Origin of the sequence: Kitasatospora sp. NPDC058046 (genome assembly GCF_042885595.1) — a bacterium.
Taxonomy (GTDB): Bacteria; Actinomycetota; Actinomycetes; order Streptomycetales; family Streptomycetaceae; genus Kitasatospora.
Map to the genome: position 1 here is coordinate 47,063 of NZ_JBHVRS010000005.1, position 112,641 is coordinate 159,703.

108 protein-coding genes, 7 tRNA genes, 1 pseudogene and 1 riboswitch (1 of these 117 running past the window's edge) are annotated in these 112,641 nt (G+C 73.2%); of the genes and pseudogenes, 84 read left to right on the forward strand and 32 right to left on the reverse strand.

The genetic code is table 11. The features are described from left to right. Positions 1–25: 25 nt before the first annotated feature. The 5 genes from ACFVU7_RS12405 to ACFVU7_RS12425 all read right to left on the reverse strand — a co-directional run bounded on the left by ACFVU7_RS12405 (position 26) and on the right by ACFVU7_RS12425 (position 547). Positions 26–97 (reverse strand) — tRNA-Val (locus tag ACFVU7_RS12405). Between the two features lie 44 nt (positions 98–141). Further along, a tRNA-Val gene (locus ACFVU7_RS12410) sits at positions 142–213 on the reverse strand. Positions 214–254: 41 nt separating this feature from the next. Further along, a tRNA-Val gene (locus tag ACFVU7_RS12415) sits at positions 255–326 on the reverse strand. A gap of 34 nt (positions 327–360) precedes the next feature. After that, positions 361–434, reverse strand: a tRNA-Cys gene (locus ACFVU7_RS12420). Between the two features lie 40 nt (positions 435–474). Then, a tRNA-Gly gene (locus ACFVU7_RS12425) sits at positions 475–547 on the reverse strand. Positions 548–868: 321 nt separating this feature from the next. On the opposite strand from ACFVU7_RS12425, the gene ACFVU7_RS12430 reads away from it, so the two are divergent. The 3 genes from ACFVU7_RS12430 to ACFVU7_RS12440 all read left to right on the forward strand — a co-directional run bounded on the left by ACFVU7_RS12430 (position 869) and on the right by ACFVU7_RS12440 (position 3,725). Beyond that, positions 869–1,954 (forward strand): chorismate-binding protein, encoded by a 1,086-nt coding sequence (locus ACFVU7_RS12430; protein ID WP_388045015.1) that lies wholly within the window; start codon positions 869–871, stop codon positions 1,952–1,954. Positions 1,955–1,981: 27 nt separating this feature from the next. Next, a complete protein-coding gene (locus tag ACFVU7_RS12435) occupies positions 1,982–2,812 on the forward strand; it encodes an aminotransferase class IV (RefSeq protein ID WP_388045016.1) in 831 nt (276 codons plus the stop codon). Between the two features lie 64 nt (positions 2,813–2,876). Next, on the forward strand, positions 2,877–3,725 hold the full coding sequence (locus tag ACFVU7_RS12440) for a GNAT family N-acetyltransferase (protein WP_388045017.1): 849 nt from the start codon (positions 2,877–2,879) through the stop codon (positions 3,723–3,725). Between the two features lie 12 nt (positions 3,726–3,737). Here the strand turns inward: ACFVU7_RS12440 and ACFVU7_RS12445 are convergent, their stop codons facing one another. Further along, positions 3,738–4,238, reverse strand: coding sequence for a DsbA family protein (locus tag ACFVU7_RS12445; protein ID WP_117487168.1), 501 nt, complete (start codon positions 4,236–4,238; stop codon positions 3,738–3,740). A 109-nt stretch (positions 4,239–4,347) separates the two neighbouring features. Between ACFVU7_RS12445 and ACFVU7_RS12450 the strand changes: the two genes are divergently transcribed. Then, on the forward strand, positions 4,348–4,812 hold the full coding sequence (locus tag ACFVU7_RS12450) for a hypothetical protein (protein ID WP_380782063.1): 465 nt from the start codon (positions 4,348–4,350) through the stop codon (positions 4,810–4,812). 50 nt (positions 4,813–4,862) lie between these two features. On the opposite strand, the gene ACFVU7_RS12455 is transcribed toward ACFVU7_RS12450, so the two are convergent. Further along, complete coding sequence (locus tag ACFVU7_RS12455; protein WP_049656188.1) at positions 4,863–5,432, reverse strand: CGNR zinc finger domain-containing protein; 570 nt, start codon at positions 5,430–5,432, stop codon at positions 4,863–4,865. Between the two features lie 416 nt (positions 5,433–5,848). After that, positions 5,849–6,262, reverse strand: coding sequence for an SsgA family sporulation/cell division regulator (locus tag ACFVU7_RS12460; protein ID WP_030056266.1), 414 nt, complete (start codon positions 6,260–6,262; stop codon positions 5,849–5,851). A 614-nt stretch (positions 6,263–6,876) separates the two neighbouring features. On the opposite strand from ACFVU7_RS12460, the gene ACFVU7_RS12465 reads away from it, so the two are divergent. Together ACFVU7_RS12465 and ACFVU7_RS12470 are read left to right on the forward strand one after the other, a co-directional pair. Next, positions 6,877–6,948, forward strand: a tRNA-Val gene (locus ACFVU7_RS12465). Positions 6,949–7,157: 209 nt separating this feature from the next. Then, a tRNA-Val gene (locus ACFVU7_RS12470) sits at positions 7,158–7,229 on the forward strand. A gap of 81 nt (positions 7,230–7,310) precedes the next feature. On the opposite strand, the gene ACFVU7_RS12475 is transcribed toward ACFVU7_RS12470, so the two are convergent. Continuing rightward, positions 7,311–8,078 carry an exonuclease domain-containing protein gene (locus ACFVU7_RS12475; protein WP_074002368.1) on the reverse strand — a complete coding sequence of 256 codons (768 nt, stop codon included), beginning with the start codon at positions 8,076–8,078 and terminating at the stop codon, positions 7,311–7,313. Positions 8,079–8,245: 167 nt separating this feature from the next. Between ACFVU7_RS12475 and ACFVU7_RS12480 the strand changes: the two genes are divergently transcribed. From ACFVU7_RS12480 to ACFVU7_RS12495, 4 genes are all read left to right on the forward strand, one after another. Then, positions 8,246–8,800 (forward strand): DUF4365 domain-containing protein, encoded by a 555-nt coding sequence (locus ACFVU7_RS12480; RefSeq protein ID WP_049651441.1) that lies wholly within the window; start codon positions 8,246–8,248, stop codon positions 8,798–8,800. A gap of 32 nt (positions 8,801–8,832) precedes the next feature. Then, entirely contained in the window at positions 8,833–9,996 is a 1,164-nt protein-coding gene (locus ACFVU7_RS12485; protein WP_380737392.1) for a hypothetical protein, read from the forward strand. 88 nt (positions 9,997–10,084) lie between these two features. Then, positions 10,085–12,064, forward strand: coding sequence for a threonine--tRNA ligase (gene thrS / locus ACFVU7_RS12490; RefSeq protein ID WP_380737394.1), 1,980 nt, complete (start codon positions 10,085–10,087; stop codon positions 12,062–12,064). Between the two features lie 146 nt (positions 12,065–12,210). Continuing rightward, on the forward strand, positions 12,211–12,771 hold the full coding sequence (locus ACFVU7_RS12495; RefSeq protein ID WP_049651438.1) for an HIT domain-containing protein: 561 nt from the start codon (positions 12,211–12,213) through the stop codon (positions 12,769–12,771). A 67-nt stretch (positions 12,772–12,838) separates the two neighbouring features. Here ACFVU7_RS12495 and ACFVU7_RS12500 read toward each other — a convergent pair whose 3' ends face one another. Then, positions 12,839–14,485, reverse strand: a complete 1,647-nt coding sequence (locus ACFVU7_RS12500) for a hypothetical protein (protein WP_079272097.1) — start codon at positions 14,483–14,485, stop codon at positions 12,839–12,841. A 195-nt stretch (positions 14,486–14,680) separates the two neighbouring features. On the opposite strand from ACFVU7_RS12500, the gene ACFVU7_RS12505 reads away from it, so the two are divergent. After that, positions 14,681–15,106, forward strand: coding sequence for a thiol-disulfide oxidoreductase DCC family protein (locus ACFVU7_RS12505; protein ID WP_388045018.1), 426 nt, complete (start codon positions 14,681–14,683; stop codon positions 15,104–15,106). A 32-nt stretch (positions 15,107–15,138) separates the two neighbouring features. Here ACFVU7_RS12505 and ACFVU7_RS12510 read toward each other — a convergent pair whose 3' ends face one another. After that, positions 15,139–17,187, reverse strand: coding sequence for an elongation factor G-like protein EF-G2 (locus tag ACFVU7_RS12510; RefSeq protein WP_074002373.1), 2,049 nt, complete (start codon positions 17,185–17,187; stop codon positions 15,139–15,141). A 254-nt stretch (positions 17,188–17,441) separates the two neighbouring features. On the opposite strand from ACFVU7_RS12510, the gene pgsA reads away from it, so the two are divergent. From pgsA to ACFVU7_RS12590, 16 genes are all read left to right on the forward strand, one after another. Continuing rightward, positions 17,442–18,089 (forward strand): phosphatidylinositol phosphate synthase, encoded by a 648-nt coding sequence (gene pgsA, locus ACFVU7_RS12515; RefSeq protein WP_049651434.1) that lies wholly within the window; start codon positions 17,442–17,444, stop codon positions 18,087–18,089. Between the two features lie 16 nt (positions 18,090–18,105). Next, a complete protein-coding gene (locus ACFVU7_RS12520; protein WP_241852867.1) occupies positions 18,106–19,068 on the forward strand; it encodes a phosphatidylinositol mannoside acyltransferase in 963 nt (320 codons plus the stop codon). A gap of 51 nt (positions 19,069–19,119) precedes the next feature. Continuing rightward, positions 19,120–20,304, forward strand: a complete 1,185-nt coding sequence (locus tag ACFVU7_RS12525) for a glycosyltransferase family 4 protein (RefSeq protein WP_049651432.1) — start codon at positions 19,120–19,122, stop codon at positions 20,302–20,304. A 61-nt stretch (positions 20,305–20,365) separates the two neighbouring features. Further along, positions 20,366–20,734, forward strand: coding sequence for a 5-carboxymethyl-2-hydroxymuconate Delta-isomerase (locus tag ACFVU7_RS12530; RefSeq protein ID WP_049651431.1), 369 nt, complete (start codon positions 20,366–20,368; stop codon positions 20,732–20,734). Between the two features lie 29 nt (positions 20,735–20,763). Further along, entirely contained in the window at positions 20,764–21,309 is a 546-nt protein-coding gene (locus ACFVU7_RS12535; RefSeq protein ID WP_049651430.1) for a membrane protein, read from the forward strand. Positions 21,310–21,438: 129 nt separating this feature from the next. Then, the gene (pdxS, locus tag ACFVU7_RS12540; protein WP_049651429.1) at positions 21,439–22,350 is read left to right on the forward strand and encodes a pyridoxal 5'-phosphate synthase lyase subunit PdxS; all 912 of its coding nucleotides are present in this window, start codon (positions 21,439–21,441) and stop codon (positions 22,348–22,350) included. Positions 22,351–22,446: 96 nt separating this feature from the next. Continuing rightward, complete coding sequence (gene pdxT, locus ACFVU7_RS12545) at positions 22,447–23,064, forward strand: pyridoxal 5'-phosphate synthase glutaminase subunit PdxT (protein ID WP_388045020.1); 618 nt, start codon at positions 22,447–22,449, stop codon at positions 23,062–23,064. Between the two features lie 89 nt (positions 23,065–23,153). Continuing rightward, complete coding sequence (locus ACFVU7_RS12550; protein WP_388045021.1) at positions 23,154–23,912, forward strand: YebC/PmpR family DNA-binding transcriptional regulator; 759 nt, start codon at positions 23,154–23,156, stop codon at positions 23,910–23,912. A 152-nt stretch (positions 23,913–24,064) separates the two neighbouring features. After that, complete coding sequence (gene ruvC, locus ACFVU7_RS12555) at positions 24,065–24,616, forward strand: crossover junction endodeoxyribonuclease RuvC (protein ID WP_049651444.1); 552 nt, start codon at positions 24,065–24,067, stop codon at positions 24,614–24,616. Then, positions 24,613–25,224 (forward strand): Holliday junction branch migration protein RuvA, encoded by a 612-nt coding sequence (gene ruvA, locus ACFVU7_RS12560; protein WP_117487159.1) that lies wholly within the window; start codon positions 24,613–24,615, stop codon positions 25,222–25,224. The genes ruvC and ruvA overlap by 4 nt, the downstream gene beginning before the upstream one ends. Positions 25,225–25,277: 53 nt before the next feature. Continuing rightward, positions 25,278–26,348, forward strand: a complete 1,071-nt coding sequence (ruvB, locus tag ACFVU7_RS12565; protein ID WP_388045023.1) for a Holliday junction branch migration DNA helicase RuvB — start codon at positions 25,278–25,280, stop codon at positions 26,346–26,348. A gap of 260 nt (positions 26,349–26,608) precedes the next feature. Next, entirely contained in the window at positions 26,609–27,016 is a 408-nt protein-coding gene (gene yajC / locus ACFVU7_RS12570; RefSeq protein ID WP_053112055.1) for a preprotein translocase subunit YajC, read from the forward strand. A 147-nt stretch (positions 27,017–27,163) separates the two neighbouring features. Then, positions 27,164–28,951: a protein translocase subunit SecD gene (secD, locus tag ACFVU7_RS12575; protein ID WP_388045024.1), complete on the forward strand. Its 1,788-nt coding sequence runs from the start codon at positions 27,164–27,166 to the stop codon at positions 28,949–28,951. Positions 28,952–28,955: 4 nt separating this feature from the next. Beyond that, positions 28,956–30,056, forward strand: a complete 1,101-nt coding sequence (secF, locus tag ACFVU7_RS12580; RefSeq protein ID WP_074002378.1) for a protein translocase subunit SecF — start codon at positions 28,956–28,958, stop codon at positions 30,054–30,056. A gap of 28 nt (positions 30,057–30,084) precedes the next feature. Further along, positions 30,085–30,636 carry an adenine phosphoribosyltransferase gene (locus ACFVU7_RS12585; RefSeq protein WP_049651822.1) on the forward strand — a complete coding sequence of 184 codons (552 nt, stop codon included), beginning with the start codon at positions 30,085–30,087 and terminating at the stop codon, positions 30,634–30,636. A 177-nt stretch (positions 30,637–30,813) separates the two neighbouring features. After that, positions 30,814–33,243 carry a bifunctional (p)ppGpp synthetase/guanosine-3',5'-bis(diphosphate) 3'-pyrophosphohydrolase gene (locus ACFVU7_RS12590; protein WP_181970527.1) on the forward strand — a complete coding sequence of 810 codons (2,430 nt, stop codon included), beginning with the start codon at positions 30,814–30,816 and terminating at the stop codon, positions 33,241–33,243. A 90-nt stretch (positions 33,244–33,333) separates the two neighbouring features. On the opposite strand, the gene ACFVU7_RS12595 is transcribed toward ACFVU7_RS12590, so the two are convergent. Together ACFVU7_RS12595 and ACFVU7_RS12600 are read right to left on the reverse strand one after the other, a co-directional pair. After that, positions 33,334–34,563, reverse strand: coding sequence for a DUF349 domain-containing protein (locus ACFVU7_RS12595; RefSeq protein WP_049651821.1), 1,230 nt, complete (start codon positions 34,561–34,563; stop codon positions 33,334–33,336). A gap of 265 nt (positions 34,564–34,828) precedes the next feature. Next, complete coding sequence (locus ACFVU7_RS12600; protein ID WP_049651820.1) at positions 34,829–35,671, reverse strand: peptidylprolyl isomerase; 843 nt, start codon at positions 35,669–35,671, stop codon at positions 34,829–34,831. 249 nt (positions 35,672–35,920) lie between these two features. Between ACFVU7_RS12600 and ACFVU7_RS12605 the strand changes: the two genes are divergently transcribed. The 7 genes from ACFVU7_RS12605 (at position 35,921) to rpsD (ending at position 43,671) form a co-directional block, all read left to right on the forward strand. Beyond that, positions 35,921–36,628 carry an MBL fold metallo-hydrolase gene (locus tag ACFVU7_RS12605; RefSeq protein WP_074002379.1) on the forward strand — a complete coding sequence of 236 codons (708 nt, stop codon included), beginning with the start codon at positions 35,921–35,923 and terminating at the stop codon, positions 36,626–36,628. Positions 36,629–36,639: 11 nt separating this feature from the next. Next, the gene (gene hisS / locus ACFVU7_RS12610) at positions 36,640–37,902 is read left to right on the forward strand and encodes a histidine--tRNA ligase (RefSeq protein ID WP_388045025.1); all 1,263 of its coding nucleotides are present in this window, start codon (positions 36,640–36,642) and stop codon (positions 37,900–37,902) included. Further along, positions 37,899–39,689 carry an aspartate--tRNA ligase gene (gene aspS / locus ACFVU7_RS12615; protein WP_049651817.1) on the forward strand — a complete coding sequence of 597 codons (1,791 nt, stop codon included), beginning with the start codon at positions 37,899–37,901 and terminating at the stop codon, positions 39,687–39,689. Before hisS ends, aspS begins: the two co-directional genes overlap by 4 nt. Before the next feature lie 101 nt (positions 39,690–39,790). Beyond that, positions 39,791–40,291 carry a GNAT family N-acetyltransferase gene (locus tag ACFVU7_RS12620; protein WP_241852868.1) on the forward strand — a complete coding sequence of 167 codons (501 nt, stop codon included), beginning with the start codon at positions 39,791–39,793 and terminating at the stop codon, positions 40,289–40,291. Between the two features lie 138 nt (positions 40,292–40,429). Continuing rightward, entirely contained in the window at positions 40,430–41,248 is an 819-nt protein-coding gene (gene ppk2 / locus ACFVU7_RS12625; protein WP_049651815.1) for a polyphosphate kinase 2, read from the forward strand. 56 nt (positions 41,249–41,304) lie between these two features. Next, positions 41,305–42,747 carry a replication-associated recombination protein A gene (locus tag ACFVU7_RS12630; protein ID WP_241852869.1) on the forward strand — a complete coding sequence of 481 codons (1,443 nt, stop codon included), beginning with the start codon at positions 41,305–41,307 and terminating at the stop codon, positions 42,745–42,747. Positions 42,748–43,056: 309 nt separating this feature from the next. Continuing rightward, on the forward strand, positions 43,057–43,671 hold the full coding sequence (gene rpsD, locus ACFVU7_RS12635) for a 30S ribosomal protein S4 (RefSeq protein ID WP_030240707.1): 615 nt from the start codon (positions 43,057–43,059) through the stop codon (positions 43,669–43,671). A 103-nt stretch (positions 43,672–43,774) separates the two neighbouring features. Here rpsD and ACFVU7_RS12640 read toward each other — a convergent pair whose 3' ends face one another. Both ACFVU7_RS12640 and ACFVU7_RS12645 read right to left on the reverse strand, forming a co-directional pair. Next, the gene (locus tag ACFVU7_RS12640) at positions 43,775–44,101 is read right to left on the reverse strand and encodes a tetratricopeptide repeat protein (RefSeq protein WP_049651814.1); all 327 of its coding nucleotides are present in this window, start codon (positions 44,099–44,101) and stop codon (positions 43,775–43,777) included. 48 nt (positions 44,102–44,149) lie between these two features. After that, positions 44,150–46,378, reverse strand: a complete 2,229-nt coding sequence (locus ACFVU7_RS12645; RefSeq protein ID WP_259316508.1) for a regulator — start codon at positions 46,376–46,378, stop codon at positions 44,150–44,152. Positions 46,379–46,598: 220 nt separating this feature from the next. On the opposite strand from ACFVU7_RS12645, the gene ACFVU7_RS12650 reads away from it, so the two are divergent. From ACFVU7_RS12650 to ACFVU7_RS12720, 15 genes are all read left to right on the forward strand, one after another. Continuing rightward, positions 46,599–47,078, forward strand: coding sequence for a DUF948 domain-containing protein (locus ACFVU7_RS12650; RefSeq protein ID WP_387966766.1), 480 nt, complete (start codon positions 46,599–46,601; stop codon positions 47,076–47,078). 4 nt (positions 47,079–47,082) lie between these two features. Next, entirely contained in the window at positions 47,083–47,508 is a 426-nt protein-coding gene (locus ACFVU7_RS12655; protein WP_053112171.1) for a DUF6167 family protein, read from the forward strand. Beyond that, positions 47,508–50,177 carry an alanine--tRNA ligase gene (gene alaS, locus ACFVU7_RS12660; RefSeq protein ID WP_049653992.1) on the forward strand — a complete coding sequence of 890 codons (2,670 nt, stop codon included), beginning with the start codon at positions 47,508–47,510 and terminating at the stop codon, positions 50,175–50,177. Before ACFVU7_RS12655 ends, alaS begins: the two co-directional genes overlap by 1 nt. Next, entirely contained in the window at positions 50,177–50,656 is a 480-nt protein-coding gene (gene ruvX / locus ACFVU7_RS12665) for a Holliday junction resolvase RuvX (protein ID WP_049653990.1), read from the forward strand. The genes alaS and ruvX overlap by 1 nt, the downstream gene beginning before the upstream one ends. A 138-nt stretch (positions 50,657–50,794) precedes the next feature. After that, positions 50,795–52,066: an endolytic transglycosylase MltG gene (gene mltG, locus ACFVU7_RS12670; protein WP_063780218.1), complete on the forward strand. Its 1,272-nt coding sequence runs from the start codon at positions 50,795–50,797 to the stop codon at positions 52,064–52,066. Positions 52,067–52,254: 188 nt separating this feature from the next. Next, a complete protein-coding gene (gene mltG, locus ACFVU7_RS12675; protein WP_388045027.1) occupies positions 52,255–54,195 on the forward strand; it encodes an endolytic transglycosylase MltG in 1,941 nt (646 codons plus the stop codon). A 79-nt stretch (positions 54,196–54,274) separates the two neighbouring features. Next, positions 54,275–55,105, forward strand: a complete 831-nt coding sequence (locus ACFVU7_RS12680) for a shikimate dehydrogenase (RefSeq protein WP_380737415.1) — start codon at positions 54,275–54,277, stop codon at positions 55,103–55,105. 227 nt (positions 55,106–55,332) lie between these two features. Then, positions 55,333–56,517 carry a chorismate synthase gene (gene aroC / locus ACFVU7_RS12685; RefSeq protein WP_117487152.1) on the forward strand — a complete coding sequence of 395 codons (1,185 nt, stop codon included), beginning with the start codon at positions 55,333–55,335 and terminating at the stop codon, positions 56,515–56,517. Beyond that, complete coding sequence (locus tag ACFVU7_RS12690; protein ID WP_388045029.1) at positions 56,514–57,035, forward strand: shikimate kinase; 522 nt, start codon at positions 56,514–56,516, stop codon at positions 57,033–57,035. Before aroC ends, ACFVU7_RS12690 begins: the two co-directional genes overlap by 4 nt. Continuing rightward, entirely contained in the window at positions 57,028–58,119 is a 1,092-nt protein-coding gene (gene aroB / locus ACFVU7_RS12695) for a 3-dehydroquinate synthase (protein ID WP_049653979.1), read from the forward strand. Before ACFVU7_RS12690 ends, aroB begins: the two co-directional genes overlap by 8 nt. Before the next feature lie 8 nt (positions 58,120–58,127). Further along, positions 58,128–58,556, forward strand: coding sequence for a type II 3-dehydroquinate dehydratase (aroQ, locus tag ACFVU7_RS12700; RefSeq protein WP_049653999.1), 429 nt, complete (start codon positions 58,128–58,130; stop codon positions 58,554–58,556). A 139-nt stretch (positions 58,557–58,695) separates the two neighbouring features. Beyond that, on the forward strand, positions 58,696–59,544 hold the full coding sequence (locus tag ACFVU7_RS12705) for an AAA family ATPase (protein ID WP_388045229.1): 849 nt from the start codon (positions 58,696–58,698) through the stop codon (positions 59,542–59,544). 79 nt (positions 59,545–59,623) lie between these two features. Continuing rightward, on the forward strand, positions 59,624–60,433 hold the full coding sequence (locus ACFVU7_RS12710; RefSeq protein ID WP_049656544.1) for an Fpg/Nei family DNA glycosylase: 810 nt from the start codon (positions 59,624–59,626) through the stop codon (positions 60,431–60,433). A 135-nt stretch (positions 60,434–60,568) separates the two neighbouring features. Next, positions 60,569–60,895, forward strand: a complete 327-nt coding sequence (locus ACFVU7_RS12715) for a putative quinol monooxygenase (RefSeq protein WP_074002386.1) — start codon at positions 60,569–60,571, stop codon at positions 60,893–60,895. Between the two features lie 71 nt (positions 60,896–60,966). Further along, entirely contained in the window at positions 60,967–62,973 is a 2,007-nt protein-coding gene (locus tag ACFVU7_RS12720) for an AAA family ATPase (protein WP_388045030.1), read from the forward strand. A gap of 45 nt (positions 62,974–63,018) precedes the next feature. Here ACFVU7_RS12720 and ACFVU7_RS12725 read toward each other — a convergent pair whose 3' ends face one another. After that, positions 63,019–64,692 carry a hypothetical protein gene (locus ACFVU7_RS12725; RefSeq protein ID WP_388045031.1) on the reverse strand — a complete coding sequence of 558 codons (1,674 nt, stop codon included), beginning with the start codon at positions 64,690–64,692 and terminating at the stop codon, positions 63,019–63,021. Positions 64,693–64,814: 122 nt separating this feature from the next. Further along, positions 64,815–65,198: a metalloregulator ArsR/SmtB family transcription factor gene (locus ACFVU7_RS12730; RefSeq protein WP_049656554.1), complete on the reverse strand. Its 384-nt coding sequence runs from the start codon at positions 65,196–65,198 to the stop codon at positions 64,815–64,817. 82 nt (positions 65,199–65,280) lie between these two features. Further along, a riboswitch (cobalamin riboswitch) is annotated at positions 65,281–65,494 on the forward strand. A 30-nt stretch (positions 65,495–65,524) separates the two neighbouring features. On the opposite strand from ACFVU7_RS12730, the gene ACFVU7_RS12735 reads away from it, so the two are divergent. Next, positions 65,525–66,640 carry a HoxN/HupN/NixA family nickel/cobalt transporter gene (locus ACFVU7_RS12735; protein ID WP_049656561.1) on the forward strand — a complete coding sequence of 372 codons (1,116 nt, stop codon included), beginning with the start codon at positions 65,525–65,527 and terminating at the stop codon, positions 66,638–66,640. 66 nt (positions 66,641–66,706) lie between these two features. Here the strand turns inward: ACFVU7_RS12735 and rpmG are convergent, their stop codons facing one another. Further along, positions 66,707–66,871, reverse strand: coding sequence for a 50S ribosomal protein L33 (gene rpmG, locus ACFVU7_RS12740; protein ID WP_049656556.1), 165 nt, complete (start codon positions 66,869–66,871; stop codon positions 66,707–66,709). Positions 66,872–67,015: 144 nt separating this feature from the next. On the opposite strand from rpmG, the gene rpmB reads away from it, so the two are divergent. The 10 genes from rpmB (at position 67,016) to ACFVU7_RS12790 (ending at position 73,612) form a co-directional block, all read left to right on the forward strand. Further along, a complete protein-coding gene (gene rpmB, locus ACFVU7_RS12745) occupies positions 67,016–67,252 on the forward strand; it encodes a 50S ribosomal protein L28 (RefSeq protein WP_074002388.1) in 237 nt (78 codons plus the stop codon). Next, on the forward strand, positions 67,252–67,557 hold the full coding sequence (rpsN, locus tag ACFVU7_RS12750) for a 30S ribosomal protein S14 (RefSeq protein ID WP_375875499.1): 306 nt from the start codon (positions 67,252–67,254) through the stop codon (positions 67,555–67,557). The genes rpmB and rpsN overlap by 1 nt, the downstream gene beginning before the upstream one ends. A 5-nt stretch (positions 67,558–67,562) precedes the next feature. After that, a complete protein-coding gene (locus ACFVU7_RS12755) occupies positions 67,563–68,729 on the forward strand; it encodes a CobW family GTP-binding protein (RefSeq protein ID WP_380780942.1) in 1,167 nt (388 codons plus the stop codon). Positions 68,730–68,743: 14 nt separating this feature from the next. Next, a complete protein-coding gene (gene rpsR / locus ACFVU7_RS12760; RefSeq protein WP_049661328.1) occupies positions 68,744–68,980 on the forward strand; it encodes a 30S ribosomal protein S18 in 237 nt (78 codons plus the stop codon). Between the two features lie 48 nt (positions 68,981–69,028). Next, on the forward strand, positions 69,029–69,202 hold the full coding sequence (gene rpmF, locus ACFVU7_RS12765; RefSeq protein ID WP_049661326.1) for a 50S ribosomal protein L32: 174 nt from the start codon (positions 69,029–69,031) through the stop codon (positions 69,200–69,202). Positions 69,203–69,403: 201 nt separating this feature from the next. Next, positions 69,404–70,510, forward strand: coding sequence for a Xaa-Pro peptidase family protein (locus tag ACFVU7_RS12770; protein ID WP_117487146.1), 1,107 nt, complete (start codon positions 69,404–69,406; stop codon positions 70,508–70,510). A gap of 76 nt (positions 70,511–70,586) precedes the next feature. Continuing rightward, entirely contained in the window at positions 70,587–71,150 is a 564-nt protein-coding gene (gene efp, locus ACFVU7_RS12775; RefSeq protein WP_049651352.1) for an elongation factor P, read from the forward strand. A 4-nt stretch (positions 71,151–71,154) separates the two neighbouring features. Continuing rightward, positions 71,155–71,592 carry a transcription antitermination factor NusB gene (gene nusB, locus ACFVU7_RS12780; RefSeq protein ID WP_049651353.1) on the forward strand — a complete coding sequence of 146 codons (438 nt, stop codon included), beginning with the start codon at positions 71,155–71,157 and terminating at the stop codon, positions 71,590–71,592. A gap of 142 nt (positions 71,593–71,734) precedes the next feature. Continuing rightward, positions 71,735–72,562, forward strand: coding sequence for a thioesterase family protein (locus tag ACFVU7_RS12785; protein ID WP_049651354.1), 828 nt, complete (start codon positions 71,735–71,737; stop codon positions 72,560–72,562). 135 nt (positions 72,563–72,697) lie between these two features. Next, complete coding sequence (locus ACFVU7_RS12790) at positions 72,698–73,612, forward strand: hypothetical protein (RefSeq protein ID WP_143204534.1); 915 nt, start codon at positions 72,698–72,700, stop codon at positions 73,610–73,612. A gap of 148 nt (positions 73,613–73,760) precedes the next feature. On the opposite strand, the gene ACFVU7_RS12795 is transcribed toward ACFVU7_RS12790, so the two are convergent. After that, the gene (locus ACFVU7_RS12795; protein ID WP_030056198.1) at positions 73,761–74,264 is read right to left on the reverse strand and encodes a transcriptional regulator; all 504 of its coding nucleotides are present in this window, start codon (positions 74,262–74,264) and stop codon (positions 73,761–73,763) included. A 329-nt stretch (positions 74,265–74,593) separates the two neighbouring features. Here ACFVU7_RS12795 and pyrR point away from each other — a divergent pair, with 329 nt between their 5' ends. The 14 genes from pyrR (at position 74,594) to ACFVU7_RS12865 (ending at position 91,245) form a co-directional block, all read left to right on the forward strand. Next, complete coding sequence (pyrR, locus tag ACFVU7_RS12800) at positions 74,594–75,217, forward strand: bifunctional pyr operon transcriptional regulator/uracil phosphoribosyltransferase PyrR (protein WP_049651356.1); 624 nt, start codon at positions 74,594–74,596, stop codon at positions 75,215–75,217. Between the two features lie 5 nt (positions 75,218–75,222). After that, positions 75,223–76,212, forward strand: coding sequence for an aspartate carbamoyltransferase catalytic subunit (locus tag ACFVU7_RS12805; protein WP_049651357.1), 990 nt, complete (start codon positions 75,223–75,225; stop codon positions 76,210–76,212). After that, positions 76,209–77,510, forward strand: coding sequence for a dihydroorotase (locus ACFVU7_RS12810; RefSeq protein ID WP_049651358.1), 1,302 nt, complete (start codon positions 76,209–76,211; stop codon positions 77,508–77,510). Before ACFVU7_RS12805 ends, ACFVU7_RS12810 begins: the two co-directional genes overlap by 4 nt. Next, positions 77,510–78,073: a hypothetical protein gene (locus ACFVU7_RS12815; protein ID WP_049651359.1), complete on the forward strand. Its 564-nt coding sequence runs from the start codon at positions 77,510–77,512 to the stop codon at positions 78,071–78,073. Before ACFVU7_RS12810 ends, ACFVU7_RS12815 begins: the two co-directional genes overlap by 1 nt. Next, on the forward strand, positions 78,070–79,227 hold the full coding sequence (gene carA, locus ACFVU7_RS12820; protein ID WP_049651360.1) for a glutamine-hydrolyzing carbamoyl-phosphate synthase small subunit: 1,158 nt from the start codon (positions 78,070–78,072) through the stop codon (positions 79,225–79,227). The genes ACFVU7_RS12815 and carA overlap by 4 nt, the downstream gene beginning before the upstream one ends. Then, the gene (gene carB / locus ACFVU7_RS12825; RefSeq protein WP_117487143.1) at positions 79,220–82,528 is read left to right on the forward strand and encodes a carbamoyl-phosphate synthase large subunit; all 3,309 of its coding nucleotides are present in this window, start codon (positions 79,220–79,222) and stop codon (positions 82,526–82,528) included. The genes carA and carB overlap by 8 nt, the downstream gene beginning before the upstream one ends. Before the next feature lie 89 nt (positions 82,529–82,617). Further along, entirely contained in the window at positions 82,618–83,721 is a 1,104-nt protein-coding gene (locus tag ACFVU7_RS12830) for a quinone-dependent dihydroorotate dehydrogenase (protein ID WP_117487142.1), read from the forward strand. A gap of 44 nt (positions 83,722–83,765) precedes the next feature. Then, positions 83,766–84,596: an orotidine-5'-phosphate decarboxylase gene (pyrF, locus tag ACFVU7_RS12835; RefSeq protein WP_388045033.1), complete on the forward strand. Its 831-nt coding sequence runs from the start codon at positions 83,766–83,768 to the stop codon at positions 84,594–84,596. Between the two features lie 407 nt (positions 84,597–85,003). Continuing rightward, positions 85,004–85,330, forward strand: a complete 327-nt coding sequence (mihF, locus tag ACFVU7_RS12840) for an integration host factor, actinobacterial type (RefSeq protein ID WP_030056187.1) — start codon at positions 85,004–85,006, stop codon at positions 85,328–85,330. 49 nt (positions 85,331–85,379) lie between these two features. Further along, positions 85,380–85,937: a guanylate kinase gene (gene gmk / locus ACFVU7_RS12845; RefSeq protein ID WP_049651364.1), complete on the forward strand. Its 558-nt coding sequence runs from the start codon at positions 85,380–85,382 to the stop codon at positions 85,935–85,937. Positions 85,938–85,974: 37 nt separating this feature from the next. Next, the gene (rpoZ, locus tag ACFVU7_RS12850) at positions 85,975–86,241 is read left to right on the forward strand and encodes a DNA-directed RNA polymerase subunit omega (RefSeq protein ID WP_030056185.1); all 267 of its coding nucleotides are present in this window, start codon (positions 85,975–85,977) and stop codon (positions 86,239–86,241) included. A gap of 188 nt (positions 86,242–86,429) precedes the next feature. Continuing rightward, positions 86,430–87,659 carry a bifunctional phosphopantothenoylcysteine decarboxylase/phosphopantothenate--cysteine ligase CoaBC gene (gene coaBC / locus ACFVU7_RS12855; protein WP_049651365.1) on the forward strand — a complete coding sequence of 410 codons (1,230 nt, stop codon included), beginning with the start codon at positions 86,430–86,432 and terminating at the stop codon, positions 87,657–87,659. 152 nt (positions 87,660–87,811) lie between these two features. Further along, a complete protein-coding gene (metK, locus tag ACFVU7_RS12860; protein WP_074002394.1) occupies positions 87,812–89,020 on the forward strand; it encodes a methionine adenosyltransferase in 1,209 nt (402 codons plus the stop codon). A gap of 140 nt (positions 89,021–89,160) precedes the next feature. Further along, entirely contained in the window at positions 89,161–91,245 is a 2,085-nt protein-coding gene (locus ACFVU7_RS12865) for a primosomal protein N' (protein WP_117487140.1), read from the forward strand. Between the two features lie 552 nt (positions 91,246–91,797). Here ACFVU7_RS12865 and ACFVU7_RS12870 read toward each other — a convergent pair. Continuing rightward, positions 91,798–92,143, reverse strand: a pseudogene (locus ACFVU7_RS12870) (hypothetical protein); the annotation flags it as partial. Positions 92,144–92,455: 312 nt separating this feature from the next. Between ACFVU7_RS12870 and def the strand changes: the two are divergent. From def to ACFVU7_RS12895, 5 genes are all read left to right on the forward strand, one after another. Then, complete coding sequence (gene def, locus ACFVU7_RS12875; protein ID WP_388045034.1) at positions 92,456–93,001, forward strand: peptide deformylase; 546 nt, start codon at positions 92,456–92,458, stop codon at positions 92,999–93,001. 118 nt (positions 93,002–93,119) lie between these two features. After that, positions 93,120–94,058 (forward strand): methionyl-tRNA formyltransferase, encoded by a 939-nt coding sequence (fmt, locus tag ACFVU7_RS12880; RefSeq protein WP_074002397.1) that lies wholly within the window; start codon positions 93,120–93,122, stop codon positions 94,056–94,058. A gap of 135 nt (positions 94,059–94,193) precedes the next feature. Beyond that, on the forward strand, positions 94,194–95,627 hold the full coding sequence (locus ACFVU7_RS12885; protein ID WP_380737437.1) for an RsmB/NOP family class I SAM-dependent RNA methyltransferase: 1,434 nt from the start codon (positions 94,194–94,196) through the stop codon (positions 95,625–95,627). A gap of 432 nt (positions 95,628–96,059) precedes the next feature. Further along, entirely contained in the window at positions 96,060–96,215 is a 156-nt protein-coding gene (locus tag ACFVU7_RS12890; protein WP_158077698.1) for a hypothetical protein, read from the forward strand. A gap of 66 nt (positions 96,216–96,281) precedes the next feature. After that, the gene (locus tag ACFVU7_RS12895) at positions 96,282–97,238 is read left to right on the forward strand and encodes a MerR family transcriptional regulator (RefSeq protein ID WP_388045230.1); all 957 of its coding nucleotides are present in this window, start codon (positions 96,282–96,284) and stop codon (positions 97,236–97,238) included. A gap of 87 nt (positions 97,239–97,325) precedes the next feature. On the opposite strand, the gene ACFVU7_RS12900 is transcribed toward ACFVU7_RS12895, so the two are convergent. The 10 genes from ACFVU7_RS12900 to ACFVU7_RS12945 all read right to left on the reverse strand — a co-directional run bounded on the left by ACFVU7_RS12900 (position 97,326) and on the right by ACFVU7_RS12945 (position 105,025). Next, a complete protein-coding gene (locus tag ACFVU7_RS12900) occupies positions 97,326–97,775 on the reverse strand; it encodes a hypothetical protein (protein ID WP_049654244.1) in 450 nt (149 codons plus the stop codon). Between the two features lie 173 nt (positions 97,776–97,948). Then, the gene (locus tag ACFVU7_RS12905) at positions 97,949–98,296 is read right to left on the reverse strand and encodes a sulfurtransferase TusA family protein (protein ID WP_074002401.1); all 348 of its coding nucleotides are present in this window, start codon (positions 98,294–98,296) and stop codon (positions 97,949–97,951) included. Then, a complete protein-coding gene (locus ACFVU7_RS12910) occupies positions 98,293–98,979 on the reverse strand; it encodes a class I SAM-dependent methyltransferase (RefSeq protein WP_388045035.1) in 687 nt (228 codons plus the stop codon). The genes ACFVU7_RS12905 and ACFVU7_RS12910 overlap by 4 nt, the downstream gene beginning before the upstream one ends. Positions 98,980–99,137: 158 nt before the next feature. Further along, positions 99,138–99,677: a MarR family winged helix-turn-helix transcriptional regulator gene (locus ACFVU7_RS12915; protein WP_380737445.1), complete on the reverse strand. Its 540-nt coding sequence runs from the start codon at positions 99,675–99,677 to the stop codon at positions 99,138–99,140. Between the two features lie 78 nt (positions 99,678–99,755). Next, positions 99,756–100,112, reverse strand: coding sequence for a DUF6204 family protein (locus ACFVU7_RS12920; protein ID WP_049654238.1), 357 nt, complete (start codon positions 100,110–100,112; stop codon positions 99,756–99,758). Between the two features lie 142 nt (positions 100,113–100,254). Continuing rightward, entirely contained in the window at positions 100,255–101,184 is a 930-nt protein-coding gene (locus tag ACFVU7_RS12925; RefSeq protein WP_388045037.1) for an aminoglycoside phosphotransferase family protein, read from the reverse strand. A gap of 88 nt (positions 101,185–101,272) precedes the next feature. Beyond that, positions 101,273–102,508 (reverse strand): serine hydrolase domain-containing protein, encoded by a 1,236-nt coding sequence (locus tag ACFVU7_RS12930; protein ID WP_388045038.1) that lies wholly within the window; start codon positions 102,506–102,508, stop codon positions 101,273–101,275. A 331-nt stretch (positions 102,509–102,839) separates the two neighbouring features. Further along, positions 102,840–103,529: an alpha/beta hydrolase gene (locus tag ACFVU7_RS12935; protein ID WP_388045039.1), complete on the reverse strand. Its 690-nt coding sequence runs from the start codon at positions 103,527–103,529 to the stop codon at positions 102,840–102,842. A gap of 32 nt (positions 103,530–103,561) precedes the next feature. Continuing rightward, positions 103,562–103,891 (reverse strand): hypothetical protein, encoded by a 330-nt coding sequence (locus ACFVU7_RS12940; protein ID WP_388045040.1) that lies wholly within the window; start codon positions 103,889–103,891, stop codon positions 103,562–103,564. Positions 103,892–104,227: 336 nt separating this feature from the next. Further along, positions 104,228–105,025 carry a hypothetical protein gene (locus ACFVU7_RS12945; RefSeq protein WP_388045041.1) on the reverse strand — a complete coding sequence of 266 codons (798 nt, stop codon included), beginning with the start codon at positions 105,023–105,025 and terminating at the stop codon, positions 104,228–104,230. A gap of 154 nt (positions 105,026–105,179) precedes the next feature. Between ACFVU7_RS12945 and ACFVU7_RS12950 the strand changes: the two genes are divergently transcribed. Together ACFVU7_RS12950 and ACFVU7_RS12955 are read left to right on the forward strand one after the other, a co-directional pair. After that, positions 105,180–105,788 (forward strand): TetR/AcrR family transcriptional regulator, encoded by a 609-nt coding sequence (locus ACFVU7_RS12950; protein WP_074002408.1) that lies wholly within the window; start codon positions 105,180–105,182, stop codon positions 105,786–105,788. 41 nt (positions 105,789–105,829) lie between these two features. Next, the gene (locus ACFVU7_RS12955; protein WP_388045042.1) at positions 105,830–107,317 is read left to right on the forward strand and encodes a carotenoid oxygenase family protein; all 1,488 of its coding nucleotides are present in this window, start codon (positions 105,830–105,832) and stop codon (positions 107,315–107,317) included. A gap of 169 nt (positions 107,318–107,486) precedes the next feature. Here the strand turns inward: ACFVU7_RS12955 and ACFVU7_RS12960 are convergent, their stop codons facing one another. Next, a complete protein-coding gene (locus ACFVU7_RS12960) occupies positions 107,487–108,263 on the reverse strand; it encodes a class I SAM-dependent methyltransferase (RefSeq protein WP_387966785.1) in 777 nt (258 codons plus the stop codon). Between the two features lie 218 nt (positions 108,264–108,481). Here ACFVU7_RS12960 and ACFVU7_RS12965 point away from each other — a divergent pair, with 218 nt between their 5' ends. The 3 genes from ACFVU7_RS12965 (at position 108,482) to ACFVU7_RS12975 (ending at position 112,464) form a co-directional block, all read left to right on the forward strand. Beyond that, positions 108,482–109,993 (forward strand): PQQ-binding-like beta-propeller repeat protein, encoded by a 1,512-nt coding sequence (locus ACFVU7_RS12965; protein WP_388045043.1) that lies wholly within the window; start codon positions 108,482–108,484, stop codon positions 109,991–109,993. 95 nt (positions 109,994–110,088) lie between these two features. Continuing rightward, positions 110,089–110,898: an alpha/beta fold hydrolase gene (locus ACFVU7_RS12970; protein WP_049654204.1), complete on the forward strand. Its 810-nt coding sequence runs from the start codon at positions 110,089–110,091 to the stop codon at positions 110,896–110,898. A gap of 171 nt (positions 110,899–111,069) precedes the next feature. Beyond that, positions 111,070–112,464, forward strand: a complete 1,395-nt coding sequence (locus ACFVU7_RS12975; RefSeq protein WP_388045044.1) for an alpha/beta fold hydrolase — start codon at positions 111,070–111,072, stop codon at positions 112,462–112,464. Positions 112,465–112,552: 88 nt separating this feature from the next. Here the strand turns inward: ACFVU7_RS12975 and ACFVU7_RS12980 are convergent, their stop codons facing one another. Beyond that, positions 112,553–112,641 carry the 3' end of a hypothetical protein gene (locus tag ACFVU7_RS12980; RefSeq protein ID WP_049654207.1) on the reverse strand. It continues 478 nt past the right edge of the window, so 89 of the gene's 567 nt are visible here — the last part of the coding sequence; the start codon falls outside the window, past its right edge; its stop codon occupies positions 112,553–112,555.

A 112,641-nucleotide genomic window follows, 5' to 3' on the forward strand; every position in this document is an offset into this window, starting at 1 on the left:
GCAGCAAGCCCCGAGGGGCCTGACGTGCGCGATACTGGGATTGAACCAGTGACCCCTACCGTGTCAAGGTAGTGCTCTCCCGCTGAGCTAATCGCGCCTGGTGCGGCGGTGTTGCAGCAGACCCCGGAAGGCCCGTTACTGTGCGCGATACTGGGATTGAACCAGTGACCCCTACCGTGTCAAGGTAGTGCTCTCCCGCTGAGCTAATCGCGCCTGATGTGGCGGTCCCGCAGCAAGCCCCGAGGGGCCTGACGTGCGCGATACTGGGATTGAACCAGTGACCCCTACCGTGTCAAGGTAGTGCTCTCCCGCTGAGCTAATCGCGCGGGGAGGCCTCCCGGAAGAACCGGGAGGACCTCTTGGAGGTGGAGACGGGATTTGAACCCGTGTACACGGCTTTGCAGGCCGTTGCCTCGCCTCTCGGCCACTCCACCAGGCAACACATGAAGAACGATCTTACACTGTTCTCCATCGAGCGGACGACGAGATTCGAACTCGCGACCCTCACCTTGGCAAGGTGATGCTCTACCAACTGAGCCACGTCCGCCTGTCTCCCGGGGGGCTTCACCGCTTTTCTTCGGCTGCGCTCCCTGGCGACGTGTTGAACTCTAGCGGATTCCCGGGCCAGCTAAAAATCCGTTCCCGCAGCATGCCGAGGGGATGGCCGGCGAGTGCCGTCCCGTCAGCCCTCCCGGCCGACCACCGGCCGCCACCTGCGCCGCTCCCGGACGATCATCCGCAGGCCACCCGGCGCACACCCGAACGACGCACGCGACTGCTCGTACGCGGGGGCGCGAGCCGGGCCGGGCCCACGCCCCCCGACCTACACTTCAGGCACCGCCCCCCAGCACCACCGCGCAGGAGAACCGTGTCCGGCCACCCCGCCCCCCGCACCCCGCTCGCCCGCTTCGGCGGCCGCCTCGCCACCGGACTGCGCGACGTCACCTCGGACCCGTCCGCCCTGGACTCCGCCGGCTACTGGGCCGTCGCCTACGACTTCGAGGGCCGCCTCACCTGCGCCCGCTTCGACGAGGTCCGCCCCGCCCCCGCCCCGCCCTCCGGCGCCGGCTGGCGCGGACCGGAGGCCGGCGGCTGGCACAGCTCCCTCGACCGCGCCGCCTACACCGCGGGCGTCCGCCGCATCCGCGAGCACATAGCCGCCGGCGAGGTCTACCAGGCCAACCTCTGCCGGGTGCTCTCCGCACCACTGCCCGACCCGGACCGCAGCGACGTCGACGCCCTCACCGGCCTCCTCGCCCACGGCAACCCCGCCCCCTACGCCGGCACCATCCGCCTGCCCGACCACGGCGTCGAGATCGCCACCGCCTCGCCCGAGCTCTACCTGCGCCGCACCGGCCGCACCGTCTCCTCCGGCCCGATCAAGGGCACCGGCCGCACCGAGGACGACCTCCTCGACAAGGACCACGCCGAGAACGTGATGATCGTCGACCTGGTCCGCAACGACCTCGGCCGGGTCTGCGGGACCGGCACCGTCACCGTCCCCGACCTCTGCGCCGTCGAGAAGCACCCCGGCCTGGTCCACCTCGTCTCCACCGTCGAGGGCACCCTGCGCGAGGGCGCCGGCTGGCCCGAACTCCTCGCCGCCACCTTCCCGCCCGGCTCCGTCACCGGCGCCCCCAAGTCCAGCGCCCTGCGGATCATCGACGCCCTGGAGACCGCCCCCCGCGGCCCGTACTGCGGCGCCGTCGGCTGGGTCGACGCCGACCGCGGCGAGGCCGAACTCGCCGTCGGCATCCGCACCTTCTGGATCGACCGGACCGACCCCGCCGCACCCGTCCTGCGCTTCGGCACCGGCGCCGGCATCACCTGGGGCTCCGACCCCGAACGCGAATGGGCCGAAACCGAACTGAAGGCAGCCCGCCTGGTCGCGATAGCGTCGGGCGGCGAACCCGGTGGCGAGTCCGGCAGCGGATCCGACCCGACCGGGGCCTGAGCCCCCACCGCCTAGGAGCAGCACCCGATGCACAACCGCACCACGAGCTGGGTCAACGGGGCCCTCGTCGACTCCGCCGACGCGACCGTCTCGGTCCTCGACCACGGCCTCACCACCGGCGACGGCGTCTTCGAGACCCTGAAGACGGTCGACGGCCGGGCCTTCGCGGTCACCCGCCACCTCGACCGGCTCACCCGCTCCGCCCGCGGCCTCGGCCTGGCCGACCCCGACCACGACCTGGTCCGCGAGGCCTGCGCCCAGGTCCTCGCCGCCAACCCCGCACCGCTCGGCCGGCTGCGCATCACCTACACCGGCGGCAACGGCCCGCTCAGCTCCGAGCGCGGCACCACCGGCCCCACCCTGGTCGTCGCCCTCAGTGCGATCGGCCACCGCCCCGACGAGACCGCCGTCGCCGTCGTCCCCTGGCGCCGCAACGAGCACAGCGCCGTCGCCGGCCTCAAGACCACCTCGTACGCCGAGAACGTCGTCGCCCTGGCCGCCGCCCACCGCGCCGGCGCCTCCGAGGCCCTGTTCGCCAACACCGCCGGCCTGCTCTGCGAGGGCACCGGCTCCAACGTCTTCGTGGTCCTCGGCGGCCGCCTGCTCACCCCCGCCCTCGCCTCCGGCTGCCTGGCCGGCATCACCCGGCGGCTCGTCATCGACTGGTGCGGCGCCGAGGAGGCCGACCTCCCGCTCACCGCCCTCCAGGACGCCGAGGAGGTCTTCCTGACCTCCACCACCCGCGACGTCCAGGCCGTCACCCGGGTCGACGACCGCGAACTGCACGGCATCGGCCCCGTCACCGCCAAGGCCATGGCCGTCTTCACCGAGCGCAGCGGCGACGACCTCGACCCGTGATCCCCGGCCGGGGAGCAGGCCGACCGCGTGGATAACCTCCCCCGCAACGGGAAGGGACCACCACATGACCACCACGCTGCGCCCCGAGGGCCCGGAGACACCCACCGCGGCCGGCGGCCGCACCAGACGCTGGCTGATCCTCTCGAACGGCCGCCCGGTCGGCGCGGTGCGCACCACCGCCGACCCGCAGGGCGGTCAACTCTTCGGGAGAATATCCGAGTTGGAAGTCACCGAGGGCCGCGGCCGGGGCCGCGGCACGTTCGGCGGGCTGGCCGCCGAGGAGGTGCTGCGCACCTGGGGCTGCACCCGGGTCGACGTCGCCGTCCCGGAGTCGGCCGCGGCGGCCCGGGGGCTCGCCGCGACCCTCGGCTACACCGAGCGGGCCCTGGCCATGTCCAAGCCGCTGGTCGACGTCCCCGAGCTGCCCGTCGGGCTGAGCGCGCGCCCCTTCGACGACCTGGCCGAACTCCGGGCCTGGTACGAGGAGTCCGCGGACGACTACGTCCGCATGATGGTCGGTTCCGGCCTCACCGAGGAACAGGCCCGCGCCCGCATGGCCGCCGGGCCGCAGAGCCCGCCCACGCCGGACCCGGAGGCCCCCGGCATGGTCGTGCGCCGCCTGTACGGCGCCGACGGCGGGGAGGGCCCGTACGGCCTGCTCTGGCTGCAGCCGCGCCTGCGCGACCAGCCGGACGGCGAACCGCTCGCCTGGGTGATGAAGGTCGAGGTGTCCCCGGCCCATCAGGGCCGGGGACACGGACGCACACTGATGCTGCTCGCCGAACGCGAGTGCCTGGCCGCAGGGGTGCGGCACCTCGGCCTCAACGTCTTCGCCGGCAACGAGGTCGCCATCCGGCTCTACACCTCGCTCGGCTACCGGGTCACCGAGCGCGTCTACGGCAAGCAGCTGTGACCGGGCGTGCGGTCAGGAGGACTTCGCCGCCTCGAGGACGGCCACGATCCGCTCGCGCAGCCCGTCCTGGCTCTGCCCGCCGTCGAGGCGCTTCCCGCCGATCACGTACGTCGGCGTGCCCGTGACCCCGATCGCCTTGCCCTCGGCCTGGTCGGCGTCGACGGTCAGCATGTGCCGGCCGTCGACCAGCGCGGTGTCGACCTCCTCGACGTCGGCCCCGACCTCCCGGGCCACCTCCAGCAGCACCTGCTGCCCGCGCGCGTCCAGCTCCGCGGTGCGGGCCAGCAGGGCCTCCACGAAGGGCCAGCCCAGCCCCTGCGCGAACGCCTCCTCGGCCGCCTCCGCGGCGGCGTAGGCGTGCTTGTGCTTCTCCAGCGGGAAGTGCCGCACCTCCAGCGGCAGCGCGTCGCCGTACTGCGCGCGCAGCGCCCGTACGTCGTCCAGCGCGGTGTGGCAGTCCGGGCACTGGAGGTCGCACCAGAACTCGAGGCGGGGGAGGGAACCATCGATCATTCCCTCAGTGTTCCACTAGTGGGCGCCCGCTCCGGCCGGAGGTGCGCCCGAGGCGGACCGAGAGGAAGGCACCGATGACCAGGACGACCGGACACGAAGGAGCGGCCCCGTGCTGAGCGCGGCGATCAGCTTCATCCTCACGGCGGGCGGAGTGGCCTTCGCGGGGCTGCGGGCCTACCGGCGGCGCTTCCTGTCGGCGACCCGCTGGTTCGCGGTGGCCCTGCTGCCCGCCGGGCTCTACCTCACCGGCCTGTTCCCGCTGGCGAGCACGATCGCCCGGGAGTTCGCCGACTGGGCGACCAGGCTGGTCTTCGACCCGCGGGTCTGGACCGGCATCGCCCTGCTCGGCGTCTCCGCGGTCCTGCTGGTCACCACCCGCTGGGTGGGCCGCCGGGGCGGTACGGCGGTGGAGAGCACCCCGGAGCGCCCGGCCGCGGCCGGCCCGGCGCCCGAGCGCCCGGCGGTGGCGGCGCCGGCCCCCAAGGCCGCGAAGAAGCCGGCCGCGGGCAAGCGGGAGGACGGCCTCGGCGACTTCGCCGACATCGAGGAGATCCTCCGCAAGCGCGGGATCTGAGCGGGACGGGTGGATCCGGCGGGCCGGGCGGACCGAGCGGGCACGGGCGGTCAGGCGGAGGGAACGGCCTCCGCCGACCGCTGCCGCGCCCGGTAGGCGGCGACGTGCAGCCGGTTGCCGCAGGTACGGCTGTCGCAGTAGCGCCGCGAGCGGTTCCGGGAGAGGTCCACGAAGACCCGCGCGCAGTCCGGCGCCTCGCAGCGGCGCAGCCGCTCCCGCTCGCCCGCCATGAGGATGAAGGCCAGCGCCATGCCCAGCTCGGCCGCCAGGTGGTCGCCGAGCGCGGCGTGCGGCGCGAAGTAGTGGATGTGCCAGTCGTGGCCGTCGTGGTTGGTCAGCCGGGGCGTCGTCCCGGCGGCCGCGACCATCGAGTTGACCAGCTCGGCGGCCTCCGCGGTGGACTCCGTCGCGAACACCTCGCGCAGCCGGGTGCGCAGCTCGTGCACCCGCCGCAGGTCGTCCTCGGTCAGCGAGTCGATCTCGCTGATCTCCTGGCGGACCACGAAGGCGTCCAGTGCGGCGACGTCCGGCAGCCGCTCGGCGCCGCACACCTCGGGCGCGGTGTTGAGCAGCTCCACGAGGAGGCTCAGCGCGCACTCGGTGTCATGGGTGATCAGCACGTTGGGGGCTCCTCGCGCAGGGGGACTCCGATACCCCGCGTCCGCGGTTACCCCAGACCATACCGGGCCTCGTACCGGTAGGGCGGTGCCTTCTTTCGAAGATGTGTGCGCAGTCCGGCAAGGCGTCCGAAACCGGACACCGCCCGGGCCGGACGGCCCCCGGGGCACCGTCCGTAGGGCCGCCGGAAGACGTCGGCGCCCGGCACCGAGGCCGGCCACCCGTGAGGATGACCGGCCTCGGTGCCGGGCGCCTGCGGTGCTGGGGCCCGCTCCGGGGGAGCGGGACCGCCTCACCGGCCCCGAGACCGCGTCGTGCGCGGCTGAGTCCGCTGCCGTGCCCCCGAGTAGGACGGCTGCGATGGCGGCAGGCGGTATGGCCCCGCCGACAGCGGGGCGTGACCGCCCTCCGGACGGGGTCAGCTTTCGGCGAGGATGTGGGACAGCTCCCGGTCGAGGTCGAAGTGACGGTGTTCGGTGCCGGGGGGCACCGCGGCGTCCGTCCGCTTGAGGAACGACTCAAGCGCTCGGGCCGGGGCCTCCAGCAGGGCTTCTCCTTCCGGAGAGCTCAGTGCGATGCAGACCACCCCTTGCCCGTGACTGCGGGACGGCCACACCCGGACGTCGCCGGTACCGGTGGGTCGGTGCAGCCCCTCCGCGAGGAGATCTCGGGCGAACACCCACTCCACGGTCTCGTCGGCGCCCGTGTGGAACGTGGCGTGCACGGCGTAGGGGTCGGCGGTGTCATAGCGCAGGCCCGCGGGGACGGGCAGTGAGGACTCGCTGGACACGATGAGGCGCAGGTGCAGCTCGCAGCTGACCGTGGTGTTCATAAGCGCCATGGCCTTTCGCTCAGTGTGCGCTCGGGGAATCGCACGTCGGCGAACGGACCATCCCACCCCCAAGACCGATGTAAACCCCTCTGTCCCGATTCGGGCGCGAGTCGTACCCCTTACGGCGCATTGCGGAATCGCCCCGCAGCGGCCGGGCCGGGCATTACCCGGGCGCTACTTGGTTAGTTTCCTGGCATGACTGTGCGAAACGACAAGAGGCGCGGGAACACGGGAACGGGTGAAGCGGCTGTGGCGGTTGACGCAGTCGTCGACGGCGGACGGGCGACCGGTTGACGGGCCCCGGCCGGCGTCCGCCGCACCCGGTCCGGCGGGTGGTGATCTCCCCGGCTGGCCCCGCGGGGGTGCGCTCGGACCGGTCGCGCCGCCGCCCGGCTGGTGATCTTCCTGGGTGCGGGGCCCGACCGACCGGGCCCGGCCCCGCACCGGATCCGCCGCGAGGTCACGGAGGCCGCCCGGCGGGCCGTGACCCGCGGGTGCGCCGCCGCGAACCGGGGCGGCCGGACGGGAGCCCGGGGGGCGACCGGGAGCGGGGTCGCGGGCGGGGAGGGTGGTCGGAGCACCCTCTGGGATGCGGTAATGTTTTCTCTGCACCCGGGCGATTAGCTCAGCGGGAGAGCACTTCGTTCACACCGAAGGGGTCACTGGTTCGATCCCAGTATCGCCCACCGGAATGCACAGTGATACGTGAGGCCCAGCCGATTATCGGCTGGGCCTCACGTGTATTTCCGGAATCCGCCCGAAGAGCCGTCGGTAATCGCCTGAGGCACAGTCATCTTCCGCGTGGGGCGCGAGTTCTGCGGAGGTGTCGGCAGTACCCGGAACGGGCGAGTTGTACGACCGGCCCCGAATGGTGCTACAGTTCTTCTCGTTGCCCGGGCGATTAGCTCAGCGGGAGAGCACTTCGTTCACACCGAAGGGGTCACTGGTTCGATCCCAGTATCGCCCACCCGGACAGCACGCAGGCCCTGACCAGGAAACAGGTCAGGGCCTGCGGCGCGTTCAGGCCCGGGATACCGGGGCCGCCCGTCTACGCCGCCGCCTCGCAGCCGTGCTCCGGCTCCAGCCGGCGCCCGCAGCCGCACCGGGCCGGCCGCAGCGGCCAGGACAGGTCCACCCGCTCCGCCTTCCCCGAGCGGTCGAACCAGTTCTGCAGCCCCCGCGCCTGCGCCGCGTGCCAGACCGCCTGCCGCAGGTGCAGCTCCGCCGCCGACAGCCCGCCCAGCGCCGCCGGGTAGCGGGCGCCGATCCGCCGGGTCAGCGCCAGCGCCGCCGCCGCGTCCGCCGCCGCGTCGTGCGCCCCGGCCAGCTCCACGCCGTAGTGGGCGCACAGGTCGGTCAGCGTCCGGCGGCCCTTGCGGTAGCGGTCCACGTGCTTGTCCAGCACCCGCGGATCCAGCACCACCAACCCGGCCGCCGCCGGCCCCCCGGCCAGCGTCAGCCCGTGATGACGGCGCAGCTCCCGGTCCAGCAGCGTCAGGTCGTAGGGCGCGTTCATCACCACCACCGGATGCCCGGCCAGCGCCTCGGCCGCCAGCGCGTGGGCGACCTCCGCCACCACCGCGCGGGCCGGACGCCCGTGGGCGCGCACCCGCTCGTCGGTGATGCCGTGCACCGCGCGGGCGCCGTCCGGGATCGGAACCCCCGGATCGGCGAGCCAGGTGGTGGTCCGCGCCGGTGCGCCCGGCGCGAGCTGGACGACCAGGGCGGCGGAGACGATCCGGTCGTTCTCCACGTCCACGCCGGTCGTCTCGGTGTCGAAGGAGGCGAGCGGGCCGGTGTACCAGTGCTGCTGCATGACTGCCCCTCAGACGAGCGTTGCGCCCGGGTGATACCCGGTTCTGACGCCCCTTCAACCCGTTTGGCCCAAGCCCGACCGGGGATCCTGCCCATGACTGTCCCGATCGAATCGACCGACCCGTCCGGACATCGGGACGGGCCCGAGCCGGGGGAGGCCACGGGGCGATGGCACTGACCCAGCCGCAGCCCGAGGAGGCAGCGGCCGCACCGCGGGGGAACCTCGCGGTCACCGCCTGCATGGAGACGTTGCAGGTCGGCTACCTGCACGCGGTCGCCGCCGCGGCCGGCTGCTCGCTCTCCCAGCCGTTCCCGGACAACGGCATCGACTGGCACGTCAGCCACGGCTCCCGGGCGCACGAGGTGGACGACGAGGTCACCGTCAAGATCCAGCTCAAGGCCACCCAGCAGGTCGCGCCCGACCCGGCCGGACCGTTCTTCAGCTTCACCCTGGACAACGACCACCTGCGCAAGCTCGCCCGGCCCCGGGTCGCCGTACCGCGGATCCTGGTCGTGATGCTGCTCCCGCGCCGGGTCGACCACTGGCTGCGGGCCCGCCCGGACGCCCTGGAACTGCGGCACTGCTGCTACTGGGTCAACCTGGCCGGCCACCCCGTCACCGGGCAGCGGCGCACCAACGTCCGGGTGCCCACCGACAAGGTCTTCGACGACCGCGCGCTCTGCGACATCATGGCCCGGATCGGCGCGGGCGGCAGCCCGTGACGGCCCGGCCGCGGCAGGGAGGAACCGGACCCATGACACCGCCGTACCCACCGGGCGAGCCGGCCCGGCCCCTGCCCGACCCGGCCGCCGTCGACCCCGCCGTGCTGGCCACCCTGCTCGCCCGGCACGGCTGGGTCCGCCGCGGCGGCCCGGCCGCCCGGTACGGACGCTGGACCCCGCCCGACGAGGAGCCCGGCACCAGCCTGCTCGTCCCGGCCGGGGACGGCTTCGACGACGCCGTCGAACTCCTCACCGACGCCGTCGCCGCGCTCTCCCGCGCCCGCACCCCCTCCGCCCGCTCGATCCTGCTCGCCCTCGCCGTCCCCGGCGACGAACTGCGCTGGCACCGCGAGCCGCCCGGGCCCGCCGGGACCGTCTCCTGGGACGAGGCCGAGCGGCTCAGAGGGGCGGCCCGAGGGATGCTCGCCGCAGGCGCCAAGGCCGCCCGCACCAGGGCCGGCTACTTCGGAGCCCGGCTGGACGGCCTCGCCGGGGACTACCTGGACCGCGTCCTGCTGGTCGAACAGGGCGCCGCCCTCACCGCGTACACCCCCGCCCCCGAGGGCCGCGCCGCCGTCACCACCCTGGTCCGGGCCCTGGAGGCGCTGCGCGACGCGGTCGACTACCGGCGGGTCAGCGGCGGGCCCGAGGCCTTCGGGAACGCCGTCCGGGCCGGGGTCAGCCGCGAGCTCGTCCGGTCCGTCGAGGACCTGGTGCGCGACGCCACGGCCGCCCGGCTCAGCGTCGCCTGGTCACCCGCCGCCGGGACACCGGGCGGCTTCGGCGACCGCCGGATCGACCTCGACTTCTCGCCCGGCGACCTGCCCGCCCTGGCGGAGGCCGCCGACCTGCTGGAACGGACCGAACCCGCCATCGCCGTCACCGTGCTCGGCGTGGTCACCCGCCTCAAGCGCGCCGACCCGGCCGGACCGGGCTCGGTACGGCTCCGGGTACTGACCGGCGCCGACGTCCGGGAGCTCAAGCTCCGCCTGCCCGACCCCGATTACCGGCTCGCCGCCGAGGCCCACCTCGCGGGCCTGCCCGTCCGGGTCTCCGGCCGGCTGGACCGGCACGACGGCTTCCGCCGGCTCGTCCGCCCGCACGGACTGGAGCTCCGCGGCTGGGAGGACGGGGACCGCGAGCGGCTGCTGAAGTCGCTCGGAGAGAAGACGGAGGAAGGGGGAGAAGGGGCGTAGGTGGACGGCAGGGGCGGCGCTCTCGGTACCATCGTCACGCGCAGCGCAGTGTTGCGTCCTCTGAAATCCAGCACGTCAGGAGAGACCGGTGACGGACGTCCGGGTAATCATCAGCCGCGAACCCGATCGGGAAGAGCGCGTGGTGACGACGGGCACCACGGCCGCCGAGCTCTTCGCCGACGACCGCTCGATCATCGCCGCCCGCGTCGGCGGCCAGCTCAAGGACCTCGCCTACGCCGTCCAGGACGGCGACGAGGTCGAGCCGGTCGAGATCGGCAGCAAGGACGGCCTCGACATCCTGCGCCACTCCACCGCGCACGTCATGGCCCAGGCCGTGCAGCAGCTCTACCCCGAGGCCAAGCTCGGCATCGGCCCGCCGGTCAAGGACGGCTTCTACTACGACTTCGACGTCGAGAAGCCCTTCCACCCCGATGACCTCAAGGCCATCGAGAAGCGCATGCAGGAGATCATCAAGCGCGGGCAGAAGTTCTCCCGCCGCGTGGTCACCGACGAGGCCGCCGCCGAGGAGCTGGCCGCCGAGCCGTACAAGCTGGAGCTGATCGGCCTCAAGGGCTCCGCCGCCACCGCCGGCGAGGGCGCCGACGTCGAGGTGGGCGCCGGCGAGCTCACCATCTACGACAACCTGGACGCCAAGACCGGCGAGCAGTGCTGGGGCGACCTCTGCCGCGGCCCGCACCTGCCCAGCACCCGCCACATCCCGGCGTTCAAGCTGATGCGCAACGCGGCCGCCTACTGGCGCGGCAGCGAGAAGAACCCGATGCTCCAGCGCATCTACGGGACCGCCTGGCCGACCAAGGACGAGCTCAAGGCCCACCTCGACTTCCTCGTCGAGGCCGAGAAGCGCGACCACCGCAAGCTCGGCAACGAGCTCGACCTCTTCTCCATCCCCGAGGAGATCGGCTCCGGCCTCGCCGTCTTCCACCCCAAGGGCGGCATCATCCGCCGGGCCATGGAGGACTACTCGCGCAAGCGGCACGAGGAGGAGGGCTACGAGTTCGTCTACACCCCGCACGCCACCAAGGGGAAGCTCTTCGAGAAGAGCGGCCACCTCGACTGGTACGCGGACGGTATGTACCCGCCCATGCAGCTCGACGAGGGCGTGGACTACTACCTCAAGCCGATGAACTGCCCGATGCACAACCTGATCTTCGACGCGCGCGGCCGCTCGTACCGTGAACTGCCGCTGCGCCTCTTCGAGTTCGGGACGGTGTACCGCTACGAGAAGTCCGGCGTCGTGCACGGCCTCACCCGGGCCCGCGGCTTCACGCAGGACGACGCGCACATCTACTGCACCCGCGAGCAGATGGCGGAGGAGCTCGACTCCACGCTGACCTTCGTGCTCAACCTGCTCCGCGACTACGGTCTGACCGACTTCTACCTGGAGCTGTCGACCAAGGACCCGGTCAAGTACGTCGGCAGCGACGAGACCTGGGAGGAGGCCACCGCCGTCCTGGCGAGCGTGGCCGAGAAGCAGGGCCTGCCGCTGGTGCCGGACCCGGGCGGCGCGGCCTTCTACGGCCCGAAGATCTCGGTGCAGGCACGGGACGCCATCGGCCGGACGTGGCAGATGTCGACAATTCAGTTGGATTTCAACCTCCCCGAGCGCTTCGACCTGGAGTACACCGCCGCGGACGGCTCGCGCCAGCGGCCGGTCATGATCCACCGGGCGCTGTTCGGCAGCATCGAGCGGTTCTTCGCGGTGCTGCTGGAGCACTACGCCGGCGCCATGCCGCCGTGGCTGGCTCCCGTCACCGTGACCGGCATCCCGATCACCGACGAGCACGTGCCGTACCTGCTGGAGGTCGCGGCCGAGCTCAAGAAGCACGGGATCCGGGTCGAGGTCGACACCTCGGACGACCGCATGCAGAAGAAAATCCGCAACGCACAGAAGACCAAGACGCCGTTCATGCTGATCGCGGGCAACGACGATGTCGAGGCGGGTGCGGTGTCCTTCCGCTACCGCAACGGCGAGCAGAAGAACGGCGTGCCCCGTGACGAGGCCATCGCCGAGATCGTTGATGCTGTGGCGCGTCGTATCCAGGTGTGAGGTGGGCCCCGCCTGAGCGGGGGTGATCCGAAAATTCGGAACGCGCACCGGAGGAAGGTGCCGTAGGCCCCGCGTTCGCGGGGTTGCGCGGGGCAGGCTCTCGATGAGTCTGCCCCGCGCGGCTTTGCAAGCCCTGTCGGGCGAATATGCTGATCAGCATGACGACTGAGCCGGAACTTCAGCGGGGCGTCGGCGAGCCGGACGGCTTCCGCCGCTTGTGGACGCCTCATCGGATGGCGTACATCCAGGGTGAGAACAAGCCCACCGGCCCGGCTCCGGACGACGGTTGTCCGTTCTGCTCGATCCCGTCGCTGAGCGACGAGGAGGGGCTGGTCATCGCCCGGGGGAGTGCCGTGTTCGCGGTGCTGAACCTGTACCCGTACAACGGCGGGCACCTGATGGTGGTCCCGTACCGGCACGTCGCCGACTACACGGACCTGGACGAGGCCGAGACGGCCGAGCTGGCGGACTTCACCAAGAAGGCGATGACGGCGCTGCGGGCGGCCTCCGGGGCGCACGGGTTCAACATCGGGATGAACCAGGGCGCGGCGGCCGGGGCCGGGATCGCGGCGCACCTGCACCAGCACGTGGTGCCGCGCTGGGGCGGGGACACCAACTTCATGCCGGTGGTCGGCCACACCAAGGTGCTGCCGCAGCTGCTGGCGGACACCCGGAAGATGCTGGCCGAGGTCTGGCCGCAGGGCTGATCCACAGCACGAGCGCAAGAGGGCCCCACCGAAGAGATCCCGGTGGGGCCCTTCCGCGTTCCGCGGGTCAGCCGGCGTTGAAGGTGTCGACGTCGTACGGGCGGGGGCTCTGCGCCTCGGACTTGATGATCGAGGTGCGGTTCTTGAAGAAGCGGTCGGCGTCCAGGTCGTGCTCCTCCAGGAACTCCAGGGTGGCCGCGTGGACGGCGGCGAGCACCGGGACGGAGGCGTTCTGGGCGTTGTCGACCATGGAACGGTTCTCCCAGGCCCGGCCGGCCCAGATGTGCCGCAGCCCGAACGGCTCGGGCAGGCCGAGTCCGCCGCCGAGCCAGGTGAGCAGCCCGGGCATCCGGTAGAACGGGGCGCGGACGGCCTGGCGGACGACCTCGTCGTTGTCGATCAGGGGGAGCTTGACGGTGCGCTCCTCCCAGAACTTCACGGTCTTGGCGACCGACTTCTCCTTGTCCTTGGGCTTGTCGAAGAAGACGCCCTTGACCGGGCCGAGCGCGTAGCCGGACACGGTGATGTTGAGGACGTTGGCGAGCAGGGTGACGGTGACGGTGAAGGTGAGGACCAGCTTGCCGTCGTGGGTGATGAACTGGGTGGCGAGGTAGTGCCGGGGGCCGCCGGAGAAGGTCTGCTTGTCGGCGACGCTCTGGACGGCGAAGTCGCGCATCCGGTCGCCGTCCATGTCGGCGTTGCCGGGGCGGCTGATCTCGTCGGCGCCCTCGCCGATGTCGAAGACGACCCACTGCTTGATGGCGACGTTGGGCATGCCGCTGTTGGCGACGTGGCTGACGCCGAGGCCCTTCAGGTGGGAGGAGATCCGGCGGATCAGGTCCCAGGGGTGGAAGGCGCGGAAGTCGACGTGGCCCTCGGCGGGGTGGAGGGTGTCGGCGAGGCGCCATTCGCCCCAGCGGCGGCCGGCGCCGAGGATGCCCTTGGGACCGGCGTAGTGGTGGATGTTGGTCTCCTGCTCGGCGTCCAGGCGGCCGAGCTTGTCGCGCAGGTCGGCGGCCTTCTTGTCGAGGTCGTCCCGGGGGACGGCCTTGGCGACGGTGGCGGCGACGGCGCTGCCCTCGACCAGGGCCTGCCAGCGGCTGCGCAGGTCCTTGGCGGAGCGCTCGACGATCCGGCGGGCGAGGTACCAGCCGATGACCGGCGCGAGCATGGTGACGCGCAGGTAGACGCCGATGAAGCCGGTGGCCGGCGGGCGCAGGGCGAGCAGGACGGCGAGGGCGGCGGCCGCGGCGAGCACGATGCCGCCGTAGACGGCCGCGTTCTTCGGGTTGTCCCGCTTGAGCCAGGCGCGGAGCTGGAAGGCGCCGAGCCAGACGAGGGTGCCGGGGAGGAAGAGCACGCCGGTGGCGATGGAGACGGTGCTGAGCTGCCGGTCGCGGGTGTTGCGCAGTTCCTCGGCGGCCAGGCAGTGCTCGACGACCTGGCGGGTGTCGACTCCGAAGGCCGGGACGAGGGGTTTGCGGGCGCCGCCCAGGGCGCGGGAGACCAGCGCCTTGCTGAAGGCCTCGCCGAGGTTGGGGCGGAAGAGCGCGAAGCGGCCCTTCTTCGCGGTGGCGTCGGTGACGGCGCCGACGAAGCCCTGGATCTCGCCGTCGCGGTAGGCGGTCGAGGAGAGTCCCTGGGTGATGGCGGTCTGCGGCCCGGTGTCGGTCCGGGGTATCTGCGCACCCGGGGTCATGTCGAGTGTGGTCACGGTGGCGTCCCCTCCTCCCCTTGTCAGCGGCAGGTTACCGTGCCGTGGCACCCCCGCGCGGATGATCGTCTGAAGTACCGTCACCGGAGGCCTGAGGGGCATGATGCCCAGCTTCGGGCGGGTCGATGCCCGCCGTGGGAGGGATGGGGGCGGTGGGGCAGGATGGGTGGTGGGAGTGACGAAAGGGGCGCGGCCGTGAAGGATCCGGTGCTGGTCTTCGACGGGGACTGTTCGTTCTGCTCGTCCTGCGTGCGCTGGGCGGAGCGGTACCTGCGGCAGACGCTGGCCTCGGGGGGCTGGGAGGCGGTGCCGTTCCAGTTCGCGGACCTGGCGGGGCTGGACGGGCGTGCGGGCGGGCGGGGCGAGGTGTCGGCGGAGCGGGCGGAGCGCGAGGTGCTCTGGGTGACGCCGACCGGCCGGGTGTACGGGGGCGCGCAGGGGGTTGCGCGGCTGCTGATGCGCTCCGGCGGGGCGTGGGCATATCTGGGCGCGGTGTTGACGGCGGCGCCGGTGCGGCCGCTGGCGGGGGCGGTCTACCGCTGGGTGGCGCGCAACCGGCACCGGATGCCGGGGGGTACGGCGGCGTGCGCGCTGTCGGCCCGGAAGCCCGTCCGGCCGTAGACCCGTCCGGCCGTGGTCGGGCGCGGGGCTGCTCAGTCGGTGTAGCGCTCGGCCAGGGCGGCGGGCATCGGCTCGTGGCGCAGGTAGGCGCGGGAGAACTCGGCGGTGCCGTGGGTGAGCGAGCGTAGGTCGACCGGGTAGCGGACGAGTTCGAGTTCGGGGACCTCGGCGCGCAGCAGGGTGAGGCCGGTGCCGCCGGTCTCGCTGCCGAGGACGCGGCCGCGGCGGGCGGAGAGGTCGCCGAGGACGGCGCCGAGGTAGTCGTCGGGGAGCAGGACGCTGACGGCGGCGACGGGCTCGAGCAGGCGGATGACGGCGTGCTCGGCGGCGTCGCGCAGGGCGAGGGCGGCGGCGTTCTGGAAGGACGCGTCGGAGGAGTCGACGGAGTGCGCCTTGCCGTCGGTGAGGGTGACCCGGACGTCGACGAGCGGGTGGCCGGTGGCGACGCCCTTGGCGAGCTGGGCGCGGACGCCCTTCTCGACGGAGGGGATGAAGTGCTTGGGGACGGCGCCGCCGACGACGTGCTCCTGGAACTCGAAGCCGGAGCCGGCCGGGAGCGGTTCGACCTCCAGGTCGCAGATGGCGTACTGGCCGTGGCCGCCGGACTGCTTGACCAGGCGGCCGTGGCCGGCGGCGGCGGTGCCGAAGGTCTCGCGCAGGGCGACCTTGGGTTCGACGGTGTCGACGTGGACGCCGTGGCGGGTGCGGAGGCGGTCGAGGACGACCTCGGCGTGGGCCTCGCCGGTGCACCAGAGGACGAGCTGGTGGGTGTCGGGGTTCTGTTCGAGGCGTAGGGCCGGGTCCTCGGCGGTGAGGCGGGCGAGGGCCTGGGAGAGCTTGTCGTCGTCGGCCTTGCTGTGGGCTTCGACGGCGATCGGGAGCAGCGGTTCGGGGAGGTTCCAGCCGTCGAGTTCGACGGGGTGGCCCGGGTCGTGGACGGTGTCGCCGGCGCGGGCGGTGGTGAGTTTGGCGGCGCAGACGAGGTCGCCGGCGACGGCGTGCGGGACGGGGCGCTGGAGTTTGCCGAAGGGGCTGGTGAGGGCGGTGACGCGTTCGTCGCCGTTCTGGTCGGCGGTGTGGGCGGTGCCGGTGAGGTGGATCCTGGTGTCGGGGCGCAGGGTGCCGGCGTAGAGGCGCAGCAGGCTGATCCGGCCGACGTAGGCGTCGCCGGTGACGCGGACGACCTGGGCGGCGAGCGGGGCGTCGGGGTCGCAGGCGGGGGCGGGGCGGGTGCGTTCGGTGGGGTCGGGGAAGGTGTGGGCGATGAGGTCGAGGAGTTCGGCGGCGCCGAGGCCGTTCTCGCTGGTGGGGACGGCGGGGTGGAGGGTGCAGGAGAGGACTTCGCGGCGCAGGCCGGCTTCGAGGGAGTCGGTGTCGAGGGGGTCGCCGGAGAGGTAGCGCTCCATGAGGGTGTCGTCCTGGCCGGAGATGGCCTCGACGAGGCTGTCGTGGGCGGGGGTGGTGTCGGGGAGGGGGTCGGTGTCGCCGTAGGTGTCGCCGGTGAGGAGGTCGACGCTGCCGTCGGGGTGTCCGTCGTGGAGGACGGGCAGGAAGAGCGGGCGGAGGGTGTCCGGGCCGAGGTCGAAGGCGTCGTGGCAGGCGGTGAGGATGTCGTCGAAGCCGGTGTGGGCGAGGTCGAGTTTGGCGACGGCGATGGCGCGGGGGATGCCTTCGGCGGCGCATTCGTGCCACAGGGCGCGGGTGGGGGCGGTGACCGGGTCGGTGGCGGAGACGACGAAGACGGCGGCGTCGGCGGCGTGCAGGGCGGCGCGCAGGTCGGCGGTGAAGTCGGGGTGGCCGGGCGGGTCGATCAGGTTGATCTTGACGCCCTTCCATTCGAGGGGGAGGAGCGCGAGCTGGACGGAGCGCTGCTGCTGGTGCTCGATGTCCTCGTGGTCGGAGACGGTGGTGCCGTCGGTGACGCGGCCGGCCCGGCCGGTGGCGCCGGAGGCGAGGGCGAGGGATTCGGCGAGGGTGGTCTTGCCCACACCGCTGGGGCCGATGAGGACGACGTTGCGCAGGTCCTTCGGGCCGTTGACGGGGGGTGCCTGGCCGGCTCGTGCCGTGCTGCGGTCGGGCATCGGGGTCTCCTCCCGTGGCGCCGAGGCTGTCTTTGGCAGTCTAGGGTCGGGTTCTGCGGGGCGCGTGTCGTAGGGGCCGGTCGGTGACGGTCCGTGTGTGGGTGGTGGCGGGGGCGCCGACCCGGCGGTGCGTGCGCCGGAGCGTGTCTCCGGCGTGGCTACGATGGGTGGGCCGGACGGGCTGATCCGCCCGGCCGTCTGCCGCGCGTTCCGCGCCAGGCGGTATCTGGGAGATCGGAGCGGCTGGGAAGGCCATGCTCAACAAATACGCGCGTGCCTTCTTCACACGTGTCCTGACCCCGTTCGCCGCGTTCCTGATCCGCCTCGGTGTGAGTCCGGACGCCGTGACGCTGATCGGTACCGCCGGTTCGGTGGCCGGTGCGCTGGTGTTCTTCCCGCGCGGGGAGTTCTTCTGGGGCACCATCACGATCACGCTGTTCATCTTCTCGGACCTGGTCGACGGGAACATGGCCCGCCAGTTGGGCCGGACCTCGAAGTGGGGGGCGTTCCTCGACTCCACGCTGGACCGGGTCGCGGACGCGGCGATCTTCGGTGGTCTGGCGATGTGGTACGCGGGCAAGGGTGACGACAACCTGCTCTGCGCGGTGGCGATCTTCTGTCTGGCGAGCGGCCTGGTGGTGTCGTACACGAAGGCGCGGGCGGAGAGCCAGGGTCTGCCGTGCGACGTGTCGGGGCTGGTGGAGCGGGCCGAGCGGCTGGTGGCCAGCCTGGTGGCGGCCGGGGTCGCGGGTCTGCACACGTTCGGTGTGCCGTACGTGGAGTGGCTGCTGCCGGTGGCGCTGTGGCTGGTGGCGGCGGGCAGCCTGGTGACGGTGTTCCAGCGCATGCTGACCGTGCGCCGGGAGGCGTTCGAGGCCGACCGAGCGGCGGCCGGGAGCTGATGGGGGGCGTCCTGCGGTGACGGACCGACTGGTGTACTGGGCGTACGCGCTGGGGTGGGGGCTGCTGAAGCACCTGCCGGAGCGGGTGGCCGCGGGGCTGTTCGACCGGCTGGCGGACTACGCGTGGCGCAAGCGCGGCAAGCGGGTGCTCCAGTTGGAGGCGAACCTGCGCCGGGTCCGTCCGGGCTTGGACGAGGCCGCGATGCGGGAGCTGTCGCGGGCCGGGATGCGCTCGTACCTGCGGTACTGGATGGAGTCGTTCCGGCTGCCGGTGTGGAGCCGGGAGCGGGTGGCCCGGGATGTCCAGGTGGACGGCTTCGAGCACCTGCGGGAGACGCTGGAGGCCGGTCGGGGCGCGGTGATAGCGCTGCCGCACATGGGCAACTGGGACCTCGCGGGGACCTGGGTGGCGCAGCAGGGCTACCCGTTCACCACGGTCGCGGAGCGGTTGAAGCCGGAGCGGCTGTTCGACCGGTTCGTGGAGTTCCGGGAGGGCCAGGGCATGGAGGTCCTGGCGCTGACCGGCGGTTCGGTGAACGTGATCGGGACGTTGGCGCGGCGGCTGCGCGAGGGCCGGCTGGTCTGCCTGGTGGGGGACCGGGACCTGTCGGAGGCGGGTATCGGGGTGACGTTCTTCGGTGAGGAGACCCGGATGCCGGCCGGTCCGGCGGCGCTGTGCCAGCGGACCGGGGCGGCGCTGATGCCGGTGACGCTCTGGTACGACGGTCCGGTGCTGCGGGGCCGGATCCACCCGGAGGTGCCGGTGCCAGAGGAGGGCGACCGCAAGGAGCGCACCCGGGCGATGACCCAGGCGATGGCGGGGGTGTGGGAGCGGGGCATCCGCGAGCACCCGCAGGACTGGCACATGCTGCAGAGGTTCTGGCTCGCCGACCTGCCGGTCCGTGAGACGGTGAAGGCGGCGCCCGCGGAGCGCGCGGAGGGGGCCCCGGAGCCGGTGGCCGAGGCCTCCGGGTCCTGATCCGTTCCGCCGTCCCGCCCGCACGACCGTCCGAAGGAGCTTGAGGAACCCGTGAAGATCGGCATCGTCTGCCCGTACGACTGGGACGTCCCCGGTGGGGTGCAGTTCCACATCCGGGACCTGGCCGAGCACCTGATCGGTCTGGGGCACGAGGTGTCGGTGCTGGCGCCGGCCGAGGACGACGAGGCGCTGCCGCCGTACGTGGTCCCGGCCGGGCGGGCGGTGGCGGTGCCGTACAACGGGTCGGTGGCGCGGCTGAGCTTCGGCATCCTGTCGGCGGCGCGGGTGCGGCGGTGGCTGCACGACGGCCGCTTCGACATCCTGCACGTGCACGAGCCGGCCGCGCCGAGCCTGTCGATGCTGGCCGCCTGGTCGGCGACCGGGCCGATGGTGGGGACGTTCCACACCTCCAACCCGCGGTCCCGGATGATGATCGCGGCCTCGCCGATCCTCCAGCCGGGGCTGGAGAAGATCCGGGCCCGGATCGCGGTGTCGGAGTACGCCCGGCGCACCCTGGTGGAGCACCTGGGCGGGGACGCGGTGGTGATCCCCAACGGCGTGGACGTGGGCTTCTTCGCGGAGGCCGAGCCGGACGAGCGCTGGACGGGCGGTGCGGCGAAGGGGGAGCCGGGCACGATCGGCTTCATCGGCCGGATCAACGAGCCGCGCAAGGGCCTGCCGACGCTGCTGGCGGCGCTGCCGAGGATCCTGGCGGAGCGGCCGGGGGTGCGGCTGCTGGTGGCGGGCAAGGGCGACGAGGAGGAGGCGGTCGCGGGCCTGGCGCCGGAGGTGCGCCGGCAGGTGGAGTTCCTCGGCATGGTGAGCGACCGGGACAAGGCCCGGCTGCTGCGCAGCGTGGACCTGTACGTGGCGCCGAACACCGGGGGCGAGAGCTTCGGGATCATCCTGGTCGAGGCGATGTCCGCGGGTGCGCCGGTGCTGGCGAGCGACCTGGACGCGTTCAAGCAGGTGCTGGACGGCGGGGACGCGGGCGAGCTGTTCCCGGTGGAGGACGCGGACGCGCTGGCCCGTACGGCGCTGCGGCTGCTGGGTGATCCGGCGCGGCTGGAGGAGCTGCGGGAGGCGGCTTCGCGGCACGTGCGGCGGTTCGACTGGTCGACGGTCGGCGCGGACATCCTGGCGGTGTACGAGACGGTGACGGCGGGCCAGGCGGCGGTGGTCGAGGAGGACGTGCGCAGCGGTCGGCGCGGCCGGTTCGGGCTGGCCCGGGACTGATCCCCGGGGCCGGTGGGGTTAGGGTCGGGCGTCCGTACCACTGCGATCCACGGGGGCGACGATGCCGCAGATCTCCGTCGACTACTCGGCCGACCTGGCCGGAACCTTCGACCGCCGGGGCCTCGGCCTGGCGATCAACCGGCTGGCCGAGGCGACGATCGACGCGAAGCCGGAGTCCTGCAAGACGGTGTTCCGGCAGAGCGAGCTGCTGGTGGTCGGGACCAGCGGGGCGGCCGGCGACACCCAGGTGTTCGTGGAGTTCCAGATCTTCCCGGGCCGTTCGCCGGAGGCGAAGGCGGCGCTGAGCGAGGGCGTGCTGGCGCTGCTGGCGCGGTTCGTCCGGCCGAGGCCGGGCACCCGGCTGTTCACGGCGGTGAACATCGCGGACATCGACCGGGAGAGCTACCGGAACGCGACCGCCCGGGGCTGAACCGGTGACACCGGGTAACGTAGCGGCCCGTGACTACCTGGATCTGGGCCGGCGTGGCCGTGGTGCTGTTCGGCATGTACCTGAGTTGGACGGCCGGTCGGTTGGACCGGCTGCACGCCCGGATCGACGCGGCGCGGGCGGCGCTGGACGCGCAGCTGGTGCGCCGGGCCTCGGTGGCGATGGAGCTGGCGACGTCCTCGCTGCTGGATCCGGCGGCCTCGCTGCTGCTGCTGGACGCGGCGCACGCGGCCCGGCAGGCCGATGACGAGCAGCGCGAGGTGGCGGAGAGCCAGTTGAGCCTGGCGCTGCGGGCGGTGTTCGAGGAGCCGGAGCAGATGGCGGCGCTGGTGGCGGAGCCGGGTGGCGAGGACGCGGTTCGTGAGCTGACGGCCGCGGTGCGGCGGGTGCCGATGGCCCGCCGGTTCCACAACGACGCGGTGCGGGCGGCGCGGGCGGTGCGCGAGCACCGGCTGGTGCGGTACTTCCGGTTGGCGGGGAAGGCGCCGTTCCCGTTGGCGTTCGAGATGGACGATGCACCGCCGCCCGCTCTCACGCCCGAAGGGGCGCCTGCTTAAGGTGTCCCCCGGATACGGCCCGTTTGTCGTGTCCCGTCGTCCTGGCTGGACTTGGTGGCGCATGAGTGGGCCATCCGGTCTGCCTACCATAGGGCGATAGCACTGATTCATCTTCGAGTGAGGTCTCACGTGTCCACGACCCCCACCACCGCAGACCAGCCGCAGATCGGCACCGCCCGGGTCAAGCGCGGCATGGCCGAGCAGCTCAAGGGCGGTGTGATCATGGACGTGGTCAACGCCGAGCAGGCCAAGATCGCCGAGGACGCCGGCGCCGTGGCCGTCATGGCCCTGGAGCGGGTCCCGGCCGACATCCGCAAGGACGGCGGCGTGGCCCGCATGTCCGACCCCAACATGATCGAGGAGATCATCGAGGCGGTCTCCATCCCGGTGATGGCCAAGTCCCGCATCGGCCACTTCGTCGAGGCCCAGGTGCTCCAGTCGCTGGGCGTCGACTACATCGACGAGTCCGAGGTGCTGACCCCGGCCGACGAGGTCAACCACTCGGACAAGTGGGCCTTCACCACCCCCTTCGTCTGCGGCGCCACCAACCTGGGCGAGGCCCTGCGCCGCATCGCCGAGGGCGCGGCCATGATCCGCTCGAAGGGCGAGGCCGGCACCGGCAACGTCGTCGAGGCCGTCCGCCACCTGCGCCAGATCAAGAACGAGATCGGCAAGCTGCGCGCGCTGGACAACAACGAGCTGTTCGCCGCCGCCAAGGAGCTGCGCGCCCCGTACGAGCTGGTCAAGGAGGTCGCCGAGCTCGGCAAGCTGCCGGTCGTGCTGTTCTCCGCCGGTGGCGTGGCCACCCCGGCCGACGCCGCGCTGATGCGCCAGCTGGGTGCCGAGGGCGTCTTCGTCGGCTCCGGCATCTTCAAGTCGGGCGACCCGGCCAAGCGTGCCGCCGCCATCGTGAAGGCCACCACCTTCTTCGACGACCCGAAGGTCATCGCGGACGCCTCCCGCAACCTGGGCGAGGCCATGGTCGGCATCAACTGCGACACCCTGCCGGAGACCGAGCGCTACGCCAACCGCGGCTGGTAACCACCCGCAGTTTCCGAGCCGGCCCGCCGCAGCGCCTCGGCGCGCGGCGGGCCGCGCCACGTAGTCCGTCGTAACGATCGATAGAGGTTGAAGACCGTGAGCACTCCTGTCATCGGCGTCCTCGCCCTCCAGGGCGACGTCCGCGAGCACCTGGTGGCGCTGGCCGAGGCCGACGCGCTCGCCCGTCCGGTGCGCCGCGCCGAGGAGCTGGCCGAGGTCGACGCGCTGGTGATCCCCGGCGGCGAGTCCACCACCATGTCCAAGCTGGCGCTGCTGTTCGGCGTGATGGAGCCGCTGCGCGAGCGGGTCGCCGCCGGCATGCCGGTCTACGGCACCTGTGCGGGCATGATCATGCTGGCGGACAAGATCCTGGACGGCCGCGACGACCAGCAGACCGTCGGCGGCATCGACATGACGGTGCGCCGCAACGCCTTCGGCCGCCAGAACGAGTCCTTCGAGTCCGGGATCGAGTTCGCGGGCCTGGACGACGCGCCGGTGCACGGCGTCTTCATCCGCGCCCCCTGGGTCGAGGGGGTCGGCGCGGGCGTCAAGGTGCTGGCCGAGCTGCCCGCCGCGGACGGCCCGGAGAGCCGGATCGTCGCCGTGCGCCAGGGCAACCTGCTGGCCACCTCCTTCCACCCGGAGCTGACCGGCGACCACCGGGTCCACGCGTACTTCGTGCGGATGGTCGAGGAGCACCTCGCCGGTCGGTAGACCGCCGCCCACCGTGTGCGCCCCACCGCCGGCGACACCGGTAAGATCTCATCTGTTCATTTCCCTTTGGCGACGTAAAGGAGCTGGCGATGTCCGGCCACTCTAAGTGGGCTACCACCAAGCACAAGAAGGCCGTGATCGACGCCAAGCGCGGCAAGCTCTTCGCCAAGATGATCAAGAACATCGAGGTGGCGGCGCGCACCGGCGGACCCGACCCGGCGGGCAACCCGACCCTCTACGACGCCATCCAGAAGGCGAAGAAGAGCTCGGTCCCGATCGACAACATCAACCGCGCCGTCAAGCGCGGTGGCGGTCTGGAGGCCGGCGGCGCCGACTACCAGACCATCATGTACGAGGGCTACGGCCCGAACGGTGTCGCGGTCCTGATCGAGTGCCTCACCGACAACCGCAACCGCGCCGCCTCCGACGTGCGCGTCGCGATGACCCGCAACGGCGGCTCCATGGCCGACCCGGGCTCGGTCTCGTACCTGTTCACCCGCAAGGGTGTCGTCATCGTCTCCAAGGCCGACGGCGTGGACGAGGACAAGCTGTTCGAGGTCGTCCTGGACCAGGAGCCGGAGGAGATCAACGACCTCGGCGACTCGTTCGAGATCGTCTCCGAGGCCTCGAAGATGGTCGCCGTGCGCACCGCGCTGGTCGACGCCGGCGTCGACTACGACTCGGCCGAGGCCAACTTCCTCCCCAGCATGCAGGTCGAGCTGGACGTCGACGGCGCCCGCAAGATCCTGAAGCTGATCGACGCGCTCGAGGACAGCGACGACGTGCAGAACGTCTTCGCCAACTTCGACATCTCCGACGAGGTCGGCGCGCAGCTCGACGCCGAGTGATCACCGCCCAGTGATCGTCGGTGGGTGACCGGTCCCACTGCCCGGCCCGGTGGTCCCTGGACCACCGGGCCGGTGTCGTCGGCGGGGTTGTCGGACCAGGGCGGTAGCCTGCGGAGGTCCTTCGTGGCGAGTGGCAGGGAGACGGGCGAGTGGTGCGGGTACTGGGCGTGGACCCGGGGCTGACCAGGTGCGGGGTCGGCGTGGTCGAGGGCGCGCCGGGCCGGCCGCTGCGGATGGCCGGGGTCGGCGTGGTGCGCACCCCCGCCGAGGCGGAGATCGGGGAGCGGCTGCTCCAGGTCGAGCAGGGCATCGAGGCCTGGCTGGACGAGCACCGGCCCGACCTGGTCGCCGTCGAGCGGGTCTTCGCCCAGCACAACGTCCGCACCGTGATGGGCACCGCCCAGGCCAGCGCCGTCGCGATGCTCTGTGCCACCCGGCGCGGCATCCCCGTCACCCTGCACACCCCCAGCGAGGTCAAGGCCGCCGTCACCGGCTCCGGCCGGGCCGACAAGGCGCAGGTCACCGCCATGGTGCAGCGCCTGCTGCGGCTGGACGCGCCGCCCAAGCCCGCCGACGCCGCCGACGCGCTGGCGCTGGCCATCTGCCACATCTGGCGCGGCGGGGCGACCAACCGGCTGGAGGCCGCCGTCCGGGCCGCCCGCGCCACCTCCCGCTCCACTCCTCCGAAAGGCACCGTCCGATGATCGCCTTCGTGCAAGGGCCCGTGGCGGCCGTCTCCTCCGGGATCGCGGTGGTCGAGGTCGGCGGGGTCGGCATGGCCGTGCAGTGCACCCCGAACACCCTGGCCGGGCTGCGGCTGGGCGAGCCGGCCCGGCTGGCCACCTCGCTGGTGGTCCGGGAGGACTCGCTGACCCTGTTCGGCTTCGCGGACGACGACGAGCGCGCCGTGTTCGAGATCCTCCAGGCCGCGCCCGGCGTCGGCCCCAAGCTGGCGCAGGCGATCCTCGGCGTGCACAGCCCCGACGCGCTGCGCGCCGCGATCGCGGGCGGCGACGAGAAGGCGCTGGTCGCGGTGCCGGGCATCGGCAAGGCCAAGGCGGCCAAGCTGCTGCTGGAGTACAAGGACAAGCTCGGCGCCCCGCACGGGGCGGTGCCCGCGCAGAAGCCGATCGCGAGCGGCCCGGCGCCGTGGAGCGAGCAGCTGCACTCCGCGCTGACCGGCCTCGGCTACGCCCCGCGCGAGGCGGACGAGGCGGTCGCGGCCGTCACCCCGGAGGCCGAGGCGCAGGCGGTGACGGACGTCGGCGCCCTGCTCAGGCTCGCCCTGCGCGGCCTCAACCGCGCCCGCTGACCAACTGACGATCTGTCCTTTTGTCGACACCGGAGACTCTGGAGCCCGCGACGATGTACGACCCGGAACCCACCGACCGGCTGGTCACGGCCGCCGCCGACGGTGAGGACCAGGCGGTGGAGGCGGCGCTGCGCCCCAAGCTGCTGGACGAGTTCATCGGCCAGGAGCGGGTGCGCGAGCAGCTGTCGCTGGTGCTCCAGGCCGCCCGCCAGCGCGGCAGCGCGCCCGACCACGTGCTGCTGAGCGGCCCGCCCGGGCTCGGCAAGACCACCCTGTCCATGATCATCGCCGCCGAGCTGGGCGCCCCGATCCGGATCACCTCCGGACCGGCCATCCAGCACGCGGGGGACCTCGCGGCGATCCTCTCCTCGCTCACCGAGGGCGAGGTGCTCTTCCTCGACGAGATCCACCGGATGTCCCGGCCGGCCGAGGAGATGCTCTACATGGCGATGGAGGACTTCCGGGTCGACGTGATCGTCGGCAAGGGCCCGGGCGCCACCGCCATCCCGCTGGAGCTGCCGCCCTTCACCCTGGTCGGCGCCACCACCCGGGCCGGCCTGCTGCCGCCCCCGCTGCGCGACCGCTTCGGCTTCACCGGGCACATGGAGTTCTACGCCCCGGCCGAGCTCCAGCGGGTGGTGCACCGCTCGGCCGCGCTGCTGGACGTGGAGATAGACCCGGCCGGCGCGGCCGAGATCGCCGGGCGCTCGCGCGGCACCCCGCGCATCGCCAACCGGCTGCTGCGCCGGGTCCGCGACTACGCCCAGGTCCGGCACGACGGCGTGGTCGACGCCGGGATCGCCGCCCGGGCGCTGGACGTCTACGAGGTGGACGCCCGCGGGCTGGACCGGCTGGACCGCGCGGTGCTGGACGCGCTGCTGCGGCTGTTCGGCGGCGGTCCGGTCGGTTTGTCGACACTGGCGGTCGCCGTGGGTGAGGAGTCGGAGACGGTCGAGGAGGTCGCCGAGCCCTTCCTGGTCCGCGAGGGCCTGCTCGCCCGCACCCCGCGCGGCCGGATCGCCACCGCGGCCGCCTGGCAGCACCTCGGCCTGACCCCGCCGGTCCAGACCACCCGCGGGCGTGTTCCGGCGCAGCCGGACCTGTTCCCCGCCGACGAAAGTTGACCGCCATCGGCTGAACGGGTGAGTCGGGCCGGTCGGTTCCCGGCCGGTGCTCCCGTGGTGGCGCACGGGGGAGCCGGGAGTGGCGTCCGGGGAAACTGTGCAGGCGGAGGGTCGCCACTTTCGGCGGCATGATGCGATGCTTGGCGTTGTCCGATCGATTCGGGGTCGCCTAGACTCCGCCGGACCGCCCCTCTCACCTGACGGGCCGACCAATACCACACAGGCCGCCGGCCGGCGGCCCGTAAAGGACCCTGGCTGCAGTGAACCTCATCATCCTTCTCCTCCCGATCATCGCGATCGTGCTCATGTTCCGGTCGCAGAAGAAGCGCCAGTCGCAGATGCAGCAGATGCAGACGGCGCTGGAGCCGGGGGCCGGTGTGCGCACCATCGGCGGTCTGTACGCCCAGGTGAAGGCGGTCAACGACGAGACCGTCGAGCTGGAGATCGCGCCCGGCGTGGTCACCCACTTCACCAAGAGCGCCATCGCGGCCGTCCTGGACCCCCAGGAGTACGACGCGATCATCAACGGCCGCCCCGCCGATGACGAGCTGCCCGAGCCGGAGGCCGAGGAGGCCGACGCCGAGCCGGTCGAGGACAAGCCGCTGTCGCTCTCCAAGGACAGCGCCGAGAAGGGCGACGTCGAGGGCGGGGCTCCCGCGAGCAAGTAGTACGGACGGGCAACCCGCCCGGCCGCGCGGCACAGTGCCGCGAGCCCACAGGACCTCAGGGCCGCAGAACCGCCGGACCCCTGTCCCGCCACGAGCCGGACGGGGGTCCGGTCGGGGAAGTGGCATGGACAGGGAGAAACGAGCAAGGTGGCAACACCCAAGTCGCGCCCGCGCGACGGCTACCCAGGGCGGGCGCTGGCCCTCATCCTGGTCGTCACCGTCGGACTGGTCGCCCTCATGTTCGGGACGGGCACCACCAAGCCCCGGCTCGGGATCGATCTCGCCGGTGGCACCAGCATCACGCTGACCGCGAAGTCGACCGACCCCAAGGCGATCACCAAGTCCAACATGGACATCGCCACCGGGATCATCGAGCGCCGCGTCAACGGTATGGGTGTCTCCGAGGCGGAGGTCCAGACCCAGGGCGACAACACGATCATCGTGAACATCCCCAAGGGCGGGAACCAGCAGAACGCGGCGGACCAGGTGGGTACCACCGCCAAGCTGTTCTTCCGTCCGGTCCTGGCCGTGGCGCCCAGCGGCGTCACCGCCCCGGCTCCCACGGGCACCCCGTCCGCCGCCGCGACCGGCACCCCGGGCGCGACCCCGCCCGCTGCCGCGACCGGCGCCCCGTCCCCGGGCGCGAGCGCCACCAAGCAGGGCCGCCCCGAGAGCGAGGCGCTGGCCGCCGAGGGCGCCAGCCCGACCGCCGCGGCCACCGGCGCGAGCACCGCGCCCTCCGCCGCCGCCACCGGCGCCCCGAGCGCCGCGGCCACCCCGCCGAGCGCCGCCGACCTCAGCGCCGCGATGACCCAGGGCACCGTGCCGCCGGAGCTGAGCGCCGCGTTCGCCGCCCTCGACTGCTCCAAGCCCGAGGTCCGCACCGCCCAGACCGGCCCCGAGGACAAGGCCGTCGTCGCCTGCTCGCAGAAGCCCGAGAAGGGCTACTACGAGAAGCTCGCCCTCGGCCCCGTCGCCGTGAAGGGCTCGGACGTCTCCAAGGCGCAGCCGAGCCTCGACACCCAGACGGGTGCCGGCTGGCAGGTCCAGCTGCAGTTCAACGGCAACGGCACCGACGCCTTCACCAAGGTCACCGGCCAGCTCGCCACCCAGGCCCCGCCGAACAACCAGTTCGCGATCGTCCTGGACAACCAGGTCGTCTCGCACCCCGAGGTCAAGAACGCGATCCCCGGCGGCAGCGCCGTGATCAGCGGCAACTTCAGCCAGGCCGAGGCGCAGGACCTGTCCAACGTGCTCGGCTACGGCGCGCTGCCGCTGGAGTTCGTCAAGAGCGACATCACCACCGTCTCCCCGGCGCTCGGCAGCGACCAGCTCAAGGCCGGCCTGGTGGCCGGTGCGATCGGCATGCTGCTGGTGGTCGCCTACTCGCTGGTCTACTACCGCGGCCTCGGCCTGGTCTCGATCGCCGGTCTGCTCGTCTCGGCGGCCCTGACCTACTCGATCATGAGCCTGCTCGGCAACGCGATCGGCTTCGCGCTGAACCTGCCGGCGGTCTGTGGTGCGATCGTCGCGATCGGTATCACCGCCGACTCCTTCATCGTGTACTTCGAGCGCATCCGTGACGAGGTCCGCGAGGGCGCCCCGCTGCGCCCGGCGGTCCAGCGGGCCTGGCCGCGCGCCCGGCGCACCATCCTGGTCTCGGACTTCGTGTCCTTCCTCTGTGCCGCCGTCCTCTACGTGGTCTCGGTCGGCAAGGTCCAGGGCTTCGCCTTCACCCTGGGTCTGACCACCGCGCTCGACGTCGTGGTGATCTTCCTCTTCACCAAGCCGCTGATCACGCTGCTGGCCCGCCGCAAGTTCTTCCTGAACGGCCACCCGTGGTCCGGCCTGGACCCGAAGCGACTGGGCGCCCGCCCGCCGCTTCGCAGCAGCCGTCGCCGTAACCCCTCCTCTGCCGCCGTGAAGGAGGCCTGACACCGTGTCACGCTTCTCCAACCTGGGCCACCGGCTCTACCAGGGCGAGGTCAGCTTCGACTTCGTCGGTCGCCGCAAGCTCTGGTACTCCATCTCCGGCGTGATCGTGCTGGTCGCGGCGATCGGCCTGGCCATGGGCCTGCACCTGGGCATCGAGTTCAAGGGCGGCTCGGTCTACACCGTGGCCAAGCCCGGCCTGACGGTCTCCCAGGCGCAGGAAACCGCCGACGGGGTCGTCTCCTCGCACCCGCTGGTGCAGTCGACCGACAACGGCAAGATCCGCATCCAGGTCAGCACCGAGGAGTCGAAGAGCTCCGACGAGATCCGCTCCGAGCTCTCCCAGAAGCTCGGCGTGCCGCTGGACACCGTCGAGGCCCAGGTGATCGGCCCCAGCTGGGGCAAGCAGATCTCCCAGAAGGCGCTCACCGGCCTGGTCGTCTTCATGGTCCTGGTGACGGTCTACCTGGCGATCGCCTTCGAGTGGCGGATGGCGCTGGCCGCGCTGGTCGCCCTCATCCACGACCTCCTGATCACCATCGGCGTGTACGCCCTGGTGGGCTTCGAGGTCACCCCGGGTACGGTGATCGGCTTCCTGACGATCCTCGGTTACTCCCTCTACGACACGGTCGTCGTCTTCGACACCGTGAAGGAGAACACCAAGGGGATCACCAAGCAGAACAAGCTCACCTACAGCGAGGCCGCCAACGCGGGCCTCAACCAGACCCTGGTGCGCTCGCTCAACACCACCGTGGTGGCGCTGCTTCCGGTCGCCGCGCTGCTGTTCATCGGCGGCGGCTTCCTGGGCGCCGGCACCCTGAACGACATCTCGCTCGCGCTGTTCATCGGTCTCGCGGCCGGTGCCTACTCCTCGATCTGCGTCGCCACCCCGCTGCTGGCGCAGCTCAAGGAGGAGCAGCCGGAGATGAAGGCGCTGCGCAAGCGGGTCCTCCAGCACCGGGCATCGGCCGCCGCCAAGGCGGAGGCCGGGGACGCCGTCACGGCGGACGGGGAGCCGGACGACGAGGAGCAGCCTGCGGGTATGGTCGGACAGCGTGGCCGCTCGGCCGGCACCCGTGCCAAGGGCCGTCCGTCCACCAAGCGCTGAACCCGACCACGAACCCGAGGAACCCACCGTGACCACCGCCGACACCGCACTGGCCGAGCTGCTGAACAGCCGGATCCGGGACGTCCCGGACTACCCGAAGCCGGGTGTGCTGTTCAAGGACATCGCGCCGCTGCTCGCCGACGCCGAGGCCTTCGGCGCCCTCACCCGGGCGCTGGCGGACCGGGCCGCGGAGCTCGGTGCGACCAAGGTCGTGGGCCTGGAGGCGCGCGGCTTCGTGCTGGCGGCCCCGGCGGCCTTCGCGGCCGGGCTCGGCTTCGTGCCGATCCGCAAGCAGGGCAAGCTGCCCGGCGAGGTGTTCCGGCGCTCGTACGAGCTGGAGTACGGCTCGGCGACGCTGGAGGTGCAGTGCGACGCCTTCACGCCCGGTGAGCGGGTGCTGGTGGTGGACGACGTGCTGGCCACCGGTGGCACCATCGGAGCCTCGCTGGACCTGGTGAAGGAGGCCGGGGCCGAGCTGGCGGGCGTCGTGGTGCTGATGGAGCTGGGCTTCCTGGACGGCCGCGAGCGGCTGGCCGGGCACCTGGGCGGCGCTCCGCTGGAGACGCTGGTCACGGTCTGAGGGACTCGTCGGGAGGACGGCGGTCGGGACATCCGACCGCCGTCCTTCCGTTTCCTGGCCCGGCCGGATGAACACCCCGGCGCCCGGCTCGGTACCATGAAGATTCATCCCCTCCCGGTTGTCCCGGACCGTTCGGGCCTCGGCAGGGGTCGGCCCCGGTGCCCCGAGGAGTAGTCCTTGCCCGACGAGGTTGTGCCCACGGCCGAAGCGGCCACCCCCGAAAACCGTCCCACGCCCTCGGGGGCCACCCCGGCACGCCCGGCGCCGACCTCCTCGCGTTCGCTCGGCCCCTCCGGCCGCGGTTCCACCGGCGGCATGCGGGCCCGACTGGCCCGCCTGGGCGGCCAGCGCTCCAGCGTGCTCAACCCCGTCCTGGAACCGCTGTTCCGCTCGATCCGGGCCAACGACCCCAAGGCCGACCCGGCTCTGCTGCGCGACATCGAGAAGGCGTACGCGGTGGCCGAGAAGTGGCACCGCGGGCAGAAGCGCAAGAGCGGCGACCCGTACATCACCCACCCGCTGGCCGTCGCGACGATCCTGGCCGAGCTCGGCATGGACGCCCCGACGCTGATGGCCGGGCTGCTGCACGACACCGTCGAGGACACCGACTACGGCCTGGAGACCCTGCGCAAGGACTTCGGCGACTCGGTGGCCCTGCTGGTGGACGGCGTCACCAAGCTGGACCGGGTCAAGTTCGGCGAGGCCGCGCAGGCCGAGACCGTCCGCAAGATGGTCGTGGCGATGGCCAAGGACCCGCGGGTCCTGGTGATCAAGCTGGCCGACCGCCTGCACAACATGCGCACGATGCGCTACCTCAAGCGGGAGAAGCAGGAGAAGAAGGCCCGCGAGACGCTGGAGATCTACGCCCCGCTGGCGCACCGGCTGGGCATGAACACCATCAAGTGGGAGCTGGAGGACCTCGCCTTCGCGATCCTCTACCCCAAGATGTACGACGAGATCGTCCGGCTGGTCGCCGAGCGCGCCCCCAAGCGGGACGAGTACCTGGCGACCGTCATCGACCAGGTCCAGGGGGACCTGCGGGGCGCCCGGATCACCGCCTCCGTCACCGGCCGGCCGAAGCACTACTACTCGGTCTACCAGAAGATGATCGTCCGGGGCCGGGACTTCGCCGAGATCTACGACCTGGTGGGCATCCGGGTCCTGGTCGACACCGTCCGCGACTGCTACGCGGCGCTGGGCACCATCCACGCGCGGTGGAACCCGGTGCCGGGGCGGTTCAAGGACTACATCGCGATGCCCAAGTTCAACATGTACCAGTCGCTGCACACCACGGTGATCGGTCCTGGGGGCAAGCCGGTCGAGCTGCAGATCCGCACCTTCGACATGCACCGGCGGGCCGAGTACGGCATCGCCGCGCACTGGAAGTACAAGCAGCGCGCGGTGGCCGGGGCCTCCAAGGTCCGCACCGACACCCCGACCCAGGTCCGCAAGGACGACAAGGCCGGCGCCGTCAACGAGATGGCCTGGCTGCGGCAGCTGCTGGACTGGCAGAAGGAGACCGCCGACCCGGGCGAGTTCCTGGAGTCGCTCCGCTTCGACCTGGCCAGCAACGAGGTCTTCGTCTTCACCCCCAAGGGCGACGTGATAGCCCTGCCGGCCGGGGCGACCCCGGTCGACTTCGCCTTCGCGGTGCACACCGAGGTCGGCTACCGGACGATAGGCGCCCGGGTCAACGGGCGGCTGGTGCCGCTGGAGTCGACCCTGGAGAACGGCGACACCGTCGAGGTGTTCACCTCCAAGGCGGAGAACGCCGGCCCGTCCCGGGACTGGCTGGGCTTCGTCAAGTCGCCGCGCGCCCGCAACAAGATCCGCGCCTGGTTCTCCAAGGAGCGCCGCGAGGAGGCGATCGAGCACGGCAAGGAGGCGATCGTCCGGGCGATGCGCAAGCAGGGCCTGCCGATCCAGCGGATCCTGACCGGCGACTCGCTGGTCACCCTGGCCCACGAGATGCGCTACCCCGACATCTCCTCGCTCTACGCCGCGATCGGCGAGGGCCACGTCGCCGCGCCGAACATCGTGCAGAAGCTGGTCCAGGCGCTCGGCGGCGAGGAGGGCGCGACCGAGGACCTGGCGGAGACCGCCACCCCGACCCACGACAACCGGCGGGCGGTGCGCCGCCGGGCCAAGGGCGACCCGGGCGTGATCGTCAAGGGCGTCGAGGACGTCTGGGTCAAGCTCTCCCGCTGCTGCACCCCGGTGCCGGGCGACCCGATCGTCGGCTTCGTGACCCGCGGCAACGGCGTCTCGGTGCACCGCGCCGACTGCGTCAACGTGGAGGCGCTGAACCAGCAGCCGGAGCGCATGATCGACGTCGAGTGGGCGGCCACCCAGTCCTCGGTCTTCCTGGTGGCCATCCAGGTCGAGGCGCTGGACCGCTCCCGGCTGCTCTCGGACGTCACCCGGGTGCTCTCCGACCAGCACGTCAACATCCTGTCGGCGGCGGTGCAGACCTCCCGGGACCGGGTGGCGATGAGCCGCTTCACCTTCGAGATGGGCGACCCGAAGCACCTGGGCCACGTGCTCAAGGCGGTGCGCGGCGTCGAGGGCGTGTACGACGTCTACCGCGTCACCTCCGCCCGCAAGTAGCGGCGGCCCCCGCCGGCAGCACGGCGGGGGAACGCGGAAGGCCCCCGGGAACGGTCCCGGGGGCCTTCGCCGTCCAGCGTGCCGGGGCGATCAGCCGCTGAACTCCTCCTGGCTCTTGTGCGCCTGGTCCAGCAGGGTCCGCACGCCGTCCAGCTCGGACTCCAGCTTGGCGATCCTGGAGGCGTTGCCGGCCGCGCGGGCCTTGTCCAGGTCGGCCTGGATCTTGTCGGCCTTCGCCTGGAACAGGCCCACCATGCCGGCCGCGCGGGCCTTGGCCTCCGGGTTGGAGCGCGACCACTCGGCCTCCTCGGCCTCGCGGATCGCCCGCTCGACCGCGTTCAGCCGGCCGTCCAGCTTCGGACGGACCTCGCGCGGCACGTGCCCGATCGCCTCCCAGCGCTCGTTGACCTCGCGCAGCGCGGCCTTGGCGGCCTTGAGGTCGGTGATCGGCAGGATCGTCTCGGCCTCGGCGGCCAGCGCCTCCTTGAGCTTCTGGTTCTCCACCTGCTCGGCGTCCCGCTCGCTGAACACCGCGGAGCGGGCCTGGAAGAAGACGTCCTGGGCGCCGCGGAACCGCGCCCACAGCTCGTCCTCGATGTCCCGCTGGGCCCGGCCGGCGGCCTTCCAGCGCGCCATCAGGTCGCGGTAGGCGGCCGCGGTGCTGCCCCAGTCCGTGGACGAGGACAGCGCCTCGGCCTCGGACACCAGCGCCTCCTTGGTCTGCCGGGCCTTCTCGCGCTCGGCGTCCAGGGTGGCGAAGTGCGCCTTGCGGTGCTTGGAGAAGACCGAGCGGGCGTGCGAGAAGCGGTGCCAGAGCTCGTCGTCGCTCTTGCGGTCCAGCCGCGGCAGGCCCTTCCAGGTGTCCACCAGGGCGCGCAGCCGGTCCCCGGCCTCCCGCCACTGGGTCGACTCGGCGAGCTGCTCGGCCTCGGTGACCAGGGCCTCCTTGGCCGCACGGGCCTCGTCCTGGGCCTTGGCGCGGGCGGCCTTGCGCTCCTCGCGCCGGCTCTCGATCTCGCCGGTGAGCGTGTCCAGCCGCTTGGCCAGACCCTCCAGGTCGCCGACCGCGTGCCCCTCGACCACCTGGGCGCGCAGGTGCTCCAGCGCGGCCAGGGCGTCCTTGGCGGCCAGGTCGGTGGTCCGCACCCGCTTCTCCAGCAGGCCGATCTCCACCTCGATGCCCTGGTACTTGCGCTCGAAGTAGGCGAGGGCCTCCTCGGGCGAGCCGGCCTGCCAGGAACCGACGACTCGTTCGCCGTCGGCCGTCCTGACGTAGACCGTGCCCTGCTCGTCCACACGGCCCCACGGGTCGCTGCTCATAGCGCGTCCTCCACATGACGTCGCGCCCGCGCCGGGGCGGCGCGCGTCCGTCGTCCACAGTTGATGTGCGACGGACCGAAAGAGTCCGCCGTCCCCGTCCGCCGTGCCTTGCTGCCGAGGGTGACGGCTAGGCGGGTCCGGGCACCCTATACAACGCCAACATAGGCGACCAGGCCCGGTGCTGTCCGCATCCGGGCCGGGCGATTTCGGTCCGGGGCCGTGCGGGGGCGGCGCGCAGGCCACCCGCCGACGACCCCGGAGTCGGTCAACCCTTCGCCACCGTAACGGAGTTGAAGGTGACGTCAGCCATCGGGTGGCCGTCCGACGAGCCCTCCAGGGTGCCCGCGGCGGCGATCTTCTGCACCACGTCCAGGCCGCCGGTGACCTTGCCGAAGGGGGTGTAGTTCGGGGGCAGTTTGGTGTCCTTGTAGACCAGGAAGAACTGGCTGCCGTTGGTGCCCGGACCGGAGTTGGCCATCGCCACGGTGCCGGCCGGGTAGGTCGCGCCGGTCAGGTTCTCGTCCGCGAACTTGTAGCCGGGGCCGCCGCTGCCGCCCGGGACGGTCGCGCTGGCGGTCGGGTCGCCGCACTGCAGCACGAAGATGCCGTCGGTGGTGAGGCGGTGGCACTTGGTGTGGTCGAAGTACTGCTCACCGGCCAGGAAGGCGAAGGAGTTCACGGTGTGCGGGGCCTTCGCCGCGTCCAGCGCGATCGTCACCTTGCCGCAGTTGCTGTCCAGCGTCATGGCGTACGAGCCGCCCGCGTCGATCGTCATGGCCGGCTCGGCCTGCCACTGCTTGCCGTTGGGCGCGCCCGGAGCCGGGGCGGCGCAGCCCTCGACCGGCTTGCGGGTCGGGGCGGACGGCTCCTCGGTACCGGTCGGCGCGGCCTGGGCGCTGTTCGAGGCCTTCTTGTCGCCCTTGTCGTCCGAGCTGAACGCGCCGGTGGCGATCAGGGTGCCACCGCCGGCCAGGACCACGACGGCGAGCGAGGCGCCCAGGATCGTGTTGCGCCGCCTGCGCGCGGCCTGGGCCTCGACCCGGCGCTCCAACTGGCGCTCGTACTTCTCTCGGGCGAGCTGCCGCCGCCGCTGTTCGCTGCTGACCACCGGCCGTGTCTCCTACGGATGTGCGGGAAAAGTGGATGGATTCCGGAGCGGATCATCGCATCCCTCGGCGGCCAAGTGTAGGGACCGGGCCTGTAAGAACCCGGTGAACCTGCCGGGCCGCGGCGCCCCGCCGCCCGTATCTGGTTCGCAACCGGACCCGCGGCGCCGGTAGGCTGCACCTGAATCACCACTGGTGGCATCACCACTGGCAGCCGCCGCAGCCGACCGCCACACACCCGAAGGACGCGCGTGTTCATCGCCGGATTCCCCGCTGGAGCCTGGGGCACCAACTGCTACCTGGTCGCTCCGGCGGCCGGCGAGGAGTGCGTCATCGTCGATCCCGGCCACCAGGCGGCCCGCGGCGTCGAGGAGATGGTCCGCGAGCACCGGCTGAAGCCCGTCGCCGTGCTGCTCACCCACGGCCACATCGACCACGTGGCCTCGGTGGTCCCGGTCTGCGGCGCCCGCGGCGTCCCGGCCTGGATCCACCCCGAGGACCGGTACATGATGTCCGACCCGGAGAAGGCGCTCGGCCGCTCCCTGGGCACCCAGCTGATGGGCGAGCTCACCGTCGGCGAGCCCGACGACGTGCGCGAGCTCACCGACGGCAGCGTGCTGGAGCTGGCCGGCCTGAAGCTCACCGTGGACCACGCCCCGGGCCATACCGGGGGGTCGGTGACCTTCCGGACGCCCGGTGCCGAGGACCTCCCCCCGGTGCTGTTCTCGGGCGACCTGCTGTTCGCCGGCTCCATCGGGCGTACCGACCTCCCGGGCGGGGACAGCGAGGCGATCATGAACTCGCTGGCCCGGGTGTGCCTGCCCCTCGACGACTCCACCGTGGTCCTCTCCGGCCACGGCGGTCAGACCACCATCGGCCGCGAGCGCGCCACCAACCCCTACCTCCGACAGGCAGCAGGGGCGGCAGGCGCCCCGGCTTTCCCGCGACGAGGAATGTGACGGAAGAGAAGTTGAGCACCTTCACCGCCCCCAAGGGCACCTACGACCTGCTGCCCCCCAGCTCCGCGACCTTCCTGGCGATCCGCGAGCGCATCGCCGCGCCCGCCCGCCGGGCCGGTTACGGCTACGTCGAGACCCCGGTCTTCGAGGACGTGAAGCTGTTCTCCCGCGGTGTCGGCGAGTCCACCGACATCGTCTCCAAGGAGATGTACACCCTCACCACCAAGGGCGGCGACGAGCTCGCGCTGCGCCCCGAGGGCACCGCCTCGGTGCTGCGCGCCGCGCTCCAGGCCAACCTCCACAAGCAGGGCAACCTGCCGGTCAAGCTCTGGTACTCGGGCTCGTACTACCGCTACGAGCGCGCCCAGAAGGGCCGCTACCGCCAGTTCTCCCAGGTCGGCGCCGAGGCGATCGGGGCCGAGGACCCGGCGCTGGACGCCGAGCTGATCATCCTGGCCGACGACGCCTTCCGCTCGCTGGGGCTGAGCGACTACTCGCTGCTGCTCAACAGCCTCGGCGACAAGCAGTGCCGCCCGGTCTACCGTGCCGCGCTGATCGACTTCCTCTCCGGCCTGGACCTGGACGAGGAGACCCGCCGCCGCGCCGAGATCAACCCGCTGCGCGTCCTCGACGACAAGCGCGAGTCGGTGCAGGCCCAGCTGGTCGGCGCCCCGATGCTGCGCGACTACCTGTGCGAGGCCTGCAAGGCGTACGACGAGAAGGTCCGCGAGCTGCTCACCGCGGCGGGCGTGGCCTTCGTGGACGACCCCAAGCTGGTGCGCGGCCTGGACTACTACACCCGCACCACCTTCGAGTTCGTGCACAACGGCCTCGGCGCCCAGTCCGCGATCGGCGGCGGCGGCCGCTACGACGGCCTGTCCGAGATGATCGGCGGCCCGGCGCTGCCGTCCGTCGGCTGGGCGCTCGGCGTGGACCGCACCTACCTCGCGCTGGAGGTCGAGGGCGTCGCCCTCGACCTGCCGGCGGCCACCTCCGTCTACGCCGTCGCGCTCGGCGAGGAGGCCAAGAACACCCTGTTCGCCAAGGTGGTCGAGCTGCGCCGGGCCGGCGTGGCCACCGACCTCGCCTTCGGCGTCAAGAGCATCAAGAACGCCATGAAGTCCGCCGACCGGTCCGGCGCCCGCTTCGCCCTGATCGCCGGGGACCGGGACCTCGCCGAGGGCGTCGTCCAGCTCAAGGACATGAGCACCGGCGAACAGACCCCCGTCGCCCTCGACGCACTCGTCACCACCCTGAAGGAGAAGCAGCTGTGATCCGCACGCACGACGCGGGCACGCTCCGCCCGGAGCACGCAGGCACCACCGTCACCCTGGCCGGCTGGGTCGCCCGCCGCCGCGACCACGGCGGCGTCGCCTTCATCGACCTGCGCGACGCCTCCGGCACCGTGCAGATCGTGGTCCGCGACCTCGACTCGGTACACGGCCTGCGCGCCGAGTACTGCGTCAAGGTCGTCGGCGACGTCCGGGTCCGCCCCGAGGGCAACGAGAACCCCGACATCCCGACCGGCGCCGTCGAGGTCGTCGTCAGCGCGATCGAGGTGCTCTCCGAGGCCGCCCCGCTGCCTTTCCCGGTCGCCGAGTACGAGCCGGGCACGGTCAACGAGGAGGTCCGGCTGCGCTACCGCTACCTGGACCTGCGCCGCGAGGGCCCGGCCAAGGGCCTGCGCCTGCGCTCCAAGGTCAACAACATCATCCGCCGGGTGATGGAGGAGAACGACTACCTCGACATCGAGACGCCGTACCTCACCCGCTCCACCCCCGAGGGCGCCCGCGACTTCCTCGTCCCGGTCCGCCTCCAGCCCGGCCACTGGTACGCCCTGCCGCAGTCGCCCCAGCTGTTCAAGCAGCTGCTGATGGTGGCCGGCATGGAGCGCTACTACCAGATCGCCCGCTGCTTCCGCGACGAGGACTTCCGCGCCGACCGGCAGCCGGAGTTCACCCAGCTGGACATCGAGGCCTCGTTCGTCGACCAGGAGGACGTCCTGGCCCTCGGCGAGAAGATCGTCGGCTCCATCTGGCGCGAGGTGCACGGGTACGAGATCCCGAACCCGCTGCCCCGGATGACCTACGCGGACGCCATGGGCCGCTACGGCTCGGACAAGCCGGACGTCCGCTTCGGCCAGGAACTCACCGACCTGACCGAGTACTTCAAGGGCACCGAGTTCCGCGTCTTCCAGGCCCCGTACGTCGGCGCCGTGGTCATGCCCGGCGGCGCCTCGCAGCCGCGCAAGCAGCTGGACGCCTGGCAGGACTGGGCCAAGGCGCGCGGCGCCAAGGGCCTGGCCTACGTGCTCATCGACGCCGAGACCGGCGAGCTGCGCGGCCCGGTCGCCAAGAACCTCTCCGCGGAGCACCTGGCCGGCCTCGCCGCCGCCGCGGGCGCCAAGAACGGCGACGCGGTCTTCTTCGCGGCCGGCAAGGAGCGCGCCTCCCAGGAGCTGCTCGGCGCCGCCCGTCTGGAGATCGGCCGCCGCTGCGAGCTGATCGACGAGTCCCAGTGGGCCTTCCTCTGGGTCGTCGACTTTCCGATGTTCGAGCCGATCGAGGACGACAAGGGCCAGTTCCAGGGCTGGCACGCGGTGCACCACCCGTTCACCGCCCCGACCGCGGAGTCGCTGGCCACCTTCGACACCGACCCGGGCTCGGCGCTCTCCAACGCCTACGACCTGGTCCTCAACGGCTCGGAGCTGGGCGGCGGTTCGATCCGTATCCACCAGCGCGACGTGCAGAAGCGGGCGTTCGACGCGATCGGCCTCTCCGAGGAGGAGGCGGCCTCGCAGTTCGGCTTCCTGCTGGACGCCTTCAACTACGGCCCGCCGCCGCACGGCGGTGTCGCCTTCGGCCTGGACCGCATCGTCACCCTGCTGGGCGGGTACGACACCATCCGGGACGTCATCGCCTTCCCGAAGACGTCCACCGGCGGCGACCCGCTGACCGGCGCCCCGACCCCGATCACCCCGGCGCAGCGCCGCGAGGCCGGCGTGGACGCCAAGCCGAAGGTCCGCGAGGACGCCAAGGGCGAGGCCCAGCCCCAGTCCTGACACCGCGTCATCCGCTAACCTGCAACGGCCCCGGACGGCTCACCCGCCGTCCGGGGCCGGTCCACAACGGTGTGTGACACAGGGAGGGTTGACTCTTGCAGGTGACCACAAGAATCGAATGTCCGGAGGACGCCCCGGCGACCAGACGCGTCCACATGGCCGCGTTCCCCGGCCCGGACGAGGCGGACCTGGTGGACGCGCTGCGCCGCGATCCCGCCTGGCTGCCCGGGCTGTCCGTGGTGGCGGTCGACGGGACCGGGCTGGTGATCGGCCACGCGCTGCTCACCCGGCTGCTCGTCGGCGACGGCAAGGCGCTGGCGCTCGGGCCGGTCGCGGTGGCGCCCGAGTGGCAGCGCCGGGGCGTCGGCGAGCTGGTCGTCCGGGCCGCGCTGGCGGCGGCCGAGGACGCGGGCGAGAAGCTCGTGGTCGTCCTCGGCGACCCGGAGTACTACGCGCGGTTCGGCTTCGCGCCGGCCGGGCGGCACGAGGTCACCGGCCCGTTCGAGGTGCCGGAGGCGTACTTCCAGGTGCTGCCGCTGCCGTCGTACGACGGCACCCCGCGCGGGCTCTGCCGCTACCCCGAGCCCTTCGTCGCCGTCTGACCTCTCTCCCGGCACCTCTCCCCAGGGCCGGTCCACGAGACCGGCCCCGGTCGCCACAGCCCCCGCCGACCTGCGGAACCGGCCGTGGGCGCCTACGGTGAGTGCTGATCAGCATTCAGCCGGACGGAGGAACCGAGGGTGGCCGAGCAGCAGCGGACCGGGAAACCGGAGCGACTGGCCAGGAAGCCGTACGAGCGGGAGCTGCTGCGCCTCCAGGAGGAGCTGGTGAAGCTCCAGGAGTGGGTGCGCGTCGAGGGCGCCAGGCTGGTGGTGGTCTTCGAGGGGCGCGACGCCGCGGGCAAGGGCGGGGCGATCAAGCGGGTGACGGAGTACCTCAACCCCCGCATCGCCCGGGTCGCGGCGCTGCCCACACCGACCGAGCGGCAGAAGACCCAGTGGTACTTCCAGCGGTACGTCGAGCACCTGCCGGCCGCCGGGGAGATCGTCCTGTTCGACCGCAGCTGGTACAACCGCGCGGGCGTCGAGCGGGTGATGGGCTTCTGCACCGACGAGGAGTACTGGCAGTTCCTGCACCAGTGCCCGACCTTCGAGCGGATGCTCACCGAGTCGGGCGTCCTGCTGCGCAAGTACTGGTTCTCGGTGAGCGACACCGAGCAGCAGCGGCGCTTCCGGGACCGGCTGGAGGACCCGATGAAGCGCTGGAAGCTCTCCCCGATGGACGTCGAGTCGATCACCCGCTGGGAGGACTACTCGCGGGCCAAGGACGAGATGTTCATCCACACCGACACCCCGGACTCGCCCTGGCACGTGGTGGAGAGCGACGACAAGCGCCGGGCCCGGATCAACATGATCGCCCACCTGCTGTCCACCGTGCCGTACCACGAGATCAGGGAGCCGCGGGTGCAGCTGCCGCCCCGCCCCGCCTCGCGCGGCTACGAGCGGCCCCCGCGGGACCTCCAGAAGTACGTCCCGGACCACGCCGCCGGGCTGGAGTAGGACGGGCCCCGCGCAGCTCTTGGCGGGCTGTCCGAGCCCTCGCATAGGCTTCCGGTGTGGACGAACCGGACCTCTTCACCGCCGCCGCCGAGGAACGCCAGACCAGGGAGCCCGGCCGGGCGCCCCTGGCCGTACGGATGCGTCCGCGCACCCTGGACGAGGTGGCCGGGCAGCGGCAGCTGCTGAAGCCCGGCTCGCCGCTGCGCCGCCTGGTCGGGAGTTCGCGCGGCCCGGCGGCGACCAGCTCGGTGATCCTCTGGGGCCCTCCCGGCACCGGCAAGACCACCCTGGCGCACGTGATCAGCCAGGCGGTCGAGGGCCGCTTCGTGGAGCTGTCCGCGATCACCGCCGGGGTCAAGGAGGTCCGGGCGGTGATCGACGGTGCCCGGCGGGCGGTCGGGATGTCCGGCCGGGAGACGGTGCTCTTCCTGGACGAGATCCACCGCTTCTCCAAGGCCCAGCAGGACTCGCTGCTGCCCGCCGTGGAGAACCGCTGGGTCACCCTGATCGCGGCGACGACCGAGAACCCGTACTTCTCGGTGATCTCCCCGCTGCTGTCCCGCTCGCTGCTGCTCACCCTGGAGTCGTTGACCGACGAGGACATCCGGGCGCTGCTGCGCCGCGCGGTGGCCGACGAGCGCGGGCTGGAGGGGGCGCTGGAGCTGACCGCGGAGGCCGAGGACCACCTGGTGCGCCTGGCCGGCGGGGACGCCCGGCGGGCGCTCACCACGCTGGAGGCGGCGGCCGGGGCGGCGCTGGAGAAGGGCGAGCCGAGCATCACGCTGGCCACCACCGAGACGGCGGTCAACCAGGCGGCGGTGCGCTACGACAAGGACGGCGACCAGCACTACGACGTGGCGAGCGCGCTGATCAAGTCGATCCGCGGCAGCGACGTGGACGCCACCCTGCACTACCTGGCCCGGATGATCGAGGCGGGGGAGGACCCGCGGTTCATCGCCCGCCGGCTGATGATCTCGGCCAGCGAGGACGTCGGTCTGGCCGACCCGACGGCCCTGCAGACGGCGGTGGCGGCGGCCCAGGCGGTGGCCCTGATCGGCTTCCCGGAGGCCCGGATCATCCTCTCCCAGGCGGCCATCGCGCTGGCCCTGGCGCCCAAGTCCAACGCCGCCTACCTGGCGATCGACGCGGCGCTGGCGGACGTCCGGCAGGGCCTGGCGGGCGCCGTCCCGTCCCACCTGCGGGACGCGCACTACGGCGGCGCGGGCAAGCTCGGCCACGGCAAGGGCTACCGCTACCCGCACGACCTGCCGGAGGGCATCGCCGCCCAGCAGTACGCGCCGGACGCGGTGCACGGTCGGGAGTACTACCAGCCGACCAGGCGCGGCGGCGAGGCGCGGTACGCGGAGGTCGTGGAGTGGACGCGCGGGCGGCTGCGCGGGGAGCGCAGGGTGGAGAAGAAGGCCGAGCAGAAGGCGGAGCAGAAGCCGCGGAAGGCGGCCGCGCCGGCCGAGGAGCAGCCCGGGGAAAAGGGCGAGTGATCCACCGGTATACTCGATCGGAGTGCCATGTCCCGGGACGGCGGCGGGGGAGACCCCACCGACCGGCCGCACCAGCGGGACACCGGCCGTAGGCCCCCTCGAGGGGCCCGCACCAGGAGCGTCGCGCACCGTTTCGGTGTCGCGGACGGGCCCGGATTCCGGGCCGGTCCGTGTGACCAGCACTTCCGTGCCCGGCTCCGGAGAGCGGCTGACCGCATCGCCTCGGCGATGGGTTGTCTCCGGGTCGCGAGATGCGACCTCCGTCAACACCTGGTGAAGCCGTATTCGTAAGCAAGGAAGGTTTGGTTCATGGCGAACCAGAAGCGTCCCAAGGTCAAGATCGCGCGTGCGCTCGGCGTGCCGCTGACCCCGAAGTCCGTCAAGTACTTCGAGGCCCGCCCGTACCCGCCCGGCCAGCACGGCCGTGGCCGCAAGCAGAACTCGGACTACAAGGTCCGTCTGCTCGAGAAGCAGCGTCTGCGCGCCCAGTACGACCTGAGCGAGAAGCAGATGGCGCGCGCGTTCGACCGCGCGAAGAAGGCCGAGGGCAAGACCGGTGAGGCGCTCGTCGCCGACCTGGAGACCCGTCTGGACTCCCTGGTCCTGCGTTCGGGCATCGCCCGCACCATCTACCAGGCCCGCCAGATGGTCGTCCACGGCCACATCGAGGTCAACGGCGGCAAGGTCAACAAGCCGTCGTTCCAGATGAAGCCGGGCTTCGTGGTCACCGTCCGCGAGCGCTCCAAGGAGAAGGTCCCCTTCCAGGTCGCCCGTGAGGGTGGCTACGCGGGTGAGGGCCAGACCCCGAAGTACCTCGAGGTCAACCTGAAGGCCCTGGCCTTCCGCCTGGACCGTGCGCCGCAGCGCAAGGAGGTCCCGGTGATCTGTGACGAGCAGCTGGTCGTCGAGTACTACTCGCGCTGACCCGGTTCCGCTCTTCGCGACACCACGAGCGAGCCCCCGCCGCCTTTCGAGGCGACGGGGGCTCGCCCCTTTTCCGCTGTTCCCGCGGTTCCTCCCGCTGCCGTCAGATGCTCTCGCCGGCCATCGCGGCGGCCAGCCGCAGGTGCGGGCGGGCCTCCTCGGCGCGGCCCTGGCGCTCCAGGGTGCGGCCGAGCATCAGCCGGGCGTAGTCCTCGGCCGGGTCGGCCTCCAGGATCCGCAGCAGCTCGGCCTCGGCGCGCCGCAGCTGGGCCGAGTGGAAGTAGCTGCGGGCCAGCAGCATCCGGACCGAGAGGTTGGTCGGCTCCTCGGCCAGGACGCCTTCGAGCATGCGGGCCGCGTCGGTGTACGCCTTGGAATCGAAGTAGAACTTCGCCATGCGGTACTCGTTGGCGGCGTTGTGGACGGCCATGGTGCTCCTTCCGAGCAGTTCCTTGCCTCCTCAAGCAATCGGCAAGTTTCAACTATTCCGCACCGCCGAGGGCGCCGGCGCGGGCGGCACCGCGCGGGGATCCGGCACCGGCTCCGCGCCCTCCGCCGCGCCCCCGCCGCCGAGCGCCCGGGCGACCGCCGCGTCCAGGTCCAGCAGGGTGCCGGCCTCGTAGCACTCCTCGTACTCCTGGGCGCTCAGCCCGGCCAGGGCCCGCTCCGCGCACTCCTGGTGCGGGCCGAAGAAGTTCCGCGAGCCCAGGAACGGGTTGCCGACCGCGCGCCAGATCCGGTGCGCGGCCCCCTGGAGCACCCGCGCCTCGCGCAGGTCGCCCGGCTCGCCCGGGCGGCTCGGCTCGGTCTCCAGCAGCGCCAGCAGGTCGATGCCCAGCACGATGCCGAGCAGGTCGCGGAAGAGGTGGTTCAGCCGCACGCACTCCCGGGCCAGCATCCGGGCGGGCTGGACGGCGCCGTCCAGCCAGTGCGAGTACGCCATCGCGTAGAGCACGTACCCGTAGGCCCACTGCTCGCCGTGCTCCTCGCACAGCTCGCGGGCCTGGCCGAACCAGAGCTCGCCGCTGTCCAGGTCGCCCTGGAACAGGTAGGCCAGGCCCAGCTCCAGCATGGCCATCACCACGTTGCTGTTGAGCTCGCCGATGGTCCGGTAGTGCCAGAGCGCCTCCTCGAACAGCTCGGCGGCCCGGTCGGGGTCGTCGCCGACCAGGGCGACGCAGCCCTGGCGGTGGACGGCGTGGGCCAGGGCCCGGTCGTCGCCGGTGTTCAGGGCCTGGCGGCGGCACTCCTCCAGCGCCGGGCGGGCGAAGCCGAGGTCGCCCTGGAGGGTGGCCGTGTAGCCGGTCACCCAGAGCGCCTTGGCCCGGGCCTCGGTGGGCTCGCGGTCCAGGGCGAGCGCCCGGTCCAGCCAGTGCCGGCCCTCGCCGAGGTGGCCGCAGCCGATCCAGTAGAACCAGAGGGTGCCGGCCAGCAGCAGGGCGATCTGCTCCTCGCCGGGCTCGGCGAGGCAGAACTCCAGCGCCGCGCGGAGGTTGCCGTGGGCCAGCTGGGTGCGCTCGGCGGTCTCCGCCTGCCGGGGGCCGAACCACTCGACCTCGCCCCAGGTGGCGACGCCCAGGTACCAGTCCCGGTGGCGGCGCAGCAGCCGCGGCTCCTCGCCGGCGGCCCGCAGCCACTGGCCGCCGTACTCGCGCAGGGTGTCCAGCAGCCGGAAGCGCACGCCGAAGGCGCTGTCCTCGCGCAGCACCACGGACTTGGCGACCAGCTCGTCGAGCAGGTCGAGCACCTCTTCGGCCTCGATGCCCTCGCCGGCGCAGACGTACTCGGCGGCCTCCAGGTCGAAACCGCCGGCGAAGACCGACAGGCGGGCCCAGAGTAAACGTTCCTGCACGGTGCAGAGCTCATGGCTCCAGCCGATCGTCGTGCGCAGCGCCCGGTGCCGGGGCAGAGCAGTCCGGGAGCCGCCGGTGAGCAGCCGGAAGCGGTCGTCCAGCCGGGCGGTGACCTGCTCCACCGACAGCGCGCGCAGCCGGCCGGCGGCCAGCTCCACGGCCAGCGGGATGCCGTCCAGCCGGCGGCAGAGCAGCCCGACCGCCTCCGCGTTGTCCTCCGTCACCTCGAAGGACGGCAGCACTGCCCGGGCCCGGTCGGCGAACAGCCGCACCGCGTCCGGCAGCGCGCCCGACCGCGCCGGGCCGGCGGGCGCCGGGCCGACCGGCAGCGGCGCGAGGGTCAGCAGGTGCTCGCCCGAGGCCCGCAGCGCGGTGCGGCTGGTGGTCAGCAGCCGCAGCTCGGGCAGCGCCCGCAGCAGCGCGTCGGCCAGTTCGGCGCAGGCCTCCACCAGGTGCTCGCAGCCGTCCAGCACCAGCAGCAGGCGCCGGCCGTCCAGCCGGTCGGTCAGGACGTCCAGCGGCGGACGGGCGCCGCCGTCGGTGAGCCGCAGCGCCTCCAGGACGGCGTGGCCGAGCAGCAGCCGGTCCTGCACGGGGGCCACGTCCACCAGCCAGGTGCCGTCCGGGAACGCGTCGGCCGCCCGGGCCGCCGCGCGCAGGGCCAGCCGGCTCTTGCCCACGCCGCCGGGCCCGGTGACCGTCACCAGCCGGGCCGTGGCCAGCAGGCCGGCCAGCTCGGCCAGCTCGCCCCGCCGCCCGACGAAGCCGGTCAGCTCGGCCGGCAGCCGGCCGGGCTCCGGCTCGGGCGGCCCCGCCTCGGGCTCCCCGGGCTCCGCTCTCCAGTCCCCGGCCAAGGGCTGCTCCCCGTGCTCCAGGCCGGACCGTCGCGGTCCGGACGTGCGTCGGGCCGTACGGGCGACGGCCTGCCAGGCAGAACGAGGTGACCGGCCGGTAGGTTACGCGCGCCGATCGCACACCCGACCGGATCGCCGGGGAGAGAACCCGGTCCGGAAACCGGGCGTCGGCGCGATAGGGTTCCCTCTGAAGAGCTGCAAGGCGAGGGAGCGCGCAAAGGTGTCCGTGGGAGAGCTGGCCGGATTGCTCGTCGCCGTCTTCTGGGCGGTCCTGGTCACCCTGCTCGCCGTGGTGCTGGTCCGCCTCTCCCGGGTCCTCAAGGAGGCCGCCGTCCTGGTCTCCGCCGTCACCGAGCAGGCCGTCCCGCTGCTGACCGACGCGGGCGCCGCGGTGCGCAGCGCCAACGAGCAGCTGGAGCGGGTGGACGAGATCACCGCCAACGTGCAGGACGCCGCCGCCAACGCCAACGCGCTCTCCTCCACCGTGGCCGCCACCCTGGGCGGACCGCTGGTGAAGGTCGCGGCGTTCAGCTACGGCGTGCGCAAGGCCGTCGCCCGGCAGCAGGGCGGCGTGCCGCCGGCGCCCTCGCAGGCCGGCGAGCGCGAGGAGCTGGCCCGGCTGATCCGGGCCGAGGTCCGCGCCGCGACGGCGCCCAGGAACGGACTGTTCTCCCGGGTCCGGCGCGCGGTGAGGGGCTGACGGCATGGTGCGACGCATCTTCTGGATGGCGGTCGGCGCCGGCGCCACCGTCTGGGCCATGAACAAGGCCAACGAGGCCGTGCACCGGCTGACCCCGGACAGCCTCTCCGGCACCGCCGCCCGCGGTGCGCTGCACCTGGGCGACCTGGCCAAGCAGTTCGCCCAGGACGTGAAGGCCGGCATGGCCGAGCGCGAGGAGCAGCTGAAGGACGACCTCGGGCTGCACGGCACCGCCGTGGTGGAGCCCCGCGGCGACCGCCGGGTCCTGCGCGGCGAGCCGCAGTACCGAGCTATCTCGGCGGCGCCCGGTAGCCCGGCCGCCGCCCTGCCTCCGTCCCGCAGCGCCCGTACCACCCCCCAGACCACTGAAGAAACGCCCCGCCGCGCCCTGCCGCCGCGGGGCGGCACCCCGAACCGGAAGGACCACTAATGGAGTCGGCTGAGATCCGCCGCCGCTGGCTGCGCTTCTTCGAGGAGCGCGGCCACACCGTCGTTCCGTCGGCGTCCCTGGTCGCCGACGACCCCACCCTGCTGCTCGTCAACGCCGGCATGGTGCCGTTCAAGCCCTACTTCCTGGGCGAGGTCAAGCCGCAGTTCTCGCGCGCCACCAGCGTCCAGAAGTGCGTGCGCACCCTGGACATCGAGGAGGTCGGGAAGACCACCCGGCACGGCTCCTTCTTCCAGATGTGCGGCAACTTCTCCTTCGGCGACTACTTCAAGGAAGGAGCCATCAAGTTCGCCTGGGAGCTGCTCACCACTCCCGTCGCGGACGGCGGCTACGGCCTGGAGAAGGAGAAGCTCTGGATCACCGTCTACAAGGACGACGACGAGGCCGAGCAGATCTGGCGTGACGTCATCGGCGTGCCCTCGGAGCGCATCCAGCGCCTGGGCATGAAGGACAACTTCTGGTCGATGGGCGTCCCCGGCCCGTGCGGCCCGTGCTCGGAGATCAACTACGACCGCGGCCCCGCGTACGGCGAGGAGGGCGGCCCGGCCGTCAACGGCGAGCGCTACCTGGAGATCTGGAACCTGGTCTTCATGCAGTACGAGCGCGGCCACGGCGACGGCAAGGACGGTTTCGAGATCCTCGGCGACCTGCCGAGCCGGAACATCGACACCGGCCTCGGCCTGGAGCGCCTCGCCGCCATCCTGCAGGGCGTCGACAACCTCTTCGAGATCGACACCAGCCGGATGATCCTCGACCGCGCCGCCGAGCTCACCGGCCACACCTACGGCGCCGACCACAAGGCGGACGTCTCGCTGCGCGTGGTCACCGACCACATCCGCACCGCGCTGATGCTGATCGGCGACGGCGTCACCCCCGGCAACGAGGGCCGCGGCTACGTGCTGCGCCGCATCCTGCGCCGCGCCATCCGCAACATGCGCCTGCTGGGCGCCACCGGCGTGGTGGCCAAGGACCTCACCGACATCGCCATCAAGGCGATGGCCCCGCAGTACCCGGAGCTGGAGAGCGACCGCAAGCGCATCGAGACGGTCGTCGTCGGCGAGGAGGCGGCCTTCCTCCAGACCCTGAAGGCCGGCACCAACCTGCTGGACGCCGCGGTCACCGAGACCAAGCAGTCCGGCGGCGCGGTGCTCTCCGGCGACCAGGCGTTCAAGCTGCACGACACCTACGGCTTCCCGATCGACCTGACCCTGGAGATGGCCGAGGAGCAGGGCCTCCAGGTGGACGAGGCCGGCTTCCGCCGCCTGATGCAGGAGCAGCGGGACCGCGCCAAGGCCGACGCCAAGGCCAAGAAGATGGGCCACGCCGACGTCGCCGCGTACCGCGAGGTCGCCGACACGTCCGGCGCCAGCGTCTTCACCGGCTACTCCCTCACCGAGGGCGAGGCCACCGTGGTCGGCCTGCTGGTGGACGGCGTCCCGGCACCGGCCGCCTCCGAGGGCGACGAGGTCGAGATCATCCTCGACCGCACCCCGTTCTACGCCGAGGGCGGCGGCCAGCTCGCCGACCAGGGCCGGATCCGGCTGGAGTCCGGCGCGGTGGTGGAGATCCGCGACGTGCAGCAGCCCGTCCCGGGCGTCATCGTGCACTCCGGCGGGGTGCTGTTCGGCGAGGTCGTGCTGGGCGCCTCGGCGTACGCCACGATCGACACCGAGCGCCGCCGGGCGATCGCCCGCGCCCACTCGGCCACCCATCTGACCCACCAGGCGCTGCGCGACGCGCTCGGCCCGACGGCCGCCCAGGCCGGCTCCGAGAACGCCCCCGGCCGCTTCCGCTTCGACTTCGGCTCGCCCGCCGCCGTTCCCGGCAGCGTGCTGGTCGACGTCGAGCAGAAGATCAACGACGTGCTGACCCGCGAGCTGGAGGTCACCGCCGAGGTCATGACGATGGACCAGGCCCGCAAGGCCGGCGCCATCGCGATGTTCGGCGAGAAGTACGGCGACGAGGTCCGGGTCGTCACCATCGGCGACTTCTCCAAGGAGCTGTGCGGCGGCACCCACGTCGGCAACACCGCCCAGCTGGGCCTGGTGAAGCTGCTCGGCGAGTCCTCGATCGGCTCCGGCGTGCGCCGCGTCGAGGCGCTGGTCGGCAGCGACGCCTACCGGTTCCTGGCCCGTGAGCACACCGTGGTCGCCCAGCTCACCGAGCTGGTCAAGGGCCGCCCGGAGGAGCTGCCGGAGAAGATCTCGGGCATGCTCGCCAAGCTCAAGGACGCCGAGAAGGAGATCGAGCGCTTCCGCGCCGAGAAGGTGCTGGCCGCCGCGGCGGGCCTGGCCGACTCGGCCGAGGACGTGCACGGCATCGCCGTGGTCGCCGCGCAGGTCGCCGACGGCGTGGGCGCGGACGAGCTGCGCAAGCTGGTCCTGGACGTGCGCGGCCGCCTCGGCTCGCGCCCGGCCGTGGTCGCCGCCTTCACCGTGGCGAACGACCGCCCGCTGACCGTGATCGCCACCAACGAGGACGCCCGCGGCCGCGGCATCAAGGCCGGCGAGCTGGTCCGGACCGCCGCCAAGACCCTCGGCGGCGGCGGTGGCGGCAAGGACGACGTCGCCCAGGGCGGCGGCTCCAACCCGGCCGCGGTCGGCGAGGCCATCGCCGCGGTGCTCGGCCTGGTCGCGGAGCGCGCCAGCTGATGGAGCTCGAGGAGAGGCCCTTCCGACGGGGGCGGCGGATCGCCGTCGACGTCGGGGACGCCCGGATCGGGGTCGCGTCCTGCGACCCCGACGGGGTGCTCGCCACGCCCGTGGAGACCGTCCCGGCCGGGGTGAAGTCGCAGGCCAGGATCGCCGCCATCGTCGAGGAGTACGACGCGATGGAGGTGATCGTCGGGCTGCCGCGTTCGCTCAGCGGCAAGGAGGGCCCGGCGGCGGAGAAGGTCCGGGCGTACGCGACCCGGCTGGCGAACCGGCTCTACCCGGTGCCGGTGCGGCTGGTGGACGAGCGGATGTCGACCGTCACCGCGACCCACGGGCTGCGCGCCTCGGGGGTCAAGGCGAAGAAGGGCCGCTCGGTGGTCGACCAGGCCGCCGCGGTGGTGATCCTGCAGACCGCCCTTGAGTCCGAACGGGTGAGCGGACGCCCGCCCGGTGAGAGCGTCGAGGCGGTCGGCTGACCGGTCTGATCTAACGTCCCGTTGAGGGGTCCGTGCGGACGCGTCCGCACGGACCCCTTTTCGTTCGCTTCCTTGTCTGTTTTGGATCGATTCATGTCGATCCGGATCGATCTGGGACCGCCGAAGGGGGCGCGAGCCATGACCGACCAGGACTTCCACCCGGGTCTCACGCCCGGGCATCTGGGCGCACCGGTGCTGGAACCGGAGGGCCGTCCGCCGGGTGCGCCCCGTCCGCGCTTCGATGCGCCCGATCCGCACCGACGGCGCAACGGGCTGGCCTGCGGGCTCACCGCGCTCGCACTGATCGCGGTGTTCGGCGGGGTCGGGCTGACCGGGTACACCTGGATCCAGGCGCAGCGCAAACCCCCGGCCGCCGCCGACTTCGCCGGGCAGGGCACCGGCAGCGTGCAGGTCTCGGTGCCGGAGGGCGCCGGCCTCTCCCAGATCGCCTCCGCGCTGGTCCGCAACGGCGTGGTGGCCAGCTCGCTCGCCTTCACCCGGGCCGCGAAGGGCAGCGCGGCGGCGGCCGGGCGGATCCAGCCCGGGACGTACACGCTGAAGCAGCGGATGTCGGCCGCGGCGGCGCTGGCGGTCCTGATCGACCCGGCCAACGCCAACGGCCTGACCATCCCCGAGGGCTGGCGCGGCTACCAGATCTACGCGGCCATCGACAAGAAGCTGAACCTGCCCGCGGGCACCGCCCAGAAGACCGCCCAGGACCAGGGCGCCGAACTCGGCCTGCCGGACTTCGCCAACGGCAGCCCGGAGGGCTACCTGTTCCCGGCGACGTACAGCGTCACCGAGGGCACCACCGCCTTCGACCTGCTGAAGCAGATGGTGGACCGGGCCGGCCGGGAGTTCGGCCGGGACGACGCCACCGTGGTCGCGCAGAACCTCGGGCAGAGCGTGTACGGGCTGATCACCGTGGCCAGCATGGTCCAGGGCGAGGCCGACAACACCGAGGACATGGGCAAGGTGGCCCGGGTGATCTACAACCGGCTGGCCAAGGGCATGCCCCTGCAGCTGGACTCCACCATCAACTACGCGCTCGGCCGCTCGACCCTGAACACCTCGGTGACCGACACCAGGCTGGACTCCCCGTACAACACCTACCTCCACGCCGGACTGCCGCCGAGCCCGATCTCCAACCCCGGGCGGCAGGCGATCATGGCCGCGCTGGACCCGACGCCGGGGGACTGGCTGTACTTCGTCACCGTGAAGCCGGGGGACACCCGCTTCACCGACAGCTTCGACGTCCAGCAACGCAACGTGGCGGAGTTCAACGCCAACCGGGCGGCGGCCAAGCCGAGCGCCCCGGCGTCGGGCGCGCCCTCCGACCCGGCGGCGACGGCCCCGGGGGCCTCGGGCGGGGCCGGTGCGCCTTCCGCTCCCGGTGCGGGGACGCCGTAACGGAGTTGTGTGCCGTCGGTGAGATCGCTCACTGACGGTGCGTCCGCCCGGCCGGGGGTAAGGCTGCGGTACGGTAACGTCTCCCTCCAGGCGCTGCGCTAGCACGCCGGTTCGAGAATCAGCCGGGACCGCGTCGTCCCGGACGGCCGGTTTGATCCTCCGGTCGTCACCGTCGGTTAAGGGGATCAATGACCGATCTGGGCGGGGGCTACAACCCCCAGGGCGAGCCGTGGCACCCCGGTGATCCCGGGTACGACGGCCGGCAGCCGGTCCCCGGCCAGCAGGACGGCCAGTGGCAGCAGCAGTACCCGCAGCAGGGCCAGCAGGTCCAGCAGCAGTACGGGGACGTGCAGCAGGGGTACGCGCAGCAGCAGATGGCGCCGCAGATGCAGCAGCAGATGATGGCGCAGCAGGGCTACCAGCAGCAGGCCCCCCAGCAGCAGATGCCGCAGCAGGGCTACCCGGGCGGTCAGCAGGGCTACCAGCAGCAGATGGCGCAGCAGCAGGCGCCGGTGCAGCAGCAGGGCTACCCCCAGCAGGGGTACGTGCCGCAGCAGCCGCAACCGCAGCAGCCGATGCAGCAGGGGTACGCGCAGCAGCAGCTGCCCCAGCAGCAGGCGCCGGTGCAGCAGCAGGGTTACCAGCAGCAGGCTCCGCAGCAGGTCCAGCCCCAGCAGGTCCAGGCGCAGCAGCCCCTCCAGCAGCAGCCCCCGCAGCAGCCGGCCCCCGAGCAGCAGGCTCCGCAGCGGCAGGTGCCGCGGCGCCGGGCCAAGCCGCAGCCGGCCCCGGAGCCGGTGCCGGCCTCCGGCCCCGGCCCGGACGGGATCGACTGGGAGGCCGAGGCCGCCGCACTGGAGGCCGGCGCCGACCCGGTCGGCGCCGCGCGCGAGGGCGGGACGGACGAGTGGGACGGCCACGCGGACGGCGGCCGCCACGAGGACGACGGGTACCCCGACGAGCACGCCGAGGCCGGGGAGGCCGGCTTCCTCGGCGAGCAGGACGACTCCCGCGAGGCCCAGAAGAAGCGCAAGGAGAAGGGCAAGAAGTCGGGCCGCCGCAACGGCGGCGCCTGCCTGCTGGTCGCCGCGGTGCTGCTCGGCGCCGTCGGCGGGGCCGGCTGGTGGGGCTACGGCTTCTACCAGGACCACTTCGGCCCGGCACCGGACTTCACCGGCGAGGGCACCGGCTCCGTCCAGGTCGAGGTCAAGAAGGGCGCGGTCGGCGGGCAGATCGGCCTGGCGCTGAAGAACGCCGGCGTGGTCAAGAGCGTCGACGCGTTCAACACGGCCTGCAAGGCCGAGCCCAAGTGCGGCACCATCCAGTACGGCTTCTACGAGATGAAGAAGGAGATGCCGGCCGCGGCCGCGCTCAAGGAGCTGCTCGCCCAGGCGGGCGGCGCGGCGATCGTCGTACCGGAGGGCAAGAACTCCACCGAGATCTACACCCTCATCGACACCAAGCTGAAGCTGCCGCCGGGCACCACAGCGGGCGTCGCCAAGGCGCAGGTCAACGACCTCGGCCTGCCGGCGTACGCGAACGGCAACATCGAGGGCTTCCTCTGGCCGACCCGCTACAACATCGCCGAGGGCATGAAGCCCGAGGACCTGCTCAAGCAGATGGTGAAGAACGCCACCGAGAAGTACGCCGGCCTGGACGCCCAGGCCGCTTCGGTGGGGCTGAAGACCGGCTACGAGGTGCTCATCGAGGCGAGCATCCTCCAGCGCGAGGGCAACAACCCGGAAGACTTCGCCAAGATGGCCAAGACCATCCAGAACCGGCTGGCGGCCGGCGGCGAGATCAACCACCGGCTCGGCATGGACACCACGCTCCAGTACTCGCTGGGCCGCAAGGACCTCGACAAGAAGGACATGGACGACGCGAACAACAAGTACAACACCTACGTGAACCAGGGCCTGCCGCCCGGTCCGATCTCCAACCCCGGCGACGAGGCGCTCAACGCGACGCTGCACCCGGCGGACGGAAAGTGGCTGTACTTCATCGCGATGTCCCCGACCCAGACCCGGTTCGCCGAGACGAGCAAGGAGCACTACGCCAACGTCAAGGAGTACTGCCAGTCGGCCGGGCAGGGCTTCGACGAGGCGCGCGGCCACTGCACCACCAAGAAGTAGCCGCACCACCAGGAAGTGGCCGCGGCACCAGGAAGCAGCCGCGGCCGGACGACAGTTCGCCAGTTCGCGGAGAGAAGCGTTGACCAGCAAGCACCGGGCGGCCGTTCTCGGCTCGCCGATCGCCCACTCGCTCTCGCCGGACCTGCACCGGGCCGCCTTCGCGGCGCTCGGGCTGGACGGCTGGCGCTACGACGGCTTCGAGGTCGACGAGGCCGGGCTGCCCGGGTTCGTCGCCGCGCTGGACGAGGCCGAGTGGGCCGGGCTGTCGCTCACCATGCCGCTGAAGCGGGCGGTCATCCCGCTGCTCGACGAGGTCAGCGCGACGGCCCGCTCGGTGGACGCGGTGAACACCGTGGTGTTCACCGCCGACGGCCGGCGCACCGGGGACAACACCGACGTCCCCGGGCTGGTCAACGCGCTGCGCGAGCGCGGGATCACCGAGGTGCCCGAGGCGGCCGTCCTGGGCGCCGGGGCCACCGCCTCCTCGGCACTGGCCGCGCTCGCCCAGATCTGCACCGGCGAGGTGACGGTCTACGTGCGCAGCGCCGAGCGGGCCCGGGAGATGGCCGAGCTGGGCGAGCGGCTGGGCGTGGCCGTCCGCACCGCCGACTGGGAACTCGGGGCGCAGGCGCTGACCCGGCCGCTGACGATCTCCACCACGCCGGTCGGCGCGACCGACGTCTTCGCCGAGGCGCTGCCCGCCGAGCCGGGCGCGCTGTTCGACGTGCTGTACCACCCGTGGCCGACGGCGCTGGCCGCCGCCTGCGCCGGGCGCGGGGCGACCGTCCTGGGCGGGCTGGACCTGCTGGTGCACCAGGCGGTGCTGCAGAACGAGGCCTTCACCGGGCGGACGCCCGGGCCGCTGGCGGCGATGCGCGAGGCGGGGGAGAAGGCGCTCGCCGGGCACTGAGCCCGGCCGCCGTCGGACCTGGGCGGGCCCGGCCCCACGGCCGGGTGCCCGCCCGCCCTCCGTCCGGTTTCCCGGGCGGTTCCCGGCCGGATCGTGGCCGGTTGCTGTCCGTCACGCGGACTGTGCCCCCGGGTGCCGCTGGGGCATGAAAGGATTCAGGTACAAAAGGCACGCCCGGGGCGGGCCCCGGCGGTGCCGTGGTCCGGTCCGCTGATGAAGGAGCTCCGTTGGGTACGTTGCGCTGGCTGACGGCGGGGGAGTCGCACGGCCCCGCACTCGTCGCGACGCTGGAAGGCCTGCCCGCCGGTGTACCGGTCACCACCGATGTGGTGGCCGACGCGCTGGCGCGCCGCCGGCTCGGTTACGGCCGCGGGGCGCGGATGAAGTTCGAGCAGGACGAGGTGACCTTCCTCGGCGGCGTCCGGCACGGTCTGACCATGGGCAGCCCGGTCGCGATCATGGTCGGCAACACCGAGTGGCCGAAGTGGGAGCAGGTCATGTCGGCCGACCCGGTCGACCCCGAGGTCCTGGCGGGCCTGGCCCGCAACGAGGCGCTCACCCGCCCCCGGCCCGGCCACGCCGACCTGGCCGGCATGCAGAAGTACTCGATCGACGAGGCCCGGCCGATCCTGGAGCGCGCCAGCGCCCGCGAGACGGCCGCCCGGGTCGCGCTGGGCGCCGTCGCCCGCGCCTACCTCCGCGAGGTGGCCGGGATCGAGATCGTCAGCCACGTGGTCGAGCTGGCCGCCGCCAAGGCGCCGGCCGGCGTGGTGCCGCTGCCCTCGGACGAGGCCAAGCTGGACGCCGACCCGGTGCGCTGCCTGGACGCCGACGCCTCGAAGGCGATGGTCGCCGAGATCGACCAGGCCCACAAGGACGGCGACACCCTCGGCGGCGTGGTCGAGGTGCTGGCGTACGGCGTGCCGGTGGGCCTCGGCTCGCACGTGCACTGGGACCGCCGGCTGGACGCGCGGCTGGCCGCCGCGCTGATGGGCATCCAGGCGATCAAGGGCGTCGAGGTCGGCGACGGCTTCGACCTGGCCCGGGTGCCGGGCTCCCAGGCCCACGACGAGATCGTCCCGACCGCCGAGGGCGTCAAGCGCACCTCCGGCCGCTCCGGCGGCACCGAGGGCGGCCTGTCCACCGGCGAGCTGCTGCGGGTGCGCGCCGCGATGAAGCCGATCGCCACCGTGCCGCGGGCGCTCCAGACCCTGGACGTGCGCACCGGCGAGCCGGCCAAGGCGCACCACCAGCGCTCGGACGTCTGCGCGGTCCCGGCCGCGGGCATCGTCGCCGAGGCGATGGTCGCGCTGGTGCTGGCGGACGCGGTGAACGAGAAGTTCGGCGGCGACAACGTCTCCGAGACCCGCCGCAACGTGCAGGGCTACCTCGACAACCTGATCATCCGATGACGAACCCCGTTGTCGTGCTGGTCGGCCCGCCCGGCAGTGGCAAGTCCACCGTCGGGCGGATGCTGGCCGCGCGCCTGGGCGTCGGCTTCCGGGACACCGACGCCGACGTCGAGGCGACGGCCGGCAAGCCCATCCCGGAGATCTTCATCGACGAGGGCGAGCCGCACTTCCGCGCGCTGGAGGCGGCCGCCGTGCGCGCGGCCGCCGAGGGGCACGACGGGGTCCTGGCGCTCGGCGGCGGCGCGGTGATGGCCGAGGCCACCCGCGCGGTGCTGCACGAGCTGCCGGTGGTCTTCCTGGAGGTCCCGCTCGCCGATGCGGTCAAGCGGGTCGGCCTGGACGCCCCGCGCCCGCTGCTGGCCGTCAACCCGCGGGCCCGCTGGCGCGAGCTGATGGAGGCCCGCCGCCCCCTCTACCTGGAGGTGGCCACCGCCGTGGTCGACACCGCCGGGCGCACCCCGGAACAGGTCGCGGACGCCGTACTGGAAGCACTGGAGCTGAAGACCCCCCATGACTGACACCACCGTCAGGATCCACGTCGGCGGCAGCGCCGGCCACGACCCGTACGACGTGCTGATCGGGCACCAGCTGCTCGGTGAGCTGTCTCCGCTGATCGGGACCCGCGCCAAGCGGGTGGCGCTCATCCACCCGGAGGCGCTCGCCGCCACCGCCGACGCGATCCGCGAGGACCTGCTCGGCGAGGGCTACGAGGCCATCGTGCTCCAGGTGCCCAACGCCGAGGACGCCAAGAGCGTCGAGGTCGCCGCGTACTGCTGGTCGGTGCTCGGGCAGACCGGCTTCACCCGCAGCGACGTCATCGTCGGCCTCGGCGGCGGTGCCACCACCGACCTGGCCGGCTTCGTCGCCGCGACCTGGCTGCGCGGGGTGCGCTGGATCTCCATGCCCACCACGCTGCTCGGCATGGTCGACGCGGCCGTCGGCGGCAAGACCGGCATCAACATCGCCGAGGGCAAGAACATGGTCGGCGCCTTCCACCCGCCGGTGGGCGTGCTGGCCGACCTCGACACCCTGGAGACGGTGCCCAAGCACGACTACGTCTCCGGCCTCGCCGAGGTCATCAAGTGCGGCTTCATCGCCGACCCGGCCATCCTCGACCTGATCGAGGCCGACCCCGAGGGAGCCAAGACCCCGTCCGGCCCGCACACCGTCGAGCTGATCCGCCGCGCCATCCAGGTCAAGGCCGACGTGGTCTCCGGGGACCTCAAGGAGTCCGGCCGCCGCGAGATCCTCAACTACGGCCACACCCTCGGCCACGCCATCGAGCGCAACGAGCGGTACAAGTGGCGGCACGGCGCCGCGATCTCCATCGGCATGGTCTTCGCCGCCGAACTCGGCCGCCTGGCCGGGCGGTTGGACGACGAGACGGCCGACCGGCACCGCACCGTGCTGGCCTCGGTCGGCCTGCCGCTGAGCTACCGGGCGGACGCCTGGCCGAAGCTGCTGGACGCGATGAAGATCGACAAGAAGTCGCGCGGCGACCTGATCCGCTTCATCGTGCTGGACGGCCTCGGCAAGACCTCCGTACTGGAGGGCCCCGACCCGTCGCTGCTGGTCGCCGCGTACGCGGAGGTCTCGGCGTGACCAGGGTGATGGTGCTCAACGGCCCCAACCTGGGCCGGCTGGGCAGCCGCGAGCCGGACGTCTACGGCGCCACCTCGTACGCCGGGCTGGTCGAGCGCTGCACCGCGCTGGGCAAGGAGTTCGGCTTCGAGGTCGAGGTGCACGAGACCAACTCCGAGCAGCAGATGGTGGAGTGGCTGCACGAGGCGGCCGACGGGCAGGTGCCGGTGGTGATCAACCCCGGTGCGTTCACCCACTACTCGTACGCGATGCGGGACGCCGCGGCCCAGCGCACCGCGCCGCTGATCGAGGTGCACATCTCCAACCCGTACGCCCGGGAGACCTTCCGGCACACCTCGGTGATCGCCGCGGTGGCCTCCGGCACCATCGCCGGTTTCGGGCTCGGCTCCTACGAGCTGGCGCTGCGCGCGCTGGCCGAGCGGCTCACCACCCGCTGAGGGTACGGGCGGTGGCCCGGCGGCGGACTGTGCCCGCTGCCGGGCCGCCGTGTAGTGTCCCCGCTGAGAAGTGTCGGGAGGTGCCGTGACGCAGTACACCGGAGGCGGGCAGGTCCCGCCGCGTCCCGTCGCCCCGCCGGTGGCGCCGGGGGGCGGAACGCGGGGGACGTCGTCGGGGGCGCAGCCGCCCTCCCCGCAGTCTCCGCCGTCCCCGCCGCCGGGCCGGCCGGCGCCGGCGGCGCCCGTCACTCCCGGGCCGACCGGCCCCGGGCCCGCCGCCCACCCCGTTCCCGCCCACCCGGCCCCGGCCCCCGCGGCCGTACCCGTGCCGAGCGCGCCGCCCGTGCCCGCCGGGGGCACCGGGCACTTCGTGCTGCCGTCCGGCGCACCCGTCCAACTGCCGGCCCACCCGCCGCGGCAGCACGCGGCCACCGGGCCGATAGCCGTCCTGCTGATCGGACCGGCCGGGGCCGGCAAGACCACCGTCGCCCGCCACTGGGCCGAGCGGCGGCCCACCCCGACCGCGCACATCAGCCTGGACGACGTCCGCGAGTGGGTGCAGGCGGGCTTCGCCAACCCGCAGTCCGGCTGGAACAACGCCTCCGAGGCGCAGTACCGGCTGGCCCGCCGCACCTGCGGCTTCGCCTGCCGCAACTACCTGGCCAACGGCATCTCCTGCATCATCGACGACGCCGTCTTCCCGGACCGCCCGGCGATCGGCCTCGGCGGCTGGAAGCGGCACATCGGCCCCGGCATGATCCCGGTCGTGCTGCTGCCCAGCCTGGACTCGGTGCTGCACCGCAACGCCCGGCGCAGCGGCAACCGCCGGCTCGGGGACGAGGAGGTGGCCCGCATCCACGGGCGGATGGCCGGCTGGTACAACTCCGGGCTGCCGATCATCGACAACTCCGCCCTGGACGTCGCCGGGACGGCCGCCGAGCTGGACCGCGTCATCCTGGCCCGGCTGATGGGCGTCCCGGTCCGCTGACCCGCCGCGGCACGGGGCTGTCGGTGCCGGCTGCGATGATGGACGGGTCCAGTCGCCGAGCCCGGAGGAGCCGACGCCCGTGCCCGAAGGCCACATCATCCACCGCCTCGCCACCGAGAACCGCGAGGCCTTCGGCGGCCGCCCGGTGCGGGTCTCCAGCCCGCAGGGCCGGTTCGCCGACGAGGCCAAGGTGATCGACGGGCAGCTGCTCACCGGTGCGGAGGCCACCGGCAAGCACCTCTTCCTCGGCTTCGAGGAGGGCGCCTGGGTGCACGTCCACCTCGGCCTCTACGGCGGCTTCACCTTCGGCACCGGCCCGGCGCCCGCGCCGGTCGGGCTGGTCCGGCTGCGGCTGGAGAACGAGGACGGCTACGCCGACCTGCGCGGGCCCAACACCTGCGCGCTCGTCACGGACGACCAGAAGGCCGCCGTCGCCGCCCGGCTCGGCCCCGACCCGCTGCGCGCCGACGCCGACCCGGAGGCCGCCTGGCGCCGGATATCGGGCAGTCGGACGACCGTCGCGGCGCTGCTGATGGACCAGAAGGTGCTGGCCGGGGTGGGCAACGTCTACCGGGCCGAGGTGCTGTTCCGCCACGGCATCGACCCGCACCGGGCCGGGCGCGACCTCACCCGCCGGGAGTGGGACGCGATCTGGGCCGACCTGGTCGCCCTGATGCGCGAGGGCGTCACCGCCGGCCGGATCGACACCGTCCGCCCCGAGCACACCCCCGAGGCGATGGGCCGCCCGCCCCGGGTGGACGACCACGGCGGCGAGGTGTACGTCTACCGGCGGGCCGCCATGCCCTGCCTGGTCTGCGGCACCGACGTGCGGACGGAGGAGCATGCCGCCCGCAACCTCTTCTGGTGCCCCGCCTGCCAGGCGGCGTGACCGGCCCCGGCCGGGACGCGCAACGCCCCCGTGTCGTGGAGAGCCCTTCTGACCTGCGACGATGGACAGGTGCCCGCCGAGCGGCGGGCACCCGTCCGCACGGCCACGTGTGAACGTGGAAGGGAAGGAAGTCCCATGATCTTCATTACGGTCAAGTTCGCGGTCCGCCCCGAGCGCGCCGACGAGTGGCTCGACCTGGTCGACGGTTTCACCCAGGCCACCCGCAGCGAGCCCGGCAACCTCTTCTTCGAGTGGTCCCGCAGCGTCGACAACGCCAACGAGTTCGTCCTGGTCGAGGCGTTCCGCGACGGCGACGCCGGCAAGGAGCACGTGGAGTCCGCGCACTTCACCAAGGCCATGGACGAGATGTCGTACGCCGTGGCCGCCAAGCCGCAGATCGTCTCGATCGAGATCCCCGGCATGGACGGCTGGGGCGAGATGGGCGAGATCACCCCCCGGTGACACCGGAGTGCCCCTCCGGCCGGGTGCCCAGCCCGTAGGCTGGGGCCCGGGCGGCCGGAGGGAGCAGGCGGATGGAGCGGCACGAGGTGGCCAACACCGTGTCAGGCGCCACGGTGGGCGGCCATGTGGTGCAGGCCGGGAGCATCGGGTCGGTGCACCTCCACCAGCCGCCGACGGTGCCGACGCCCCGTCAGGTGCGCGCGCCGCACGGCCCGTTCGTCAACCGTGAACCGGAGTTCGCCGCACTGGCCGGCGCGCTGGACCGGGTCGAGGAGGGCGGACTCGGGGTCGTGGTGTTCACCGGCCTCGGCGGGGTCGGGAAGACCGAGCTGATCGCCAAGTTCACCGAGCGCCACCGGGAGCGCTTCCCCGGCGGGGACCTCTACGCCGACCTGAAGGCCTACCGGCACCAGGGCGGGGTGGACCTCCCCGGGCTGCTGGCCGGCTTCCTGCGCGCCCTGGGCGCCGAGCCCCCGGCCGTGGAGGCCGAGCGGTTCACGGCCTTCCGCACCGCCACCGCCGGGCGCCGGTGCCTGTTCTTCCTGGACAACGTCGAGCACGCCGCGGAGGTCCGGGCGCTGCTCCCCGCCTGCGGGCTGGTGGTGGTCGCGAGCCGGCGGCGGCTGCCCGCGCTGCGGATGGACGGCGCCGAGGTGCGCCGACTCGGGCCGCTGAGCGCGGCGGCGGGCGCCGAACTGGTGCGGGGCTGGGTGGGCTCCGGGCGGGGCACCGACGGGGAACTGGCCGAACTGGTCGAGCTGTGCGGCGGGTTGCCGCTCGCGCTGAACGCGGTCGGGAGCCAGCTGCTGGACCGGGACAGCCTGCCGGTCGGCCGGGTGGTGGCCGAACTGCACGACCGGGAGAGCAGGTTGGCGATGCTGGAGGACGAGGAGAGCGATCTCGGCGCGACGTACGACCTGGTCCACGAGCGGCTGTCGGCGCCGGGCCGGGCGCTCTACCAGCTGATCGGCGTGCACCCCGGCCCCTTCGTGTCCGCCGAACTGGCGCGGGCGGTCGGCGTCGAGCGCGCCGAGCAGGCGGTCAGGGAGCTGCGTGGCGTCCACGTGCTCGACGAGGTGGTGGACGACGACGGCGAGGACCGATTCCGGGCCCACGACGTGGTGCGGCTGCACGCCTACGGCCGGACGCGGGAGCTGCCCGACCGCGCCGGGCTCCTCGCCGGCGTCGTGGCGTACTTCCGGGGCCGTGCCTCGCTCGCCGACCGGACGATGGGCAGGGACCGGCTCCGGCTGCAGGACCCGAGCGGCGACGACCTGCCCGGCTTCGCCTCCGACGCCGCGGCCCTGGAGTGGCTGTACGCCGAACGCGCCGACTTCCGCGCGGTGGTGGAGGAGGCGGCCGCGCAGGGGTGGCACGGCGAGGTGTGGCGGCTCTGCGAGTCGCTCTGGCCGCTGTACCACGGCCGCAAGCTCTACGACGACTGGATCGCCACCCACCGGCTCGGCATCGAGTCGGCCCAGTGGGACAACCAGCCGGCCGCCGTGGTCAAGATGCGCAATCAGCTCGCCCGCGCCCACCAGGAGCGCGAGGAGTACCGGCTCGCCGCCGAGCAGCTGGCGCTCGCCACGGAGCTGGTCCCGCTGGTGACGAACCGCCGGGTGGTCGGGGTGCTCTACGAGACCGACGGCCTGCTCTGCCTGGCCGACGGCCGCCCGGGCGACGCGGTGGAGCGCTTCACCCTGGCCCTGGCGGAGAACCGGGGCGACGACCACGGCGAGATCGTCCAGAGCTACAACCTGGCGCAGGCGCTGATCGCCGACGGCCGTCCGGAGGAGGCGCTGACCCTGCTGGCCGAGGCCACCGCCCGGGCCGCGCGGACGCGGGACAACGACATGCTGATGAAGCTGCCGCTGGTCCGCGCCCGGGCCCACCGGGCGCTCGGGCAGCTGGACCTCGCCGTCGCCCACGCGGACGACTGCGCCCGGCAGGCCAGGGAGCGGAACCAGTTCGCGAAGGAGGCGCAGGCCCACACCCTGCTCGTCACCCTCGCGGAGGAGCTGGACGACGCGGAGCTGGCGGAGCGCAGCCGCGCGCGGCTGCGGCAGCTGGCGGGCTGAGGGGCGGTACGGGTCGGGGGCCGGTGCCGGCGGGACACGGCGTGATCAGGGCCCGGTACGGAAGGACACCCGGGTGCGGTGCCCGCCGGTGCGGACGGTGAGCCCGTGCTCGGGGAGGCCGGCCGGGTCGCCGCCGTCGGCGAGCCAGCAGGCCACGGCGGAGCCGAGCAGCAGCGGGTCGACGGCGGGGTCGGGGCGGCCCCAGTCCGGTTCGGCACGGGCCTCCAGCAGCCGGCCGCCGTGCAGCCGGAGCAGGTGGCGGGCCGGGCCGAGGGCGGCCACCGCGACGGCGAGGCCGGGCAGTTCGGCGGCGGTGTCGGCGAGCCAGCGGGTGGCGGGGCGTTCGGCGTGGGCCTCGGTGCGGGCGATCACCTCGGCCGTGTAGCGCAGGGCGTCGCCCGGGTGCTCGTCGGTGAGGGCGTGGAAGCCGCGCGGGGTGTGGTCGTCCGGGTGGAAGGGGTAGCGCCGCAGGCTCACCTCGGTCCCCTCGGTGCTGCCCTCGACGTCGTACGCGGTGGGCCACTCGGCGGCCCCGGGGCAGGGGACGGGCCTGGGGTAGGGCGGCAGGGAGGGTTCGCCCCCGGGTTCGTCCAGGCCGTCCAGGAAGGAGTAGAGCAGTGGGCGCAGCAGCCGGGCGGACTCGCCGCGGTGGGCGAGTGAGCGGTCGGTGATCTCGCGCAGGCCGGCCGGGGCCTCGGCGAGGGCCTGTTCGAGCTGGGCGGCGAGGTCCCCGTCCGGGTCGAGGACGGGGGCGGCCTGGCCGAAGGCGTAGCTGGGGGAGCGCGGGTCGAGTTCGGCGGCGCCGGTGGCGACGAGCATGGTGCGGTGTTCCAGGGCGGCGCCGTAGACGGTGACCGAGCCGTGGTCGCCGATCACGCAGTCGGCGGCGACGAGCGCGGCCTGCCAGCCCTGGTGGGGCGGGATCAGGCGCAGGCCCATCCGACGGGCGTCGTCGAGCAGCGCCCCGGGTGCGTGGCGGCTCCACACGTTGGGGTGCAGGACGACGGCCACCGTGTACTCGTCGGCGGGCAGTTGGCGGACGAGCCGCCGGGGCAGGTCGGGGTGGCGGCCGAATAACGAGTGCTCGCTCCAGGTGGAGCTGACGACGACGAGCCGTCGGCCGCCGACGGCGCCGAGCGCGGCGCGGTAGCCGTCCCGGGAGCGCCGGCTGGCGAGCATCCGGTCGAAGCACGGGTCGCCGACCACCCGGGCGACGTCCAGGGCCTCGGGGCAGGAGGTCCGCAGCCGGTCCAGCTGTTCGGGGTGGGAGAGCCCGAGGACGTCCACGAACACCCGCCCGCGGTGGGTGAGTTCGTTGCGGGACAGGCCGGCGGCGCTGACCGTGTCGCCGGTGGACTCGGTGACCAGGCGGTTGTAGCCGGCGCCGTGCGGCAGGACGACGAGGCGGGCGTCCAGGCGGTGCATGGAGGAGTGGACGGCGCAGGCGACGGCCAGGTCGAAGCGGTGGCGGACGGCGTCGTCCCAGTCCAGCACGGTGAAGCCGGACAGGCCGTGCAGGTAGTCGTCCAGGGTGCGGTCGGCGAAGACGGAACCGGGGTTGACGGTGAAGTACCACTCGATGCCGTGCGGGCTCAGCAGGGAGAGGACGTCCAGCACCCGGGTGGCCGAGGTGAGGGTGCGGGCGACCGCCAGCACGCGGGCCTTGACCGGGTCGGTGTTCCAGCGGTCGGCGGGCCAGGCATGGGGGTGGGACGGCACATCATGATCGTACTGGCCGGGGCCGTTCACGGCGCGCCTTCCCGAGCGGGAGTCAGCGGCCCGAGCGGGAGTCAGCGGACCGGGCGGGAGGCGGCAGGTCGGGCAGGCGTCGGCGGGAGGGGTCAGCCCACCGCCGCGCTGGGCTCGTGGTGCTCGGCGGCGGCGCACTCGTCGAGGAGGGGGCGCATGGCCTCGTCCACGAGCCGGTAGCGCACCACTCGTCCGTCCCGGTCGCCGGTGACCACGCCGGCCGTACGGAGCAGCCGCAGGGCCTGGGAGACGGCGGGGTCGCGCATGCCGGTGGCCACCGCGAGGTCGCTGACGGCGAGCGGGCCGGCCCGGTGGAGGGCGAGCAGCAGGGCGAGCCGTCCGGGGTCGGCGAGCAGGGAGAACCGCTCGGCCCAGGACCGGACGTGCGCGGGGTCGCCGATCGCGGCGATGGCCTCGCAGACCCGGTGCCCGTCGATGGTGCGGTGGCCCGCGCGGTCGGCCGGTACGAGATGCATGCGGACATTCTTGCAGGCGGCCGCCTGTGATCCTGGACACCTGCGCAGGTGCGCAGCCTTGCACGGGTCGGGGCGCGGCCCCTACGGTGTTCCCCGCCGTGGTGCTCGGGAAGACCGGTGACGGACCCTCAGGGGTCCCAGCCCGGAGCGGCCCTCGCCACTGTGATCGGGTCGTTCCTCCGCCCGCGGAGGAACGTCGTCCGTGCCCACGGAGCCACTGGGTGCCTCGCGCACCTGGGAAGGCGGGCACGGGTATCCCGTCAGCCAGGAGACCGGCCACGGCATCTCACGAGGTTTTCCACGAGGTGCTGGAGCGTGATCCGCAGATGACCCTGCCCGAAACCGTTGCCGCCGGCGCGAAGCCGGCCCCTTCCGTGCTGCCCAGCTTCAGATGGCGGCGCGAGGACACCGTCCGTACGGCCGGGCTGATGGCGGTGATCGTGGCCATGCACGTGGTGGCCTTCGGCACGCTGATCTTCCTGGTCGCGCCCGAGCGGTACGCGGTCGGTACCCAGGTCTTCGGGGTGGGCCTCGGCATCACCGCGTACACCCTCGGGATGCGGCACGCGTTCGACGCCGACCACATCGCGGTGATCGACAACACCACCCGCAAGCTGATGGCGGACGGCAAGCGGCCGGTCTCGGTGGGCTTCTGGTTCGCCCTCGGGCACTCCTCGATGGTGGTGCTGATGGCCGCCCTGGTGGCGGGCGGCGCGCAGCTGGCGAACACGCTGATGGACGACGAGTCGGCCACCCACAAGTGGCTGGGCGTGATCGGGACGACCACCTCCGGCGTGTTCCTCTACCTGATCGGCGCGCTCAACCTGGCGGCGCTGCTCGGCATCCTCAGGGTGTTCCGCTCGATGCGGGCCGGGAAGTTCGACGAGAAGGAGCTGGAGGCGCACCTCGACTCGCGCGGCTTCATGGCCCGGGTGCTGAACCGGGCGACCCGTTCGATCACCCGGCCGGGGCAGATGTTCCCGGTGGGCATGGTGCTGGGCCTGGGCTTCGACACCGCGACCGAGGTCACCCTGATGGTGATGGCCGGCTCGGGCGCGGCCTCCGGGCTGCCCTGGTACGCGATCGTCTGCCTGCCGCTGCTGTTCGCGGCGGGGATGAGCCTGTTCGACACCTTGGACGGGACGTTCATGAACTTCGCGTACCAGTGGGCCTTCGCCAACCCGGTCCGGAAGGTGTACTACAACCTGACCATCACGGGTCTGTCGATCGCGGTGGCCTTCATCATCGGCACCATCGAGCTGGTCGGGGTGCTGCACGAGAAGCTCGACCTGACCGACCCGGTCACCGGGTTCGTCGCGGACATCTCGCTGGACAACGTGGGCTACGCCATCGCCGGGCTGTTCGTGGTGGTCTGGGCGATCGCGATCGGGTACTGGAAGCTCGCCCGGGTCGAGCAGCGCTGGACGCCCGAGGGCTCCTGAGCCGAGCGGCCCGGCCGCCCGCGGCGCCTCCCCGAGTCCGGGGAGGCGCCGTTCGCGTGTCCGGGGTCAGCGCTCCTCGCGGAAGTCGACGTGCCGGCCCGCGGCCGGGTCGTACTTGCGCAGGACCATCCGGTCCGGGTCGTTGCGGCGGTTCTTGCGGGTCACGTACGTGAAGCCGGTGCCGGCGGTGGAGCGGAGCCTGATCACCGGGCGCAGTTCGCTGCGGGCCATGGGACGTCCTCCTGGGGTCTGGGGGTCGGGGTCTCGGGGTCCGGTCCGAGGGGTTGGCTCGAACCGTACATCGAAATGGAAGTCATTTTCATCTGGTGTAACGTGAGCCCGGTCCTGCCCATTCCCGGACGCCAGGGAGCACCCATGTCCGCCCGCTGCCAACTCACCGGCCGCCGGCCCGGCTTCGGCAACGCGATCTCGCACTCGCACCGCCGCACCGGCCGCCGCTTCGACCCCAACATCCAGCGCAAGCGCTACTGGCTGCCCGGCGAGGGCCGGTACGTCCGGCTGGCGCTGAGCGCCAAGGGCATCCGCACCGTCGACGCGATCGGCATCGAGGCCGCCGTCGCCCGCATCCGCGCCCGGGGGGAGAAGGTCTGATGGCCAAGCAGAGCAAGATCGCCAAGAACGAGCGGCGGCGCGCCGTCGTCGCCCGCCACGCCGAGCGCCGGGCCGAGCTCAAGCGGACCATCGCCCACCCCGGCACCGGCCCCGCCGAGCGCGCCGCCGCCCAGGCCGAACTCGCCCGCCAGCCGCGCGACGCCAGCGCCACCCGGGTCCGCAACCGGGACGCCGTGGACGGCCGGCCCCGCGGCTACCTGCGGGCCTTCGGCCTCTCCCGGGTCAACCTGCGCGCCCACGCCCACGCCGGGCACCTGCCCGGCGTCCGCAAGGCGAGCTGGTGAGCGCCGTGGACGGGACCAGGCTGCCGGTGGTGGTCGTCGCCGGCCTGCACGCGGAGCAGCGCCGGGCCGCCGTCGAGGAACTGGCGGCGGCCGCGGTGGACGCCGTGGTCCTGCACCACGACCTGCGGGACGCCGCACTCGGCACCGTCCGCCGCGAGCTGCGCGACGCCGCCGGGGCCTTCGACGTGGCCGACGTCCCGCTGGCGAACGACTGCCCGTGCTGCGCCCTGCGCGAGGACCTGCTGCCCCGGCTGCTGGAGATCGCCGACGGCGGCCGGTACGGACTGGCGATCGTCGAACTGTGGGGCGGCAGCGACCCGCACCCCGCGGTCGAGGTGATCGCCGGGGGAGAGGTGGACGGGAGGCGGCTCGACGACGCCGTCGAACTGGCGGGCGTGGTCACCGCCGTCGACCCGGACCGGCTGGTCGGCGAGCTCTCCGTCCCCGACGACCTGGTGGAGCACGGCGAGCAGACCGCCTCGCGCGACGACCGGACCCGCGCCGAGGCGCTCGCCCACCAGATCGAGTACGCCGGCACGCTCGCCGTGCCGCGCGCCGCGGCGCACGCGCCGGGGCTCGCCCTCCTGCGCCAGCTGCACGCCACCGCCCGGACCGTCCGGCTCGGCACCGGCGCGCTCACCCGGGCCGCGCTCGGCGGCTTCGACGTGGCCGCCGCCCGCGACCGGGTCAACCCGGCGCTCGCGCTGCTGCCGCAGGAGCGGGACGAGGCGGGCGTCGCCACCCTGCTGTGGGAGCGCCGCCGACCGCTCCACCCCGAGCGGCTGCACCGGGCGCTGGAACTGCTCGTCCCGGCGGCGCAGCGCAGCCGCGGCCGGTTCTGGCTGGCCAACCGGCCCGACCTGATACTCGCCTGGGACGCCGCCGGGGCGAACCTCGCGGTCGAGGAGTGCGGGCCCTGGCTCACCTCCCTGCCCGACGCGGCCTGGGAGCTCTACCCGCCCGCGCGCCGGGCCGCCGCCGCCCTCGACTGGCACCCCCGGCACGGCGACCGGGTGCAGCAGCTCAGCTTCACCGCCGAGGGGCTGGACGTCGACGGCATCACCGACCTGCTCGACTCCTGCCTGCTCACCGACGCCGAACTCGCCGCCGGCGAACCCGGCTGGAAGGCCCTGCCGGACGCCTTCCAGGACCTGCTCGACCCCGTCCACTGAAGGAGCGCCCTCCCGTGCGCAAACGATCCGCCCCGCCGAAGCCCCGGCCCAACCCGCTGCTCGCGGCGGGCATCGAGTACATCGACTACAAGGACACCGACCTGCTGCGCCGCTTCGTCTCCGACCGCGGCAAGATCCGCGGCCGCCGGGTCACCCGGCTCACCGCCGAGCAGCAGCGGGCGGTGGCCCGGGCGATCAAGAACGCCCGGGAGACGGCCCTCCTGCCGTACGCCTCGGGCGCCACCCGCTAGCGCCGCCCGACGACGCGTTCGACCACACCACCCGAGAAGGAGCCCGCGATGGCCGTACCCAAGCGCAAGACCTCCCGCAGCAACACCCGGCACCGCCGGGCCCAGTGGCGGGCGACGCCCCCGAAGCTGGTCGCGATCACCCTGAACGGCCGGGAGATGCTCGTCCCGCAGAACCTCGTCCCGGCGTACCGGCGGGGTCTGCTCGACCCGGACGGGCAGTAGGCGCGACGGGAGGAAGCCGCCGCCGAGGGGAGGTGGGCCCCTCGGCGGCGGCGCGCGTCCGAGCGGCGGGTGGGGGAGCGGGGCCCCGGCGCGGGCCGGAGGGCGACGGCGCGGTCGCGCGGGGGGCGCGCAAGGGGCACCGGGGGTTCTGGCGGGGGTGCTCGGCGGGCGCTTCGGGCCGGGGGTTCGTAGGCTCGACGCATGGCGGATGCGTACGCGGGGCGGCGGGAGCGGGTGAGGGAGCACTGCAGCGCGGCCGGGGCCGATGCGGCGCTGATCACCCGTGCGGCGAACGTGCGGTACCTGACGGGCTGCGCGCCCTGCGGGGCGAGCCTGTTGCTGACCAGGGAGCGGGCGCTGCTGGCGCTGCCGGACGACCTTCCGCCGGACGACACCGGGGAGCACCTGATCGCCCCGGACGTCACCCGGCTGCCGGTGGCGGCCGGCTCGGACACCGCGCTGGCCGCCGCGGCCGCGGCCACCCGCTCCGGGGTGTCGGGCCTGGCGGTGGAGGAGCACGACCTGACCGTCAGCCGGCACCGGGCGGTGGGCGACCTGATAGCGGGGACCCGGCTGGTGGACCTCGGCCGGACGGTCGAGCGGCTGCGGGTGGTCAAGGACGAGCACGAGATCGCGGACCTGCGGATCGCCGCCGAGATCGCCGACCAGGCGCTGGGCGAGCTGCTGGAGTCGATCCTGGTCGGCCGCACCGAGCGGCACCTGGCGATGGAGCTGGAGCGCCGGATGATCGACCACGGCGCCGACCGGGCGGCCTTCCCGGTCTCGGTCGGCACCGGCAGCCACTCCGGCCAGGCCGCCCACCAGCCGACCGACCGCCGGGTGGAGGAGGGCGACTTCCTGACCGTGGTGATGGGCGCCCAGTACCGCGGCTACGGCGTCTCCACCGCCCGTACCTTCGTGATCGGCGCCGCCCCCGCGCCCTGGCAGGTGGAGCTGCACCGGCTGGTCTTCCGGGCCCAGCGGGCCGGGCGGGAGGCGCTCGGACCAGGCGTGGAGCAGTGCGTACCCGACCGGGCCGCCCGGCAGGTCCTGGAGGCGGCCGGCCACACCGAGCCCTCCCCGCACCCGGTGGGCCACGGCATCGGGCTGGAGATCCGGGAGGCGCCGCGCCTCGGTCCGGCGGACATGGGTAAACTGGACAGCCGCGTGCCGGTCACCGTCGGTCCGGGGGTTCACCTCCCGGGCAGGGGCGGCGTCCGGATCGAGGACACGCTCGTCGTGCGCCCCCTTGAGGAGGGCGGGCCCGAGCTGCTCACCATCACCACCAAGGAGCTCCTCGCCCTGTGACCGCGGCCCCCGGGGCCGTGGGCGGCAGGACGCAATCCCTTGGTTCCTTGACAGCTATACAGGAGTAAGTGCGCCCGTGGCTTCCACGAACGATCTCAAGAACGGCATGGTCCTCAAGCTGGAGGGCGGCAAGCTCTGGTCCGTCGTCGAGTTCCAGCACGTCAAGCCCGGCAAGGGCCCGGCCTTCGTGCGTACCAAGCTCAAGGAGGTCCTGACCGGCAAGGTCGTCGACAAGACCTTCAACGCGGGCACCAAGGTCGAGACCGCCAACGTCGACAAGCGCGGCATGCAGTTCTCGTACAAGGACGGCGAGAACTTCGTGTTCATGGACATGGACACCTACGACCAGCTGACCATCGAGCCGTCGGTCGTCGGCGACGCCGCCAAGTACCTGCTGGAGGGCTTCGAGGCCCTCGTCGCGCAGAACGAGGGCTCGGTCCTCTACATCGAGCTCCCGGCCGCGGTCGAGCTGACCATCGCCGAGACCGAGCCGGGCGTCCAGGGCGACCGCTCGACCGGTGGCACCAAGCCGGCCACCCTGGAGACGGGCGCCGAGATCCAGGTGCCGCTCTTCGTCACCACCGGTGAGAAGGTCAAGGTCGACACCCGCGACGGCAGCTACCTCGGCCGGGTGAAGTAAGTCCGTGTCGGCCGCACGCAGCAAGGCCCGCACGCGGGCCTTCCAGATCCTCTTCGAGGCCGACCACCGTGGGGTAGACCCGCAGCAGGTCCTCGCCGACTGGGTGGCCCGCGCCCGCGAGCCCAAGCCCGACGAGGGCACCCCGCAGGTCGGTGAGTACACCATGGAGCTCATCGAGGGGTACGTCCAGCACGCTCGTCGCATCGACGACCTGATCGAGCAGTACGCCGTGGGCTGGACGCTCGACCGGATGCCGATCGTGGACCGCAACGTCCTGCGGCTCGGTGCGTACGAGCTGATCTGGGAGGACGGCGTCCCGGACGCCGTCGTCCTGGACGAGGCCGTCGAGATCGCCAAGGAGTTCTCCACGGACGACTCCCCGGCCTTCGTCAACGGCCTGCTCGCCCGCTTCCTCGAGCTGAAGCCGAGCATCCGCCGCTGAGTGGTCGAATCCCGTGAACGGCCGTCGGACCCGAACAGGTGTCCGGCGGCCGTTCCGCGTTTCATCCGGGCGGCGTAGGGTGAGGGCCTACTTGTCAGTAACTTGACGTCCGGAAGCACGCGTGAAGGGCAGGTCCCCCCACATGACCACGGCGATCCGCAGCGAGTTCGACCAGGGCATCGCCCTGACCAGGCACCCCGAGGAGGCCGGCCGGTACGAGGCCGAGCTCGGCGCCGGCTGGCAGATCGGCGGCGGGGTGAACGGCGGACTGCTGCTCGCGGTGGCCGGACACGCGCTGTCGCTGGAGCACGGCACCCACCCGGACCCGGTGTCGATCAGCGGTTACTACCTGTCCGCCTCCACGCCCGGCCCGGCCACCGTCCGCACCGAGGTGCTGCGCACCGGCCGCGGCCTGTCCACCGGCACCGCCTCGCTCAGCCAGGACGGCGTCGAGCGGCTGCGCGTGGTGGCCAGCCACGGCGACCTCGCCACCGCCGACGGCGAGGTGCGCACCAGCGCGCTGCCGCCGCAGCTGCCGCCGCCGGACCAGTGCATCGGCGTCGAGCACGCGCCCAAGGAGCTGATCGCCCAGGCCGCCCTGCTGGAGCGGTTCGACCTGCGGCTGGACCCGGCCACCATCGGCTGGGCGCTCGGACAGCCCTCCGGCAACGGGCGGATCCAGGGCTGGTTCCGGCTCGCCGACGGCCGCGAGCCCGACCCGCTGCTGCTCCTGCTGGTCGCCGACGCGCTGCCGCCGGTCACCTTCGACCTCGGCCTGCCGGGCTGGGCCCCCACCGTCGAGCTGACCGTCCACCTGCGCGCCAGGCCGGTGCCCGGCTGGCTGCGGGTCACCCACGCGACCCGCAACCTGGCCGGCGGCTACTTCGAGGAGGACGCGGAGGTCTGGGACGAGTCCGGCCGCCTGGTCGCGCAGTCCCGCCAGCTGGCCCGCGCGCCCCGCTCCGCCTGACGCCCGCGCGACCCGCATTACCGGTGGTTACATTCCTGTGACACGCCGTACGTGTGCGACGCGCGCGGATGGGGAGGAAGACGGTCAGCGGCACGCCTGCCGCCGACCGTCCTCCCCTGAAGCCAGGAGCCACCGATGAGTCATTTGGGGCGCGCCCGCCGTAACTCCGACTGCACCGCCGGCGGCTCGCGGCCCGTGGTGCGGTCGCACCGGCCGCGGCGGGTCGAGGGCGCCGAGCAGGCGTTCGTCATCGGAGTGCTCACCAACGCCGCGGACTTCGCCCGGGCCCGCGCCTGGGGGATCTCCGACGCCCCCGACCACGAGCGCTACCTGGCCGACACCGCGGACCTGCTGGCCGAGGCGCTGGAGCGGTTCGACACCGTCCGGGCCCGGACGTTCCACCCGCAGGACTTCGAGGAGTTCTGCCTGCTGAACGGGCTGGACCCGGCCGAGCCCGCGGCCCGCGACCGCTACCTGGTCAACCCGGCCCTGCAGACCCAGCTGCTGGCCTATCAGGGCGAGGAGCTGGCCGGGGACTTCGTGCCGCGCCTGGTGCGCGCCCGGGAGAACGGGCTGACGCTCTGCCACGCCGACCTGCTGCTCGACGGGGGCCTGTACGGGGGCGCGGGCGCCTCCGACGAGGAGCACGCCGCCTGGGTGCGCGCCGCCTACGAGCGCGGGGGCGAGGTGTTCCGGCGGATGCTGGTCGGCGCGGGCGCCGGGGTGTACGAGCTGCGCCTGCGGGTGGACGCGCCCGGCGGCGGGCTGACCGCCGCGGCCCGGGTGCTCCAGTGGGAGGACGGCGTGGTCCGGATCAACGACGAGGACCTGGAGCTGGTCTGCGCGGTGCTCTGCACCGGGCTGGCCCTGGAGCTGCCGGGCGTCGCGGTGCTGCACGGCTCGCAGGGCTCGGCGGCCTCCTGCGGGGAGTACCTGCCGGCCTCCTGGGCCTGGTCGAGCGGCGGGCAGGAGTGGGCCCCGGCCGACCGGCCGGTCCGGCTGGACGGCGTGGCGGCGCAGCCCGGCTACAGCCTGGGGACGGTCTGCTGACGCCTCCGCCGCCCCGGGGTGGTGTGGCTACACCGCGGCGCGGCCCCCGGTCTGGGGAGCCGCGCCGTGACGTTTCTGCTTGCCAGCACTAGTGGCGCGAGTGCTGGATCGTGCCTGGATCCGCTGGCGGGAGCCGGTGCGGTGAGCCTCAGCTCGCATCCTCCTCGCGCACCGCACGGCGCGCGTCGGGGTTCAGCACGCCCCAGGAGATCAGCTGCTCGGTGAGGATCGACGGGGACTGGTCGTAGATCACGGCCAGGGTGCGCAGGTCGTCCTGGCGGATCGACAGCACCTTGCCGTTGTAGTCGCCGCGCTGGCTCTGGATGGTCGCCGCGTAGCGCTGCAGCGGGCCGGCCTTCTCGGAGGGGACCTGGGTCAGTCTCTCCAGGTCGAGGACCAGGCGCGGCGGCGGCTCGGCCGCGCCGCCGGGCGTACCGCCGGGCAGCAGCTCCTGGACCGGGACGCCGTAGAACTCCGCCAGTTCGGCCAGTCGCTGCACGGTGACCGCACGGTCACCACGCTCGTACGAACCGACGACGACTGCCTTCCAGCGCCCCTGGGACTTCTCCTCGACACCGTGCAGGGAGAGACCCTGCTGAGTGCGGATCGCTCGGAGCTTGCCTCCGAGTTGCTTCGCGTAGTCGCTGGACATTGATCTCCCCGGACGAGATTGCTTCGCGTTCAGTGGTGGGTCACGGGCGATTGCCGACGCCGTTACCGGTGGGTCCGACGTCCGTCTCGTAACTCACTGTGAGGTTACGTAGAGTAAGGTAGTTGCGTCAAGCCGAATGGGGCAGTCGTGCGAATGGCCCGCATCGGCGGCGCGTCCGGAGTGTTAACCCGGGGAAGCGGAATGGTGGACGTCTGTTTGCCGTCCGGCGCGCTGGTAGGATGACCGAAGCCCGCGCCCGGTCGGCGGGGGCCATCCCAGACATCCTTTAAGGCCCGTCCAGTGAGGCGGGGAAGGAGGTCCGCTTCGGCATGACCACACACCACGAACCCACGCCGCGGCCGCCGCACCAGGTGCTCGACGGCACGGACATCGCCCGGGTCGTCACCCGGATAGCGCACGAGATCGTCGAGCGCGCCAAGGGCGCGGAGGACGTCGTGCTGCTCGGCATCCACACCAGGGGCGTCCACCTCGCCCGCCGCCTGCACGACCGGCTGGCCCAGATCACCGGGCGCGAGATCCCGCTGGGCTCCCTGGACATCACCATGTACCGGGACGACCTGCGGCTGAAGCCCGCCCGGGCCCTGGAGCACACCGAGATCCCGCCCGGCGGCATCGACGGCAAGCTCGTCATCCTGGTCGACGACGTGCTCTTCTCCGGCCGCACCATCCGCGCCGCGCTCGACGCGCTGAGCGACATCGGCCGCCCGCGAGCCGTCCAGCTCGCCGTCCTGGTCGACCGCGGCCACCGCGAGCTGCCGATCCGCGCCGACTACGTGGGCAAGAACCTCCCCACCTCGCTGCGCGAGGCCGTGCAGGTGCGCCTCGCCGACCGCGACGGCGTGGACGCCGTCCTGGTCGGCGACCGCGACTTCGCCCAGCGCTCCTCGCAGGCCCTGGCCCCCCAGTCTTCCGAACCGCACCTCCCGGAGTAGCCCGCGTGAAGCGCCACCTCGTCTCCGCCGCCGATCTCAGCCGCGACGACGCGCTGCTGATCCTGGACACCGCCGAGGAGCTGGCCCAGCTCTCCGGCCGGGCCGTCAAGAAGCTGCCCACGCTGCGCGGCCGCACCGTCGTCAACCTCTTCTTCGAGGACTCCACCCGGACGAAGACCTCCTTCGAGGTCGCCGAGAAGCGGCTCTCGGCCGACGTCATCAACTTCTCCGCCAAGGGCTCCTCGGTCTCCAAGGGCGAGAGCCTCAAGGACACCGCGCTGACCCTCCAGGCGATGGGCGCCGACGCGGTGGTCATCCGCCACCACGCCTCCGGCGCCCCGGCCCGGCTGGCCCAGTCCGACTGGCTGCACGGCAGTGTGATCAACGCCGGTGACGGCACCCACGAGCACCCCACCCAGGCGCTGCTCGACGCCTTCACCATGCGCCGCCACCTCAACCCGGGCGCCGGCCAGGACCTCGCGGGCCGCCGGGTGACCATCGTCGGCGACGTCCTGCACAGCCGGGTCGCCCGCTCCAACGTCCACCTGCTGAACACCCTCGGCGCGCAGGTGACCTTCGTCGCCCCGCCGACCCTGCTGCCGATCGGGATCGAGAACTGGCCCTGCGAGGTCAGCTACGACCTGGACAGCGTGCTGCCCAAGACGGACTCGCTGATGATGCTGCGGGTGCAGCGCGAGCGGATGAACGCCGCGTTCTTCCCGACCGAGCGCGAGTACAGCCGCCGCTACGGCATGAACGGCCGCCGGATGGCCCAGCTGCCGGACCACGCGATCGTGATGCACCCCGGTCCGATGGTCCGCGGCATGGAGATCACCGCCGAGGTCGCCGACTCGCCGCGCTGCACCGCGATCGAGCAGGTCGCCAACGGCGTCTCCGTCCGGATGGCCGTCCTCTACCTGCTGCTCGGCGGCGCCGTCTTCGCCGACGCGCCCACCGACACCCCCCGTACCGACTCCGTGGAGACCGCCCAGTGACCAGCTACCTGATCCGCAACGCCAAGATCCTGGGCGGCGCCCCGCAGGACCTCCACCTCGCCGACGGCGTCGTCCAGGCGATCGGCACCGGCCTGACGGTCGAGGCGGACATCGAGATCGACGCCACCGGGCTGATCGCCCTGCCCGGCCTGGTCGACCTGCACACCCACCTGCGCGAGCCCGGCCGCGAGGACGCCGAGACCGTGCTCACCGGCACCCGGGCCGCCGCGATGGGCGGCTTCACCGCCGTGCACGCGATGGCCAACACCACCCCGGTGGCCGACACCGCCGGCGTGGTCGAGCAGGTCTGGCGGCTCGGCCAGGAGGCCGGCTACTGCGACGTGCAGCCGGTCGGCGCCGTCACCGTCGGCCTGGAGGGCAAGCAGCTCGCCGAGCTCGGCGCGATGCACGAGTCCGCCGCCGACGTCCGGGTCTTCTCCGACGACGGCAAGTGCGTGGACGACGCGGTGCTGATGCGCCGCGCCCTGGAGTACGTCAAGGCCTTCGACGGCGTCGTCGCCCAGCACGCCCAGGAGCCGCGGCTCACCGAGGGCGCCCAGATGAACGAGGGCCAGGTCTCCGGCGAGCTCGGGCTCGGCGGCTGGCCGGCCGTCGCCGAGGAGTCGATCATCGCCCGCGACGTGCTGCTCGCCGCGCACGTCGGCTCCCGGCTGCACGTCTGCCACCTCTCCACGGCCGGCTCGGTCGAGATCGTCCGCTGGGCCAAGTCCAAGGGCTGGGACGTCACCGCCGAGGTGACCCCGCACCACCTGCTGCTCACCGACGAGCTGGTCCGCACCTACGACCCGGTGTACAAGGTGAACCCGCCGCTGCGCACCGCCGAGGACGTCCGGGCGCTGCGCGAGGCGCTGGCCGACGGCACCATCGACGCCGTCGCCACCGACCACGCGCCGCACCCGGCCGAGGACAAGGACTGCGAGTGGGCCGTGGCCGCGATGGGCATGGTCGGCCTGGAGACCGCGCTGTCGGTCGTGCAGCAGACCATGGTCGACACCGGCCTGCTGAACTGGGAGGGCGTCGCGGACCGGATGTCGCACCGCCCGGCCCGGATCGGCCGTCTCACCGGTCACGGCCGGCCGATCTCGGTGGGTGAGCCCGCCAACCTGGTGCTGTTCGATCCCGCGTACCGTGGTGCCGTGAACCCGGACAGCTTCGCCACCCGCAGCCGCAACACCCCCTACAAGGGCCTGGACCTGCCCGGACGGGTGCACGCCACCTTCCTGCGCGGGCGCGCCACCGTGCTGGCCGGCGAGCTCGCCGAGCGGGGCGAGGCGTGATGGACCGCGCCACGCTCGCCCAGGAGCAGGCGAAGGTCACCGACTGGCCCGGGTACATCGGCTGGTCCATCGGCCTGCTGATCGTGATCGGCCTCGTCTACTGGCTGATGCGCCAGGGCTGGAACTGGCGGCGCACCCTGCAGTCCGGGATCCCGCCGCTGCCGGCCGTGCCGGCCCGCGCCGGGCGCACCATCCTGGAGACCAGCGGCCGGTACCACGGCACGACCACCGCCGGGAACTGGCTGGACCGGGTCGTCGCCCACGGCCTGGGCACCCGCAGCCGCGCCGACCTCACCCTCGGCGAGGACGGCCTGCTGGTGCAGCGCCCGGGCGACGTCGACTTCTGGATCCCGGCCGAGCACCTGACCGGTGCCCGTACGGACTCCGGGATCGCCGGCAAGGTCGTCCCCTCCGGGCTGCTCGTCGTCACCTGGACACACGAGGGCGCCGAGCTGGACTCCGGTTTCCGGGCCGACCACCCCGATGAGCACGCCGCCTGGGTCGAGGCGGTCGCCCAACTCGCAACACGTACGAAGACGAAGACGGAAGAGGCCGCGCAATGACCGCACCTGCCCCCACCACGCAGCGCCAACGGCGGGAACGAGTGCCTGCCGTGCTCGTCCTGGAGGACGGCCGGACGTTCCGCGGACAGGCCTACGGCGCCATCGGCGAGACCTTCGGCGAGGCGGTCTTCAACACCGGCATGTCCGGCTACCAGGAGACCCTCACCGACCCGTCGTACCACCGCCAGGTGGTCGTGATGACCGCCCCGCAGATCGGCAACACCGGCTGGAACGACGAGGACGACGAGTCCAAGCAGATCTGGGTCGCCGGCTACGTGGTGCGCGACCCCGCCCGGGTCGCCTCCAACTGGCGCTCCCGCCGCTCGCTCGACGAGGAACTGGTCGACCAGGGCGTCGTCGGCATCAGCGGCATCGACACCCGCGCGCTGACCCGCCACCTGCGCGAGCGCGGCGCGATGCGCTGCGGCATCTTCTCCGGCGAGGCGCTGGCCGACCAGGCCGCCCTGCTGGCCCGGGTGCAGCAGTCGCCCGAGATGAAGGGCGCCGACCTGTGCGCCGAGGTCGCCACCACCGAGGCGTACGTGGTGCCCGCGATCGGTGAGAAGAAGTTCACCGTCGCCGCGCTGGACCTCGGCATCAAGGCGATGACCCCGCAGCGGATGGCCGAGCGCGGCATCGAGGTGCACGTGCTGCCGGCGAACTCCACCCTGGAGGACCTCTACGCCGTCAACCCGGACGGCGTGTTCTTCTCCAACGGCCCGGGCGACCCGGCCACCGCCGACCACCAGGTCGCCGTGGCGCAGGGCGTGCTGGAGCGCAAGACCCCGTTCTTCGGGATCTGCTTCGGCAACCAGATCCTCGGCCGCGCCCTGGGCTTCGGCACCTACAAGCTCAAGTACGGCCACCGCGGCATCAACCAGCCGGTGCAGGACCGCACCACAGGCACGGTCGAGGTGACCGCCCACAACCACGGCTTCGCCGTGAACGCCCCGCTGGACAAGGTGAGCGACACCCCCTACGGGCGGGTCGAGGTCTCCCACGTCTGCCTCAACGACGACGTGGTTGAGGGCCTCCAGGCACTCGACGTCCCCGCCTTCAGCGTGCAGTACCACCCCGAAGCGGCCGCCGGTCCGCACGACGCCGCCTACCTGTTCGACCGCTTCGTGAAGCTCATGGAGGGCCAGCGTGCCTAAGCGCTCTGACATCAAGTCCGTCCTGGTGATCGGCTCCGGTCCGATCGTGATCGGCCAGGCCGCCGAGTTCGACTACTCGGGTACGCAGGCCTGCCGGGTCCTCAAGGCCGAGGGCCTGCGGGTCGTGCTGGTCAACTCCAACCCGGCCACGATCATGACCGACCCGGAGATCGCCGACGCCACCTACGTCGAGCCGATCACCCCGGAGTTCGTCGAGAAGATCATCGCCAAGGAGCGCCCCGACGCGCTGCTGCCGACCCTGGGCGGCCAGACCGCGCTCAACACCGCGATCTCGCTGCACGCGGCGGGCACGCTGGAGAAGTACGGCGTCGAGCTGATCGGCGCCGACGTCGAGGCGATCAACAAGGGCGAGGACCGCGAGCTCTTCAAGGGCGTCGTCGAGGCCGTCAACGCCAAGATCGGCCACGGCGAGTCCGCCCGCTCGGTCATCTGCCACACCATGGACGAGGTGCTGGCCGGCGTCGACACGCTCGGCGGCTACCCGGTCGTCGTCCGCCCCTCCTTCACCATGGGCGGCGCCGGCTCCGGCTTCGCCCACAACGAGGAGGACCTGCGCCGCATCGCCGGCCAGGGCCTGACCCTCTCGCCGACCACCGAGGTGCTCCTGGAGGAGTCCATCCTCGGCTGGAAGGAGTACGAGCTGGAGCTGATGCGCGACAAGAACGACAACGTCGTGGTCGTCTGCTCCATCGAGAACTTCGACCCGATGGGCGTCCACACCGGTGACTCGATCACCGTCGCCCCGGCGATGACGCTCACCGACCGCGAGTACCAGATCCTGCGCGACATCGGCATCGCCGTCATCCGCGAGGTCGGCGTGGACACCGGCGGCTGCAACATCCAGTTCGCCGTCAACCCCGAGGACGGCCGGGTCATCGTCATCGAGATGAACCCGCGCGTCTCCCGCTCCTCGGCGCTCGCCTCCAAGGCCACCGGCTTCCCGATCGCCAAGATCGCCGCCAAGCTGGCCGTCGGCTACACCCTGGACGAGATCCCCAACGACATCACCGAGCAGACCCCGGCCTCCTTCGAGCCGACCCTCGACTACGTCGTCGTCAAGGTGCCGCGGTTCGCGTTCGAGAAGTTCCCGAGCGCCGACGCCACGCTGACCACCACCATGAAGTCGGTCGGCGAGGCGATGGCCATGGGCCGCAACTTCCCCGAGGCCCTGCAGAAGGCGCTGCGCTCGCTGGAGAAGAAGGGCTCCCAGTTCAACTGGACCGGCCCGCTCGGGGAGAAGACCGAGCTGCTGGTCAAGGCCACCGTGCCGACCGACGGCCGGATCAACACCGTGATGGACGCCATCCGGGCCGGCGCCACCCCGGAGGAGGTCTTCGAGTACACGAAGATCGACCCGTGGTTCGTCGACCAGCTCTTCCTGCTGGACGAGATCGCCGGCGAGCTGGCCGAGGCCGAGGAGCTCACCCCCGAGCTGCTGCGCCACGCCAAGCGGCACGGCTTCTCGGACCAGCAGATCGGCGAGATCCGCGGCCTGAAGCCGGACGTCGTCCGCGAGGTGCGCCACGCCCTCGGCATCCGCCCGGTGTTCAAGACCGTCGACACCTGCGCCGCCGAGTTCGCCGCCAAGACCCCGTACTTCTACTCGTCCTACGACGAGGAGAACGAGGTCGCCCCGCGCACCAAGCCCGCCGTGATCATCCTGGGCTCCGGCCCGAACCGCATCGGCCAGGGCATCGAGTTCGACTACTCCTGCGTGCACGCCTCCTTCGCGCTCGCCGACGCCGGGTACGAGACCGTCATGGTCAACTGCAACCCGGAGACCGTCTCCACCGACTACGACACCTCCGACCGGCTCTACTTCGAGCCGCTCACCCTGGAGGACGTGCTGGAGATCGTCCACGCCGAGCAGCAGGCCGGCCCGCTCGCCGGCGTGATCGTCCAGCTCGGCGGCCAGACCCCGCTCGGCCTGGCCCAGGCGCTCAAGGACAACGGCGTGCCGATCGCCGGCACCCAGCCCGAGGCGATCGACCTCGCCGAGGAGCGCGGCGCCTTCGGCCGCGTCCTGCGCGACGCCGGCCTGCCGGCCCCCAAGCACGGCACCGCCTTCTCCTTCGAGGAGGCCAAGGCGATCGCCGACGAGATCGGCTACCCCGTGCTCGCCCGCCCGTCCTACGTGCTCGGCGGCCGCGGCATGGAGATCGTCTACGACGAGGCCTCGCTCGCCTCCTACCTGGAGCGCCACGCGGGCCTGATCTCCGAGCACCCGGTGCTCATCGACCGCTTCCTCGACGACGCGGTGGAGATCGACGTCGACGCCCTCTACGACGGCACCGAGCTCTACCTCGGCGGCGTCATGGAGCACATCGAGGAGGCCGGCATCCACTCCGGCGACTCCGCCTGCGCGCTGCCCCCGATCACCCTCGGCGGCTACGACATCAAGCGCCTGCGCACCTCCACCGAGGCCATCGCGCGCGGTGTCGGCGTCCGCGGCCTGATCAACATCCAGTTCGCCATGGCCGGGGACATCCTCTACGTGCTGGAGGCCAACCCGCGCGCCTCCCGGACCGTCCCGTTCACCTCCAAGGCGACCGCCGTGCCGCTGGCCAAGGCCGCCGCCCGGATCTCGCTCGGCGCCACCATCGCCGAGCTGCGCGCCGAGGGCCTGCTCCCGGCCGAGGGCGACGGCGGCACGCTGCCCGCCGACGCGCCGATCGCGGTCAAGGAGGCCGTGATGCCGTGGAGCCGCTTCCGCGACATCCACGGCCGCGGCGTGGACACCGTGCTCGGCCCGGAGATGCGCTCGACCGGTGAGGTCATGGGCATCGACAAGGTGTTCGGCACCGCCTACGCGAAGGCGCAGTCCGGCGCGTACGGCGCGCTGCCGACCAAGGGCAAGGTCTTCGTCTCGGTGGCCAACCGGGACAAGCGCAACCTGGTCTTCCCGGCCCGGGCGCTGGTCAACCTCGGCTTCGAGGTGCTCGCCACCGCCGGCACCGCCGAGGTGCTCCACCGCGGCGGCATCCCGTCCACGCTGGTGCGCAAGCACAGCGAGGGCGAGGGCCCGAACGGCGAGCGGACCATCGTCCAGCTGATCCACGACGGTGAGGTCGACCTCATCATCAACACGCCGTACGGCACCGGCGGCCGCCTCGACGGCTACGAGATCCGCACCGCGGCCGTGGCCCGCGCGGTGCCCTGCCTGACCACCGTCCAGGCGATGGGCGCGGCCGTGCAGGGCATGGACGCGCTGCTGCGCGACGAGGTCGGGGTGATGTCGCTCCAGGAGCACGCCGAGCTGATCAACGCCGGCCGCAAGTAGCACCACCGCAGTGGGGGGCACCGGAGCCAGCCGGGTGCCCCCCACTTCCATGAGCAAGCCCGTTATCCGCTCCGGGAGTTGAACCACCCTTGTACAAGCTTCTGTTCGACCTGCTCTTCAAGAGGATGGACCCCGAGAAGGCCCACCACCTCGCCTTCTTCTGGATCCGCCTCGCCTCCTCGGTGCCCGGCCTGCGCACCCTGGTGCGGCTGGTGCTCGCCCCGCGCGACCGGGCCCTGCGCACCCGCGCCCTCGGCCTCGACCTGCCCGGCCCGTTCGGCCTGGCGGCCGGCTTCGACAAGAACGGCGTCGGCATCGACGGCCTGTCGATGCTCGGCTTCGACTACGTCGAGATCGGCACCGTCACCGGCGAGGCCCAGCCCGGCAACCCGGCGCCCCGGCTGTTCCGCCTGGTCGAGGACCGCGCGCTGATCAACCGGATGGGCTTCAACAACCAGGGCTCGGCCCGGGTCGCCGCCCGGCTGGCCGCCCGCCCGCACACCAGCTCCACCCCGGTGCTCGGCGTCAACATCGGCAAGACCAAGGTGGTCGAGGAGGCCGACGCGGTCGCCGACTACGTGAAGTCCACCGAGCGGCTCGCCCAGTACGCCGACTACCTGGTGGTCAACGTCAGCTCGCCGAACACCCCCGGGCTGCGCAACCTCCAGGCCGTGGACCACCTGCGGCCGCTGCTCTCCGCCGTCCGCGAGGCCGCCGACCGCACCACCGCGCACCACGTGCCGCTGCTGGTCAAGATCGCCCCCGACCTGGCCGACGAGGACGTCGACGCGGTCGCCGACCTCGCCCTGGAGCTGGGCCTGGACGGCATCATCGCCACCAACACCACGATCGGCCGCGAGGGCCTGCGCGCCGACGCCGCGCGGGTCGAGGAGATCGGCATGGGCGGCCTGTCCGGCGCCCCGCTCAAGGCCCGCGCCCTGGAGGTCCTCCAGCGGCTGCGCGCCCGCACCGGGGGCCGGCTGACCCTCGTCTCGGTCGGCGGCATCGAGACCGCCGAGGACGCCTGGCAGCGGATCGTCCACGGCGCCGACCTGGTCCAGGGCTACAGCGCCTTCATCTACGAGGGCCCGTTCTGGTGCCGGCGGATCCACAAGGGCCTGTCCGCCAAGGTCCGCGCGGGCGGCTTCCGCAGCCTGGCCGACGCCGTCGGCAGCGCCGTCCGCGGCTCGTGAACACCCCCATCGGTTCTGGACCCACCGGTCCTGGAAAGGACGACATGACCCTCGCCCCGTTCGGCGCCCGGCTGCGCCAGGCCCTCGACACCCGCGGCCAGCTCTGCGTCGGCATCGACCCGCACGCCTCCCTGCTCGCCGCCTGGGGGCTCGGCGACGACCTCGCCGGGCTGGAGTCCTTCAGCCGCACCGTGGTCGAGGCGCTGGCCGACCGGGTGGCCGTGCTGAAGCCGCAGGCCGCCTTCTTCGAGCGCTTCGGCAGCAAGGGCGTCGCGGTGCTGGAGCGCACCGTCGAGGAGGCCCGGGCGGCCGGCGCGCTGGTCCTGATGGACGCCAAGCGCGGCGACATCGGCTCCACCATGGCCGCGTACGCCGAGGCCTTCCTGTCGCCGGGCAGCCCGCTGTTCTCGGACGCGGTGACGGTCAGCCCGTACCTGGGCTTCGGCTCGCTGCGCCCGGCCCTGGACCTGGCCCGGGAGCAGGGCTGCGGCGTGTTCGCGCTGGCGCTCACCTCCAACCCCGAGGGCGCCGAGGTGCAGCGCGCGGTGGGCGCGGACGGCGAGCCGGTCGCGGCCTCGGTGCTGCGGCAGCTGGCGGCCGAGAACGCGGGCGCCGCGCCGCTCGGCTCCTTCGGCGCGGTGGTCGGCGCGACGCTGGCCGACGCGGGCGTGGACCTGGCCATCAACGGCCCGCTGCTGGCCCCCGGGATCGGCGCCCAGGGCGCGACCATGGCGGACCTGCCGCGGGTCTTCGGCGCCTCGGTGATGAACGTGGTGCCGAGCGTCAGCCGCGACGTGCTCAAGAACGGCCCCTCGGTGCCGGCGCTGCGCGCGGCGGCGGAGCGCTTCGTCGGGGAGTTCGCGGAGGCCGTGTAGGGCCCGTCCTGCCGGTCAGCCCGGATCGGGAGTGATCGGCAAGACGGGTCCTGGTAGCGGAACCCGTCCTTCAGGTAGCGGGGTGGTGACCCTGCGGAGTGTCCGCAGGACCGCGCGGTGGCCGCCGAGTTGACGTGAGCGCCGTCACATCGGCCCCGCCAAAGTCTCGCAATCGCGGTCATTTTGCCCTGGAAAGTCCTGGTCGGCCTTGGCTGACCAGGACTTTTCGTGTTCTTTTCCTGACGTGGCGCCGCAATCCGGGTAGTGTCCGGCGATAGGTCATCGGCGAGCCGCGATTTCCGTGGCTCCCGCAGGTCAGGGCCTTGTGGTTCCCCTTGCGGACGGTGTCCTCGGTACCGAAACCAGTCCTAGCTCAATCCATCCATCCACACCCTGAGGTGAACGGCGTGGCCCTTCCGCCCCTTACCCCTGAACAGCGCACCGCCGCGCTCGCCAAGGCCGCCGAGGCTCGCCGGGAGCGCGCCGAGGTCAAGAACCGGCTCAAGCACTCCGGCGCCTCCCTGCACGAGGTGATCAAGGCCGGCAAGGCCGACAACGACGTGATCGGCAAGATGAAGGTCTCGGCTCTGCTCGAGTCCCTTCCCGGCGTCGGCAAGGTCCGCGCCAAGCAGATCATGGAGCGCCTCGGCATCAGTGAGAGCCGGCGTGTCCGCGGCCTCGGTACGAACCAGATCGCTTCCCTGGAGCGGGAGTTCGGCGGTGGCGCCGCCTGACCGTGCCCCCGTGGTCCCAGGATCCCCCGCGATCCGGGATAATCGGTGCATGAGTGAGCGTCCGCGGCTGACCGTGCTCTCCGGCCCTTCGGGGGTCGGCAAGAGCACGGTCGTCGCTCATATGAGGAAGATGCACCCCGAGGTCTGGCTCTCGGTGTCGGCGACGACCCGGCACCCGAGGCCCGGCGAGAAGAACGGGGTCCAGTACCACTTCGTCGACAACGACGAGTTCGACAAGCTGGTCGCCAACGGCGAGCTGCTGGAGTGGGCCGAGTTCGCCGGGAACCGTTACGGGACCCCGCGTGCGGCCGTGCAGGAGAAGCTGGAGCGCGGCGAGCCGGTGCTGCTGGAGATCGACCTCCAGGGCGCCCGGCAGGTGCGCGAGTCGATGCCCGAGGCGCAGCTGGTCTTCCTGGCCCCGCCGAGCTGGGACGAGCTGGTCCGCCGGCTGACCGGCCGGGGCACCGAGTCGCAGGACGTGATCGAGAAGCGGTTGGCGGCGGCCAAGATCGAGCTCGCGGCCGAGCCCGAGTTCGACACGACCCTTGTCAACACCTCGGTCGAGCAGGTCGCGGCCGAACTGCTAGCCTTGCTCGGTGTAGCCTGACCTGTCTGTCTTTTCCACCCTTTCGGAAGGTTTTAGCGTGTCCTCTTCCATGACCGCGCCCGAGGGCATCATCAACCCGCCGATCGACGAGCTGCTCGAGGCCACCGACTCCAAGTACAGCCTCGTGATCTACGCCGCCAAGCGCGCGCGCCAGATCAACGCTTACTACTCCCAGCTCGGCGAGGGCCTGCTGGAGTACGTCGGCCCGCTGGTCGACACCCACGTGCACGAGAAGCCGCTGTCGATCGCGCTGCGCGAGATCAACGCGGGCATGCTGACCGCCGAGGCGGTCGAGGCTGCCTGAGGCGGTCGCTGAATTTCCGGGAGGGCCCGGCGGAATCGTTTCCGCCGGGCCCTCCGGCGTTCCCGGCGCCGGAGCGCGGTGCGGAGCGCCGTACGGGGTCGGGCCGGGGCGCTGTGCGGGGCGGGGCCGGGGGGCCGTAGGGTGGGCGCGTTCCCGATGCGGAGCCCGATGCGGAGAAAGGCCGGTAGATGACTCTGAGTGCGGACGCCCCCCGCGTGGTCCTCGGCGTGAGCGGCGGGATCGCCGCGTACAAGGCGTGCGAGCTGCTGCGCCGCTTCACCGAGTCCGGCCACCAGGTCACCGTGGTGCCGACCGCGGCCGCGCTGCACTTCGTCGGCGAGGCGACCTGGGCCGCGCTGTCCGGCCGCCCGGCCGCCACCGAGACCTGGGAGCGCGTGCACGAGGTGCCGCACGTGCGGATCGGGCAGCAGGCCGACCTGGTCGTGGTCGCCCCGGCCACCGCCGACCTGATCGCCAAGGCCGCCCACGGCCTCGCCGACGACCTGCTGACCAACACCCTGCTCACCGCCCGCTGCCCGGTGGTGCTGGCGCCCGCCATGCACACCGAGATGTGGGAGCACCCGGCCACCCGGGACAACGTCGCCACGCTGCGCCGCCGGGGCGTGATCGTGCTGGAGCCGGCCGTCGGGCGGCTGACCGGCAAGGACACCGGCAAGGGCCGGCTGCCCGAGCCCTCCGCGATCTTCGAGGCGTGCAAGGCCGTGCTGCGCCGCGGCGGGCCGGTGCCGACCGACCTGGCCGGCCGGCACGTGGTGGTCTCGGCCGGCGGCACCCGGGAGCCGCTGGACCCGGTGCGCTACCTCGGCAACCGCTCCTCCGGCAAGCAGGGCTACGCGCTCGCCGTGACGGCCGCGGCGCGCGGGGCCCGGGTGACGCTGCTCTCGGCCAACGCCGAGCTGCCGGACCCGGCCGGGGTGGACGTGGTGCACGTCTCGACCGCGCTGGAGCTGCGCGAGGCGGCGCTGGAGGCGGTCAAGGACGCGGATGCCGTGGTGATGGCCGCGGCGGTGGCGGACTTCCGGCCCGCCGAGTACGCCACCGGCAAGATCAAGAAGGTCGAGGGGGTCGAACCGGCCGCGGTCGCGCTGGTCCGCAATCCGGACATCCTGGCCGAGCTCTCGGCCCACCGGGCCCGTTCGGGCCAACTGGTGGTGGGTTTCGCGGCGGAGACGGACGACGTGCTCGCCAACGGCCGCGCCAAGCTCGCGCGCAAGGGCTGTGACCTGCTGGTCGTGAACGAGGTGGGCAACGGCAAGGCCTTCGGCACGGACGTCAACGAGGCCGTGGTGCTGGGCTCGGACGGCAGCGAGACGGCCGTTCCGGTGGGCCCGAAGGAGGCGCTCGCGGACGTGGTCTGGGACCTGGTCGCAAAGCGGCTGGAAACAGGCGGCAACTGATCGGATTCGCTCGCGCGGCGGTCGAGAAATCCTGAAGCGGGTGACGTTCGGCGGAACCAGACCGTTAGACTCCAGGAATCAAGTCTTTCCGGAGTTCCCCGGTACGAGCCGGGGAACTTCAGTCAGCAGCCGCTGCAACCCCAGGGAGCGCTGTGTCTCGCCGCCTGTTCACCTCGGAGTCCGTGACCGAGGGACACCCCGACAAGATCGCTGACCAGATCAGCGACACCATCCTTGACGCTCTCCTGCGGGAGGACCCGACGTCCCGGGTCGCCGTGGAGACGCTCATCACCACCGGCCAGGTGCACGTGGCCGGCGAGGTGACCACCAAGGCGTACGCGCCGATCGCCCAGCTCGTCCGGGACAAGATCCTGGAGATCGGCTACGACAGCTCCAAGAAGGGCTTCGACGGCGCCTCCTGCGGCGTGTCGGTGTCCATCGGTGCCCAGTCGCCCGACATCGCGCAGGGCGTCGACACCGCGTACGAGGCCCGTGTCGAGGGCGACGAGGACGACCTGGACAAGCAGGGCGCCGGTGACCAGGGCCTGATGTTCGGCTACGCGTCCGACGAGACGCCCGAGCTCATGCCGCTGCCGATCACCCTGGCGCACCGCCTCTCCCGCCGCCTGACCGAGGTGCGCAAGAACGGGACCATCCCCTACCTGCGCCCCGACGGCAAGACCCAGGTCACCATCGAGTACGACGGCGACAAGGCCGTCCGCCTCGACACCGTGGTCGTCTCCACCCAGCACGCCAGTGACATCGACCTGGAGTCGCTGCTCACCCCGGACATCCGCGAGTTCGTCGTCGAGCCGGAGCTGAAGGCGCTGGCCGAGCAGGGCATCAAGCTGACCACCGAGGGCTACCGCCTGCTGGTCAACCCGACCGGCCGCTTCGAGATCGGCGGCCCGATGGGCGACGCCGGCCTCACCGGCCGCAAGATCATCATCGACACCTACGGCGGCATGGCCCGCCACGGTGGCGGCGCCTTCTCCGGCAAGGACCCGTCCAAGGTGGACCGCTCGGCCGCGTACGCGATGCGCTGGGTGGCGAAGAACATCGTCGCCGCCGGCCTCGCCCGCCGCGCCGAGGTGCAGGTCGCGTACGCGATCGGCAAGGCCGAGCCGGTCGGCCTGTTCGTGGAGACCTTCGGCACCGAGTCGGTGCCGGTCCTCGCGATCCAGAAGGCCGTCTCCGAGGTCTTCGACCTCCGCCCGGCCGCGATCATCCGCGACCTGGACCTGCTGCGCCCGATCTACTCCCAGACCGCCGCGTACGGCCACTTCGGCCGTGAGCTGCCGGACTTCACCTGGGAGCGCACCGACCGCGTGGAGCAGCTGAAGGCCGCCGTCCAGGACTGACGTCCTGAGCCCGGTGCCCGAGCGCCGGCCCGTAGCGTTCTGACGCTCGGCCCGTAGCGCCCGGAAGCGGCGCCCGTCCCCGTTCGGGGGTGGGCGCCGCTTCGTGCATTGTCGGTGTGACCTGGTAGTACTTGGTGGCGATGAGCAGCACAGGGGAGAACGGGGCCGCCGAGCCGGAGCAGCTGGCGTTCATCCGGGAGACGGTCAAGCGGGCCAAGCCGCGCACCTGGCACGGGGCCAAGCGGGCCGAGCACCTGCCGGTGGCCCGGGTCGTGGTGGACAAGGGCGTGCTCACCATCGACAAGTTCTTCGACTACGCGGTGCCGGCCGCCATGGCCGAGGAGGCCCAGCCCGGGGTGCGGGTGCGGGTGCGGTTCGGGGCGCGGGTGGTGAAGGGCCAGCGCGAGGGCGGGGAACTGCACGACGGGTTCATCGTCGCCCGGCTGGAGAAGAGCGACTTCGCCGGCCCGCTCGCCCCGCTGGCCCAGGTGCTCTCGCCCGAGCCGGTGCTCACCCCGCAGCTGCTGCGGCTGTGCCGGACCGTCGCCGACCGGTACGCCGGGACGCTGGCCGACGTGCTCCAGCTGGCCGTCCCGCCCCGGCACGCCAAGGCCGAGGCCGAACCCTCGCCCCCGCCGCTGCCGCGCCCGGCCGCCCCGGCCCCCGGCGGCTGGCAGCGCTACCCCGCCGGGCCCGACTTCCTCGCCTCGCTCACCGCCGGCGGCTCGCCGCGCGCGGTCTGGGCGGCGCTGCCCGGGCCCGGCTGGCCGTACGAGATCGCGCGCGCCGTGGCCGCGACCCTGGCCGGCGGGCGCGGGGCGCTGGTCGTGCTCCCGGAGGGGCGCTCGGTGGCCCGGGTCGACCAGGCGCTGACCGAACTGCTCGGCCCCGGGGCGCACGTGGCGCTGGAGGCCGACCTCGGCCCGCGCGAGCGCTACAAGCGCTGGCTCGCGGTGAGCCGGGGCTCGGTGCGCGCCGTGATCGGGACCAGGGCCACCATGTTCGCGCCGGTCCGGGACCTCGGGCTGGTCGTCGTCTGGTCGGACGGCGACGGCAGCCACAGCGACCCGCGCGCCCCGCACCCGCACGTGCGCGAGGTGGCGCTGCTGCGGGCCGCCGACGAGGGCGCCGCGGTGCTGCTCGGCGGGCACGCGGTGACGGTCGAGGGCGCGCAGCTGGTCAGCACCGGCTGGGCGCGCCCGCTGGTCGCGGACCGCGAGACGGTGCGGCAGGCCGCGCCCCGGGTGCGGACCGTCACCGACCAGGACCAGCACCGGGACGCCGCCGCCCAGGCCGCCCGGCTGCCCTCGGTGGCCTGGGAGGCCGCCCGGGAGTCGCTGGCCGCCGGGCACCCGGTGCTCATCCAGGTGCCCCGGCGCGGCTACGTGCCCCGGCTGGCCTGCGGGCGCTGCCGGACCCCCGCCCGCTGCCGGCGCTGCGAGGGGCCGCTGGAGGCGCCCTCGGCGGACGCCACGCTGTGCTGCGCCTGGTGCGGGGAGCCGGAGAACGACTGGCACTGCCCCGAGTGCGGGTCCTTCCGGCTGCGGGCCCAGGTGGTCGGGGCCCGGCGGACGGCGGAGGAGCTGGGCAAGGCGTTCCCGCGCATCCCGGTGCGGACCTCGGGCCGGGATGCGGTGCTGGCCACCGTGCCGGACGAACCCTCCCTGGTGATCTCCACGCCCGGCGCGGAGCCGGTGGTCGAGGGCGGCGGCGGGTACGGGGCCGTGCTGCTGCTGGACGGCTGGGCGCTGCTCGGCCGGCCGGACCTGCGGGCGGGGGAGGAGACGCTGCGGCTCTGGCTCACGGCGGCCGCGCTGGCGCGGCCCTCGACGGAGGGCGGGACGGTGGTCGTGGTCGCCGAGCCCTCGGCCCGCCCGGTGCAGGCACTGGTCCGGTGGGACCCTTTGGGGCACGCCGGGCTGGAGCGGGACGAACGGGCGCAGCTGCACTTCCCGCCGGTGTCCCGGATGGCCTCGGTGAGCGGCAGCCCCTCGGCGGTCGCGGACCTGCTGAACCTGATCCGGCTGCCGGAGGAGGCGGACGTGCTCGGGCCGGTGCCCTCGCCGGCGCTGCGGGGGGAGGAGCAGGAGCGGGCGCTGCTGCGGGTGCCGCCCGGTCAGGGGGCCGCGCTGGCGGCGGCGCTCAAGGCGGCGCAGATCGCGCGGATCGCGCTGCGGACGGCGGAGCCGGTGCGGGTGCGGGTGGATCCGACGGACATCGGCTGAGACGGACATCGGCTGAGGGGCGGGGGTCGGGGGCTTCGGGGGCTCGCGGGTGGGTGCGTCGCGTCCGGGGGCTTGGGGACCGGCGGCCCGGCGGGGCGGGGTGAGTGGGCCACCCCGCCCCGGACGGCCCGGGTGCGTGGCTCGGTCAGCCGCGCAGCGGGATGCCGGGTCGGTCCGCCTGGGGGCGGTCGACGGGGGTGCTGCGGTCGGTCGTGGTGCGGTCGACGGGGGTGCGGTCGATCGTGCTGCGGTCGATGCCGGGGCGGTCCAGCGGGCCCCGGTCCAGCGCGCCCCGGTCGATGCCGGCGCGGTCGATGCTGGTTCGGTCGATGGGCGTGCGGTCGATCGTGGTGCGGTCCATCGGCGTGCGGTCGATGCCGGTGCGGTCGATCGTGGCGCGCTCCAGGGCACGACCGTCCAGGCCGCCCTGGCGGGCCGCCGGGACGGTCGTGGCCAGTCCGGTGCGCTCGGTGCCCGTGGGCAGGTCCTCGGAGCGGTCCGGACGGGCCTGGCCCGGGACGGCGCCGCTCGCGGCGAGGAGTTCGCTGGTCGGCCGGCGCATCCCGTAGCGCCGGTGCACCGCCTGCTTGGTGACCCCGAGGGCGGAGCCCACCGAGTCCCAGGAGAACCCCAGCGCCCGGTCGAACTCGACCGCCGCCGCCACCAGGGTCTCCACGCTCTCCCGCAGCTCCTGTGCCAGGCGCACGGTCGGCGCCGGCGCCCGCCCGTACACCACGAAGCCGGCCGAGGTGCTCGGTCGGCGCGGACGGTAGACGTTGCCCAGTTGAGCGGTGAGCGTCCGCAGCGCGTCGACCTGCCGCCTCACCCGCTCGATGTCCCGCACCAGCAGGTGCAGGCTCGCCCGCGCCCGGGCGTCGTGGTTGATCTGCTCGGCCATGGCCTACGTGCCACCTTCCGTACGGTTCAGCTCGGCCGGGACGCGGTGTCCCGTTGCGCCCGGCCCCGGTCAATCTCTCTTGACCAACGCCGAAGCGGGGGCCGGGGTAACGCGGCTCGGCACAGTCGGGGCGTGCCGGGCGGCGATCCGGTGCTGATCCGGCGCCGGTCCGGGCCCTGAGGCGGTGCCGGTCCGGTGCCGGTCCGGGCTCCGGGGAAGCCCTCGGCGGGCGGCCGCGCGGGTTGCATAGACTGGCGGGTGAACCAGCCGCCGACCGCAGCCCGCGCCCCTACGGACAGGAGCCCGTACCCCGTGGCGATCCAGCCGATCCGTCTCTTCGGAGACCCCGTCCTGCGGTCCACCGCCCAGCCGGTGACCACCTTCGACAAGGAACTGCGCAAGCTGGTCGGCGACCTCACCGACACCATGCTGGACGCCCCCGGCGCCGGCCTCGCCGCGCCGCAACTCGGCGTCTCGCTGCGGGTGTTCACGTACCACGTGGACGGCGTCACCGGGCACCTGATCAACCCGGACCTGTCGCTGAGCGAGGAGGAGCAGGACGGCCCCGAGGGCTGCCTGTCGCTGCCGGGCCTGCGCTACGACACCACGCGCGCGTACGGCGTGGTGGCCAAGGGCTTCAACATGTACGGCGATCCGGTGATGGTGGAGGGCACGCAGTTGCTCGCCCGGTGCATCCAGCACGAGACCGACCACCTGGACGGCATCATCTTCATCGACCGACTGGACCGCGAGCAGCGCAAGGCCGCGCTGAAGGCGATCCGGGAGGCGGACTGGGGCGCCGGGCCGGCCCCGGTGGTCAAGGTCTCGCCGCACAGCACCTTCGGGTCCGCCCGCTGAGTTCGGCCGGTTCCTTCGGTTCCGTCGCTGCCGGCGGTCCTGGTGGCCCCGGTGGTCTTCCCCGGTCGTTGTCGGTCTTCGTTGGTTTCTTGAACTTCCGTTTGCAGAAAGGCACTTGATGCGTCTCGTCTTCGCCGGCACCCCCGAGGTCGCCGTTCCCGCCCTGGACGCCCTGCTCGCCTCGGACCGGCACGAGGTCGTCGCCGTGGTCACCCGCCCCGACGCCCCGGCCGGGCGCGGGCGCAAGCTGGTCGCCAGCCCCGTCGCCCAGCGCGCCGAGGAGGCCGGGATCGAGGTCCTCAAGCCGGCGAAGCCCAGCGACCCGGACTTCGTCGCCCGGCTCACCGAACTCGCCCCCGACTGCTGCCCGGTGGTCGCCTACGGCGCGCTGCTGCGCCCCGGCACCCTGGAGATCCCCAAGCACGGCTGGGTCAACCTGCACTTCTCGCTGCTGCCCGCCTGGCGCGGCGCGGCCCCGGTCCAGCACGCGGTGCTGGCCGGCGACGAGGTCACCGGCGCGTCCACCTTCCTGATCGAGCAGGGCCTGGACTCCGGCCCGGTCTATGGCGTGATCACCGAGGAGATCCGCCCGACCGACACCAGCGGCGAGCTGCTCACCCGGCTCTCCCTCTCCGGTGCGCGGCTGCTCGCGGCCACCATGGACGGCATCGAGGACGGCTCCCTGCACGCCGTGCCGCAGCCGGCCGAGGGCGTCACGCTCGCGCCGAAGATCAGCGTCGAGGACGCGCGGATCGACTGGAGCCACCCCGCGCTGCGGATCGACCGGGTGGTGCGCGGCTGCGCGCCGGCGCCGGGGGCCTGGACGGAGTTCCGGGGTGAGCGGCTGAAGGTCACCGGGCCGGTCAGGCTGCTGCCGGACTCCACCGAGCTGGCGCCGGGAGAGGTCGCGATGGCGGGCAAGAACAGCGTCCGGGTCGGGACCGGCAGCCACGACATCGAGCTCGGGGAGGTGCGTCCGCAGGGGAAGAAGGAGATGCGGGCCGCCGACTGGGCCCGGGGCGCGCGCCTGGAGGCGGGGGAGCGCTTCGGGGGCTGACGCTCCGGTTTGGCGCTACTGTTCGTTTGAGATCGTCCGTGTTCGTTCGACTTCGTTGTCGTCCGATTGCGTTGTCGTCCGAGTTCGTTGCTAACCACCGTTCGTTGATAACCACCGCAGCACCTTGAGGCACCTGTGACCACCCCCAGCGCCAAGCGCGCCCCCCGCCCGCACCGCCGCCCGAAGAAGGACCCGGCCCGGATCGTCGCGTTCCGCGCGCTGCGTGCCGTCGACGAGCGCGACGCGTACGCCAACCTGATCCTGCCCTCGCTGCTCCGCGAGGCCGAGCAGAAGGGCATGGACCGGCGCGACGCCGCCCTCGCCACCGAGCTGGTCTACGGCACCCTGCGCCTGCAGGGCACCTACGACGCGGTCATCGCCGCCTGCATCGACCGGCCGCTCGGCAAGGTCGACCCGCCGGTGCTGGACGTGCTCTCGCTCGGTGCCCACCAGCTGCTCACCACCCGCATCCCCAGCCACGCGGCCGTCTCGGCGACCGTCGAGCTGGCCCGGGTGGTGCTCGGCGACGGCAAGGCCAAGTTCGTCAACGCCGTGCTGCGCCGGATCAGCGCCCACGACCTGGACGCCTGGATCGAGAAGGTCGCTCCGCCGTACGACAAGGACGCCGAGGACCACCTGGCGGTCGTGCACTCGCACCCGCGCTGGGTGGTCTCCGCGCTCTGGGACTCGCTCGGCCGCTGGCAGCCGGACGCCTCCGGGCGCGCCGCGATGGAGGACCTGCTGCGGGCCGACAACGAGCGGCCCGAGGTCACCCTGGTCGCCCGCCCCGGCCGGGCCACCGTCGACGAGCTGGCCGACGCGCTCCCCGAGGCCGAACCGGGCCGCTGGTCCCCGTTCGCCCTGCGGCTCGCCGAGGGCGGCGACCCGGGCGCGGTCGCGGCGGTGCAGGAGAACCGGGCGGGCGTGCAGGACGAGGGCAGCCAGCTGGTCGCGCTGGCACTGGCCGCGGCGCCGCTGGACGGGCCGGACCGGCTCTGGCTGGACGGCTGCGCGGGCCCCGGCGGCAAGGCCGCGCTGCTCGGCGCGCTGGCCGCCGAGCGGGGCGCGGCGCTGGTCGCGAGCGAGAAGCAGCCGCACCGGGCCCGGCTGGTGGCACGGGCGCTGGCGGGCAACCCCGGCCCGTACACCGTGATCGCGGCCGACGGGACGCGCCCGGCCTGGCGGTCCGAAGGCTTCGACCGGGTGCTGGTCGACGTGCCGTGCTCCGGCCTCGGCGCGCTGCGCCGCCGCCCGGAGGCGCGCTGGCGGCGCCGGCCGGCGGACATCGCCGCCTTCGGCCCGCTCCAGCGGGACCTGCTGCGTTCGGCCATCGAGGCCACCCGGGTCGGCGGCGTGGTCGGCTACGCGACCTGCTCGCCGCACCTCGCGGAGACCCGGGCGGTCGTGGACGACGTGCTGCGGGCCGAGGGCGGCCGGGTCGAGTGGATCGACGCGCGCCCGCTGCTGCCCGGCGTCCCGGCGCTCGGCGACGGCCCGGACGTGCAGCTGTGGCCGCACCTGCACGGGACGGACGCGATGTACCTGGCGCTGCTGCGGCGTACCGCCTGACGGCGGGGTACCGATGCCGCCTCCCCGGTCGGGGTCGCTTCCCCGGCCGGGGTCGTCGCTTCGGCCGGGGTCGTCGCCTCGGCGGGGAGGCCGGCCGGTCGGCTCCGGCAGGTGAACCGCCGCCTGTCCGGGCGGGGTTGACGCGGCGTCGGATGTCGGCTTCCATGGCTGCTGTGTAGCCGCTCGGCTGCATGATCTTTGGGGGGCAGGCTTCGTCGCGTCGAGCGGCGGAAGCCGGGGAAGCAACCCCACAAGACATGCGGCGCGATGCGGCTGTTTCGTTGTGTGGAGTCGGATCCTCGGCGCTGCCCTCCCCGGCGGTGGGAGGCGGCAGTGTCATCGGAGATTCGACGTTCGACGGGGGAGCCTGCCGGTTCGCGGGGTGACGGTGGTGCCGGGACGGACGGCCGCGCGCTCGATCTGATCGCCCTGATGTCGATCCTGGCGGTGTGCACCCTGATCTGCCTGCTGGCCGGTACGGGGGCGCTCCAGGCGGTCATCGGCGCGGCGGGCATCCTGTTCGCCGCCTGGCGGACACCGCGGCGCTCCGGGCGGGAGGAGGGGCGTCGGCGCGGGCCCCGTGGGTGAGGCGGGGGCGGCCGCGGCCGTGGGCGGCTTGCATCTCCCGTAGGGGGAGGTAGCAGGGTGGTGGCCATGAACGGCGACGCGCTCTGGACGATCGGTGAGCTGGCCCGGCGCACGGGGCTGACGGTCAAGACCGTCCGCTTCTACTCGGACCAGGGGATCGTGTCGCCGGCCGACCGCAACCCGGCCGGCCACCGGCGGTACGGCCCCGAGGCCGTCGCGCGCCTCGAACTGGTCCTTACCCTGCGGGAACTCGGGCTCGGACTGCCCGCGATCCGACGGGTGGTGGAGCGTGAACTGACGCCGGCCGACGTCGCCGCCGCGCAGGCGGAGGCGATCGACCTCCAGATCCGGGTGCTGCGGCTGCGGCGGGCGGTGCTCGGGGCGGTGGCCAGGCTCGGTTCCACACCTGAGGAGTTGACGCTCGTGCACCGGTTGGCCCGGCTCACGGAGGATGAACGGGGACGCCTGATCGGGGAGTTCCTGACAGGGGTGTTCGGCGGGATCGAAGACGGCGGGGTCGGGGCCGGCGGGGCCGGGGGCGGCGGGCGGTTCGCCGCGGTGGCGCGCTCGTTGACGCCGGAGCTGCCGGGGGAACCGTCGGTCGAACAGGTCGAGGCCTGGGTGGAGTTGGCGCAGCTGGCGGGGGACGCCGGGTTCCGGGCGCTGCTGCGCGGGCTCGCCGAGGCGGAGGCCGCGGAGGCGGCCGGCACGGGGCTGCCGAGGCCCGGACTGGCGGTGGCGGTGCGGGAGTTGGCCGGGCCGGCGGTCGCGGCCGGGGTGGAGCCCGGGTCGGCGGAGGCGGCGGCGGTCGTCGCGGTGCTGGTGGAGCGGTACGGGCGGTGCTGCGCGGGGGCGGTGCCGGGGGAAGCCGGGGCGGTGCGCGACCGGTTGGCGGAGCGGCTGGGGGCGATGGCCGATCCGCGGCGGGAGCGGTACCTGGAGCTGCTGGCGGTGGTCAACGGTTGGGCCGCGCCGGAGAGTTGGGCGGCCGAGGTGGACTGGGCGGTGCGCGCGGTGGCGTGAGTCGGGGCTGCTCGGCGGTGGGGCGGCGAGGTGGCGAGGTGGCGAGGTGGTGGGGCGGTGGGGCCGTGGGGTGGTGGGTCTGTACGGCTACCGGCGGGTGGGGCCGGAGAAGGTGGTGAGGAAGGCGTGGGCCTGGGCGCGGAGGTGGTCGACCGGCGGGTCCTCGCAGATCACCTCCAGGCCGAGTCCGGTCGCCCGGCCCAGGTCGTAGTAGGACTGGTAGGCGAGGTACGGGCGGTGGTCGTCGGTGGGGTCGAGGCCGACGGCGAAGGTCGCGAAGTGGGGCTGCGGCCCGCCCGGGGCGGGGGCCGGCCCGCTGCGGGAGAGCTGCCACTCGAACTCGTACGGCTCGGGTTCGGCGGGCAGGTCCAGCAGGGCCTGGGCGAGCCGGCGGACCTCGTCCGGGTTCGCGAAGGGGATCGACTCCGACGAGGAGGGGGCCGAGGCGAGCAGTTCCCAGGCGTCGCCGTTGTGGCCGACGGTCAGGGCCCACTCGCCGCTCGGGTCCTGCCAGCGGCAGCTGATGATCGGGTCCACGGCGGTCAACCTCCCTGTGGCGCTGGATCGTTCGTACCTCATCATGGTGGCACACCGGTCGCTGCGGGGGCTCCGGCCGCGAGCCGTCCTCGGGTCCGTTGCCAGGCTTCCTGGAGCGTGCGGCAGCCGTGGCCCGCTCCGGGTGCGCCCTGCGGGGCGGGTCGGTCAGCCGGTCAGTCGGTGACGGGGGCCGGGTGCCAGGGGCGGTCGGGGCGCGTCTGGACCGGGGCGGAGGTGAGGCGCAGCGCGTAGACCTCGCGGTCGGTGGCCTCGTACGGGACCTGGCCGAGGTACTCGTGGCCGGTCAGGTGGCACCAGGCGGGGAGGTCGAGCGGGGCGGCGGGGTCGGTGGTGTGGATGTGGACCGCCGCGCCGGCGGGGAGGTGCGCGATCCGGGCGCGCAGCCGGAGCAGGAGCTGGACGCAGAGCAGGCCGGTGCCGTCGATGGTGAGGTCGGGGGCGTTCGGGGCGTCGGGGGTGGCGGTTTCGGGGGTCCCTGCGGTGGCGTCGGGGGCGGTCATCGGGGCTTCTCCTGGGTGATGCGCCAGAGGCGGCGGGGCAGTTCGCCCTCCTCGAAGGGGTGGACGTCGGTCAGGTGCCAGCGTTCGGCGAGCCTGTCCACCAGTTCGCGGGGGAAGAAGTGGACGGCGAAGCCGCCGTGCTCCCAGATGTCGTCCCCGTGGCCGGTGCCGGCGCCGTAGTGGGCGTCGCCGGTGTGGCGGACGGTGTGGACGAGGGTGCCGCCCGGGCGCAGGACCCGGCGGACCTCGGCGACGAGCGCCTCGATCTCCCCGGTGGAGAGCGCCATGCAGAGCAGCATGTGGGCGAAGACCGCGTCGACGGAGGCGTCGGGGAGGGGCAGCGGGTCGCGGACGTCGTGGGCGAGGACCGAGAGCCGGTCGGCCAGGCCCTGGTCCGCCGCGGTGGCGCGCAGCTGCTCCAGGCCGGTCGGGCTGAAGTCGGCGGCCAGCACGCGGAAACCCGCCCGGGCGAAGTGCAGCGCGTCGCGTCCGTGACCGGCGCCGAGTTCCAGCACCTCCCGGGCCCCGGCGGCGGCGAACACTCCGGCGGCGTACTCGGCGGGGGCGGAGGGCCGCTCGCCGTACATCCCCGGGTTAGCGGTGTAGGTCTGCTGCCAGTGCGCGCGTTGGGCGTCCGCGAGGGCGCGCTCCGGGCCGGGCCCGGTGTCGGGGGTGTCGGTCATGGTGCGGCCCTTCGCGGGGGTGGGGTGGTGCGGGTGGTGCGGGTGGTGCCAGATGGCACGGAGGTGCCCGTGGTGTGGGGCCAGCCTAGGACGTGGGCTCGGGCGGAGGGTGTGGCGGGGTGCGGAAGGGCGTGCGCGGGGGCGGTGAGGCGGGCGGATCAGCCGAGGTGCCGGCCGGGGGCGGTGCCGCCGAGGCGGGTGAGCAGGGTGGACAGCCGGCCGAGGTCCTCGGCGCTCCACTGCTCCGCCGCGAAGTGCTCGGCGGCGACCTTGCGGGCGGTGTACAGCATCTCGGCGAGCCGCTCGCGGCCGGTCGGGGTGAGGGCGGCGTAGGTGACCCGGGCGTCGCGGGCGGCGGCCTCTCGGGCGACCAGGCCGATCCGCTCCAGCGGTGCGAGGCCGCGGGTCACGCCGGAGGCGGTGAGCCCGAGGGCCTCGGCGAGGTCGACCCGGCGCATCCGGCCGCCGGGGGCCTGGGAGAGGTGGAGCAGCATGGTGAAGTCGGCCAGGCTGACGCCGTGCAGGCGGCTGAGGCCCGCGTCGAAGCGCTTGACCACGGCCGTCTGGGCGCGGACCAGCCGCAGGGCGGTGTCCAGGGGATCGGGGCTCGGGTTCGTCGCGGCCGGTGCGGTCGCGGCCCGGTCCACCTGGTCCGGCTGCTGCTGGTCTGAACGCTGATGGTCTGGACGCTCTGTCATTGCCACCTCCTTGACTGCTCAAGTGTAGCGCCAGGGCGAGCCGTCAAGGAGGTGGCGGAGGGGGAGGGGAGGGGTGGGTCAGTGCGCGGTGTTGGCGGCGCGGCGCTGACGCTTGCCGAGCGGGGCCTGGGAGAGGTCCTCGGCCTGGGAGCGGAGGTTCTTGTAGCCGTAGCCGCGTTCGGTGAGCCAGTCCCGCGCCGACTGCTCGGCCCGCTCGGTGGCCTCCAGGATGTCCTCCTCGGCCTCGCCCTCGTCGAGGAAGCGGAAGGTGAAGGCGGCCCGGGCGGAGACGTCGTAGCTGAGGTGGCCCTCGCGGGTGAAGGCGGCGCGCAGCACGTCGTGCTCGGGGGCGGCGGCGAGCAGTTCGGCACGCTGGTCGGCGGTGAGGCCGTCGAAGACGCCGCGCACCATGATGCGGAAGGTTCGAGTGGTCATCCCCCGACCATAGGCAGTGCGGGCCGCCGACCGCCAACGTGATTCCTGGGCCGGGCGCTTCTCGGTGACGGTCGGTGGTCGCGGGCCTCCTTGGGTGCCCGTAGGCGGTCGTCGGGTGGTCGCCGGTGGTGGTGGGCGCCGGTCAGGCGGGGGTGAGTACTTCGGCGAGCTCGTCCGCGTACCGGGTGAGCCGGTCGAGCCCGGGGCCTCCTCGGGCGCGCCGGAAGCCGTGCCGCCGACCGTGGAAGGCGGCCTGGACGGCGTGGAGTTGGGTCCAGCGGCGGAGGCGTTCGCGGTCCAGCTCGGCGGCCTCGGCGAAGACGTCGAGCGCGCGGAGGAGTGCGCGCTGCCGGTCCTGCGCGTCGAGCAGCGTCAGGGCATGGACCTTGAGCAGGGTGCCGCCGTCGTAGGCGCGGTCTCCCACGTAGCCCTTGGGGTCCACGGCCAGCCAGGGTTCGCGCTCCGCCCGCAGGATGTTGCGGGGGTGGAGGTCCCCGTGGACGAGCACGTCCGGCTGGGTGCGGGCGAGTTCGCGGACGGTGGCGAGGGCGGCGCCGACCGTGCGGGCCGGCAGGGGGTGGGAGAGGGAGGCCGCGTCGGTGCGCAGGTCGGCCTCCCATTCCGCGGCCTGCTCGCTCAGCCGGGGCAGGCCCGGGGGCGCCGGGACGGCGAGCCGCCGGCTGAGCCGCCCGGCGACCGTCGGCACCTCGTCGCCGTCCCGGGCCTCCGCGAGCGTGGTCGGGCTCGCCCGTTCGAGCAGCATCGCGAAGCGCTCGTCGTCCCGTTCGTAGAGCCGGACGGCGCCCCGGCCCGCCCACACCGCGAAGGCGTCCGGCTCGTGGACGTTGCCCGGGTGGGGAAACGAGACCTTCAGTACGGCCACGCGCTCGGCCGCCTGCCGGACCGGGAGGATCAGGCCGACCCCGCCGTGGGTGGCGGCGCCGTCCGGCACGCAGCCCCAGCGTTCCAGCAGCTCGGCGGCGAGGCCGGGGAGTTCGGCGATCCAGGCCGCGCCGGGGGCTCCCTCACGGTCGATGGTGGTGCGGGCGAGCCCGCCGGGGATGCTGATCATCTGCTTCCTTTCGACGGTGGGGGGAGGGCGCTGGTGTGGCTTGCCGGTTCGGTCCGGTTCGGTCCGGTTCGGTCCGGTCCGGTCGGGCTCAGGGGGCGAAGGGGCCGAAGGTCGTGGCGGCGAGGCGGAGCACCGGTGCCGGGGTGCCGCTCCCGGCGCCGACGGAGTAGACCAGCCGCCTGCGCAGGTCTGGGGTGGTGAAGAAGCCGTCGGAGTACCCGAGGTCGTGCCCGGTCTTGCCCCAGAGCACCGTGCCGTCCCGCAGCGGGACGGCCATCAGTCCGGCGCTGTAGCAGGCCCGACCCTTGTCCGGACCGAACAGGCACTCGCCCGCTCCGCGTACGGGCACCAGCCGGCCGGAGGCGTCGCGCGGCAGGGTGAGCAGGTCGTGCAGCTGCTGCGGAGGCAGGAGTTCGCCGTCGAGCAGGGCGCGCAGGAACCTGTCCAGGTCGGCCGGGGTGGACACCATCGACTCCGGGTTGCCGCCCTGCTCGGAGACGTCCGTCGGGGTGTCGGCGCTGTCGGGGACGTAGCCGGCCAGGTGGGGCTCGGGCATCGCGGGCCTGCCCTCCGTCACCTCGGTGTGCCGCAGGCCGAGCGGCTTCAGGATGCGGGCCGTCACCTCCTCCCTGATCGTGTGCCCCGTCACCTGCTCGATGATCCGGCCCGCCACCCGGTAGTTGAAGTTGTTGTATTCCTGCTCGATGCCCGGATCGAAGGCCGGGCCGGCCTCGGGCAGGCCGCGCTCCGGGTGGGGCCGGAGCGTCCGTTGGACGACCAGGTCGAGCGTCTCGATCGCGAAGCGGTTGGCGATCAGGCCGTCGCGCTTCTCCAGCTCGGTGCCCTCGAGTTCCGGGCCCTCGACGGCCTGCGGAAGTCCGCTGGTGTGGTCGAGGAGTTGACGGACGGTGATCGGCAGCGTGAAGCTCGCGGGCAGCGTGCCGGGCAGGTACTGCTGGACGGTGCCGTCCAGGGAGATCCGCTGCTCGGCGGCGAGTTGGAGCAGCACCGCGGCGACGAAGGTCTTGTTGATGCTGCCGATCCGGAACGCCGCGTCCGGCGCCACCGGCCGCCCGCTCACCGGATCGTCGGCGCTGCCGCGCCAGACCAGGCCGTCGGCCGTCACCCGGGCGACCGCGCCCGCCACCGGGTCGCCCGGCCGGGCGGCGATCGCGGCGTCGAGGGCGGCCGGATCGAGGACAGCCGGACCGAGGGCGGCCGGAGCAGGCGTGGCGGCGAAGGCGGGTGCGGTGGATGCGGACGCCGCCGCGAGGAGCAGGGCGGCGAGGCCCCGTGCGAGGGTGGCGGGTTTGCTGACGGCCATGTGCTCTCCGATGCGGGTGGGGCGGTTGTGGGGCGGAGCGATCCGCCCTGGAGAACACGCGGCTGACGGTCATTCAGTTGCACACGACCGGTGCGAAGGCGGAGAGCGCGGGCACGGAACACGGTGGGGACTCCCTTCCGCGGCGGCCCGGGTGGCCACCGTCGCGATGCCCCCAAGAGTGATCGCCGGAAGCCCCTTCGCGCATGTGCCGTTCGGCAGGAATCCGGCGGGAAAGCGGCCAGGGCTCCCCTGCCGATCGGCAGGGGAGGCCCGGGGCGTGGACGCGGACCGCACGGGACGCGGGACGCGACAGCGGTTGGGGGAGCGCCGGCTACACCCGCGCCGGCAGCCGGGTGCAGACCGCCCCCGCCACCAGCGGAGCGGGCTCGGCGCCCAGGACGCCGAGGGTGAAGGCGGTGGCCAGCGCGCTGATGTCGCGGGACTCGCGGAGCAGCAGGTGGTTGGCGCCCGGGGCCTCGTACCGCGCGAGGTCCGGGACGACCCGCCGGGCGCGCAGCGCGTACTCCAGGGACTGGGTGGCACTGGCCGAGCTGTGGTCCCCGGTGCCGTGGACGATCAGCACCCGCCGCCCGGCCAGCTGGTCGACCGGGTCGCCGCTGGGCAGCCACGGCGCGATCCCGGCCACGCCGACCACCGACGGGTGCCCGGCGCACCAGAAGGCGGCGCGCCCGCCCAGCGAGTTGCCGATCAGCACGACGGGTGCGCCCGGGTAGAGCCGGGCCAGCTCGTCGAGCGCCCAGCGGGTGTCGACGGCGGTGTCGGCGTCCGCGTCGTTCCAGCCGCCGTGGCGGTAGCGCAGCAGGTGCACCGCGAGGCCGTGCGGCCGGCCGCGGTCGGTGAGCTCGGTGGCCAGGTCCCGCAGGCCCAGCTCGGCGACCCGCATCGGTGCGCGCCGACTGCGGAGGAACCCGCCCGGCAGCAGCAGGGCGACGCCGGTGACCGGCTCCTCGCCCCGTCGTGGGGTCAGCTCTGCGGTGCGCGGACGCTGCGCTCGGAACACGCGAATTCCCTCCTGATGTGTACAGGCGGATTCTACGGTTCCGAGGAGGGGTCGCGGTGCGCGAGCAGGGACCACAGGACCCAGCCGGAGACCCGGGTGCGCTCCACCATGACCTTCGCCCAGCGGGCGCCGAGCGGTGAGGCCCAGGTGTCCACGACCTCGACCCGGTCACCCGAACGGGCGAGTCCGATGACGGTCTCCTCGCCGAAGTGGTCGACCCGGACGTTGGCGGCGTTGGCCGACACCTCCCACCAGCCCGCACCGGGCTCGGGCGGCAGGTCGGTGCCCGCCGTGACGGCCGTCGGGATCAGCAGGATGCCCAGCGCGACCACGGTGGCCGCCGCACGGCCGATCACGGCCACGGGGACCTCCGTGCGGTGGTCCGCGCGGTGCCGCGGACGGGCAGCGGTGGTGGCGTCGGGATCAGGGGAGGCATGTACAGCAGAACGAGCCGACCGGGCGTGCGCGTACAGTCCGGCGCCGAGGTTGACCCGGTCGGCGCAGCACGACGTGCGGACCCGGTGTCGCCGGTGCGCCGGCGGATGCCCGACGCATGTCAACTGTCCGGCCGTAGCGCGGGGTTGGCGCGCCCTGGCGGACAGTCGTCGAGTCGGCCGGCGGCGGCTGGGGGTGCGGTCAGGGCCGGTCGTGCGGCCCGGTCGGGCGGGGCGGTCACAAGGAGCGGTCACAGGGGGCGGTCACTCCGGGCGCTGCTCCGCCAGGAGCTTCGCCCGGGTCTCCCGGACGAACGCCGCGACGACGTCCGCGTCGGTGAGCACGCGGGTGACGACCCGTCCGCCCCGGCCCGGTCCGGTGCGCTCCGTGATCCGCAGCTCGCGCGTGTCCTCGGCGCTGATGTCCTGGAGGTCGCTCCACGGCAGCGGGGCCGTGGGGTGGTCGTCGTCGGGGTCGAGGAGGAGCCCCGCGGGCAGCACGGCGAGCACCGTCCCGAACAGGATGTGTCCCTTCTCCTCGAACCGCTCGTGCAGCGGCGCGGTGTAGCGCGGCAGCAGGCCCGCGCGGATGGCCTCGGCCAGCCCCGGTTCGTAGCGGCCCGCCAGTTTCGAGACCACGAAGGGGGTTTCGCGGCCGCGCGCCAGGATGAGGACGCGGCCGAAGTGCTCGACGCTCAGGTTGCCGCGGAACTCCATCCGGGAGGGTATGTACTCGTAGCTCTCGATGGCGTCCCAGGGGAGGGCGCGGAAGTCGCCGCCGGCGTGGTGGAGGACGAGGCCGCCCTGGTAGCGCGCCACGGCGACCAGCCCGGAGCGCGGCGGGACCTTCTGGTAGGCCACGGCGGCCGCTGCCACGGCGGCGACCGCGAGGACGGCGCCCCACCAGGTCCAGCCGGAGGCGGCGAGGACGAGGATGCCGGGCAGTCCTAGGCCCCACTTGCCCACGCCGTCGCCGATCCGGCGGCTCGTCCGGTACAGCCGCCGCCGTTCGCCCAGGCCCGCCTCGGCCGCGACCTCGTCGCAGCGGGTGGCACCACTCATCGCTGACTCCCCTCGGCTGTGGAGCGCGCCAGTCTAGTCAGGGTGGTCGGGAGGGCGGGTGGTCGGGCGGTCGGTCGGGGCGGCCGGGTGGGTGGTGAAATCCCTTGCCCGCAAAGGCTGGTAACACTGTTTCCCATCGGTTACGTTGTTGCCCATGAGCACGCCCTACCAGGACGCGCAGCGGGTCGGCCAGGATGCCGTACGCGCCGTGATCCTCGACCGCGCCATCTCCCTCCTCGTCGCCGAAGGCCCCGCCGCGCTGACCGTGCGCCGGATCGCCGCCGAGATCGGCTCCTCGACCAAGGTGCTGTACACGATGTTCGGCGGGAAGGAGGGGCTGCTCGACGCGCTGTACCGGGAGGGCTTCGCACGACTGCGCCGGGCGCAGGAGCAAGTCCCGCGCGGGAGCGACCCGTTGGAGTACCTGACCGAGCTCGGCCGCGCCTACCGGGAGCGGGCGGTCGCCGAACCCGCCTACTACCGCGTGATGTTCGAGCAGCCGGTGCCCGGATTCCGGCCCAGCGCCGAGGCGTTGGCCCTGGCCGACGGCGCGTTCGGGGCCTCGGTGGCCGCCGTCGAGGCCTGCATGGCGGCCGGGGTCTTCCGGCCCGGCGACGCCCTGGAGGTCTCCAACCTCTTCTGGGCGGCCACCCACGGCGCGGTGAGCCTGGAGCTCGCCGGCCACTTCGCGTCGGCCGAGGCCGGGGCGCGCTACGAGGCGCTGATGGCCGCACTGGGGCGGGCGTTCGGCGCCGGTTCGTGAACGAGTCCGGACACCCCATCACCTGACGAGAGGCCGAGACGATGAGCCCAGGCGACCCGATCCGCAACGGCACGATCGACAAGAGCAACGGCAACAGCAACGGCAACAGCAGTACGAGGCGCAGCCGCTACGTCTCCGGGAACTTCGCCCCGGTGACCGAGGAGGTCACGGCCTACGACCTGCCCGTCACCGGCCGGATCCCCGCCCACCTCGACGGCCGCTACCTGCGCAACGGCCCCAACCCGCTGGGCATCGACGACCCGGGCGCACACCTGTGGACCCTCGGCGCGGGCATGGTGCACGGCGTGCGGATCCGGGACGGGCGCGCCGAGTGGTACCGCAACCGCTGGGTCCGCTCCGGCGCGGTCGCCGACCGGCTCGGTGAGCCCCGGCGCGGCACGCCCGTCGACGAGCGGATGGACATCTCCCCCAACGTGCAGGTCGCGGGCCTCGCCGGGCGCACCTACGCGCTGCTCGAAGGCGGCATCCGCCCGTACGAACTCACCTACGAGCTGGACACGGTGGGGCCGTGCGGGCTGGGCGCCACGCCGGAGGGGTACAGCGCCAACGCCCACTCGGTCGTCGACCCGCACACCGGGGAACTGCACTCGCTGGCCTTCCTGTACGGCTCCGAGCAGGTGCAGCACATCGTGATGGACGCGGCCGGCACCGTCCGGCGCAGCACGCTGATCGAGGTGCCCGGGAACCCGTACATGCACGACTTCGCGCTCACCGAGCGGTTCGTGCTGCTGTACGACACCCAGGTGGTGTTCAGCCCGGCGCACCTGGCCACCGGGGTGCCCTTCACCTGGGACGGTCGGCGTGCCGCCCGGGTCGGGGTGATGCCGCGCGAGGGCGGCGCGGTGCGGTGGTTCGAGCTCGCGCCGCACTTGGTCGGGCACACCCTCAACGCGTACGAGCGGACGGCGGACGAGCTGGTGGTCGACGTCGTGCGGCACCCGCCGGGCATGGACCTGCGGAACATCGGCGCGAGCCGCCCCACGCTCGACCGCTGGACGGTCGACCTGGCGGCGGGGACGGTCCGGGAGGAGCGGCTGGACGACCGGGTGCAGGAGTTCCCGCGCCTCAACCCGCGGCACACCGGCCGCCCCTATCGCTACGGCTACGCGGCCGCCGTCGAGCTCTACGCGCCGCCGACCGGCCCCGGGGACGACCGCCCGGACGAGGGCTTCAGCAACGCCCTGCTCAAGCACGACCTGAGCCGGGGGACCGTCGAGGCCCACGAGTTCGGGCGCGACGGGGCGGTGGGCGAGGCGGTGTTCGTCGCCGCCGAGTCGCCGACGGCGGAGGACGACGGGTACCTGATGGCGTACGTCCACGACCCGGAGCGGGGAGCGGCGGACCTGGTGGTCCTCGCCGCCCAGGACTTCACCGGCGAGCCCCTGGCCCGCATCCACCTGCCGGTGCGGGTGCCCCTGGGCCTGCACGGCAACTGGGTGCCGGGCGGGGACAGGGTGCCTGGCGGGGACCGGATCGCGGGCAGGGGCGGGGACACGGGCTGGAGCTGAGGGGCCAAAATGTGCCCGCCGCGAGCACGGGCGGGATCGCGCCCGGCGGCACCGCGGGGGAGGGCGTCGGCGTAGGGGACGGGGGTCTCGACGGCGGCGAGGGCGGTGCGGGCGGCGAGGGCGGCGAGGGGGAGGCCCTGGGAGCCGGGGCGGAGCCGCCCCGGCGGGGTCATCGGGGCCGGGTGGCGCGGAGGGAGTAGGTCTGCGGGGCGGGGGCGCCGGCGGGGACGCGGAAGTGGGCGTGGGCGTGCTCGTGGAGGAAGTCCAGGCGCAGGCCCGCGTCGGCCAGGGCGGTGACGACCTCGCCGAGGCCGTGCTGCCACTGGACGGTGACGGTGGAGTCGAGCCGGGCGTCCGGGTCGGCGTAGGTGCCGGGGTAGTCGACGACGATCGGGGTGCGCTCGAAGTAGTCCTCCGCGAAGCCGCGCCCGTCGTCGGCGAGGACGTCGGCCACCGGGTGGTACTCGGCGAGGTAGAGGAAGCCGCCGGGGGTGATGAGCGAGGCGACCGTCCGGGCCCAGCGGGTGAGGTCGGGGAGCCAGCAGAGCGCGCCGAAGCCGGTGTAGACGATGTCGTACGTCCGGCCGTCGAGCGCCTCGGCGGCGGCGTAGACGTCGGAGGTGACGAAGCGGGCGTCGGCGGCGCCGATCCGGGCGGCGAGGTCGGTGGCGGCCGCGACGGCCGGGGCGGAGAAGTCGAGCCCGGTGACGACGGCGCCGCGGCGGGCCCAGGAGAGGGTGTCGAGCCCGAGGTGGCACTGGAGGTGGAGCAGGGTGCGGCCGGTGACGTCGCCGACCTCGGCGGGCTCGTAGTCCTGGAGGGTGTCACGGCCCGCGACGAAGCCGGGCAGGTCGTAGAAGGGGCCGGCGGCGTGGACGGGGACGCGCTCGTCCCAGTTCGCGCGGTTGGCGGTGCGCCAGTCGGGGGTGGTGGATGGCGTGGTCATGCCGGGCAACGCTAGTCAGCGGCCCAGGGGCGGGCAATCGATTTCCGCGCCCGGCGCGCGCCGTGGACAGCAGGTGCCACCGGCGCCCCGGGCCCGGTATGTGCGGGTCATGGCCGGGGTTTTCCCTGCTCTTTGTTCCGGATCATGGCGCGCTCTGCGACGATCCGATGATCGTCGCCCCGACGCGGTGGGCGGCGCGTCGCAGGGGAGAGACCGGCATGGCCGTTCGGCCCGAGGACAGTGTCGTCCGGGCGAAGTGGGGAGTGTGGTCCGCCTGGGACCGGGAGACCTGGATGGTGGTCTCCGGCGGGGTGCTGGGGGCGCTGTTCGCGAGCATGGGGCTGGCGGTGCTGTTCGGCCCGGCGAACGGGTTCGGCGGCGACAGCCTCGCGTACATGGGGATCATCAGCATCCTGGGGCTGATGCCCTGCGGCGCGGGCTTCGTCTGGGCGCTGATCCACCCGAGGGCCGGGTTCCCGTCGGCCGCCGTCGGGGCGGTACTGGGGCTCGGGATCTTCGTCGGCTTCGCCGGGGACGGCCTCAACGACTCCTGGAAGGCGCCGCTGGACCGGCCGTCGACGATCCGCGCGGTGGGCAGCTGGACCAGCGGGGACCTGGTGGTCCGGGCCCGGCCGGACCTGGTGGTGGCGTACCGCCGGACGACCGGGGCCGTCGCCTGGCACTGGGCCCCGCCCGGGGAGGACACGGTGTGCGCGATGAGCCGGACGACCGGGCCTGACGGCACGGGCCGCGGCGGCGCCCTCGGCCTGATCGGCCACGCGCCGCACGACAAGCCGTGCGCCGCCGTCACCGCGCTCGACCTCTCCGACGGCAGGGAGGGCTGGACCGCCGCCGTGGACGCGCCCGCCCGGGACGGGGACGACGCGACTCCGGACGTGGTGGCGGTGGCCGGGCAGCAGGCCCTCCTCCAGGAGAAGGCCGGCTGGCGCGCCGTACGGCTGGCCGACGGCCGGGACGTCTGGCGCGGCACGGCCGACCCGGGCTGCACCCCGCTGCAGGTCGCGGGCGGGCCCGGGGACGCCGTCACGGTCGCGCAGTGCGGCGCCGCGCCGCCCGTGCTGCGCTCGCTGGCCCCGGCGGACGGCCGGGAGCAGCGGCGGATCGCGCTGCCCGCGGCGGGCGGGCTGAAGAACCTCGCGGTGGTCTCGGTCGACCCGCTCGCGGTGTGGGTGGACGCCCAGGCCGAGCGCGGCACCCACGCGGTGCTCAGCTACGACCGGACCGGCCGGCAGCGGGCGGTGATACCGGTCGCCGGGGACGAGTACGACCTGGACGTGATGCTGGGCGGGCTGCACGCCTTCGACGAGTTCAGCGCCCGGCCGCTGTTCGGCGGGGTGGTGGTCGGGGACCTGTTCGTCGTACCGGGGGAGAAGCCCGGCGACATCGGCATCAGCGGCGGCAAGCACCCGAGCCGCACCGCCACCGGCCGGCTGCTGGCGTACTCGCTGACGGACGGCGGCAAGCGGTGGACGGCGGGGCTGGACGACCAGGTGACCGGCCTGGTGGTGGACGGCGGCTCGGTGTGGGCGATGACCCGGGGCCGGGTGACCAGGGTGGAGGCGGCGACCGGGCGGCAGAGCGCCGTGCTGGACGTCAACGACACCGCGTCGCTCTATCCGGTGGACCTGTCGGTGTCGGACGCGGAGCGGTTCACGGTGGTCGCGGAGGACGGGACGCGGGACGAGCCGCCGGTGCGGGCGATGAGCTGAGAGTGGTGGCGATGCCCCACCGCCGACGGACCTGACCCTTTCGGGTGGTTGTGTCAGTCTGGTGGGGGAGCACCGCCGAGACCGGGAGACTCGTGATGGCCGAGATCAGGGTGAACGGGGTGGCGCTGCACTACGAGGCCCGTGGCGAGGGCCCCGGCGTCGTCCTGGTGCACGGTTCCTGGAGCGACGCGGACTCCTGGGCGCGGGTGCTGCCCGGCCTGGCGGAGTCCACCACCGCGGTCGCCTACGACCGCCGGGGGCACAGCCGCAGCGAGGACCCGCTCACCCAGGGTTCGGTGCACGAGGACGCGGCCGACCTGGCCGGGCTGATCCACGAGCTGGGCCTCGCGCCCGCCTTCGCCTACGGCGACTCCTACGGCGCCCTGGTCGTCCTCCGGCTCGCCGCCGCCCGGCCCGACCTGCTGCGCGGGATCGCCGTGCACGAGCCGCCGGGCACCGGCATCCTGCTCGCCGACCCGGACCTGCGACCGCTCGGCACCGGCTTCGCCGACCGGATCGCCGCCGTCCGGGAGCTGCTGGAACAGGCCGAGTCGGCGGCCGCCGCCGAACTGTACGTGGACAGCCTCGCCTTCGGCCCCGGCGCCTGGGAGCAGCTGCCCGCGCCGGTCCGGCACAGCTACATCCGCAACGCGCCCACCTACCTGGACGAGCTGCGCGACCCGGACGCGCTCGACCTCGACCTCATCGGGCTCGCCCGCTTCGGCGAGCCCGCGCTGCTCACCCAGAGCGACGAGAGCGCGCCGATGTTCGGCGAGGTGCTGGACCTCATCGACCTCACCCTGCCCAAGGCGGAACGCCACCTGTACGGCGGCGCCGGTCACGCCCCGCACCTGTCGCAGCCGGAGGAGTGGGTGCGGGTGGTGCTGCCGCGGGCGCTGCTCTGAGACTGCCGCGGCTTCCGCGATTGATGTGACGGTGCGTCACCGTCGCTGGCTCCGTCGGGGATTCGCCCCTGGTCGAATCCCCGGATAACCGCTCGCCTTCGCCGTCGTCCCGGGCGCAGGCTACTTCCGTGCCCGCGTCAGTACGGACGCGGTGCGAGCGGAAGGACTCACATGACGAGCACGCGCGGCCGCATCGCCGCCCTGCTGGGCGCCGTCGCGGTGGTCGCCGGCACCACGCTGGCCACTCCCGTGGCCGCCACGGCCGACACACCCGCCACGGCCAGGCCAGGCGGCGGGATCACCGGGCAGGCGCCCTGCCCGGACGCGCCCGAGTTCACCTGCGGGACCCTCACCGTCCCGCTCGACCACAGCGGCGCCGTCCCCGGCACCCTCGACCTCGTGGTGGCCGTCGCCGGGAACACCGCGGCCCCCAAGGGCGACCTGCTGTTCCTCACCGGCGGCCCCGGCCAGCCCGGCGTCCCGCTGATGAAGCGGATCGCCGGCAAGATGGCGCCCGTCCTCAAGGACTACCGCCTGGTCATGTACGACCAGCGCGGCACCGGCGCCCGTGCGCTCCAGTGCCCCGGCCTCCAGGAGGACATGGGCTCCTCCGACCTCGCCGTGCCGCGCAAGCAGTCGATCGCCGACTGCGCCGCCACCCTGGGCCCCAACGCCCGGTTCTACAGCACCGCGGACACCGTCGCCGACATCGACCGGCTGCGCGGCGCCCTCGGCGACCGGCGGCTGACCCTCGACGGCGTCTCGTACGGCACCCTCGTCGCCGAGCGGTACGCGCTCGCCCACCCGGCGCACGTGGCCCGGCTGGTGCTCGACTCGGTGGTGCCGCAGCAGGGCTACGACCCGCTCGACCTGGCCGCGCTGCCCGCCAGTGCCCGGGTGCTGCGGGCCGCCTGCCAGGCCACCGGCTGCACCACCGACCCGGCCGCCGACCTGGCCGCCACCGTCCGGCGGTACGGCAACGGGGCGCAGGTCCTGGACGCCCTCACCAGCTACGAGTTCACCGACCCGAACTACGGCGGGGTCCCGGAGGCGCTGCACGAGGCCGCCGGCGGGCAGCCCGCCAAGCTCCAGGCCTTCATCGAGACCGTCCACCGGGACGACGCGGCCCCGGCCGAGGCGCTCAGCCAGGGCCTGCACGCCGCCACCGTCTGCGCGGACTCGCGCTTCCCGTGGGGCAGCACGGACACCCCGGTCGCGGGCCGGGCGGCGGCGCTGGAGCGCACCCGGCAGCGGCTGACCGCCGAGCAGACCTGGCCGTACGACGCGGCGACCGCGACCGGGCTCGGCAGCCAACTGGTCTGCCTGGACTGGCCGCGCGAGCAGGTGCCGCCGATCCCGCCGGCGCACCGCAGGCTGCCGAACGTGCCGGTGCTGCTGCTCGGCGGCGACCGGGACCTGTCCACGCCGAACGAGTGGCTGTACCAGCAGGCGGAGCTGGCGCACGACCCGCAGGTCGTGATCGTCCCGGGTGCGGCGCACTCGGTGCAGACCCGGGCGGCCGACCCGGCCGGGCGGCAGGCGGTGTACGACTTCCTGCTCAAGTAGCGGGGGCCGTCGGCGGGTTGCGTCCGACGGTGGACCGCCGCCGGCGGTGGGCCGTTCCGAGCAGGGGACGGAACGGCTCGCCGCCGCGCTACGGCCCGGCCGCGCCCCAGCCGTCGTCGGGCAGGGAGCGGTCGGGCTCGGGGCAGTCGAGGTGTTCGTAGCCCCACAGCAACGCCT

Coding starts and splice junctions, on each gene's coding strand:
- ACFVU7_RS12435 (WP_388045016.1), top strand. CDS start 1,982: ATGCACAACCGCACCACGAGCTGGGTCAACGGGGCCCTCGTCGACTCC.
- ACFVU7_RS12440 (WP_388045017.1), top strand. CDS start 2,877: ATGACCACCACGCTGCGCCCCGAGGGCCCGGAGACACCCACCGCGGCC.
- ACFVU7_RS12445 (WP_117487168.1), bottom strand. CDS start 4,238: ATGATCGATGGTTCCCTCCCCCGCCTCGAGTTCTGGTGCGACCTCCAG.
- ACFVU7_RS12460 (WP_030056266.1), bottom strand. CDS start 6,262: ATGAACACCACGGTCAGCTGCGAGCTGCACCTGCGCCTCATCGTGTCC.
- ACFVU7_RS12475 (WP_074002368.1), bottom strand. CDS start 8,078: ATGCAGCAGCACTGGTACACCGGCCCGCTCGCCTCCTTCGACACCGAG.
- ACFVU7_RS12480 (WP_049651441.1), top strand. CDS start 8,246: ATGGCACTGACCCAGCCGCAGCCCGAGGAGGCAGCGGCCGCACCGCGG.
- ACFVU7_RS12485 (WP_380737392.1), top strand. CDS start 8,833: ATGACACCGCCGTACCCACCGGGCGAGCCGGCCCGGCCCCTGCCCGAC.
- ACFVU7_RS12495 (WP_049651438.1), top strand. CDS start 12,211: ATGCTGATCAGCATGACGACTGAGCCGGAACTTCAGCGGGGCGTCGGC.
- ACFVU7_RS12510 (WP_074002373.1), bottom strand. CDS start 17,187: ATGCCCGACCGCAGCACGGCACGAGCCGGCCAGGCACCCCCCGTCAAC.
- pgsA (WP_049651434.1), top strand. CDS start 17,442: ATGCTCAACAAATACGCGCGTGCCTTCTTCACACGTGTCCTGACCCCG.
- ACFVU7_RS12530 (WP_049651431.1), top strand. CDS start 20,366: ATGCCGCAGATCTCCGTCGACTACTCGGCCGACCTGGCCGGAACCTTC.
- ACFVU7_RS12550 (WP_388045021.1), top strand. CDS start 23,154: ATGTCCGGCCACTCTAAGTGGGCTACCACCAAGCACAAGAAGGCCGTG.
- ruvA (WP_117487159.1), top strand. CDS start 24,613: ATGATCGCCTTCGTGCAAGGGCCCGTGGCGGCCGTCTCCTCCGGGATC.
- ruvB (WP_388045023.1), top strand. CDS start 25,278: ATGTACGACCCGGAACCCACCGACCGGCTGGTCACGGCCGCCGCCGAC.
- ACFVU7_RS12595 (WP_049651821.1), bottom strand. CDS start 34,563: ATGAGCAGCGACCCGTGGGGCCGTGTGGACGAGCAGGGCACGGTCTAC.
- rpsD (WP_030240707.1), top strand. CDS start 43,057: ATGGCGAACCAGAAGCGTCCCAAGGTCAAGATCGCGCGTGCGCTCGGC.
- ACFVU7_RS12640 (WP_049651814.1), bottom strand. CDS start 44,101: ATGGCCGTCCACAACGCCGCCAACGAGTACCGCATGGCGAAGTTCTAC.
- ACFVU7_RS12655 (WP_053112171.1), top strand. CDS start 47,083: ATGGTGCGACGCATCTTCTGGATGGCGGTCGGCGCCGGCGCCACCGTC.
- alaS (WP_049653992.1), top strand. CDS start 47,508: ATGGAGTCGGCTGAGATCCGCCGCCGCTGGCTGCGCTTCTTCGAGGAG.
- ruvX (WP_049653990.1), top strand. CDS start 50,177: ATGGAGCTCGAGGAGAGGCCCTTCCGACGGGGGCGGCGGATCGCCGTC.
- mltG (WP_063780218.1), top strand. CDS start 50,795: ATGACCGACCAGGACTTCCACCCGGGTCTCACGCCCGGGCATCTGGGC.
- mltG (WP_388045027.1), top strand. CDS start 52,255: ATGACCGATCTGGGCGGGGGCTACAACCCCCAGGGCGAGCCGTGGCAC.
- ACFVU7_RS12690 (WP_388045029.1), top strand. CDS start 56,514: ATGACGAACCCCGTTGTCGTGCTGGTCGGCCCGCCCGGCAGTGGCAAG.
- aroB (WP_049653979.1), top strand. CDS start 57,028: ATGACTGACACCACCGTCAGGATCCACGTCGGCGGCAGCGCCGGCCAC.
- aroQ (WP_049653999.1), top strand. CDS start 58,128: ATGGTGCTCAACGGCCCCAACCTGGGCCGGCTGGGCAGCCGCGAGCCG.
- ACFVU7_RS12715 (WP_074002386.1), top strand. CDS start 60,569: ATGATCTTCATTACGGTCAAGTTCGCGGTCCGCCCCGAGCGCGCCGAC.
- ACFVU7_RS12720 (WP_388045030.1), top strand. CDS start 60,967: ATGGAGCGGCACGAGGTGGCCAACACCGTGTCAGGCGCCACGGTGGGC.
- ACFVU7_RS12730 (WP_049656554.1), bottom strand. CDS start 65,198: ATGCATCTCGTACCGGCCGACCGCGCGGGCCACCGCACCATCGACGGG.
- ACFVU7_RS12735 (WP_049656561.1), top strand. CDS start 65,525: ATGACCCTGCCCGAAACCGTTGCCGCCGGCGCGAAGCCGGCCCCTTCC.
- rpmG (WP_049656556.1), bottom strand. CDS start 66,871: ATGGCCCGCAGCGAACTGCGCCCGGTGATCAGGCTCCGCTCCACCGCC.
- rpmB (WP_074002388.1), top strand. CDS start 67,016: ATGTCCGCCCGCTGCCAACTCACCGGCCGCCGGCCCGGCTTCGGCAAC.
- rpsN (WP_375875499.1), top strand. CDS start 67,252: ATGGCCAAGCAGAGCAAGATCGCCAAGAACGAGCGGCGGCGCGCCGTC.
- rpmF (WP_049661326.1), top strand. CDS start 69,029: ATGGCCGTACCCAAGCGCAAGACCTCCCGCAGCAACACCCGGCACCGC.
- ACFVU7_RS12770 (WP_117487146.1), top strand. CDS start 69,404: ATGGCGGATGCGTACGCGGGGCGGCGGGAGCGGGTGAGGGAGCACTGC.
- ACFVU7_RS12785 (WP_049651354.1), top strand. CDS start 71,735: ATGACCACGGCGATCCGCAGCGAGTTCGACCAGGGCATCGCCCTGACC.
- ACFVU7_RS12790 (WP_143204534.1), top strand. CDS start 72,698: ATGAGTCATTTGGGGCGCGCCCGCCGTAACTCCGACTGCACCGCCGGC.
- ACFVU7_RS12795 (WP_030056198.1), bottom strand. CDS start 74,264: ATGTCCAGCGACTACGCGAAGCAACTCGGAGGCAAGCTCCGAGCGATC.
- pyrR (WP_049651356.1), top strand. CDS start 74,594: ATGACCACACACCACGAACCCACGCCGCGGCCGCCGCACCAGGTGCTC.
- ACFVU7_RS12815 (WP_049651359.1), top strand. CDS start 77,510: ATGGACCGCGCCACGCTCGCCCAGGAGCAGGCGAAGGTCACCGACTGG.
- carA (WP_049651360.1), top strand. CDS start 78,070: ATGACCGCACCTGCCCCCACCACGCAGCGCCAACGGCGGGAACGAGTG.
- pyrF (WP_388045033.1), top strand. CDS start 83,766: ATGACCCTCGCCCCGTTCGGCGCCCGGCTGCGCCAGGCCCTCGACACC.
- gmk (WP_049651364.1), top strand. CDS start 85,380: ATGAGTGAGCGTCCGCGGCTGACCGTGCTCTCCGGCCCTTCGGGGGTC.
- coaBC (WP_049651365.1), top strand. CDS start 86,430: ATGACTCTGAGTGCGGACGCCCCCCGCGTGGTCCTCGGCGTGAGCGGC.
- ACFVU7_RS12865 (WP_117487140.1), top strand. CDS start 89,161: ATGAGCAGCACAGGGGAGAACGGGGCCGCCGAGCCGGAGCAGCTGGCG.
- fmt (WP_074002397.1), top strand. CDS start 93,120: ATGCGTCTCGTCTTCGCCGGCACCCCCGAGGTCGCCGTTCCCGCCCTG.
- ACFVU7_RS12890 (WP_158077698.1), top strand. CDS start 96,060: ATGTCGATCCTGGCGGTGTGCACCCTGATCTGCCTGCTGGCCGGTACG.
- ACFVU7_RS12895 (WP_388045230.1), top strand. CDS start 96,282: ATGAACGGCGACGCGCTCTGGACGATCGGTGAGCTGGCCCGGCGCACG.
- ACFVU7_RS12905 (WP_074002401.1), bottom strand. CDS start 98,296: ATGACCGCCCCCGACGCCACCGCAGGGACCCCCGAAACCGCCACCCCC.
- ACFVU7_RS12910 (WP_388045035.1), bottom strand. CDS start 98,979: ATGACCGACACCCCCGACACCGGGCCCGGCCCGGAGCGCGCCCTCGCG.
- ACFVU7_RS12915 (WP_380737445.1), bottom strand. CDS start 99,677: ATGACAGAGCGTCCAGACCATCAGCGTTCAGACCAGCAGCAGCCGGAC.
- ACFVU7_RS12920 (WP_049654238.1), bottom strand. CDS start 100,112: ATGACCACTCGAACCTTCCGCATCATGGTGCGCGGCGTCTTCGACGGC.
- ACFVU7_RS12925 (WP_388045037.1), bottom strand. CDS start 101,184: ATGATCAGCATCCCCGGCGGGCTCGCCCGCACCACCATCGACCGTGAG.
- ACFVU7_RS12930 (WP_388045038.1), bottom strand. CDS start 102,508: ATGGCCGTCAGCAAACCCGCCACCCTCGCACGGGGCCTCGCCGCCCTG.
- ACFVU7_RS12945 (WP_388045041.1), bottom strand. CDS start 105,025: ATGAGTGGTGCCACCCGCTGCGACGAGGTCGCGGCCGAGGCGGGCCTG.
- ACFVU7_RS12950 (WP_074002408.1), top strand. CDS start 105,180: ATGAGCACGCCCTACCAGGACGCGCAGCGGGTCGGCCAGGATGCCGTA.
- ACFVU7_RS12955 (WP_388045042.1), top strand. CDS start 105,830: ATGAGCCCAGGCGACCCGATCCGCAACGGCACGATCGACAAGAGCAAC.
- ACFVU7_RS12960 (WP_387966785.1), bottom strand. CDS start 108,263: ATGACCACGCCATCCACCACCCCCGACTGGCGCACCGCCAACCGCGCG.
- ACFVU7_RS12965 (WP_388045043.1), top strand. CDS start 108,482: ATGGCCGTTCGGCCCGAGGACAGTGTCGTCCGGGCGAAGTGGGGAGTG.
- ACFVU7_RS12970 (WP_049654204.1), top strand. CDS start 110,089: ATGGCCGAGATCAGGGTGAACGGGGTGGCGCTGCACTACGAGGCCCGT.
- ACFVU7_RS12975 (WP_388045044.1), top strand. CDS start 111,070: ATGACGAGCACGCGCGGCCGCATCGCCGCCCTGCTGGGCGCCGTCGCG.